The organism is Pseudomonas sp. CP-1 (assembly GCF_021213715.1).
Taxonomy (GTDB): domain Bacteria; phylum Pseudomonadota; class Gammaproteobacteria; order Pseudomonadales; family Pseudomonadaceae; genus Pseudomonas; species Pseudomonas aeruginosa.
Genome location: NZ_JAJQKY010000002.1, coordinates 168,962 through 281,600, shown reverse-complemented (window position 1 = coordinate 281,600; position 112,639 = coordinate 168,962). Strand labels below are relative to the sequence as shown.

General features: G+C 66.2%; 106 protein-coding genes, 1 tRNA gene and 1 pseudogene (2 of these 108 cut by a window edge). 38 read left to right on the top strand and 70 right to left on the bottom strand.

The window, feature by feature from the left end:
- The 5 genes from LT948_RS05175 to bacA all read right to left on the bottom strand — a co-directional run.
- Positions 1–4,674, bottom strand: partial view of a DNA repair ATPase gene (locus LT948_RS05175; protein WP_073656933.1) — the 5' portion only. Its footprint begins 567 nt before the window's first position; the window shows 4,674 of its 5,241 coding nt (coding positions 1–4,674); its start codon is at positions 4,672–4,674; the stop codon falls past the left edge of the window.
- 149 nt (positions 4,675–4,823) lie between these two features.
- The gene (locus LT948_RS05170) at positions 4,824–6,890 is read right to left on the bottom strand and encodes a flotillin family protein (RefSeq protein ID WP_003092604.1); all 2,067 of its coding nucleotides are present in this window, start codon (positions 6,888–6,890) and stop codon (positions 4,824–4,826) included.
- Between the two features lie 35 nt (positions 6,891–6,925).
- A complete protein-coding gene (locus tag LT948_RS05165; protein WP_003092607.1) occupies positions 6,926–7,567 on the bottom strand; it encodes an OB-fold-containig protein in 642 nt (213 codons plus the stop codon).
- Between the two features lie 55 nt (positions 7,568–7,622).
- Positions 7,623–8,318: a PspA/IM30 family protein gene (locus tag LT948_RS05160; protein WP_003092609.1), complete on the bottom strand. Its 696-nt coding sequence runs from the start codon at positions 8,316–8,318 to the stop codon at positions 7,623–7,625.
- Positions 8,319–8,332: 14 nt separating this feature from the next.
- Positions 8,333–8,953, bottom strand: a complete 621-nt coding sequence (gene bacA / locus LT948_RS05155) for a biofilm formation regulator BacA (RefSeq protein WP_073656934.1) — start codon at positions 8,951–8,953, stop codon at positions 8,333–8,335.
- Positions 8,954–9,257: 304 nt separating this feature from the next.
- Between bacA and LT948_RS05150 the strand changes: the two genes are divergently transcribed.
- Positions 9,258–10,487 carry a CaiB/BaiF CoA transferase family protein gene (locus LT948_RS05150; RefSeq protein ID WP_003129868.1) on the top strand — a complete coding sequence of 410 codons (1,230 nt, stop codon included), beginning with the start codon at positions 9,258–9,260 and terminating at the stop codon, positions 10,485–10,487.
- A 183-nt stretch (positions 10,488–10,670) separates the two neighbouring features.
- Here the strand turns inward: LT948_RS05150 and LT948_RS05145 are convergent, their stop codons facing one another.
- The gene (locus LT948_RS05145) at positions 10,671–10,955 is read right to left on the bottom strand and encodes a DUF3509 domain-containing protein (protein ID WP_003092618.1); all 285 of its coding nucleotides are present in this window, start codon (positions 10,953–10,955) and stop codon (positions 10,671–10,673) included.
- Between the two features lie 306 nt (positions 10,956–11,261).
- Here LT948_RS05145 and LT948_RS05140 point away from each other — a divergent pair, with 306 nt between their 5' ends.
- Positions 11,262–12,272, top strand: coding sequence for a poly(ethylene terephthalate) hydrolase family protein (locus tag LT948_RS05140; RefSeq protein WP_231280962.1), 1,011 nt, complete (start codon positions 11,262–11,264; stop codon positions 12,270–12,272).
- A gap of 53 nt (positions 12,273–12,325) precedes the next feature.
- Here LT948_RS05140 and thrC read toward each other — a convergent pair whose 3' ends face one another.
- The 4 genes from thrC to xerD all read right to left on the bottom strand — a co-directional run bounded on the left by thrC (position 12,326) and on the right by xerD (position 17,057).
- The gene (thrC, locus tag LT948_RS05135; RefSeq protein ID WP_003092622.1) at positions 12,326–13,735 is read right to left on the bottom strand and encodes a threonine synthase; all 1,410 of its coding nucleotides are present in this window, start codon (positions 13,733–13,735) and stop codon (positions 12,326–12,328) included.
- A 52-nt stretch (positions 13,736–13,787) separates the two neighbouring features.
- Complete coding sequence (locus LT948_RS05130) at positions 13,788–15,092, bottom strand: homoserine dehydrogenase (RefSeq protein WP_003109642.1); 1,305 nt, start codon at positions 15,090–15,092, stop codon at positions 13,788–13,790.
- 213 nt (positions 15,093–15,305) lie between these two features.
- Positions 15,306–16,034, bottom strand: coding sequence for a bifunctional protein-disulfide isomerase/oxidoreductase DsbC (gene dsbC, locus LT948_RS05125; protein ID WP_003117459.1), 729 nt, complete (start codon positions 16,032–16,034; stop codon positions 15,306–15,308).
- 126 nt (positions 16,035–16,160) lie between these two features.
- Positions 16,161–17,057: a site-specific tyrosine recombinase XerD gene (gene xerD / locus LT948_RS05120; protein ID WP_003092629.1), complete on the bottom strand. Its 897-nt coding sequence runs from the start codon at positions 17,055–17,057 to the stop codon at positions 16,161–16,163.
- A 214-nt stretch (positions 17,058–17,271) separates the two neighbouring features.
- Here xerD and LT948_RS05115 point away from each other — a divergent pair, with 214 nt between their 5' ends.
- Positions 17,272–19,107, top strand: a complete 1,836-nt coding sequence (locus LT948_RS05115) for a cation:proton antiporter (RefSeq protein ID WP_003109643.1) — start codon at positions 17,272–17,274, stop codon at positions 19,105–19,107.
- A gap of 112 nt (positions 19,108–19,219) precedes the next feature.
- Complete coding sequence (locus tag LT948_RS05110; RefSeq protein ID WP_003092633.1) at positions 19,220–19,906, top strand: hypothetical protein; 687 nt, start codon at positions 19,220–19,222, stop codon at positions 19,904–19,906.
- A 69-nt stretch (positions 19,907–19,975) separates the two neighbouring features.
- Here the strand turns inward: LT948_RS05110 and LT948_RS05105 are convergent, their stop codons facing one another.
- The 6 genes from LT948_RS05105 to ffh form a co-directional block, all read right to left on the bottom strand.
- The gene (locus LT948_RS05105) at positions 19,976–20,401 is read right to left on the bottom strand and encodes an acyl-CoA thioesterase (protein WP_003092635.1); all 426 of its coding nucleotides are present in this window, start codon (positions 20,399–20,401) and stop codon (positions 19,976–19,978) included.
- Between the two features lie 151 nt (positions 20,402–20,552).
- A complete protein-coding gene (rplS, locus tag LT948_RS05100; RefSeq protein WP_003092637.1) occupies positions 20,553–20,903 on the bottom strand; it encodes a 50S ribosomal protein L19 in 351 nt (116 codons plus the stop codon).
- A 41-nt stretch (positions 20,904–20,944) separates the two neighbouring features.
- Positions 20,945–21,703, bottom strand: coding sequence for a tRNA (guanosine(37)-N1)-methyltransferase TrmD (gene trmD / locus LT948_RS05095; protein ID WP_003119312.1), 759 nt, complete (start codon positions 21,701–21,703; stop codon positions 20,945–20,947).
- 6 nt (positions 21,704–21,709) lie between these two features.
- Entirely contained in the window at positions 21,710–22,237 is a 528-nt protein-coding gene (gene rimM, locus LT948_RS05090) for a ribosome maturation factor RimM (protein WP_003092640.1), read from the bottom strand.
- Positions 22,238–22,252: 15 nt separating this feature from the next.
- Positions 22,253–22,504: a 30S ribosomal protein S16 gene (gene rpsP, locus LT948_RS05085; protein WP_003109644.1), complete on the bottom strand. Its 252-nt coding sequence runs from the start codon at positions 22,502–22,504 to the stop codon at positions 22,253–22,255.
- A gap of 209 nt (positions 22,505–22,713) precedes the next feature.
- Positions 22,714–24,087, bottom strand: a complete 1,374-nt coding sequence (ffh, locus tag LT948_RS05080; RefSeq protein WP_003092645.1) for a signal recognition particle protein — start codon at positions 24,085–24,087, stop codon at positions 22,714–22,716.
- A gap of 300 nt (positions 24,088–24,387) precedes the next feature.
- On the opposite strand from ffh, the gene LT948_RS05075 reads away from it, so the two are divergent.
- The 3 genes from LT948_RS05075 to LT948_RS05065 all read left to right on the top strand — a co-directional run bounded on the left by LT948_RS05075 (position 24,388) and on the right by LT948_RS05065 (position 28,110).
- Positions 24,388–25,188 (top strand): cytochrome C assembly family protein, encoded by an 801-nt coding sequence (locus tag LT948_RS05075; RefSeq protein WP_003092649.1) that lies wholly within the window; start codon positions 24,388–24,390, stop codon positions 25,186–25,188.
- Positions 25,189–25,200: 12 nt separating this feature from the next.
- The gene (locus LT948_RS05070; protein WP_003453700.1) at positions 25,201–26,493 is read left to right on the top strand and encodes an HlyC/CorC family transporter; all 1,293 of its coding nucleotides are present in this window, start codon (positions 25,201–25,203) and stop codon (positions 26,491–26,493) included.
- Between the two features lie 303 nt (positions 26,494–26,796).
- Complete coding sequence (locus LT948_RS05065; protein WP_003092654.1) at positions 26,797–28,110, top strand: MFS transporter; 1,314 nt, start codon at positions 26,797–26,799, stop codon at positions 28,108–28,110.
- Between the two features lie 7 nt (positions 28,111–28,117).
- Here the strand turns inward: LT948_RS05065 and LT948_RS05060 are convergent, their stop codons facing one another.
- Genes LT948_RS05060 through LT948_RS05040 form a run of 5 tightly spaced genes read right to left on the bottom strand, consistent with a single transcriptional unit; the run spans position 28,118 to position 31,452 of the window.
- A complete protein-coding gene (locus tag LT948_RS05060; protein ID WP_003113828.1) occupies positions 28,118–28,867 on the bottom strand; it encodes an SGNH/GDSL hydrolase family protein in 750 nt (249 codons plus the stop codon).
- Position 28,868: 1 nt separating this feature from the next.
- Positions 28,869–30,050, bottom strand: a complete 1,182-nt coding sequence (purT, locus tag LT948_RS05055; protein WP_003092658.1) for a formate-dependent phosphoribosylglycinamide formyltransferase — start codon at positions 30,048–30,050, stop codon at positions 28,869–28,871.
- Between the two features lie 37 nt (positions 30,051–30,087).
- A complete protein-coding gene (locus tag LT948_RS05050) occupies positions 30,088–30,282 on the bottom strand; it encodes a DUF1289 domain-containing protein (protein ID WP_003092660.1) in 195 nt (64 codons plus the stop codon).
- Positions 30,279–30,803 carry a gamma carbonic anhydrase family protein gene (locus LT948_RS05045; protein ID WP_003092662.1) on the bottom strand — a complete coding sequence of 175 codons (525 nt, stop codon included), beginning with the start codon at positions 30,801–30,803 and terminating at the stop codon, positions 30,279–30,281. Before LT948_RS05045 ends, LT948_RS05050 begins: the two co-directional genes overlap by 4 nt.
- 37 nt (positions 30,804–30,840) lie before the next feature.
- The gene (locus LT948_RS05040; protein ID WP_003092664.1) at positions 30,841–31,452 is read right to left on the bottom strand and encodes a CoA pyrophosphatase; all 612 of its coding nucleotides are present in this window, start codon (positions 31,450–31,452) and stop codon (positions 30,841–30,843) included.
- A gap of 140 nt (positions 31,453–31,592) precedes the next feature.
- Here LT948_RS05040 and LT948_RS05035 point away from each other — a divergent pair, with 140 nt between their 5' ends.
- From LT948_RS05035 to nagE, 7 genes are all read left to right on the top strand, one after another.
- Complete coding sequence (locus LT948_RS05035) at positions 31,593–32,147, top strand: NUDIX hydrolase (protein ID WP_003092665.1); 555 nt, start codon at positions 31,593–31,595, stop codon at positions 32,145–32,147.
- A gap of 62 nt (positions 32,148–32,209) precedes the next feature.
- On the top strand, positions 32,210–32,710 hold the full coding sequence (locus LT948_RS05030) for a L,D-transpeptidase family protein (RefSeq protein ID WP_003092667.1): 501 nt from the start codon (positions 32,210–32,212) through the stop codon (positions 32,708–32,710).
- Between the two features lie 242 nt (positions 32,711–32,952).
- Positions 32,953–33,696 (top strand): GntR family transcriptional regulator, encoded by a 744-nt coding sequence (locus LT948_RS05025; protein WP_003092669.1) that lies wholly within the window; start codon positions 32,953–32,955, stop codon positions 33,694–33,696.
- Between the two features lie 16 nt (positions 33,697–33,712).
- On the top strand, positions 33,713–34,804 hold the full coding sequence (nagA, locus tag LT948_RS05020) for an N-acetylglucosamine-6-phosphate deacetylase (protein WP_023111432.1): 1,092 nt from the start codon (positions 33,713–33,715) through the stop codon (positions 34,802–34,804).
- Positions 34,801–35,823, top strand: a complete 1,023-nt coding sequence (locus LT948_RS05015; protein WP_003119309.1) for an SIS domain-containing protein — start codon at positions 34,801–34,803, stop codon at positions 35,821–35,823. Before nagA ends, LT948_RS05015 begins: the two co-directional genes overlap by 4 nt.
- Before the next feature lie 16 nt (positions 35,824–35,839).
- A complete protein-coding gene (gene ptsP / locus LT948_RS05010; RefSeq protein WP_003137920.1) occupies positions 35,840–38,368 on the top strand; it encodes a phosphoenolpyruvate--protein phosphotransferase in 2,529 nt (842 codons plus the stop codon).
- 24 nt (positions 38,369–38,392) lie between these two features.
- Positions 38,393–40,105, top strand: a complete 1,713-nt coding sequence (nagE, locus tag LT948_RS05005) for an N-acetylglucosamine-specific PTS transporter subunit IIBC (protein ID WP_003112082.1) — start codon at positions 38,393–38,395, stop codon at positions 40,103–40,105.
- A gap of 201 nt (positions 40,106–40,306) precedes the next feature.
- Here nagE and LT948_RS05000 read toward each other — a convergent pair whose 3' ends face one another.
- The 3 genes from LT948_RS05000 to purL form a co-directional block, all read right to left on the bottom strand.
- Positions 40,307–40,624: a Nif3-like dinuclear metal center hexameric protein gene (locus tag LT948_RS05000; protein ID WP_003092679.1), complete on the bottom strand. Its 318-nt coding sequence runs from the start codon at positions 40,622–40,624 to the stop codon at positions 40,307–40,309.
- Positions 40,625–40,803: 179 nt separating this feature from the next.
- A complete protein-coding gene (locus LT948_RS04995) occupies positions 40,804–41,082 on the bottom strand; it encodes a CDGSH iron-sulfur domain-containing protein (protein ID WP_003158782.1) in 279 nt (92 codons plus the stop codon).
- A gap of 6 nt (positions 41,083–41,088) precedes the next feature.
- Positions 41,089–44,985: a phosphoribosylformylglycinamidine synthase gene (purL, locus tag LT948_RS04990; protein ID WP_028681251.1), complete on the bottom strand. Its 3,897-nt coding sequence runs from the start codon at positions 44,983–44,985 to the stop codon at positions 41,089–41,091.
- 286 nt (positions 44,986–45,271) lie between these two features.
- On the opposite strand from purL, the gene mltF reads away from it, so the two are divergent.
- Positions 45,272–46,744: a membrane-bound lytic murein transglycosylase MltF gene (mltF, locus tag LT948_RS04985; protein ID WP_073656936.1), complete on the top strand. Its 1,473-nt coding sequence runs from the start codon at positions 45,272–45,274 to the stop codon at positions 46,742–46,744.
- Positions 46,745–46,757: 13 nt separating this feature from the next.
- Here mltF and LT948_RS04980 read toward each other — a convergent pair whose 3' ends face one another.
- Together LT948_RS04980 and LT948_RS04975 are read right to left on the bottom strand one after the other, a co-directional pair.
- Positions 46,758–47,342, bottom strand: coding sequence for a DUF2239 family protein (locus tag LT948_RS04980; RefSeq protein WP_003092691.1), 585 nt, complete (start codon positions 47,340–47,342; stop codon positions 46,758–46,760).
- Between the two features lie 125 nt (positions 47,343–47,467).
- The gene (locus tag LT948_RS04975; protein WP_003092694.1) at positions 47,468–48,724 is read right to left on the bottom strand and encodes an aromatic amino acid transport family protein; all 1,257 of its coding nucleotides are present in this window, start codon (positions 48,722–48,724) and stop codon (positions 47,468–47,470) included.
- Positions 48,725–48,786: 62 nt separating this feature from the next.
- Here LT948_RS04975 and LT948_RS04970 point away from each other — a divergent pair, with 62 nt between their 5' ends.
- The gene (locus LT948_RS04970) at positions 48,787–49,026 is read left to right on the top strand and encodes a hypothetical protein (RefSeq protein WP_152959661.1); all 240 of its coding nucleotides are present in this window, start codon (positions 48,787–48,789) and stop codon (positions 49,024–49,026) included.
- Positions 49,027–49,112: 86 nt separating this feature from the next.
- On the opposite strand, the gene tadA is transcribed toward LT948_RS04970, so the two are convergent.
- The 4 genes from tadA to guaB form a co-directional block, all read right to left on the bottom strand.
- Positions 49,113–49,661: a tRNA adenosine(34) deaminase TadA gene (gene tadA / locus LT948_RS04965; protein ID WP_003092697.1), complete on the bottom strand. Its 549-nt coding sequence runs from the start codon at positions 49,659–49,661 to the stop codon at positions 49,113–49,115.
- On the bottom strand, positions 49,652–51,043 hold the full coding sequence (locus tag LT948_RS04960; protein WP_003092698.1) for a multicopper oxidase family protein: 1,392 nt from the start codon (positions 51,041–51,043) through the stop codon (positions 49,652–49,654). Before LT948_RS04960 ends, tadA begins: the two co-directional genes overlap by 10 nt.
- A gap of 162 nt (positions 51,044–51,205) precedes the next feature.
- On the bottom strand, positions 51,206–52,783 hold the full coding sequence (guaA, locus tag LT948_RS04955) for a glutamine-hydrolyzing GMP synthase (RefSeq protein WP_003105901.1): 1,578 nt from the start codon (positions 52,781–52,783) through the stop codon (positions 51,206–51,208).
- Positions 52,784–52,862: 79 nt separating this feature from the next.
- Positions 52,863–54,332 carry an IMP dehydrogenase gene (gene guaB / locus LT948_RS04950; RefSeq protein WP_003092702.1) on the bottom strand — a complete coding sequence of 490 codons (1,470 nt, stop codon included), beginning with the start codon at positions 54,330–54,332 and terminating at the stop codon, positions 52,863–52,865.
- A 263-nt stretch (positions 54,333–54,595) separates the two neighbouring features.
- Between guaB and LT948_RS04945 the strand changes: the two genes are divergently transcribed.
- From LT948_RS04945 to LT948_RS04930, 4 genes are all read left to right on the top strand, one after another.
- On the top strand, positions 54,596–55,573 hold the full coding sequence (locus LT948_RS04945) for a helix-turn-helix transcriptional regulator (protein ID WP_003119304.1): 978 nt from the start codon (positions 54,596–54,598) through the stop codon (positions 55,571–55,573).
- A gap of 134 nt (positions 55,574–55,707) precedes the next feature.
- On the top strand, positions 55,708–56,604 hold the full coding sequence (locus tag LT948_RS04940) for a transporter (RefSeq protein WP_073656940.1): 897 nt from the start codon (positions 55,708–55,710) through the stop codon (positions 56,602–56,604).
- A 12-nt stretch (positions 56,605–56,616) separates the two neighbouring features.
- On the top strand, positions 56,617–57,774 hold the full coding sequence (locus LT948_RS04935; protein ID WP_003092718.1) for an MFS transporter: 1,158 nt from the start codon (positions 56,617–56,619) through the stop codon (positions 57,772–57,774).
- Positions 57,775–57,803: 29 nt separating this feature from the next.
- The gene (locus LT948_RS04930; protein WP_003113816.1) at positions 57,804–58,946 is read left to right on the top strand and encodes a class II histone deacetylase; all 1,143 of its coding nucleotides are present in this window, start codon (positions 57,804–57,806) and stop codon (positions 58,944–58,946) included.
- Here the strand turns inward: LT948_RS04930 and LT948_RS04925 are convergent.
- Positions 58,931–59,713, bottom strand: coding sequence for a sulfite exporter TauE/SafE family protein (locus LT948_RS04925; RefSeq protein WP_073656941.1), 783 nt, complete (start codon positions 59,711–59,713; stop codon positions 58,931–58,933). The two genes, LT948_RS04930 and LT948_RS04925, sit on opposite strands and share 16 nt — an antisense overlap.
- 107 nt (positions 59,714–59,820) lie before the next feature.
- On the opposite strand from LT948_RS04925, the gene LT948_RS04920 reads away from it, so the two are divergent.
- The 7 genes from LT948_RS04920 to LT948_RS04890 all read left to right on the top strand — a co-directional run bounded on the left by LT948_RS04920 (position 59,821) and on the right by LT948_RS04890 (position 66,889).
- Positions 59,821–60,729 (top strand): LysR family transcriptional regulator, encoded by a 909-nt coding sequence (locus LT948_RS04920; protein ID WP_073656942.1) that lies wholly within the window; start codon positions 59,821–59,823, stop codon positions 60,727–60,729.
- Between the two features lie 36 nt (positions 60,730–60,765).
- Positions 60,766–62,145, top strand: coding sequence for an exodeoxyribonuclease VII large subunit (gene xseA, locus LT948_RS04915; RefSeq protein WP_065278369.1), 1,380 nt, complete (start codon positions 60,766–60,768; stop codon positions 62,143–62,145).
- 6 nt (positions 62,146–62,151) lie between these two features.
- Complete coding sequence (locus LT948_RS04910) at positions 62,152–63,087, top strand: LysR family transcriptional regulator (protein WP_209364548.1); 936 nt, start codon at positions 62,152–62,154, stop codon at positions 63,085–63,087.
- Between the two features lie 151 nt (positions 63,088–63,238).
- Positions 63,239–64,279, top strand: coding sequence for a TRAP transporter substrate-binding protein (locus LT948_RS04905; protein ID WP_003092730.1), 1,041 nt, complete (start codon positions 63,239–63,241; stop codon positions 64,277–64,279).
- Positions 64,280–64,351: 72 nt separating this feature from the next.
- Positions 64,352–64,846: a TRAP transporter small permease gene (locus tag LT948_RS04900; RefSeq protein ID WP_003143145.1), complete on the top strand. Its 495-nt coding sequence runs from the start codon at positions 64,352–64,354 to the stop codon at positions 64,844–64,846.
- Positions 64,843–66,123, top strand: coding sequence for a TRAP transporter large permease (locus tag LT948_RS04895; RefSeq protein WP_003092733.1), 1,281 nt, complete (start codon positions 64,843–64,845; stop codon positions 66,121–66,123). The genes LT948_RS04900 and LT948_RS04895 overlap by 4 nt, the downstream gene beginning before the upstream one ends.
- Before the next feature lie 4 nt (positions 66,124–66,127).
- A complete protein-coding gene (locus tag LT948_RS04890; RefSeq protein WP_031635814.1) occupies positions 66,128–66,889 on the top strand; it encodes a M15 family metallopeptidase in 762 nt (253 codons plus the stop codon).
- On the opposite strand, the gene LT948_RS04885 is transcribed toward LT948_RS04890, so the two are convergent.
- Entirely contained in the window at positions 66,886–67,839 is a 954-nt protein-coding gene (locus LT948_RS04885; RefSeq protein ID WP_003137870.1) for a GlxA family transcriptional regulator, read from the bottom strand. The two genes, LT948_RS04890 and LT948_RS04885, sit on opposite strands and share 4 nt — an antisense overlap.
- Before the next feature lie 120 nt (positions 67,840–67,959).
- On the opposite strand from LT948_RS04885, the gene LT948_RS04880 reads away from it, so the two are divergent.
- The gene (locus LT948_RS04880) at positions 67,960–68,589 is read left to right on the top strand and encodes a cysteine hydrolase family protein (RefSeq protein ID WP_003105389.1); all 630 of its coding nucleotides are present in this window, start codon (positions 67,960–67,962) and stop codon (positions 68,587–68,589) included.
- Between the two features lie 34 nt (positions 68,590–68,623).
- Here the strand turns inward: LT948_RS04880 and LT948_RS04875 are convergent, their stop codons facing one another.
- The 3 genes from LT948_RS04875 to LT948_RS04865 form a co-directional block, all read right to left on the bottom strand.
- On the bottom strand, positions 68,624–69,196 hold the full coding sequence (locus LT948_RS04875) for a putative natural product biosynthesis protein (RefSeq protein WP_003122107.1): 573 nt from the start codon (positions 69,194–69,196) through the stop codon (positions 68,624–68,626).
- A gap of 56 nt (positions 69,197–69,252) precedes the next feature.
- Positions 69,253–69,729 carry a copper chaperone PCu(A)C gene (locus LT948_RS04870; protein WP_103119312.1) on the bottom strand — a complete coding sequence of 159 codons (477 nt, stop codon included), beginning with the start codon at positions 69,727–69,729 and terminating at the stop codon, positions 69,253–69,255.
- A gap of 129 nt (positions 69,730–69,858) precedes the next feature.
- Positions 69,859–70,248 carry a DUF2946 family protein gene (locus tag LT948_RS04865; protein WP_033995003.1) on the bottom strand — a complete coding sequence of 130 codons (390 nt, stop codon included), beginning with the start codon at positions 70,246–70,248 and terminating at the stop codon, positions 69,859–69,861.
- Between the two features lie 171 nt (positions 70,249–70,419).
- On the opposite strand from LT948_RS04865, the gene LT948_RS04860 reads away from it, so the two are divergent.
- Both LT948_RS04860 and LT948_RS04855 read left to right on the top strand, forming a co-directional pair.
- Positions 70,420–71,268, top strand: coding sequence for a M23 family metallopeptidase (locus LT948_RS04860; protein WP_003092745.1), 849 nt, complete (start codon positions 70,420–70,422; stop codon positions 71,266–71,268).
- 85 nt (positions 71,269–71,353) lie between these two features.
- Positions 71,354–71,749: a DUF4345 domain-containing protein gene (locus LT948_RS04855; RefSeq protein ID WP_003092748.1), complete on the top strand. Its 396-nt coding sequence runs from the start codon at positions 71,354–71,356 to the stop codon at positions 71,747–71,749.
- Between the two features lie 17 nt (positions 71,750–71,766).
- Here the strand turns inward: LT948_RS04855 and LT948_RS04850 are convergent, their stop codons facing one another.
- The 3 genes from LT948_RS04850 to LT948_RS04840 all read right to left on the bottom strand — a co-directional run bounded on the left by LT948_RS04850 (position 71,767) and on the right by LT948_RS04840 (position 75,988).
- On the bottom strand, positions 71,767–73,182 hold the full coding sequence (locus tag LT948_RS04850) for a PepSY-associated TM helix domain-containing protein (RefSeq protein WP_033995005.1): 1,416 nt from the start codon (positions 73,180–73,182) through the stop codon (positions 71,767–71,769).
- 64 nt (positions 73,183–73,246) lie between these two features.
- Positions 73,247–75,418, bottom strand: coding sequence for a TonB-dependent copper receptor (locus LT948_RS04845; RefSeq protein ID WP_003119294.1), 2,172 nt, complete (start codon positions 75,416–75,418; stop codon positions 73,247–73,249).
- A 108-nt stretch (positions 75,419–75,526) separates the two neighbouring features.
- Positions 75,527–75,988: a DUF2946 domain-containing protein gene (locus tag LT948_RS04840; RefSeq protein WP_003092760.1), complete on the bottom strand. Its 462-nt coding sequence runs from the start codon at positions 75,986–75,988 to the stop codon at positions 75,527–75,529.
- Between the two features lie 479 nt (positions 75,989–76,467).
- Between LT948_RS04840 and leuA the strand changes: the two genes are divergently transcribed.
- Complete coding sequence (leuA, locus tag LT948_RS04835; RefSeq protein WP_003092766.1) at positions 76,468–78,138, top strand: 2-isopropylmalate synthase; 1,671 nt, start codon at positions 76,468–76,470, stop codon at positions 78,136–78,138.
- A 70-nt stretch (positions 78,139–78,208) separates the two neighbouring features.
- Here leuA and LT948_RS04830 read toward each other — a convergent pair whose 3' ends face one another.
- A complete protein-coding gene (locus LT948_RS04830; RefSeq protein WP_003092770.1) occupies positions 78,209–78,541 on the bottom strand; it encodes a DUF5629 family protein in 333 nt (110 codons plus the stop codon).
- 53 nt (positions 78,542–78,594) lie between these two features.
- A complete protein-coding gene (locus LT948_RS04825) occupies positions 78,595–79,050 on the bottom strand; it encodes a hypothetical protein (protein ID WP_003107363.1) in 456 nt (151 codons plus the stop codon).
- 180 nt (positions 79,051–79,230) lie between these two features.
- Between LT948_RS04825 and LT948_RS04820 the strand changes: the two genes are divergently transcribed.
- Positions 79,231–80,181, top strand: a complete 951-nt coding sequence (locus tag LT948_RS04820; protein ID WP_003107361.1) for an aldo/keto reductase — start codon at positions 79,231–79,233, stop codon at positions 80,179–80,181.
- 87 nt (positions 80,182–80,268) lie between these two features.
- On the opposite strand, the gene LT948_RS04815 is transcribed toward LT948_RS04820, so the two are convergent.
- The 22 genes from LT948_RS04815 to trmJ form a co-directional block, all read right to left on the bottom strand.
- On the bottom strand, positions 80,269–80,856 hold the full coding sequence (locus tag LT948_RS04815; RefSeq protein WP_003109785.1) for a YidB family protein: 588 nt from the start codon (positions 80,854–80,856) through the stop codon (positions 80,269–80,271).
- Between the two features lie 133 nt (positions 80,857–80,989).
- Positions 80,990–81,784, bottom strand: coding sequence for an amidohydrolase (locus LT948_RS04810; RefSeq protein WP_003092781.1), 795 nt, complete (start codon positions 81,782–81,784; stop codon positions 80,990–80,992).
- Positions 81,772–82,920: a pyridoxal phosphate-dependent aminotransferase gene (locus LT948_RS04805; RefSeq protein ID WP_004351480.1), complete on the bottom strand. Its 1,149-nt coding sequence runs from the start codon at positions 82,918–82,920 to the stop codon at positions 81,772–81,774. Before LT948_RS04805 ends, LT948_RS04810 begins: the two co-directional genes overlap by 13 nt.
- 308 nt (positions 82,921–83,228) lie before the next feature.
- Positions 83,229–84,710 (bottom strand): ribosome biogenesis GTPase Der, encoded by a 1,482-nt coding sequence (gene der / locus LT948_RS04800; RefSeq protein WP_003092786.1) that lies wholly within the window; start codon positions 84,708–84,710, stop codon positions 83,229–83,231.
- Positions 84,711–84,787: 77 nt separating this feature from the next.
- Entirely contained in the window at positions 84,788–85,930 is a 1,143-nt protein-coding gene (gene bamB / locus LT948_RS04795; RefSeq protein WP_003092789.1) for an outer membrane protein assembly factor BamB, read from the bottom strand.
- A gap of 1 nt (position 85,931) precedes the next feature.
- Positions 85,932–86,576, bottom strand: a complete 645-nt coding sequence (locus LT948_RS04790; protein ID WP_003137855.1) for a YfgM family protein — start codon at positions 86,574–86,576, stop codon at positions 85,932–85,934.
- A 26-nt stretch (positions 86,577–86,602) separates the two neighbouring features.
- Positions 86,603–87,892, bottom strand: a complete 1,290-nt coding sequence (gene hisS / locus LT948_RS04785) for a histidine--tRNA ligase (protein WP_003092797.1) — start codon at positions 87,890–87,892, stop codon at positions 86,603–86,605.
- A gap of 18 nt (positions 87,893–87,910) precedes the next feature.
- On the bottom strand, positions 87,911–89,026 hold the full coding sequence (ispG, locus tag LT948_RS04780; protein WP_003092800.1) for a flavodoxin-dependent (E)-4-hydroxy-3-methylbut-2-enyl-diphosphate synthase: 1,116 nt from the start codon (positions 89,024–89,026) through the stop codon (positions 87,911–87,913).
- On the bottom strand, positions 89,023–90,066 hold the full coding sequence (locus LT948_RS04775; protein WP_015502427.1) for a RodZ domain-containing protein: 1,044 nt from the start codon (positions 90,064–90,066) through the stop codon (positions 89,023–89,025). Before LT948_RS04775 ends, ispG begins: the two co-directional genes overlap by 4 nt.
- Entirely contained in the window at positions 90,063–90,821 is a 759-nt protein-coding gene (gene pilF / locus LT948_RS04770) for a type 4a pilus biogenesis protein PilF (RefSeq protein WP_003092804.1), read from the bottom strand. The genes LT948_RS04775 and pilF overlap by 4 nt, the downstream gene beginning before the upstream one ends.
- 17 nt (positions 90,822–90,838) lie before the next feature.
- A complete protein-coding gene (gene rlmN / locus LT948_RS04765) occupies positions 90,839–91,978 on the bottom strand; it encodes a 23S rRNA (adenine(2503)-C(2))-methyltransferase RlmN (protein WP_003092809.1) in 1,140 nt (379 codons plus the stop codon).
- Between the two features lie 24 nt (positions 91,979–92,002).
- Positions 92,003–92,434, bottom strand: a complete 432-nt coding sequence (gene ndk, locus LT948_RS04760; protein WP_003092811.1) for a nucleoside-diphosphate kinase — start codon at positions 92,432–92,434, stop codon at positions 92,003–92,005.
- Between the two features lie 243 nt (positions 92,435–92,677).
- A complete protein-coding gene (iscX, locus tag LT948_RS04755; protein WP_003092814.1) occupies positions 92,678–92,878 on the bottom strand; it encodes a Fe-S cluster assembly protein IscX in 201 nt (66 codons plus the stop codon).
- Between the two features lie 25 nt (positions 92,879–92,903).
- Positions 92,904–93,242 carry an ISC system 2Fe-2S type ferredoxin gene (gene fdx, locus LT948_RS04750; RefSeq protein WP_003092818.1) on the bottom strand — a complete coding sequence of 113 codons (339 nt, stop codon included), beginning with the start codon at positions 93,240–93,242 and terminating at the stop codon, positions 92,904–92,906.
- Between the two features lie 6 nt (positions 93,243–93,248).
- Entirely contained in the window at positions 93,249–95,108 is a 1,860-nt protein-coding gene (gene hscA / locus LT948_RS04745; RefSeq protein ID WP_003092822.1) for a Fe-S protein assembly chaperone HscA, read from the bottom strand.
- 42 nt (positions 95,109–95,150) lie between these two features.
- Entirely contained in the window at positions 95,151–95,672 is a 522-nt protein-coding gene (gene hscB, locus LT948_RS04740) for a co-chaperone HscB (protein WP_003092824.1), read from the bottom strand.
- A gap of 7 nt (positions 95,673–95,679) precedes the next feature.
- On the bottom strand, positions 95,680–96,003 hold the full coding sequence (gene iscA / locus LT948_RS04735) for an iron-sulfur cluster assembly protein IscA (RefSeq protein ID WP_003100617.1): 324 nt from the start codon (positions 96,001–96,003) through the stop codon (positions 95,680–95,682).
- 27 nt (positions 96,004–96,030) lie between these two features.
- Positions 96,031–96,417, bottom strand: coding sequence for a Fe-S cluster assembly scaffold IscU (iscU, locus tag LT948_RS04730; protein ID WP_003092829.1), 387 nt, complete (start codon positions 96,415–96,417; stop codon positions 96,031–96,033).
- 35 nt (positions 96,418–96,452) lie between these two features.
- Complete coding sequence (locus tag LT948_RS04725; protein ID WP_003092832.1) at positions 96,453–97,667, bottom strand: IscS subfamily cysteine desulfurase; 1,215 nt, start codon at positions 97,665–97,667, stop codon at positions 96,453–96,455.
- A gap of 29 nt (positions 97,668–97,696) precedes the next feature.
- Positions 97,697–98,188: a Fe-S cluster assembly transcriptional regulator IscR gene (gene iscR, locus LT948_RS04720; RefSeq protein ID WP_003092836.1), complete on the bottom strand. Its 492-nt coding sequence runs from the start codon at positions 98,186–98,188 to the stop codon at positions 97,697–97,699.
- A gap of 144 nt (positions 98,189–98,332) precedes the next feature.
- Positions 98,333–99,109 carry a serine O-acetyltransferase gene (gene cysE / locus LT948_RS04715; protein WP_058134011.1) on the bottom strand — a complete coding sequence of 259 codons (777 nt, stop codon included), beginning with the start codon at positions 99,107–99,109 and terminating at the stop codon, positions 98,333–98,335.
- Positions 99,109–99,882 (bottom strand): tRNA (cytosine(32)/uridine(32)-2'-O)-methyltransferase TrmJ, encoded by a 774-nt coding sequence (trmJ, locus tag LT948_RS04710; RefSeq protein ID WP_003092842.1) that lies wholly within the window; start codon positions 99,880–99,882, stop codon positions 99,109–99,111. Before trmJ ends, cysE begins: the two co-directional genes overlap by 1 nt.
- 151 nt (positions 99,883–100,033) lie before the next feature.
- Here trmJ and suhB point away from each other — a divergent pair, with 151 nt between their 5' ends.
- Positions 100,034–100,849: a type III secretion system regulator SuhB gene (gene suhB, locus LT948_RS04705; RefSeq protein ID WP_003092845.1), complete on the top strand. Its 816-nt coding sequence runs from the start codon at positions 100,034–100,036 to the stop codon at positions 100,847–100,849.
- 104 nt (positions 100,850–100,953) lie between these two features.
- Here suhB and LT948_RS04700 read toward each other — a convergent pair whose 3' ends face one another.
- The 6 genes from LT948_RS04700 to queA all read right to left on the bottom strand — a co-directional run bounded on the left by LT948_RS04700 (position 100,954) and on the right by queA (position 107,095).
- A complete protein-coding gene (locus LT948_RS04700) occupies positions 100,954–101,502 on the bottom strand; it encodes a glycine zipper 2TM domain-containing protein (RefSeq protein ID WP_003092848.1) in 549 nt (182 codons plus the stop codon).
- A gap of 183 nt (positions 101,503–101,685) precedes the next feature.
- Positions 101,686–102,606 (bottom strand): protein translocase subunit SecF, encoded by a 921-nt coding sequence (gene secF, locus LT948_RS04695; RefSeq protein WP_003092852.1) that lies wholly within the window; start codon positions 102,604–102,606, stop codon positions 101,686–101,688.
- A gap of 10 nt (positions 102,607–102,616) precedes the next feature.
- The gene (secD, locus tag LT948_RS04690; RefSeq protein ID WP_003110921.1) at positions 102,617–104,479 is read right to left on the bottom strand and encodes a protein translocase subunit SecD; all 1,863 of its coding nucleotides are present in this window, start codon (positions 104,477–104,479) and stop codon (positions 102,617–102,619) included.
- A 59-nt stretch (positions 104,480–104,538) separates the two neighbouring features.
- Entirely contained in the window at positions 104,539–104,877 is a 339-nt protein-coding gene (yajC, locus tag LT948_RS04685) for a preprotein translocase subunit YajC (RefSeq protein WP_003092856.1), read from the bottom strand.
- Positions 104,878–104,920: 43 nt separating this feature from the next.
- Positions 104,921–106,039, bottom strand: a complete 1,119-nt coding sequence (tgt, locus tag LT948_RS04680) for a tRNA guanosine(34) transglycosylase Tgt (RefSeq protein ID WP_003100607.1) — start codon at positions 106,037–106,039, stop codon at positions 104,921–104,923.
- Positions 106,040–106,051: 12 nt separating this feature from the next.
- The gene (gene queA, locus LT948_RS04675; RefSeq protein ID WP_003137849.1) at positions 106,052–107,095 is read right to left on the bottom strand and encodes a tRNA preQ1(34) S-adenosylmethionine ribosyltransferase-isomerase QueA; all 1,044 of its coding nucleotides are present in this window, start codon (positions 107,093–107,095) and stop codon (positions 106,052–106,054) included.
- Between the two features lie 102 nt (positions 107,096–107,197).
- On the opposite strand from queA, the gene LT948_RS04670 reads away from it, so the two are divergent.
- Together LT948_RS04670 and LT948_RS33255 are read left to right on the top strand one after the other, a co-directional pair.
- Positions 107,198–107,284, top strand: a tRNA-Leu gene (locus LT948_RS04670).
- A gap of 164 nt (positions 107,285–107,448) precedes the next feature.
- A complete protein-coding gene (locus LT948_RS33255; RefSeq protein WP_016562224.1) occupies positions 107,449–107,634 on the top strand; it encodes an Arm DNA-binding domain-containing protein in 186 nt (61 codons plus the stop codon).
- Positions 107,635–107,637: 3 nt separating this feature from the next.
- On the opposite strand, the pseudogene LT948_RS04665 reads toward LT948_RS33255, so the two are convergent.
- A pseudogene (locus LT948_RS04665) lies at positions 107,638–108,799 on the bottom strand (IS3 family transposase).
- Positions 108,800–108,996: 197 nt separating this feature from the next.
- On the opposite strand from LT948_RS04665, the gene LT948_RS04660 reads away from it, so the two are divergent.
- Positions 108,997–109,356, top strand: a complete 360-nt coding sequence (locus LT948_RS04660; protein WP_016562225.1) for a nucleotide pyrophosphohydrolase — start codon at positions 108,997–108,999, stop codon at positions 109,354–109,356.
- Positions 109,353–110,336, top strand: coding sequence for a hypothetical protein (locus tag LT948_RS04655; protein WP_023091068.1), 984 nt, complete (start codon positions 109,353–109,355; stop codon positions 110,334–110,336). Before LT948_RS04660 ends, LT948_RS04655 begins: the two co-directional genes overlap by 4 nt.
- A gap of 537 nt (positions 110,337–110,873) precedes the next feature.
- Here LT948_RS04655 and LT948_RS04645 read toward each other — a convergent pair.
- Positions 110,874–112,454: an EAL domain-containing protein gene (locus LT948_RS04645; protein ID WP_033995009.1), complete on the bottom strand. Its 1,581-nt coding sequence runs from the start codon at positions 112,452–112,454 to the stop codon at positions 110,874–110,876.
- A 129-nt stretch (positions 112,455–112,583) separates the two neighbouring features.
- On the opposite strand from LT948_RS04645, the gene LT948_RS04640 reads away from it, so the two are divergent.
- Positions 112,584–112,639, top strand: partial view of an RDD family protein gene (locus tag LT948_RS04640; protein ID WP_003092862.1) — the 5' portion only. The gene runs 442 nt beyond the window's last position; only the first 56 of its 498 coding nucleotides appear in the window; its start codon is at positions 112,584–112,586; its stop codon lies off the right edge, out of view.

The following is a 112,639-nucleotide window of genomic DNA, read 5'->3' as shown; positions in this document are numbered from 1 at the left end:
CACCGCGGAGATCTTCTCCGCCATCTTGTTCATGTTGCGGTAGCTGCCCTGCAGCTTGAACGGCGGCTCGCTGCGGTACTGGTCGGCCTGGGCGGCGCTGGCGATGTACTGCTGGTTGACCTTGAGCACCACGTCGCGCACCTGCATGAGGCGTTGCAGGGTGCTGCTGATCTCGTTGATCTCGGCACCGCTGTAGCCGTGGGCCAGCTCGTTGCTGGAGAACGGCTTGCCCTCGGCCTTGGCGACGAAGCGATAGACGTCGGCCATGTCGCGGGTGGCCAGCGGCGCGAGAACCGGGTTGGAGGTCAGGGCGTTCTCGATGTAGCTGAGGGAGAACGCCTCCTGCATGCCGCTGAGGGTGTCGCCGAGGTTGTAGATGTCGGCGCGGTTGGCGAGCATGTCGGGAATGCGGAAGACCTCGCCGGACTCGGTGTAGGGGTTGCCCGCCATCACCACGCAGAACTTCCGCCCACGCATGTCGTAGGTCTTGGTCCGGCCCTTCCACACCCCTTCCACCCGGCGCGTGCCGTCGCAGAGGGAGATGAACTTCTGCAGGAACTCCGGATGGGTGTGCTGGATGTCATCGACATAGAGCATCACGTTGTTGCCCATCTCCAGCGCCAGGTTGAGCTTCTCCAGTTCCTGCCGCGAAGTCGCGTCCGGCGCCTGCCCGGGGTCGAGCGAGCGCACCTCGTGGCCGAGGGCAGGACCGTTGATCTTCATGAAGATCAGCCCCAGGCGGTGCGCCACGTACTCCATCAGGGTGGTCTTGCCGTAGCCTGGCGGGGAGATCAGCATCAGCAGGCCCATCAGGTCGGTGCGCTTGTTCTCGCCCACCGTCCCCATCTGCTTGGCCAGGTTGTCGCCGATGACACCCAGGTAGACGTCATTGATCAGCTTGTTGCGAACGAACGAGGACAGCGGTCGTGGCTTGAACTCGGCCAGGCGCAATGCCTCGCGTTCACGCTCGACGATCTCCTGGCGCAGCGCCTGGTAGCGCCGCAAGCCTGGCAGGAACTGCTGGCGATGGCGACGCAGGCGGCCGAAGAAGTCGTCCACCGCCAGCGCCAGGCCGCGTTCGACGATGCGCGGATGCTCGCCCATCAGGCCGTCGACCTGGAAGCGCAGGTCGACCTCGGTGATCCGTTGTGGCATCTCCTCGTCCAGCAACGAGAGCGCCACCGCCTCGTCCAGGTAGGCCGCCAGCGGTTGGAACTCGGCGTCGCCACATAGTCCGCGCAGCCAGTTGCCGGCCAGTTCCCACTGGGCGGCGGGCCGCTCGCCGAGACGCTCCAGGGTCTGCCGGTAGTCGTCCCATAGACGCGCGCCTTGCAGGCGCAGCTTGAGTCCTTCCTGCAATTGCCGGGCATATTTGCTGAAGGTGAATTCGGGACGCTCGGCGGACAATTCCCAGACCAGGTACTCGGCCGCCTCGTCGATATGCTGCGGGTCCAGCGCGATGGGCTGTTCGGCGAGCAGCGCACGCATCGCCGCGGCCACTTCGCCGCGAAGGGCGAGCAGGCCGTCGTCACGACCGAACATCTGCTGGATGCCGCGGCTGCTGCGTGCCCGCTCGGGCCAGCCGGCGACCTCCCGCTCCTCGCGCCGGCGGCTCCAGAACAGGCTGGCGAAAGCCCGCGCCGAGGGCGCGTAGCGTAGCAGTCCGGCGCTCTCGCGCAACGGCAGCAGGCGAACCAGGATCGCCGCCGCATCGTGGTCGTGAATACCTTTCTCGTAGCCCTCCTTGTAGCGCGGCGCGGCGAAATCGCGGATCGCCCGCGCCAGCTCGTCCGGCTGCGCCAGCAGCGCCTGCAAGCGCTCCAGGCTGAAGCCATCGCGGCCCGCGTCGGCGGCGGCGAGCACTTCGCCGGCGAGATATTCGGCGCGGTACAGCGTCTCCGATTCGGACTCCAGGTTCACCTGCCAGAACCCGCGCAACTCATCGAGCCGCGGGTCCTGCAGCGGTTCGAGGAAATCGGTGCCGGTCAGGTGCAGGTACAGCGCGTCGCCGCGCGGCATCAGGGTCAGGTCGAGTTCCTGGGTGTTGACGCTGAAGCGGTGGCGCGGGCCCAGGCGGATGACGTCGCCGCCCTCCTCGAACAGCTCGCTCTTGTCGCGCAATGCGCGGACCGCCTGGTCGCGCGCGGCCTTCAGGCGCGCCTCGACGTCGTCGGCCTTGACGCTGTCCTTCAATTCGCGAAGACGTTCGGCCAGTTCGCGCAACTTGAGGATCAGCGGGTCGGCGGCGAAGAACGCGTTCAGTTCCTCCGCCTGGGTGAAGCGCGCGGTGCGTCGTTGCAGGCTGTCGAGGATTCGCCGGGCGGCGTCGAGCAATCCCTGGGCCTTGCGCTGGCGCTCGTCGAGCAGGGTCTGCTTGTGCGCCTCGAAGGTTTCCAGCAGCTCCTCACGCTTGGCCAGGATGTCGCCGAGGAACTGCTCATGGTCGCCGAACTGGCTTTCCAGTTCCTCCAGTTGCACCAGCAGGCGCGACAGTTGCTCGTCGCAGCGCTCGGGGTCCTGGGCCTGGGCCAGGGCGTTGGTGATGCCCTGGCCGAAGAGTTTGAACTGGGCACCGAACTGGGCCACGGTCTCGCTCGAACCGAGTCCCTTGCGCCGCTGCTCGGCGCGCGCCTTGGCCTGGTTCAGGCGGGCGTAGATCTCCGAGATCGACTCGATGATGCGGGTCCGCTGGGTCGCGTCGTCGATGCGCAGCGAAGCCATCAGCGAGGACAGCATGTCGAGGTCGCCAGCCATCGCCTCCAGGGCCGCCAGCGGCTCGCCGAGCTGGGCCACGGTCTCGGCTTTCTGCGCCTCGCCATCGAGGCTCTGCAGGCGCTCCAGCAAGGGCTGCAGGGCCTGTTCGCTGGCGAGGAAGGTCGCAGTGGCGGCGGCCACCCGCTCGTGGGCCGCGAGCAGTTCGGCCTCCATGGCGTCGAGTCGCGCCACGTCGATGTAGCGGTACTCGCGGATGGTCAGCAGCAAGCCACGCTGGGCGGTGATGCCGTTGAGCCCGTCGACGAACTGCTGCACCCGGTCCCAGCCGTCGGGCAGCAAGCCGGAGAGCAGCGCCTTGTGCCGCTCCTCCGCGTCGACCATCGCCTGGGCCGACTGGCGGCGGATACTCTCGACCTTCTCGTATTCGTCGAGCACCAGCTCGGCGGTCGCCGCCACTTCGCGCAACAGCGGCGCCAAGCCGTCCAGTTGGTCGCTGCCGAGCCAGTGGTAGACGTCGAACAGGCGCTGGGTGTTCTGGCACAGCAGCGAGTAGCGCTGGATCGAAACCGCCGGAGTCTCGATCTCCCGGCACAGGTCGTAGAGGTCGGAGACGCCGCGCACCAGCTCGGCATTGCCGATCCGCCCGAGGAAACCGCTACGCGCCGGTTGGCGGGCCGCGTACTCCTCGGTGCAGAACGGCGTCTGCCAGACCTGCATTGGATGGATGCGGGTCGGTTCCTCGCCTTCGGCGGCGAAGATCACCATGCGTCCGTCCTCCAGGCGCGCGTAGCCGTGGCCGAACAGCGGATTCTGCAACTGGCGGTTGATCAGGTTGTAGGTGAGCAGCACGTTCCGCCCCTGCTCGGGATGGTAGAAAACGTACTGCACGTCCTCGCCGTTGGGCGAGCGTACCGAGCGCTTGAAGCGCATGCCTTCCATGGATTGTTCGAAGGTGCGGTACTCGCCGTTCTGCAGGTAGTAGCCGCCGGGGAAGATGATCCCGTGGTCCTCCGGCAACTGGATGCAGGCCAGGCCGATGGCGTCGATGCGCTCGACCTTGCCGGTCAGGCTGTTGAACACCAGGTAGCGCCACTGCTCTTCGCGATAGGGCAGGACCTTGAGCAGCAGCAGGCTGCCGAGGCGGGCGAATTCAACCTGCGCGTCGTCCAGCGACTGGGTCTTGTCCATCACCTCTTCGCGATAGATGCCCAGGCCGACCTCGGTGTTGTTCTCGACCTTGATGGTCAGGTCGCCACCGATGGTCTCGACGAACAGGGTGTCGAGGATGTTCAGGTGCGGGAAACGGCCCTCCACCACCATCTCGCGGGTAGCCCGCTGCCATTCGAAGTCGAACGGTGCCGGCAAGGCGATGTCGCGCTCGCCGCGGTTGTCGATGTAGCGGACTTCGCTGCCGTCGCTGGAGATCGACCAGCGGAACACGCGGATGTCGGTGATCCGCTCGCCGATCTGGAAGCTGGCCAGCAGCTTGCCGTCGCGGATCGCCAATTGCAGCAGGCGGGTGTTCTTGTAGTAGGTGTAAAGCTCGTTGAAGTCGTTGACGAAGCCCGGCGCGGCGAGAAAGCTGTCCCCCAGTGGCACAGGCTCCGCCTCGTAGCCTTCGCTGCCCTCCACCAGGCGGTAGAGGGAGAACACGTCGGCCACGCCGGTTTCCTTGCGCAGGCCGATGAACACGTTATAGCCGAACAGCAGGCAATCGCCGACCTGGACGATATCGCGGGCGATGCAGTTGTTCTCGGTACGGATGCGGACCCGGCCGATCACATCCATCTGGCTGTCGCCGAACTCCTCCAGGCGACTGGCGTTGAGCCTTTCGGCGGTCTGCCGCAGGCGCTGGCCCTGCTCCAGCAGACGCTTGTGCAGCACCTCGTAGGCGCCGCCCTCGGCAACGGCCTTGTCCAATACGTCCTGCGCGGGAGTTGCGGCTTGAGTGTCCGACATCCTGGTCTTCCTGGGTCTACGGCGGTCATCGATGGAAACCGGCCCGAGCGGCCTGCCCCGGGCGCAGCCAACAGGCCACGCCAGGTGCTGCGCCGCTCAGGGCGCGGGCGGAACGCCTCCGCAGTTGGCGGAGGAGGCTGCGGGTCGACTCAGACTTCCGCCGCCGGCTCGTTCTCGTGGCCGCTCTTGCGTTCCGGCACTACCGCAGCGGCTGCGCCACGGCCGTTGAGCAGGCGGGCGAGGACGTCCTGCACCACCGGGCTCTTGCCGACCACACCTTCGATGGCCTTGCCCACCGACAGCGACTTGGCGAAGGAGTTGAAGAAGTCGCCCTCGCCGCCGACGATCTCGATGTTCGCCTTGCCCAGCGCGGTGGCGAGCACCTCGGCCTGGTCCTTGGCGATGTCCTTGTTCGCGGCGATGGCCGCCATGGCCTCCTCGAAGCTCTTCTCCAGCTGCATGCGGAACTCTTCGTGCTGGCGAGCGCTGTCGCTGAGGGCATCCAGGGCGCCGAACTTCTTGCCAAGCCCCTCGGCCTCGGCATTCAGGCGCTGCAGCAGTACTTCCGCTTCCGCGCTGCCCTGGTCCTTGGTGGCCTTGGCCTTGGCCGCGCCGAGCTGCTCCTCGCCGCGCGCCTGGGCGCCGAGCTTCTCGGCCAGCACCTTGGCTTCGGCCAGGCCGTCCTTCTCCTTGGCTGCGGCCTGCGCCTCGAGCACCCGGGCGTCGGCCAGGCCGCGCTCCTCGTCGCCCCTGGCTTCGGCGATCAGTTGTTCGGCACGTACCCGCGCCGCTGCCAAGCCATCCTTTTCCTTCGCCGCAGCGGTGACTTCCAGCACCCGCGCATCGGCCAGGCCCGGCGCTGCGCGCTCGGCCTCGATGCCCTCGGCCAGACGCTTCTTCGCCTCGGCCTGCTTCGACGCCGCTTCCAGCTCGGCCTGCGCCATGGTGTTGATTTCCACCGCCTTGTGCTTGGAACGGGCCTCGTCGGCTTCCGCCTGCTTGACCTGGCGTACCAGCTCCTGCTCGGCTTCCGCCTGGGCCTGCAGCAGGATCACCTGCTTGACCCGCTCGGCCTCGGAAACCTCGCGCACCTCCTTGATCCGCTCCTCCTCTTGGGCCACGGTCTTTTCCACCGCGACGCGCTCGCGAATCACATTGGCGATGTTCTTGCGCTGCTCTTCCAGCGCCTTTTCCTTCTCGATCTTCTGCAGCTCCACCTCACGCTCGCGGGCGACGATCTCCAGGTCCTTGGCGCGGGTGACCTTCTCCACCTCGATGACCACCGCGCGCTGGCGGTTCTGCTGCGCCACCTCGACCTCGCGCTGGTGGTTCTCGGTGCGCACGTCGATTTCCTGCTGCGCCTGGATCCGCGCCTGCTCGGCCTTCAGCCGCTCCTCTTCCTTGACCCGCGCGGTTTCCGCTTCCTCGCGGGCACGGATGGTCTCGATCTCGCGCTTCTGCCGGGCCTCGGCGTCAGCCTGCTGGCGCTCCAGGGCCAGGGCCGCCTCGCGGGTCTCGACGTTCTTCTTCTTGATCGCCAGCTCTTCGTTGCGCTCCAGTTCGTTGGTGATGACGTTCTGGGTGGCGGTCAGCTCGGTGATCTTGCGGATGCCCTCGGCATCGAGGATGTTGCTCGGGTCCAGCGAGTTCTTCGCGGTCTGCTCCAGGTAGTCGATGGCGACGTCTTCCAGTACGTAGCCGTTCAGGTCGTTGCCGATCACCTCGATGATGCGGTCACGGAAGTCCTGGCGATTCTCGAACAGCTGGACGAAGTCGAACTGCTTGCCGACGGTCTTCAGCGCCTCGGAGAACTTGGCGTTGAACAGCTCGTTCACCGCCGAACGGTCGGAAGCACGGTCGACGCCGATGGCCTTGGCCACCTTGAGCACGTCGTCCTGGGTCTCGTTGACCCGCAGGTAGAAGGCAACGGTGATGTCCGCGCGCATGTTGTCGCGGCAGATCAGGCCGTCCTTGCCGCGCCGGTCGACCTCCAGGGTGATCAGCGAGATACGCATGAACTCCTTCAGGTGGATCACCGGATAGACCAGCGCACCGGTGAAATGCACCTTGGGCGTCGACGACATGTCGTTGACGATCAGCGCGGTGCCTTGCGGGACCTTGATGTAGAAGGCCTTGAACAGGGCCAGCAGGCCCACGACCAGCAGAACGACCAGGCCCACTCCCAGCAGGAGGGGCATCAGCGACGTCATATCCATAGCAGCAGTTCTCCTTGATTCTCACCGAGCCCGGGTCAGATACCGCGGAACTCTTCCTCGGTAACGACCCGATAGGCGTGCTCCGCCTCCAGGTACTCCAGCAGCACGACGCGATCGCCGCGCTTGAAGCCTTTGTTTTCTTCCGCACGAACTTTCAGGATCAGCCCGGCGCCGCCGTCTTCCAGCAACGCCTCGCCATGTTGCAGGGTGACCCGCCCGCTGCGCACCACCGCGACCTGGCCCAGCACCGACTTGCTGCTGGTGCTTTCCAGCTTGCGGAACAGCGGCCGCAACGGCCGGCACAGCGTGGCCGCCAGCGGCGCCGCCAGGAACAGCGCGCCCACCGCCACCACGGCGCCCAACGGGTAGCGCAGCCAGCCGAGCGACAATGCGCTGAGCAGCCACAACTGGACGAAGTAACAGAGGAACCAGGCGAAGAAGGACAGCAGGGTCAGCACCAGGGTGACCGGTACGCCGTTGAGTTTCAGCTTCGCCAGCAGCGCGGCGAGGCCTTCGGCCTGGCCGGCGCCATCGACGACCGACTCGGCGTCGAGATCGAGCACATCGATCTCGACCATGCCCAGGGCGACGATGCCCCAGTAGATGATCGCGAGGATCAGAAGAAAGCTGAACAGCACGGTCGGAAACGACAGCGCCGTCTGCAGGAAACCTTCCATTGTCGCTCTATCCCTGAAAAACGGGCCCGGACGCCTTCGCCGGGCCGCGGGCCTATCAGGCCTTGCCCTTTTCCTTCAGGCGCGCCAGCACGCCATCCACGCTGTTGCCCGAGGCCTTGATCCCGGCCGCGCGCAGCTTGGCGTCCAGCGCATCGTCCGGCGCCGCCGCGCTGGCCAGTTCGGCCGCGGCATCCATGGTCGCCGCGCGTTCGGCCTGGCGCTGCTTGATCCGCTCCAGGGAGTCCACCGCGGTCTGCAGCTTGCTCTTCGAGTTGCCATAGCGCTGGGCAACGGCCATCTGCGCCTTCTGCACGCTCTCGGTGGCCTTGACCGTATCCACCTGTTGCTTGAGCTGGCGGATGTTGCCTTCGGCCTGGCTCACCGACTTGCGCAACTGGGCTACGCTGGCGGCGAATTCCGCGACCTGGGCACGCTCGCCCTCGAGCTGGTTCTCCAGGGTCGCGATCTTCTCCGCGACTTCCCGGGCCAGCTCCTCGTTGCCGGCCTCCAGTGCCTTGATCGCGTATTGCTCGTACTCGGCGACCTGGGCCGCGCCCTTCTCGACGCGCTCCTGGGCCAGGCGGTGGCGGGCCATGATCGAGGCCAGCGCTTCCCGCGACTTGCGCAGTTCGACGTCGGCGTCGCGGATCTCCTGGTCGAGGATGCGCAGCGCCTGGCTGTCGACGATCGCCTCGCCAACCTCGTTGGCTCCGCCGCGCAGGGCGCTCAGCAGCTTGCTCCATACCGTCATGATGGTGTCCTCCCTCAGGCCCGGGCTTTCAGGTAGCCGGCGTAGACTTCCGTGGCGCGGATCACGTTGCCGGCCAGGGTTTCGATTTCGTGCAGCACGCTGGCCAGCGACGAAGTCGTGCTCAACGCGCCGAACATGCTGTAGCAGCGCTCCTCGCCCGGCAGGTTGAGCAGGCCGATGCTCGACAGCGGGAACAGTTGCCGGCTGAGCAGGACCTCTTCGTTGAAGGCGGTCGCGTCGGTAACGTCGCTTTCCGGCCAGAGCAGCGCCTCGACGATGATCTGCTCGCCCTGGGGCGCGACGAACACCGGCAGGTCGCCGTATTCGCGCATGATCACGTAGAGACTCGCTTCCACCCCCTCGATCAGCTCGATCTGGGCCTCGCCGCTGCTGAACAGCTCGGTGCCGCTCAGGGCCTCGGCCAGCGAGCGAGCGTTCCATACCCGGGCTTCCGTCATGTCTTCCTCCTTCTCCAAATGAGCCGCTCCGGCAGCCGGGCGACGCAGCATCCGCTCGATGCCGGCGAGCGCCGCGGCGTTCTCCGGCAAGATCCAGACTTCCTTCTTCACCAGGCCCTGCTCGCGCAGGCGCTGGCGAAAGACACGCTGATAATGGGCTGATGATTTCCGTTGCATGGACTCACACTACGAGATCACATGTAAGATTTCAACAGCTCACATGTAATAAAATCCAACGCACGCGCATATCTACGCCGGGCCGGCCGGAGCATGGAAAAGAAACACGGGGAGGAAAGAGAGAAAGAAATGGCACGAGGGGCCTCCCTGGCTCGGTGTCTGGCGCGCTACATCCTGTATCGACTCCCGCATTAAACCCTCTATGCAAAAGGAATTGAAGGACCGCCGGGCATATCGGGAAAAAACGGGAAACGTCTCACCCTACCGCGGCACCCGCCCGCACCGCCGGCAAATGCTCTAGGCTATGCGCACACTGCAGCCTGACGGACACCGCATGGAACATTCGCCCAAACCGCTGGCCGGCCTGAAGGTGGTCGAGCTCGGCACCCTGATCGCCGGCCCTTTCGCCTCGCGGATCTGCGCCGAGTTCGGCGCCGAAGTGATCAAGATCGAGTCGCCCGACGGCGGCGACCCACTGCGCAAGTGGCGCAAGCTCTACGAAGGCACCTCGCTGTGGTGGTTCGTTCAGGCACGCAACAAGAAATCCCTGACCCTCAATCTCAAGCACGCCGAGGGCCAGGCGATCCTGAAACGCCTGCTCGGCGATGCCGACATCCTGATCGAGAACTTCCGCCCCGGCGTACTGGAAAAGCTCGGCCTGGGCTGGGATGTCCTCCACGCGCTGAACCCGCGCCTGGTGATGGTGCGCCTGTCGGGCTTCGGCCAGACCGGCCCCTACAAGGACCAGCCGGGCTTCGGCGCGGTCGGCGAGTCGATGGGCGGACTGCGCTACATTACCGGCTTCGAGGACCGCCCGCCGGTTCGCACCGGGATTTCCATCGGCGACTCGATCGCCGCCCTGTGGGGCGTGATCGGCGCGCTGATGGCGCTGCGACACCGCGAGGTCAACGGCGGAGAGGGTCAGATGGTCGACGTCGCCCTCTACGAGGCGATCTTCGCCATGATGGAAAGCATGGTTCCGGAATTCGACGTGTTCGGTTTCATCCGCGAGCGCACCGGCAACATCATGCCAGGCATCACCCCCTCCTCCATCCACACCAGCGCCGATGGCCGCCACGTACAGATCGGCGCCAACGGCGACGCGATCTTCCGCCGCTTCATGCAGGCCATCGGCCGCGACGACCTGGCCAGCGACCCGCGACTGGCCAGCAACGACGGGCGCGATGCGCGCCGCGACGAACTCTATGGGGTTATCGACCGCTGGGTCGCCTCGCAGCCCCTGGAGGAAGTGCTGGCGGTGCTGGCGCGAGCCGAAGTCCCGGCCAGCCGCATCTACTCCGCCGAAGACATGTTCCGCGATCCGCAATTCCTTGCCCGCGAGATGTTCCTCTCGGCACGCTTGCCGGACGGTAAGCCATTCCGCATGCCTGGCATCGTGCCCAAGCTGTCCGCCACGCCAGGCTCGGCGGATTGGGTAGGCCCGGAACTGGGCGAGCATACCGATGCCCTGCTCGCCGAGCTGGGCTACGACAGCGAGGGCATCGCCGCCCTGCGCCGGGAAGGCGCCATCTGAACGGTACGCGGAGCCCTTCATCGGTGCTCCGCGGACAGGGCGGCCCCTCTCCCCTATCCAGCCAGGGAGAGGGGGTTATCCGCACGCTTCCACGAGCATGGCGCCATCCGGCAAGAGCCGCTGCACCGGCGCGCGCCTTCGCCTGACCGCCCGATGCGCAACGCGCCCTCGAACGAGACGGCGCTAGCGCGACGAATACAGCAGCACGTGATCCCGCTCGCGGAAGGTCGCCAGCACGTCTTCCTCCATCCGCCCGACCAGCACCTGCAATTCCCGGCGAATGGTCTGCACGGCATCCTCGAGATAGCTTTCGTCGTTCAACTGCACCTTGGCGATGACCCGCTGCAACAGGGTTTCCCCCTGCGGATCGACCAGCGTGACCACCCGTCCGCCATCGGGCCGGGGCTGGCTGAGGGTGAAGGGATGGGGAGCGAAGGCATCGGCCAGTCGTTGCTTCAGGCTGTCCAAATCAGGTCTCCTGTTTCGACGATAAGACTCGTCAAAGACCGAAAAAACGCGAATAGGGTTCGTCGATGCAAGCATTTACCGGACTAACGGCAGCATCTGGCGAAAGGCCACGAGCCGGCGCAAATAGCCATTCGAGCTGAGCCAGGCCAACGCAACGATCAGCCCGCTATAAGGAAAGCACCGGGAAAAACTCCAACCATCCCACCCTCGCGCAACGCCTTCACCTGCTTGAAATTGCAGTATCCGGCGCGTCCGTCAGGCAGTAACAACGAGACTTCCCCCTGCGTGTCGAACAGCGAGGATCTCATGACTGCCTTCGCATCCCCCCGCGGCGCCTGGCGCGCCTTCATCCTCGCGCTGGCATTCGCCGCCGGCACGGCACAGGGCTCGCTGCTGTTCGGCGCCGTCGGCCTGGCCAACGACCAGTACGCGCGTCCGGTCGCCGACACCGAGATCGCCAGCACCGCCGTGCTCGCCGATTGTCGTGGCTTCGTCGGGACCATCGCCAGGATCGTCCTGCTGGACGGCTCGATCCGCTGCAACGAGGCTTTCCCCTATGGCTTCGCCAGCCCGATCAGTACCAGCGTCTACTATCCGGCGGACATCACCGCGGCCGACGCCAAGCTTCCGGTCATCACCTTCGTCGGCGGCATACTTTCCAACGCCGGCAACTATCACGAACTGATGAAGCTATGGGCCAGCCACGGCTTCATCGTGGTGATCTCTTCCGACTTCATCAACTCCTTCCCGCTGATGCACGCCCTCGGCATCCTCGAGGTCGCGAAACTGGACAGGGACCCGGCCTCGGCCCTGCATGGCCGGGCCGACTTTTCCCGGACGCTGGTCGCCGGGCACTCCGCCGGCGGCCAGGCCACGCTGCAGAGCGCCAGCCTCTCTGCACAAGCCCTGCAACTCATCGAGCCACGGTTGAAGCTGGTCGGCGCCCTGCCGATCGAGCCAGGCCCCCTGGCCATCGGTTCCACGGTAAAGACCCCGACCCTGCTGCTGACCGGACTGGCCGATGTGGTCGTGCCGCCGCTCAGTTGGCCGATCCTCTGGCAGGGCCCGTTGATCCGCGACGTGCCCGCCTGGGGCGCCACGGCCACCACGGCGACCCACTTCAGCCCGCTGCGACAGATCGAGTACAACGAGTTCGCCGGCATCAGCGTCGCCTGGGCGCTGTACCAGGGAAAGAACGATGCCCAGGCCCGCGACTATTTCGTCGGGCGCTACTACAAGCTGGCCAGCGACATCCAGTTCAACGACCCGCTGAGACTGCTCCGCCCCTCGCGCAACAAACTCGCCGCCGCCCTTTGAGAAGACATGAAAAAGCCCGCCATCAAGGCGGGCTTCTTCCTTTCACGACAGGCTCAGAGCGGCTTGCCGCGATTGCCGTGCTGGCTGACGAAGGCCTGCACCTTGGCCAGCTCGTTCGGCAATACGGTGCAGCGCTCCTCGCGCTCGAACAGGTCGGCGAGGTGCGCAGGCAGCGCCGGCGCCTGGCCGATGCCGGCCTTCTCCACCGCTTCGGGGAACTTGACCGGGTGCGCAGTGCCCAGGGTCACCATCGGCACGCTCAGGCTGCGCCGGCATTCGCGGGCGGCACGCACGCCAATGGCGGTGTGCGGGTCGAGCAACTCGCCACAGGAGCGGTATACCTCGGCGATGGTCTCGCAGGTCTGCTCGTCGCTGACCGCCAGGGAGTCGAACAGCTTGCGCGCCTCGGTCCAGCGCTGGTCTTCCACCGACAGCTTGCCGCTGGCCTTGAAGGCATCCAGCAGTTCGGCGACGGCCTTGCCGTTGCGGCCGTGCAGGTCGAACAGCAGGCGTTCGAAGTTGGACGAGACCATGATATCCATCGACGGCGACAGCGAGGGATGCAGGGTGTCCTTGTCGTAGCGGTTGCCGCTCATGAAGCGGTGCAGGATGTCGTTGCGGTTGGTCGCGACGATCAGCTGGCTGACCGGCAGGCCCATGTTGCGCGCCAGGTAGCCGGCGAAGATGTCGCCGAAGTTGCCGGTCGGCACCGAGAACGCCACCGAGCGATGCGGCGCGCCGAGCTGCAGCGCGGCATGGAAGTAGTAGACGATCTGGGCCATGATCCGCGCCCAGTTGATCGAGTTCACCGCTACCAGGCGGGTACCCTTGAGGAAGCCCTGGTCGGCGAAGCTGGCCTTGACCATCTCCTGGCAGTCGTCGAAGTTGCCTTCGATGGCGATGTTGTGGATGTTGTCGCCGAGGATGGTGGTCATCTGCCGGCGCTGCACCTCGGACACGCGGTTGTGCGGGTGCATGATGAAGATGTCGACGTTGTCGCAACGGCGGCAGCCTTCGATGGCCGCGGAGCCGGTATCGCCGGAGGTGGCCCCCATGATCACCACGCGCTCGCCGCGCTTGGCCAGCACATGGTCGAGCAGGCGGCCGAGCAGTTGCAGGGCGAAGTCCTTGAAGGCCAGGGTCGGGCCGTGGAACAGCTCCAGCACCCATTCGTTGCCATTCAACTGGCGCAGCGGCGCCACTGCGTCATGGGCGAAGACGCCGTAGGTTTCCTCGAGGATCTTCTTGAAGTCGGCATCGGCGATGCTGCCGGCGACGAACGGGCGCATCACCCGGAAGGCCAGCTCGTGGTAGGGCAGGCCGACCCAGGAGGCGATCTCCTCGAGGGTGAAGCGTGGCAGGTTTTCCGGGACATAGAGGCCGCCGTCGCTGGCCAGGCCGGCGAGGAGGACATCTTCGAAGTTCAGGGCGGGCGCTTGGCCGCGGGTGCTGATGTAACGCATGTTCAAAACCTTCGCTGTTGACGCGGGCCCGCGAGCGGCGCCCGGCGTTCGATCAATTCAGTTGTTCGACACGGATACGGACCACCGGCCCGGACACGCCTTCCAGCGCTTCCAGGGCGGCGATGGCATCGTTGATGCGTTGTTCGATGACCCGGTGGGTAACCAGGATCATCGGCACCAGGCCGTCCTGTTCCTCGGCCTCCTTCTGCATGATCGATTCGATGTTGATGCCGCGCTCGGACAGGATGGTGGCCACCTGGGCCAGTACGCCCGGGTGGTCCTTGGCCTGGATGCGCAGGTAGTAGGCGCTTTCGCAGGCTTCGATCGGCAGGATCGGGTGGTCGGACAGCGCGTCCGGCTGGAACGCCAGGTGCGGTACGCGGTTCTCCGGATCGGAGGTCATGGCACGGACCACGTCGACGAGGTCGGCCACCACCGAGGAAGCGGTCGGCTCCATGCCGGCACCGGCGCCGTAGTAGAGGGTCGAGCCGACGGCGTCGCCGTTGACCATCACCGCGTTCATCACGCCGTTGACGTTGGCGATCAGGCGATCCGAGGGAATCAGGGTCGGGTGCACGCGCAGCTCGAAGCCGCTCTCGGTGCGACGCGCCACGCCCAGGTGCTTGATGCGATAGCCGAGGGCGTCGGCGTAGTTGACGTCGGCGCTGGTCAGCTTCGAGATGCCTTCGGTGTAGGCCTTGTCGAACTGCAGCGGAATGCCGAAGGCGATCGAGGCGAGGATGGTCAGCTTGTGGGCGGCGTCGATGCCTTCCACGTCGAAGGTCGGGTCGGCCTCGGCATAGCCCAGGGCCTGAGCCTCGGCGAGCACGTCGGGGAAGGTACGGCCCTTCTCGCGCATTTCGCTGAGGATGAAGTTGCCGGTACCGTTGATGATCCCGGCCAGCCAGTTGATGCGGTTGGCCGACAGCCCCTCGCGGATCGCCTTGATCACCGGGATGCCGCCGGCGACAGCGGCCTCGAAGGCGACGATCACGCCCTTCTCGCGGGCCTTGGCGAAGATCTCGTTGCCGTGCACGGCGATCAGCGCCTTGTTCGCGGTGACCACGTGCTTGCCGTTCTCGATGGCCTTGAGCACCAGCTCATGGGCCAGGGTGTAGCCGCCGATCAGCTCGACGACCACGTCGATCTCGGGATTGCACGCTACGTCGAAGATATCGGCGGTGATGGGGGTCGCACCGGTATCGCACTTCGGGTTCGGCCGGCGGGCGGCGATCTGCGCAACCTCGATACCGCGCCCGGCACGGCGGGCAATCTCCTCGGCGTTGCGTTCGAGTACATTGAAGGTACCGCCACCGACGGTCCCCAACCCACAGATGCCTACTTTGACCGGTTTCACGCTGGAACTCCCCATCTCACCTACGACGGCCGGACGCGCCGGCCTGCTATGGTTCCCCGAGCGAATCGAGGTTGACGCGACCACTGTACGGGCCACGACGCATCCTGGCGATGGATTCCGCCAGCGGGCGGCGGAAATCGCCAATGATGAAAACAAAAGAGCCGCACATTACGAAGCGGCTCTTTATTAGTCAATTGTTCGGCAGGCCCGGCGCTACTTGGCCTCCAGCGCCAGCTTGGCCAACTGCTTGGCCGGCTGGTAGCCGGGGAGCAACTGGCCGTTGGCGAGGACGATCGCCGGCGTTCCCTGCACCCCGACCATCTGGCCCATCTGGAACTGCTTGTCGACCGGGTTCTTGCACTCGGAAGACTTGACCTCCTTGCCGTTCATCATGGCGTCCATCGCCTTGGTCGGCTCCTTCGCACACCAGACCGCCTGCAGTTGCTTGTCGCCCGCCGACTGCGGCCCCTGGCGCGGGAACGCCATGTAGCGCACCTCGATCCCCTGCTCGGTCAGGTCCGGCACCTCGGCATGCAGCTTCTGGCAGTACGGGCAGGTGGTATCGGTGAACACCGTGATGTGCGCCTTGGCCTGGCCCTTGGCCGGATACACCACCATCTCGCTGGCGGGCACGCCGTTGATCGCCTTGGCGATCGCCTGGCTCTCGGCCTTCTCGGTCAGGTTGACCGGCTTGCCGTCCTTCACCTGGTAGAGGTAGCCCTGCATGACGAACTGGCCGTCGGCGCTGGCGTAGAGCACCCGGCCGCCCTTCAGCTGCACCTGGTAGAGCCCCTGCAGCGGGCTGCTGGCGATGGAGTCGATGGGCAGGTCCGGTTGCAGGGCCTGCAGGGTCTTGCGGATGTTCTGATCGGCATTGTCTGCCAGGGCCAGGGTACTCATCAGGCCGAGGGCGGCAGCAGCCAGAAAACGGGTCACGCGCATGTGTCACTCCTGTCGTGCGGTCGGCGAAGCCTACCATAGACCGCTATCCCGACGGGCCCGACGCTTGTCGCAGAACGCTACGAAAGCGCCTCTTTTCGGATAGGTACGGATTTTTCGGACAAAGCGTCAGCCTCGCGGGTGGTGGCGTGCGTGCAGATCCTGGAGGCGGGCCCGGGCGATATGGGTATAGATCTGGGTGGTCGACAGGTCGCTGTGGCCGAGCAGCATCTGCACCACCCGCAGGTCGGCGCCATGGTTGAGCAGGTGGGTGGCGAAGGCGTGACGCAGGGTGTGCGGCGAAATCGACGTGCCGATCGCCGCCACCTGCGCGTGATGCTTGATGCGATGCCAGAAGGTCTGGCGGGTCATCTGTTCGCCGCGCAGGCTGGGGAACAGCACGTCGCTGGGCCGCCCGCCGAGCAGGTCGCCGCGGGCCTCGCGCAGGTAGCGTTCGAGCCAGCCGATGGCTTCCTCGCCGAGCGGCACCAGGCGCTCCTTGCTGCCCTTGCCGAAGACCTTGACCACGCCCTGGCGCAGGTTGACCTGCTCCAGGGTCAGGCCGACCAGTTCGCTGACCCGCAGGCCGCAGGCATACAGCACTTCGAGCATGGTGCGATCGCGCAGGCCCAGCGGGTCGTCGACTTCCGGCGCCGCCAGCAATGCCTCGACGTCCGCTTCGGAGAGGGATTTCGGCAACGGCTTGCCCAGTTGCGGCAGGTCCACCTGCAAGGTGGGATCCTCGGCGATCAGGCCGTCGCGCAGGCAATAGCGGTAGAAGCCACGCAGGCCGGAGAGGAAGCGCGCGGTCGAGCGAGCCTTGTAGCCCTGTTCCAGGCGCCAGGCCAGGTGATCGAGGATGGCGTCGCGGCCGATGCCCTCCAGGCGCAACCCGCGGCCATCGAGCCAGGCGTTGAACTGCTGGAGGTCGTTGCGATAAGCCTCGCGGGTGTTGTCGGCAAGGCCTTTTTCCAGCCACAGGGCATCGAGGAAACGGTCGATCAGGGGATGTTCGAGGGTACTCATGGATGAAGGCTGCGAACCAAATGAAAGCGCGGCTAGTCTTTCATAGCCTGGGCGCTATCGCGAGCGTTGGCCGTCATCGCCACGTAATGGTTAGTCAGGCCGGTCGACAGGAGGTCGGCCGGCTTCCCGTGCCCGCGGGAAAAAGCGGAGCCATGTGGCTCGATGGTTCGCCCCGGCTCAGGACGAGCGGAGCGACGCTGACAAGGAATCCTCGATGGACCAGAACGCTATCCTGCTCGCCCTCGGTGGCATCGGTGCCGCCGCCCTGCTCAGTCAATGGCTGGCCTGGCGCCTGCGCCTGCCAGCCATTCTTTTCCTGCTGCTGTCCGGGATCGTCGCCGGCCCCCTGCTCGGCTGGCTCGATCCGGACGAGATGTTCGGCCCCCTGCTGTTCCCACTGGTATCCCTGGCAGTGGCGCTGATCCTCTTCGAGGGCAGCCTGACCCTGCATTTCAGCGAATGGAAGGAAATCGGCACCGTGGTGCACCGAATGGTGACCATCGGCGCGCTCTCGACCTGGGGCGTGATCGCCCTGGCCGCCCACTACCTGCTCGACTTCAGCTGGGAAATGGCCCTGCTGTTCGGCACCCTGACCCTGGTCACCGGGCCCACGGTGATCGTCCCGATGCTGCGGGTGGTCCGGCCCAAGGCCGCGGTGGCGAACATCCTGCGCTGGGAAGGCATCGTCATCGATCCCATCGGCGCCCTGCTGGCGGTAGTGGTGTACAGCTTCATCATCTCCAGCGGCGAAGGCGACGGCTGGCTGCACAGCCTGCAGACCTTCGGCGGGGTGATCCTCTGCGGCAGCCTGTTCGGCATCCTCGGCGGCTGGGCGCTGGGCATCGTCCTACGCCGCCACTGGCTGCCGGACTACCTGCACAACCTGGCGACGCTGGCCGCGGTGCTGGGCGTTTTCATCGCCTCGAACCGGGTGATGCACGAATCCGGACTGCTCGCCGTCACCCTGATGGGCATGGGCCTGGCCAACATGAAGGGCGTCGACGTACGGCAGATCCTGCACTTCAAGGAAAACCTCAGCGTCCTGCTGATTTCCGGCCTGTTCATCCTCCTGGCCGCGCGCCTGGACATCAATGCCCTGCTCGGCCTGGGCCCGGCGGCGCTGCTGGTGTTGCTGCTGATCCAGTTCGTCGCCCGGCCGCTGAACGTGGCGCTGTCGACCTGGGGTTCGCCGCTGAGCTGGCGCGAGCGCGCCCTGCTCAGCTGGATCGCCCCGCGCGGGATCGTCGCCGCGGCGGTCTCGGCGATCTTCGCCATCCGCCTGGGCGCCGAAGGCCATGCCCAGGCGGCGCTGCTGGTGCCACTGACCTTCCTGGTGATCATCGGCACGGTGGTCCTGCAAAGCGCCACCGCCCGCCCCCTGGCGCGCCTGCTGAAGGTCGCCGAGCCCTCGCCCAGCGGCTACCTGATCGTCGGCGCCAATCCGGTCGGGCGCGCCATCGGCAAGGCCCTGAAGAGCCTCGGCAGCCGCGTGCTGCTGACTGATTCGAGCTGGGAAAACATCCGCGCCGCCCGCATGGACAACCTGCCCACCTATTTCGGCAATCCCACCTCGCAGCACGCCGAAGCCCACCTCGACCTGGTCGGCATCGGGCATTTGCTGGGGGTTTCTCCGGCCGGCGAGCTGAACACCCTGGCGGCCATGCGCTTCCGCCACGAGTTCGGCCATCGCCAGCTGTTCGGCCTGCCGACCAGCCAGGAAGCCAAGCGTACCGACAAGCACCGCTCCAGCGACGAACACCGTGGCCGCCCGCTTGGCCAGCGACCGCTGACCTACGCGCAGTTCGCCAGCCTGCTGTCGCGCGGCGCCGAAATCCGCACCACCCTGCTCACCGACACCTTCGGCTGGAACGACTACCAGGCGCTGCACGGCGAGTCCGCGATCCTGCTGTTCGCCCGCGATCCGAACGGCAGGATGCACGTCGCCACGCCACAGTCCACGCTGGCGCCGGGCACCGGCTGGACGCTGCTGTCGCTGATCGAGGCGGAACCGTCAGTCAGCAAGTCGCAGGCCACGGAGATCGCCGACTAGACTTCAACGAACCGACGAAAGACCGTCGTCACCCTATCCAAGGTTGGGTGACAAACGAAGCCCACGAAGAGGATGATTGCATCTAGCCATCATCCTCTTTTTTCATCAGGTCATGACCATGTCCAATCAACAACATTCCCGCCTGGGCCAGATCCTGATCAACAAGGGGCTGATTAGCGCCGCCCAACTGGACGCCGCGATCCAGGCGCAGTTGAGCAACCACAAGCGCCTGGGCGAAACCCTGATCGAGCAGGGCCTGCTGAGCGAACGGCAACTGAAGAAGGCGCTGAAGAAGCAGACCAACCTGCGCCTGGCCGCGACCCTGGTCGCCGCCCTGCTCAGTCCGTTCCAGATGGCCAGCGCCGACATCCAGCGCATGCAGCCGCCAGCGGCCATGAGCCGCCAGGAATTGCCGAAGAACCTGCGTCCGCTGACCGACGTCGAGATGAGCAACGTCAACGCCCAGGGCCTCAACGAAAGCCTCGAGGGCCTGTTCCTGAAGGCCGAGGGCGGCGACGGCCTGGCCGCGGTGAAGCAACTGGCGAAGCTGGTGATGCCGGTGCTCGACAGCCTGGAGGCGGAAACCTCGATGAGCGACGTTCGCTACGAAACCGGCAAGACGCAAAGCACGCTCAACCCCGACGGCTCGGTCAACCTGCGCCTGCCGAGCAGTATCGGCGAGGTGCGCTTCGACAATATCCGCATTGCCGGCGCGCCGCGCGAGCAGACGTTCGGCAGTGTCAGCCTGCAACAGATCGACCTGTCCCAGGCTTCCCTGAAGATCAGCCTGCGGCCCTGATCCCAACCCAGGGCCGGATCGTCCGGGGATATGGAAAAGGCACCCCTGGGTGCCTTCTTTCCGCCTGGCTCAAGCCGCCTGGCTGGCCGGGAACCCCGGCAGGACCGGAACCGGCCGCTTTTCGTCGTCGATGGCGACGAAGCTGAACAGGCCGTGTATGGCCTTCTCGCGACCGTCGGCGTACATGCTTTCCAGGTACACCTCGACCTCCACCTTGAGGCTGGTGTTGCCGACCTTGACCACCCGGCCGACCAGTTCGACGATCGAGCCCGCCGGGATCGGGTGGTTGAAGTCGATGCGATCGGTGGAGACGGTCACCAGCGGCAGGCGGCAGAAACGGGTCGCGGTGATGAACGAGACCTCGTCCATCCAGGCCAGCGCAGTCCCGCCGAACAGGGTGTTGTGGTGATTGGTGGTGGGCGGGAATACCGCCTTGGTCACACGGGTTTCGGAAAGCTCGGTGCGACGCAGGATTTCTTGCTCTCTGGGGGTCATGCCACGAATACCGGATGGAGTGGCTGCCTGGGTGCCGCGGATGTTGTACTGGTTATGCGCTGCCGTGGGCAGTAGGAAGCGCCGCCGGAAAGGCGAACGCCAGACATGAAAAAAGCAGCCCTCGGGCTGCTTTTCTCGGAGAAGAACCGGATTAGACCAGTTTTTCCTTGATGCGCGCGGCCTTGCCGGACAGGGCGCGGAGGTAGTACAGCTTGGCCTTGCGCACGTCGCCGCGACGCTTGACGCTCAGGCTGTCGACGATCGGGCTGTAGGTCTGGAAGGTACGTTCCACGCCCACGCCGTTGGAGATCTTGCGCACGGTGAAGGCGCTGTTCAGGCCACGGTTGCGCTTGGCGATGACGACGCCTTCGAAGGCCTGCAGACGCTGACGGTCGCCTTCCTTCACCTTGACCTGGACGATCACGGTGTCGCCGGGGGCGAACGCCGGGATCTCTTTGTTCATCTGTTCAGCTTCGATCTGCTGAATGATCTTGTTGGTCATGCTGTGCTCCTAAGACCGGCAATCGGCCAGCCATCGATACGTTAACTATCGTCCCGCTGACGGATGTATTCCGCCAGCAGCTTCTGCTCTTCTCCAGAAAGCGAGCGGCTATCCAGAAGATCGGCGCGTCGTTCCCAGGTCCGCCCAAGGGCCTGCTGCAAACGCCAACGCCGGATGTGTTCATGGTTGCCACTGAGCAACACTTCAGGAACACGTTTGTCCGCGTACACCTCGGGTCGGGTGTAGTGCGGGCAGTCGAGCAGGCCATCCGTGAAGGAGTCCTCCTCGGCGGAATCTGCATGACCCAATGCACCGGGCAGCAACCGCGTCACTGCATCGACCAGCACCATGGCCGGCAACTCACCGCCGGACAGGACATAATCGCCGATCGACCATTCTTCATCGACGTGCTCTTCGATGAAGCGCTCGTCGATGCCTTCGTAGCGCCCGGCGATGAGGATCAACGCTTCCTCTTCGGCCAGTTCGCGTACGCCCGCCTGCGTCAGCTGGCGGCCTTGCGGCGAAAGGTAGATCACCTTCGCCTTCCTGCCCCCGGCGGCTTGCCTGGCATCCGCCAGCGCGCCCTCCAGAGGCTTGATCTTCATCACCATGCCAGGGCCACCGCCGAAGGGCCGGTCGTCCACCGTCTGGTGGCGGTCCTCGGTGTAGTCCCGTGGATTCCAGCAGGTCAGCGTGAGCAACCCCTGCTTTACCGCACGGCTGGTGATGCCATAGTCACTGATCGCGCGGAACATCTCCGGAAAGATGCTGACGACGCCCACCCACAAACGCTTGTCCATGGATGATCAGAAGTCCGCGTCCCAGTCCACCCGCATCTCACCAGCGGCCAGGTCGATCGACAGCACGCACTGCCCGGTGTAGGGCAACAGGCGCTCGCGGTCGTCCAGGCTGCCCGCGCAGGGCTTGACCACCATGACATCGTTGGCACCGGTTTCCAGCAGATGGTCGATCACGCCGAGCAACTGCCCGCCCTGGTCGATCACCTTCAGGCCTTCCAGCTGGTGCCAGTAGTACTCACCTTCCTCGAGAGAGGGCAACTCGCTACGCGGGATGCAGATCTCGTAACCGGTGAAGGTGCGGGCCTCTTCGCGATCGTCGAGCCCCTTGAGCTTGGCGGCCAGGACCTTGCCATGCAGGCGCCCCCTGACCAGCTCGGCCTGCCGAATCTCGCCGTCGCGCCGGAGCGTCCAGCGGCGATAGTCCAGCAGGTTGTCCAACGGGTCGGTAAAGGAATACACCTTCACCTCACCGCGGATGCCGTACACCGAAACGATCTTGCCGATCACGACCAGGTCGTCGGCGGGTGTCGGCATTTCACTCATGACGGCTTAGGCGTTTGCCTTGGCAGCGTCCTTGAGCAGCTGAGCAACGCGCTCAGACGGCTGTGCACCCTGGGCGAGCCAGTAGGTAGCACGCTCCTGGTCGACGGACAGACGCACTTCGCCACCAGTCGCAACCGGGTTGAAGAAACCGATGCGCTCGACGAAGCGACCATCGCGCGCATTGCGGCTGTTGGTCACGGTCAGGTGGTAGAAGGGGCGCTTTTTGGAGCCGCCACGAGCAAGACGGATGGTTACCATGTGAACTTCGTTCCTGTAGTCGGTGCTTGCAAAATGAATGCACGCTGGGCCCACGGCCCGAAAGGCCGCATATTCTAAGGATTATCGGGGAATTTGCAAATCTCTTTTTCGGCCACCCATCGGCCGGCGCGGAGAGCGCGAGAAGCGCGCGGTCCGCCCGCCGGCCGACGGCGCGGAACCGCCGGCGTGGCCAGCGGCCGCGCGTCCGATCAAAGCTTGGGCATGCCCCCCGGGAACATGCTGCCCATGCCTCGCATCATCTTGGCCATGCCGCCCTTGGCGGTGACCTTCTTCATCATCTTCTGCATCTGCTTGTGCTGCTTGATCAGCCGGCCAACGTCCTGCACCTGGGTACCGGAGCCAAGGGCGATGCGGCGCTTGCGCGAGCCGCTGATCATTTCCGGATCGCGCCGTTCGCCGGGCGTCATCGAGTTGATGATCGCCTCCATCTGCTTGAACTGTTTCTCCGCAGCGCCCTGGGCATTGCCCATCTGCGCCAGGTTGACCCCGCCGAGCATCGGCAGCTTGTCCATGAGCCCGCCGAGGCCGCCCATGTTCTTCATCTGTTGCAACTGGTCGCGGAAGTCTTCCAGGTCGAAGCCCTTGCCCTTCTTGATCTTCTTCGCCAGCTTCTCGGCCTTGTCGCGGTCGAGGTTCTGCTCGGCCTGTTCGATCAGGCTGAGCACGTCGCCCATGCCGAGGATGCGCGAGGCCACGCGGTCGGGATGGAACGGATCGAGCGCTTCGCTCTTCTCGCCCATGCCGAGGAACTTGATCGGCTTGCCGGTGATCGCCCGCACCGACAGCGCGGCACCGCCACGCGCGTCGCCGTCGACCTTGGTCAGGACCACGCCGGTCAGCGGCAAGGCGTCATTGAAGGCCTTGGCGGTGTTGGCGGCGTCCTGGCCGGTCATGGCATCGACCACGAACAGGGTTTCCGCCGGCTTGATCGCCGCGTGCACCTGCTTGATCTCGTCCATCATGTCGGCATCGATGTGCAGGCGGCCTGCGGTATCGACGATCACCACGTCGATGAACTTCAGCCTCGCCTCGCGGATCGCCGCCTCGGCGATGGCCACCGGCTTCTGGCTGACGTCGGAAGGGAAGAAGGTTACGCCGACCTCGCCCGCCAGGGTTTCCAGTTGCTTGATCGCGGCGGGACGGTAGACGTCGGCGGAAACCACCATCACCGACTTCTTCTTGCGTTCCTTAAGGAAGCGCGCCAGCTTGCCCGCGGTGGTGGTCTTGCCCGCGCCCTGCAGGCCGGCCATCAGGATCACCGCCGGCGGCGCGACGCTCAGCGCCAGGTCCTCGTTGGCCGCCCCCATCAACTCCTCGAGTTCGGCGCGGACGATCTTCACGAACGCCTGTCCCGGGGTCAGGCTCTTCGAGACCTCGGTGCCGACGGCGCGCTCCTTGACCTTGTTGACGAAGTCCTTGACCACCGGCAGGGCCACGTCGGCCTCGAGCAGGGCCATGCGCACTTCGCGCAGAGTGTCCTTGATGTTGTCCTCGGTCAGCTTGGCCTTGCCGGTGACATGGCGAAGCGTCTGCGAGAGGCGGTCTGTAAGGTTTTCGAACATGCGCGATCCTTCCACGGGGGTTGCGGCAAGCGGCGGATTATAACCAAGAGCGCGTCGCGGGACACGCGATGAAAGACGGAGTGTGTGTCCGGCGACGACCGGAGGCCAGCCTCAAGTCCTTGATTTGCCGATGCGTTCCGTCTTTGCCGAAGCGACTGCCGGGCCAGGAGGTCGCGGCGCCCGCGGCAGGCGGCCCGCCAACCCGGCCACAGGTACGAGAGAACTGTTCGCAACGGCTTTCTCGCGACGCTCGATCTATGCCAAACTCCCTTCCTTTCGGGCCCGCGATTACAAGGACTTATGCATCCCCTGCTGCCCAGCCTCATCGCTGCTGTTCTCTATCTCGGCACCGCCGCCTACCAGGGTGCCTGTGTGTCCAAGCGCACCGCGCCGGGCAAACCCCTGCTGCTCCTGTTCGGACTCCTGGCACTGGTCGCCCACGCCTTCAGCCTCTACCAGCAATTGCTGACCCCGGCCGGCCTGGTGCTGGACTTCTTCAACGCCGCCAGCCTGATCGCCGCCGCGGTAATCCTCCTGACCCTGCTGGCGACCTTGCGGATACCGGTGGAGAACCTGCTCCTCCTTCTATTCCCGCTGGGCGCCCTCACCACCCTGCTGGCGGTACTCATCCCCCACGGCACCGTCGAGCCGATCAACGAACAACCAGGCATCCTGGCCCACATCCTGCTCTCGATCCTGGCCTACGGCCTGCTCACCATCGCGGTGTTCCAGGCGCTCTTGCTGCTGCTCCAGGATTACCGCCTCAAGCACAAGCATCCGTCCGGGCTGATCCGCAACTTCCCGCCCCTGCAAACCATGGAAAGCCTGCTGTTCGGCTTCCTCTGGGGCGGCTGGTCGCTGCTTTCGCTGTCGCTGCTGTCCGGATGGCTGTTCGTCGACAACCTGTTCGCCCAGCACCTGGCGCACAAGACCATCCTGTCCTGCTTCGCCTGGGTGGTCTTCGCCGTGCTCCTCTGGGGTCGCCACCAGCTCGGCTGGCGGGGCCACAAGGCGATCCGCTGGACCCTGGCCGGTTTCTGCCTGTTGATGTTGGCGTACTTCGGCAGCAAGCTGGTGCGGGAATTCATCCTGCACATCTGATGGGCCTCCTTCATGGATGAACTGCACCCCGGGTACCTGGTCGGCCTGCTGGTTCTCCTGGTCGCCTGCTCGGCGTTCTTCTCCTGCGTCGAGACCGCCCTGCTCAACCTCGACCGTTACCGCCTGCGCCTACAGGCCAAGCAAGGCCTGCGCGGGGCCCGGCGCAGCAGTTGGCTGCTGCTGCACGACGACCGCCTGCGCGGCACCCTGTTGTTCGGCCGCACCCTGGTCAACGTCAGCGCCGCCGCCCTGGCCAGTTGGGCCGCGCTGCACCACTGGGGCGTCATCGGCCTGGCCGTCGCCATCCCTGGCATGACCCTGCTCCTGCTGCTGTTCGGCGCCCTGCTGCCGCGCCGCTACGGCGCCCTTCGCTCAGAACGCGTCGCCCTGCCGCTCAGCCTGCCGCTTCTGATCCTGCAGCGCCTGTGCTGGCCCCTGCTGTGGCTGCTGACCCTGCTGAGCAACGCGCTGCTGCGCCTGCTCGGCGTCGCCGCGGCGGAACAGGACGACAGCGGACGCAGCCGCGACGAAGAGGCCCTGCATCCGGCCGACAATCCCCAGGCCAGCGAGGTCAACCGGCATGACATGCTGCTCGGCCTGCTGGACCTGGAGAAGGTCACGGTCAACGACCTGATGATCCCGCGCAACGAAATCGAAGGCATCGACCTCGACGACGAACTCGAGGTCATCGTCGAGCAACTGCGCACCACCAGCCACACCCGCCTGCCGGTCTACCGCGACGACGTCAACCAGATCGAAGGGGTCGTGCACATGCGCCAGATCGCGCGCCTGCTGACCCAGGGCCGCCTGACCAAGGAGAATCTCCGCCAGGCCTGCATGGAGCCGTATTTCGTGCCGGAAAGCACGCCGCTGTCGACCCAGCTGGTGAACTTCCAGAAGGAGAAGCGCCGTATCGGCGTGGTGGTCGACGAATATGGCGAGGTGATCGGCATCGTCACGCTGGAGGACATCCTCGAAGAGATCGTCGGCGACTTCAACGACCTCGACAGCCTCGACAACCCGGATATCCAGGCCCAGGAAGACGGCAGCTTCGTCATCGACGGCAGCGCCAACCTGCGCGAGCTGAACAAGTCGCTTGGCTGGCAATTGCCCTGCGACGGCCCGAAGACCCTCAACGGCCTGGTCACCGAAGCCCTGGAGCAGATCCCCGATTGCGCGGTGTGCCTGCGCATCGGCCCCTACTGCCTGGAAATCCAGCAGTCGGCGGAAAACCGTGTGAAAAGCGTGCGCGCCTGGCATCCCCGCGCGCTGACCCCGCTGGTCGAAAGCGACGCCAGCGTCTGATCCGAGATTGCCGAACCCGCCCCGCGGCGCTCTATAATCGACCCCAGCTTATCCAGCCCTGCCGCCGGTTCCGCCGCTACCCGCAGCCCGAGCCCCGGCCAGTCACCCGCCAGTCCCGCCTGCCCGCCCGGCCCCGATGCCGACGGTACCAGCCGGCGCACGGCGCGCAGCCCCATCCTCCCTGCGCGACCGATCTCGTCCGCCCCACCCGGGCGCCGCGCCGCCGCATCGGCGCACTGGCCATAACCATCCGGCCGCACGGAAGCACTCCGTCGTGCCCCGACTGCCAGGGACCTTCCCACCATGACCGCCGCCACCCTCGCCGCCGACGCCGCTCCGGAACCGGCCAACTCGACCACCCGGGTCGCAGTCGCCAGCTTCATCGGCACCGCCATCGAGTTCTACGATTTCTACGTCTATGCCACTGCCGCCGCCCTGGTGATCGGTCCGGTATTCTTCCCGCAGACATCCGGCACCGCGCAGATGCTCAGCGCCTTCCTCACCTTCGGCATCGCCTTCCTCGCTCGCCCGCTGGGCTCGGCGCTGTTCGGCCACTTCGGCGACCGCATCGGGCGCAAGTCGACCCTGGTCGCCTCGCTGCTGCTGATGGGGGTATCCACCACCCTGATCGGCGTCCTCCCCGGCTACGACAGCATCGGCTACTGGGCGCCGTTGCTGCTCTGCGTGCTGCGCTTCGGCCAGGGCCTCGGCCTCGGCGGCGAGTGGGGCGGCGCCGCGCTGCTGGCCACGGAGAACGCGCCGGCCGGCAAGCGCGCCTGGTTCGGCATGTTTCCCCAGCTCGGCCCGTCGATCGGCTTCCTCGCCGCCAACGGCCTGTTCCTGGCCCTGGCGATGCTGCTCAGCGAGGAGCAGTTTCGTGACTGGGGCTGGCGGATCCCGTTCCTGCTCAGCGCGGCGCTGGTCGTGGTCGGCCTCTACGTACGCCTGAAGCTGGCGGAAACCCCGGTGTTCGCCAAGGCCATGGCCAAGCACGAGAGGGTCCGCCTGCCGATCGCCGAGCTGTTCGCCCAGCACTGGCGGCCGACCCTGCTCGGCGCCCTGGCGATGGTGGTGTGTTATGCGCTGTTCTATATCTCCACGGTGTTCTCGCTGAGCTACGGGGTGGCCAGCCTCGGCTTCAGCCGCGAGGAGTTCCTTGGTCTGCTGTGCCTCGCGGTGCTCTTCATGGCCGCCGCCACGCCGCTGTCGGCCTGGCTCAGCGACCGCTTCGGACGCAAGCCGGTACTGCTGCTCGGCAGCCTGGCGGCGATCGCCTCCGGCTTCGCCATGGAGCCGCTGCTCAGCCAGGGCTCGACGTTCAGCGTCGCCCTGTTCCTCTGCATCGAGCTGTTCCTGATGGGGGTCACCTTCGCCCCGATGGGCGCGCTGCTGCCGGAAATATTCCCCACCCACGTGCGCTACACCGGCGCGTCGGCGGCCTACAACCTGGGCGGCATTCTCGGCGCCTCGGTGGCGCCCTATATCGCCCAGAAGCTGGTCGGCATCGGCGGCCTGGGCTGGGTCGGCGGCTACGTCTCCGCAGCGGCGCTGCTCAGCCTGCTGGCGGTGCTGTGCCTGAAGGAAACCCGCGACAACGACCTCGGCGCAGTGTCCTGAGTCTCGCTCAGGCTACCGCGACGCCGCCCTTCTCCCTCGCCGCCAACCAGTCGGCGAGGGCCCCGGCCCAGACCTGGTAGCCCAGCTGCGACGGATGAAAGCCGTCGATGGCCAGGTAGCCCGGAAGCAGGTCCAGCGAGATCGGGCAGTAGCCGGCGCCGGTCGCGCCAGCGAGATCGCGCAGCGCCTCGTCGAGCAGCCGCCCGCGCCACCCCAGCAGGGCCCGCAGCAACCCGGGCAAGGCGGAAAAATGCCGCAGCGGCGGCACCGCGGTGCAGGTCACCTGCGCGCCGGCCGCCTGGAAGCCTTCGATCAGGGCCGCGCAGTCGGCACGCCAGCGTTCGAGGGAGCGCAGGCTGGTGGTGTCATTGACGCCGAAGACCAGGATCACCTGGTCGAAGAAACGTCCCGCCACCTGCGGTAGCAGGCGTTCGCGCGCCTCGCCGCTGGTGATGCCGTTCTCGCCCAGCGCCTGCCAGGCCACCGGGCGCCGCAGACGCTCGCCCAGCGCCGCGGCCAGGCGGCCGGCCAGGGCGTAGTCCAGGCAACTGGCGCCGACCCCGGCCACTGTCGACTCACCGAACAACAGCAAGCGCAGCGGCTCTTCGGCACCGGACCCACCGACCAGCCCTTCGCGAGGTCCCGCCGCGGGCGCCAGGCGCAAGGCTCGGCGGCGGGTGCGGATAGCCAGCGGCACCGCCAGCGGCAGCAACGGCAGAGCCGCCGCCCACCAGGCCAGCGTTGCCAGCCGGCGCATCTCAGAGTTCGACGCGAACCGCCTGGGCGGCCCGGGTCGCCTTGGCGCGGGCGGCGTCGATCGACTCGTCGCGCGCCAGGGCCACGCCCATCCGCCGCTGGCCATCCACTTCCGGCTTGCCGAACAGGCGTAGCGCCGTATCCGCCTCGCTCAGCGCGGCGCCGAGGTTGGCGAAAGCGACCTGCCGGGACTTGCCTTCCACCAGGATCACCGCCGAGGCCGACGGGCCGAGCTGGCGGATCACCGGGATCGGCAGGCCGAGGATCGCCCGCGCGTGCAGCGCGAACTCGGAAAGATCCTGGGAAATCAGGGTCACCAGGCCGGTATCGTGCGGACGCGGCGACACCTCGCTGAACCACACCTGGTCGCCCTTGACGAACAGTTCGACGCCGAACAGCCCGCGTCCGCCGAGGGCCTCGGTCACTGCCCGGGCGACCCGCTCGGACTCGGCCAGGGCCTGCGCGCTCATCGCCTGCGGCTGCCAGGACTCGTGGTAGTCGCCCTTGACCTGGCGGTGACCGATCGGCGCGCAGAAAGTGGTGCCGTCGACGTGGCGCACGGTGAGCAGGGTGATTTCGTAGTCGAAATCGATGAAGCCCTCGACGATCACCCGGCCCTTGCCGGCGCGCCCGCCTTCCTGGGCATAGTCCCAGGCCGCCTGCAGGTCGTCGGGGCCTTTCAGGACGCTCTGGCCCTTGCCAGACGAACTCATGATCGGCTTCACCACGCAGGGGTAGCCGACGCGCTCGACGCCACGGCGGTAGTCCTCGAAGGTATCGGCGAAGTGATAGGGCGAGGTCGGCAGGCCGAGTTCCTCGGCAGCCAGCCGGCGGATACCCTCGCGGTTCATGGTCAGTTGCGCGGCGCGGGCGGTGGGCACCACGGTGTAGCCTTCGGCCTCCAGCTCGACCAGGGTCGCGGTGGCGATGGCCTCGATCTCGGGCACGATGTAGTGCGGCTTCTCCTGCTCGATCACCGCGCGCAGGGCGGCGCCGTCGAGCATGCTGATCACGTGGCTGCGATGCGCCACCTGCATGGCCGGCGCGTTGCCATAGCGATCGACGGCGATCACTTCGCAACCCAGGCGTTGCAGCTCGATGGCGACTTCCTTGCCCAGCTCGCCGGAGCCACAGAGAAGGACGCGGGTCGCGCTCGGCGACAGGGGGGTACCGATACGGGTCATGGAAGAACCTCGGAAATGAAAGAAAACGGAATCCGCTTCAGGCGGAACCGCTGACCAGCCCTTGCGCCTTGGCGCGCTCGAAACAGCGACCGAGCACCTCGCGGCGCTCGTCGTTGCTCATCAGGCCCCAGCGGGTGATCTCGGCCGCCGTGCGCTGGCAGCCGATGCAGATGTCCTGCTCGTCCAGCGCGCAGACATGCACGCAGGGCGAAGCCACCGGTCGCTCGTTCACGCCGGGTCCTCGACGAGGTCGCGGGCGTAACGGCGGGCATTGTGCACATAGTGGGCGGCGCTGGCCTCGAGCATCTTCTTCTGCGGCTCGCTCAGCTCGCGCACTACCTTGCCCGGCGAGCCCATCACCAGCGAGCCGTCGGGAATCTCCTTGCCCTCGGGAATCAGCGCGTTGGCGCCGATGATGCAGTACTTGCCGATCTTCGCCCCATTGAGGATCACCGCGTTGATCCCCACCAGGCTGTAGTCGCCCACGCTGCAACCATGCAGCATGGCGTTGTGGCCGACGGTGACGCCCTTGCCGAGGGTCAGCGGATAGCCCATGTCGGTGTGCATCACCGAGCCGTCCTGGACGTTGCTGTGCTCGCCGATATGGATCAGCTCGTTGTCGCCGCGCAGCACCGCGCCAAACCAGACGCTGGCGCCGGCATCCAGGCGAACCTTGCCGATCACCGCTGCGCTGGGCGCGATCCAGCTGTCGGGATGGGTTTCGACGCGGGCATCGCCCAGGCGGTATTTCATCGCGATCTCCTCATGGCCGGGGTCTGCGCCCCGTCGGTCAACTCAGTTTGATGAACGAAGCCGGCGGCGTGTGCAGGTCGATGGGGTCGTCGTACAGCAGGTTGACCAGCTCCACCACCATGATGGCCGTCAGGCCCCAGATCTTGAACTCGCCGAAGCGATAGCTGGGCACGTACCAGCTGCGGCCGAAGTAGTCGATACGGTGGGTGACCTCGCGCGGGTCGTCGCGAAAGAAACTCAGCGGCACGTTGAACACCGCGGCGATCTCGCCGTCGTTGGGCTGGTACTCGACGAAGTCGGGAATGAAGGCGACATAGGGAGTGACCTCGATACCATGCCGCGAGACCAGGGTGCTCAGCGGCCCGACCACTTCCACCAGGCCCGGCGGCAAGGCGATCTCCTCCTCCGCCTCGCGCAGGGCGGTGCGCACCAGGTCGGCGTCTTCCGGGTCGCGCCGCCCGCCGGGGAAGGCGACCTCGCCGCCATGGGTGGACAAACCGGCGGCGCGCAGGGTCAGCACCAGCTCCGGATCGTCGCTGCGGGTGATGGGCACCAGCACGGCCGCTTGGGGGAAGCGCTGGTCGGTATCCAGTTGGCGGGGGCGGTGCGCCTCGATGCGTTGGCGCAGCTCGTCGAGCGTGCAGTTCATACTGCCGGGGTTTCCGAGGTCTTGTCGTTTCCCCGAGATCATGGCACGAAAGCCCCGGCCAGCCCACCCCTCCCGCACGGGGCCTTGTCGCCTCCCGGCCAGCCGAGCAAGATAGGCCTTTCCCCGAAGAAGAACCTGGCATGAAATTCTGCAGCCTGTGCGGCGCCACGGTGGTCCAGCGCATCCCGGACGGCGACAACCGCCTGCGCTACGTCTGCGACGCCTGCCACACCGTGCACTACCAGAACCCGCGTATCGTCGCCGGCAGCCTGCCGGTGTGGGACGGCCAGGTCCTGCTCTGCCGTCGCGCCATTGCGCCGCGCCTGGGCTACTGGACGCTGCCGGCCGGCTTCATGGAGAACGGCGAGACCCTCGCCCAGGCGGCGGCCCGCGAGACAGAGGAAGAAGCCAACGCGCGGATCGGCGACCTGCAGCTCTATACCCTTTTCGACCTGCCGCACATCAGCCAGGTCTACCTGTTCTTCCGCGCCGAGCTGCTCGACCTGGATTTCTCCGCCGGCGATGAAAGCCTGGAGGTGCGGCTTTTCGACGAAGCGGAGATTCCCTGGTCGGAGCTGGCTTTTCCGACCATCGGCCGTACCTTAGAATGCTACTTCAGCGACCGCCGCGAAGGCTGCTTCCCGGTGCGCAACGAAGCCATTGCACCTATGCTGGCTTCCTATAAGAAAGACTGAACGCCAAACACTCGAACACCGCCGCCGTTGCGGCTCAAGGGAACATCGGGGATTTCACTTCCATGCGCTGGTTGCTTGCTTTGCTGTGCTTGACCTTCGCCAGTCTGACCCAGGCCAATGCCGCGCCGAGCCTGGAAGGCAAGGTGGACAAGGTCCTGGTGCTCAAGTCCGAGCGAAAACTGCTGCTCCTCAACAAAGGCAACGTCCTGAAAAGCTACCGTGTCTCGCTGGGCAAGCGCCCGACCGGCCCGAAGCTGGCCGAAGGCGACAACCGCACCCCGGAAGGCTTCTACTGGATCGACTGGCGCAAGACCAGCAACAACTACAACCTCTCCATGCACATTTCCTACCCCAACGCCCGCGACGTGGCCAAGGCCCGGGAAAAGGGCCTGCCGGCCGGTGGCATGATCATGATCCACGGCACCCCGCTGGATGACGAATACCCGGAGTGGTACTTCTCCACCCTGGACTGGACCAATGGCTGTATCGCCATGAACAACACCGACATGCGCGAAGTCTGGAGCGTGGTGAAAGACGGCACGCTGATCGAGATCCGCCCCTGACAGAACCAGGCTGCTACCACTCGTCAGCCGTCAGCCACACCAGGAACGCCGCCGCGAGATTTTCCGGCGGCGTTTTCTTTTATCCGTCAAACCCTTGCATCCCTTACTCAGGCCAAGTCAATCGACGGGACGGCTGGCTGACGCGTGCGCGACGCACAACTGGCATTGACGTGGTATTCAAGTGGTATTAGTTTTCCCAGCATTACCGGGCGACAACAACACAATCCGCATCGGAACCTCTCATGAAGACAGCCCACGACCTGCTCCTGGCCCTGCGTCCCGACGAGGCGCAACCCACCCCCCTCTATCTGCAGCTGGCGCGCAATCTCGAGAGCGCGATCCATGCCGGCCAGTGGAAAGCGGAGGAAGCGCTGCCCTCCGAACGCAACCTCAGCGAAACCCTGAACATTTCCCGCGTCACCGCGCGCAAGGCCCTCGAAGTACTCTTCGAGCAGGGGCTGATCCGCCGCAACCAGGGCTCCGGCACCTTCATTACGCCGCGTCTCGAACAACCGCTGTCGCGTCTCTCCAGCTTCAGCGAGATGCTCCGCCTGAAAGGCTTCACCCCCGGCTCCACCTGGTTGGAGCGCGGCATCGCCCTGCCCACCCACGACGAACTGATCCGCCTCGGCCTCTCGCCGACCGAAAAGGTCGCGCGCATGAAGCGCCTGCGCAAGGCCGACGGCACGGTGATGGCGATCGAGAACAGCACCCTGCCGGCACGCCTGCTGCCGGATCCGACAGCGGTCGGCGATTCCCTCTACGAATACCTGGACGGCATCGGTCGCCCGGTGGTCCGCGCCCTCCAGCACGTGCGCGCGATCAACGCCTCCGCGTCCGATGCCGCGTTGGTCGGCATCGCGCCGGGCACCGCGATGCTGCTGATGACCCGGATCGGCTACCTCGAGGACAACACCCCGATCGAGCTGACCGACACCTACTGCCGCAACGACTACTACGACTTCGTCGCCGAACTGCGACGCTGACCGACACGGAGCCGCCATGCTCGAAGGCAACATTCTCACCCCGCAAGGCTGGGTCCTCGGCCGCCTGCACATCCAGGACGGACGTATCCAGCGGATCGAAGGCGAGCCCTGCGATCCGGCCGACAACGCCGATCCGTACCTGCTGCCAGGCTTCATCGACCTGCATGTGCACGGCGGCGGCGGCCGCGACATCATGGAAGGCGGCGACGCCTTCGCCACCATCGCCCGCACCCACCGGCGCTTCGGCACGACCTCGCTGCTGGCCACCACCATGACCGCACCGCGCGAGGAGATCGCCGACATCCTCAGCCAGCTCGGCGATTACTGCCGCCGCTCGCTGGAGGGCGGCTCACGGATACTCGGCGTGCACCTGGAAGGCCCCTACATCAACTCCGGCAAGCTCGGCGCGCAGCCCAACTTCGCCCATGCCGCGGTGCTCGAGGAAGTCGAGGACTACCTGCGCCGCGCGCCGATCCGGGTGATCACCATCGCCCCCGAGATCGCCGGACACCGGCCGCTGATCCGCGCCCTCGCCGAGCGCGGCGTACGCCTGCAGATCGGCCATACCCTGGGCAGCTACGAGGATGGCGTGGCCGCACTGGAAGCCGGCGCCAGCAGCTTCACCCACCTCTACAACGCGATGACCGGCCTGCACCACCGCGAACCGGGTATCGTCGGCGCGGCCCTGGCCCACGCACGCTACGCCGAGCTGATCCCCGACCTGCTGCATGTCCATCCCGGCGCCATCAGGGTGGCCCTGCGTTCGATCCCGTGCCTGTACTGCGTGACCGACTCCACCGCCGCCGCCGGCATGCCCGACGGCCAGTACAAGCTCGGCAGCCACACGGTGACCAAGTGCCTGGGCGGCGTGCGCCTGCCCGACGGCACTCTGGCCGGCAGCACCCTGACCATGGACCAGGCGCTGCGCAACCTGGTGAAGATCGGCCTGCCCCTGGCCGAAGCCTCGCAACGCCTTTCGCAATTCCCCGCCGATTACCTCGGCCTCACCGAGCGCGGCCGCCTGGCGCCCGCAGCCTGGGCCGATGTGGTGCGCCTGGATCGCTCCCTGGAACTCGACGCCGTGATGGTGGAAGGAGAACTCGAATGACTTCGCTGATGCTCGAGGAAGCACTCTCCGCCGCCGCGGTGGCGAGCCGTCAACTGGCCGTGCTCGACGCTTGCCTGCCGGCGCTTGGCCAGCGCCTGCGGGAGGTCGATCCGAACCTGGCGCTGACCGTCGCGCGCGGCAGCTCCGACCATGCCGCCAGCTACTTCGCCTACCTGGCCATGCAGCACGCCGGCTTGCCGGTGGCCTCGCTGCCCATGTCGGTGGTGACCCTGAACCGCTCGCCGCTGCGGGTCGCCGGGCAGGCCGTCTTCGCTTTCTCGCAGTCAGGACAGAGCCCCGATCTCGTGGACAGCCTGCGCATCCTGCGCGAACGCGGCGCCCTGGGCATCGCCCTGGTGAATGCCGAAGATTCGCCGCTGGAAGCCGCCAGCGAATTCGTCGTGCCGCTCTGCGCCGGCACCGAGCGCAGCGTCGCAGCGACCAAGAGCTTCATCGCCACGCTCAGCGCCAGCGCCCGCCTGCTCGCCCACTGGCAGCGCGACAATGCCCTGCTGGCCGCCGGCCAGGGCCTGGCGGCCGGGCTGGAGCAGGCCGCCAGGCTCGACTGGTCGCCGGCCATCGAAGCCCTGCGCGACTGCCAGCGGCTGATGGTGATCGGTCGCGGCGCCGGCTACGCCATCGCCCAGGAGGCCGCGCTGAAATTCAAGGAAACCTCGGCGATCCAGGCCGAGGCCTTCAGCAGCGCCGAGGTCCGCCATGGACCGATGGCGCTGGTCGAGGAGCGCTATCCGCTGCTGGTGTTCGCTCCCCGCGGCCCGGAGCAGGAAGGCCTGCTGGCGCTCGCCGAGGATATGCGCCAGCGCGGTGCGCAGGTATTGCTCGCCGCCCCGGACGACATCGCCGAACGCGACCTGCCGCTGCAGCGCGCCGCGCATCCGGCGCTCGATCCGATCCTGGCGATCCAGAGTTTCTACGTCATGGCCGCCGGCCTGGCCGAAGCCCGCGGCATGGACCCGGACCAGCCACGGCACCTGAGCAAAGTCACCCGAACCCACTGAGCCTGAGCGCGCGCCCATGAACAACAAGAATCTCGCCCTCAAAGCGCCCCTGAGCGGCCCCGTGATGCCGCTCAACCGAGTACCCGACCCGGTGTTTTCCAGCGGCACCCTGGGCGAAGGCATCGCCATCGACCCACTCAACGACTGCCTGCACGCGCCCTGCGCCGGGCTGGTCAGCCACCTGGCGCGAACCCGCCACGCGCTCAGCCTGCGCGCCGACAACGGTGCCGAGTTGCTGCTGCACGTCGGCCTCGACACCGTACAGCTGCAAGGCGAGGGCTTCGAAGCGCTGGTCGAGGAAGGTGCGCGGGTGATCGAGGGCCAGCCGCTGCTGCGCTTCGACCTGGACCGCGTCGCCCGCGGCAGCCGCAGTCTGATCACGGTGATGATCCTGACCAACGGCGACGGCTTCCAGGTACGCCCGCTGACCACCAACCCGGTGGAGGTCGGCGCGCCGCTCCTGCAACTGAGTCCGGAGAAGGCCGAGCAACGTCCGGCCAATCCCGCGCCTGGCGAAGGCTCCGCGCAGCGCCAGGTTCGCGGGCGGGCGCGGGTCGCCCATCATGGCGGTCTGCACGCACGCCCGGCAGCGCTGCTACGCAAGACCGCGCAGGGCTTTTCCAGCCAGGCCGAACTGCACTTCGCCGGGCAAGTGGCCAGCGTCGACAGCCTGGTCGGTATCATGGGCCTGGGGGTCGCCGAACAGGACGAGGTAGAGGTGATCTGTCGCGGCGAAGACAGCGAGGCGGCCCTCGGCGCCCTGCTCGCGGCCCTCGCCAGCGCCACCGCGGGGGCTCCGAAGGAGGCTCCGCGCGCCATCGCCCCGGGCGAGGCGGCGCGACCTGCGGCTGTCGCCGGTACCCTGGCCGGCGTCTGCGCTTCGCCCGGCCTGGCCAGCGGTCCCCTGGCGCGGCTCGGCGCCATCAGCCTGCCGGCGGATGACGGCCGGCATCGTCCCGAGGAACAGCACCTCGCCCTGGACCAGGCCCTGCAACGGGTGCGCGACGACGTACAGGGGAGCCTGCAGCAGGCCAGGCTCGGCGGCGACGAGAACGAAGCGGCGATCTTTTCCGCGCATCTCGCGCTGCTGGAAGACCCGGGTCTGCTGGACGCCGCCGACATGCTGATCGACCAGGGCGTCGGCGCCGCCCACGCCTGGCACCGGGCGATCCAGGCCCAGTGCGAGATTCTCCAGGCGCTGGGCAACCTGCTGCTGGCCGAGCGCGCCAACGACCTGCGCGACCTGGAAAAACGCGTGCTGCGGGTACTGCTCGGCGACACCGCGCCATTGCGGGTGCCTGCTGGCGCCATCGTCGCCGCCCGGGAGATCACCCCCTCCGACCTCGCGCCGCTGGTGGATGCCGGCGCGGCTGGCCTGTGCATGGCCGAAGGCGGCGCCACCTCCCACGTGGCCATCCTCGCCCGCAGCAAGGGCCTGCCGTGCCTGGTGGCGCTCGGCGCCGGGCTGCTGGAGCTGGAGGAAGGCCGGCAGGTGGTGCTGGACGCCGGCCAGGGCCGGCTGGAACTCAGCCCCGACGCTCGACGCCTGGAGCAGGTCGCCTTGCAAGTGGCGCAGCGCGAGGAACAACGCCGCCGCCAGCAGGCCGATGCGCAGCGCGAGGCGCTCACCCGCGACGGCCGGCGCATCGAGATCGGCGCCAACGTCGCCTCGCCGCGCGAGGCCGCCGAAGCCTTCGCCAACGGCGCCGACGGGGTCGGCCTGCTACGCACCGAGTTTCTCTTTCTCGAGCGCCGCGCCGCGCCCGACGAAGAGGAGCAGCGCAACGCCTACCAGGAGGTCCTGGACGCCATGGGCCAGCGCAAGGTGATCATCCGCACCATCGATGTCGGCGGCGACAAGCACCTCGACTACCTGCCGCTACCGGTGGAAGAAAACCCAGCGCTGGGCCTGCGCGGCATCCGCCTCGGCCAGGCGCGCCCGGAACTGCTCGACCAGCAGTTGCGCGCGCTGCTCAGGGTCGAACCGCTGGAACGCTGCCGGATACTGCTGCCGATGGTCAGCGAGGTCGACGAACTGCGCGCCATCCGTGGCCGCCTCGGCGAGCTGGCCACGCAGTTGGGGATCGAGCGCCTGCCCGAACTCGGGGTGATGATCGAGGTGCCTTCCGCCGCCCTGCTCGCCGATCAACTGGCCGAACACGCCGACTTCCTCTCCATCGGCACCAACGACCTGTCGCAGTACGCCCTGGCCATGGACCGTTGCCACGCCGGCCTGGCCGACCGCATCGACGCCCTGCACCCGGCCCTGCTGCGGCTGATCGCCCAGACCTGCGCCGGAGCAGCCCGTCACGGCCGCTGGGTCGGCGTCTGCGGTGCACTGGCCTCGGACCCGCTGGCGACACCGGTACTGGTCGGCCTCGGGGTCGAGGAATTGTCCGTCGGTCCGAACCTGGTCGGCGAGATCAAGACCCGGGTGCGCCAGCTCGACGCCGCCGAATGCCGCCGCCACGCCCAGGCGCTGCTGGACCTGGGCAGCGCCCGGGCGGTGCGCGACGCCTGCCTGCAACACTGGCCGCTGGCCTGACAAGAACAATCGGAGACCACCGCCATGCCCCCGTTCCTGATCGAAAGCCTGCAACGCCTGGGCCGCGCCCTGATGCTGCCGATCGCGATCCTGCCGATCGCCGGCCTGCTGCTGCGCCTGGGCGACGTCGACCTGCTCGACATTCCGCTGGTCCACGACGCCGGCAAGGCGATCTTCGCCAACCTGGCGCTGATCTTCGCCATCGGCATCGCCGTCGGTTTCGCTCGCGACAACAACGGCACCGCCGGCCTGGCCGGCGCCATCGGCTACCTGGTGATGATCTCGGTGCTCAAGGTGATCGATCCGGGCATCGACATGGGCGTGCTCTCCGGCATCATCAGCGGCCTGGTGGCTGGCGCCCTGTATAACCGCTTCAAGGACGTGAAGCTGCCGGAATACCTGGCGTTCTTCGGCGGCCGCCGCTTCGTGCCGATCGCCACCGGGATCAGCGCGGTCTGCCTGGGCCTGCTGTTCGGGGTGATCTGGCCACCGCTGCAACAGGGCATCAACGGCCTCGGCCAGCTCATGCTGGAAAGCGGCAGCTTCGGCGCCTTCGCCTTCGGCGTGCTGAACCGCCTGCTGATCGTCACCGGGTTGCACCACATCCTCAACAACCTGGTGTGGTTCGTCTTCGGCAGCTTCACCGACCCGGAAACCGGGCGCGTCGTCACCGGCGACCTGGCGCGCTATTTCGCCGGCGACCCGAAGGGCGGCCAGTTCATGGCCGGGATGTTCCCGGTGATGATGTTCGGCCTGCCCGCCGCCTGCCTGGCGATGTACCGCAACGCCCGTCCGGAGCGGCGCAAGCTGATCGGCGGACTGCTCCTGTCGATGGCCTTGACCGCCTTCCTCACCGGCGTCACCGAGCCGGTGGAGTTCGCCTTCATGTTCCTCGCGCCGCTGCTCTACCTGCTGCATGCGCTGCTCACCGGCCTGTCCATGGCCCTCACCGACCTGCTCGACATCCGCCTCGGCTTCACCTTCTCCGGTGGCGCCATCGACCTCGCCCTGGGCTGGGGCCGTTCCACCCACGGCTGGATGCTCTGGCCGCTGGGCCTGCTCTATGCCGGCATCTATTACCTGGTGTTCGACTTCTGCATCCGCCGCTTCAACCTGAAGACCCCGGGCCGCGAAGACGACGCGAGCAGCGAATCGGGCGACAACACCGAAGCCGAGCGCGCCCCGGCATTCATCCGCGCCCTGGGTGGCGCAGCCAACCTCGAAGTGGTGGACGCCTGCACCACGCGCCTGCGTCTGCGCCTGGTCGACCGCGACAAGGCCTCGGACGCCCAACTCAAGGCCCTCGGTGCGATGGCCGTGGTACGTCCGGGCAAGGCCGGCAGCCTGCAGGTGGTGGTCGGCCCACAGGCCGACAGCATCGCCGACGAGATCCGCCGCGCCCTGCCCTTCGATACGCAACCGGGCGAAGCCGTGCCGCCGCTGGGCAGTCCGAACACAGCCGAAGAGGTGGTGTCGATGCAGGCCACCGTCGACGCCGCCGAAGCCCAGGCCTGGCTCGGCGCCCTCGGCGGCGCCGGCAACCTGCGCGAGGTACGGGACGTCGCACTGACCCGCCTGCGGGTCAGCGTGGCGGACGAACGCAAGCTGGCCACCGAGCAACTGCGTCGTCTCGGCGGACAGGGCGTCAGTTCCCTCGCCGGCGGCATCTGCCATATCCTGGTGGGCCCCCGCGCCGCGGCCTTGAGCCAGGCCCTGCAACCGCTGCTGCGGCGCTGACGGCAGAAGGGCTGGACCTCGGCCAATCGGCGGATAACCGCCAAGCGGTTATCCGCCCTACGGCACAGCTCCCACGCTCGGGTTCGATAATCGCGAGACGGTTGTTCGCGCCACGCCACAGCCCCGGGTCGGGCTCTCCCCGTGAGGCGGATAACGAAAAGGGCGGCCACTGGCCGTCCTTCTTGCTTGTCCGAGGAAAACTCAGAAGACCATGTCGGTCAGGCGCCAGACCTCGTAGGCCGGGGTCTCATAGGGATGCGCCGCCTTCAGCGCCTTGACGCTGGCGTGGATGAGCTCGTCGGCCACCACCAGCTCCACTTTCCACTCCGCCACGTGCTCGACCTGGCCGACCTGGCCCAGGTAGGGTTGGCTACCGTCCAGGGGCCGGAACTGGCCCTGGCCAAGGGACTGCCAGCAGCAACTGTCGTACGCCCCGATGCGCCCGCCACCCGCGGCAAACACCGCTTGCTTGACGACATCCAGATGGCTCTCAGGCACATAGAAACACAGCTTGTACATCGTTTTCTCCGCACGAATCGAATGCTGCACGAGGCGGTCGGTGGTTGTGCGACTGCCGACGCCAAATAATGGCACTTTGCCTTGACATGATGAATATTTGACGCTGTCTTTACGACAGATAAGCGCAACATTTGTTCGCCCGTCACAACACCTTCGTGCGGGCGTTCACAGATTTACGTTCAGCCGCGGAAACGCCGCCACCTGGCCTTCAGCCCGGAGGCGGAAGGCGCATGGCTACCGTCGCAATACGGCAGGTCGGCAGAGCGCCCACAGCGGCACAACAGCAACAGACGCTCGCGGGTCGCGTGGAGCGTCAGACCGTTGCGGCAGTCGGCGGGACAGTCGGGAAGCGAAGCCGAAGCCCCGCAGGTACAGAGCCGCAAGGTGTCGCCGGGAGAGACCCGGCGAACCTCGGGAAGAAGGTCGGGCGACGAGCTGGAGTCCGCATCGCCCGCCATGCCGGATCAGTCCACCCAGACCCGGGCGTTGCGGAACATGCGCAGCCAGCCGCCGTCTTCCTGCCAGTCGTCCGGGCGCCAGGAATTCTGCACGGCGCGGAACACCCGCTCGGGGTGCGGCATCATGATGGTGACCCGGCCGTCGCGGCTGCTCAGCCCGGTGATGCCGCGCGGCGACCCGTTGGGGTTGGCCGGGTAGGCTTCGGTGACCTTGCCGTGGTTGTCGACGAAACGCAGCGACACGCAGCCGGAAAGGTCGGCCTCGAGCAACGCTTCCTCCGACTCGAACTCCGCATGGCCTTCGCCATGGGCGATGGCGATCGGCAGGCGCGAACCGGCCATGCCCTGCAGGAAGATCGACGACGACTCCTGCACCTGGACCATCGCCACCCGCGCCTCGAACTGCTCGGAACGGTTGCGCACGAAGTGCGGCCAGAACTCGGTGCCGGGAATCAGCTCGTGCAGGTTGGACATCATCTGGCAGCCGTTGCAGACGCCGAGGGCGAAGCTGTCCTTGCGCGCGAAGAAGGCCTGGAAGCCGTCGCGGGCGCGGGCGTTGAAGAGGATCGACTTGGCCCAGCCCTCGCCGGCGCCGAGCACGTCGCCGTAGGAGAAGCCACCGCAGGCCACCAGGCCCTTGAAGGCGTCCAGGTCGACCCGCCCGGCGAGGATGTCGCTCATGTGCACGTCGATCGCGGCGAAGCCGGCGCGGTCGAACGCCGCGGCCATCTCCACCTGGCCGTTGACGCCCTGCTCGCGGAGGATCGCCACTTTCGGCCGCACGCCCTTCTTGATGTAGGGCGCGGCGATGTCGTCGTTGACGTCGTAGCTGAGCTTGATCGACAGCCCGGGGTTGTCTTCGTCCAGCAGCGCGTCGAACTCCTGCTCGGCGCAGTCGGCGTTGTCGCGCAGACGCTGGATCTGGTAGCTGGTCTCGCTCCAGATGCGTTGCAGGATGCGGCGCTGGGCGCTGTAGACGGTCTCGCCGTTGTAGTTCAGGTTGATCTCGTAGCCATTGACCGGCTGGCCGATCACCGCCACGCAGTCGTCGAGACCGGCGGCGCTGAACTGCGCGAGGACTTCCGGAGTGGCGCCCTCGCGAACTTGGATCACCGCGCCCAGTTCCTCGCTGAACAACACGGCCGCCAACTCTTCGCGGCTATCGGCCAGGGCATCGAGGTTCAGCTCGACGCCGCAGTGACCGGCGAAGGCCATCTCCAGCACGCTGGTGATCAGGCCGCCGTCGGAACGGTCGTGGTAGGCGAGGATATGGCCGTCGGCATTGAGCCCCTGGATCACCGCGAAGAAGGCTTTCAGGTCCTCGGCGTCGTCGACGTCCGGCACGGCGCGGCCGAGCTTGCCGTGGACCTGGGCCAGGATCGAGCCGCCGAGACGGTTCTTGCCGCGGCCGAGATCGATCAGGATCAGGTCGGTCTCGCCCTTGTCCAGGCGCAGTTGCGGGGTCAGGCTCTGGCGCACGTCGGCGACCGGAGCGAAGCCGGTGACGATCAGCGAGACCGGAGAAGTGACGCTCTTGTCCTCGCCATTGTCCTGCCAGCGGGTCTTCATGGACATCGAGTCCTTGCCCACCGGGATGGTGATGCCCAGTTCCGGACACAGTTCCATGCCCACGGCCTTGACCGTGTCATACAGGCGCGCGTCCTCGCCGGGGTGGCCGGCGGCGGCCATCCAGTTGGCGGAAAGCTTGATGTCGGACAGCTTGCCGATACGCGCGGCAGCCAGGTTGGTGACCGTCTCGCCGATGGCCATGCGTCCGGAAGCCGGGGCGTCCAGCAGCGCCAGCGGGGTGCGCTCGCCCATCGCCATGGCCTCGCCGGTGTAGACGTCGAAGCTGGTGGCGGTGACGGCGCAGTCGGCCACCGGCACCTGCCAGGGCCCGACCATCTGGTCGCGGGCCACCAGCCCGGTGATGGTGCGGTCGCCGATGGTGATCAGGAAGCTCTTGCTGGCCACGGCGGGATGGCGCAGGACGCGCTCGACGCTTTCCTGCAGCTCCAGCCCGGCGGCGTCGAAATCGTCACCCAGCTCGGCCTCGCGGGTGACCGCGCGGTGCATGCGCGGCGCCTTGCCGAGCAGGACTTCCAGCGGCATGTCCACCGGCTTGTTGTCGAAATGGCTGTCGGCGACGGTCAGCTGGCGCTGCTCGATGGCCTCGCCGACCACCGCGAACGGGCAGCGCTCGCGCTCGCAGATGGCCTTGAAGGTCTCGAAGTCGGCGGCGTCCACCGACAGCACGTAGCGCTCCTGCGACTCGTTGCACCAGATTTCCAGCGGGCTCATGCCCGGCTCGTCGTTGGGCACCGCGCGCAGCTCGAAGCGACCGCCGCGGCCGCCGTCGTTGATCAGTTCCGGCAGGGCGTTGGACAGGCCGCCGGCACCGACGTCATGGATGAAGCTGATCGGGTTGCGCTCGCCGAGCTGCCAGCAGCGGTCGATCACTTCCTGGCAACGCCGCTCCATTTCCGGGTTGTCGCGCTGCACCGAGGCGAAGTCGAGGTCGGCGGAGCTGGTGCCGGTGGCCATCGAAGAGGCGGCGCCGCCGCCCAGGCCGATCAGCATGGCCGGGCCGCCAAGGACGATGAGCTTGGCGCCGACGCTGATCTCGCCCTTCTGCACGTGTTCGTCGCGAATGTTGCCCATGCCGCCGGCGAGCATGATCGGCTTGTGGTAGCCGCGCACTTCCTCGCCGTGAGGGGTAGCGATCTTCTGCTCGAAGGTACGGAAGTAGCCGGTCAGCGCCGGACGGCCGAACTCGTTGTTGAACGCGGCGCCGCCCAGCGGGCCCTCGACCATGATGTCCAGAGCGGTGACGATGCGCTCGGGCTTGCCGTAGGGCACTTCCCAGGGCTGCTCGAAACCGGGGATCTGCAGGTTGGACACGGTGAAGCCGGTCAGGCCGGCCTTCGGCTTGGCGCCGCGGCCGGTGGCGCCCTCGTCGCGGATCTCGCCGCCGGAACCGGTGGAGGCACCGGGGAACGGCGCGATGGCGGTCGGGTGGTTGTGGGTCTCCACCTTCATCAGGATCTGCACCGGCTCGCGGCTGGCGGCGTATTCGCGGGTCTGCGGATCGGGGAAGAAACGCCCGGCGACATGGCCGACGATGACCGCGGCGTTGTCCTTGTATGCGGACAGCACGCCTTCGCGGTTCATCTCGTAGGTGTTCTTGATCATGCCGAACAGGCTCTTGTCCTGGGCCTGCCCGTCGATGTCCCAACTGGCATTGAAGATCTTGTGCCGGCAATGCTCGGAGTTGGCCTGGGCGAACATCATCAGCTCGACGTCGTGCGGGTTGCGCCCCAGTTCGCCGAAGCTCTTCAGCAGGTAGTCGATCTCGTCCTCGGCCAGGGCCAGGCCCAGCTCGACGTTGGCCTTCTCCAGCGCGGCGCGACCGCCGCCAAGCACGTCGACGGCGGTGAGCGGGCGGGGCTGCGCATGGCTGAACAGCTCGGCGGCGCCTTCCAGGCGGTCCAGCACCAGTTGGGTCATGCGGTCATGCAGGCGGGCGGCGACCTGCTGGGCGTCGCTCTCGGACAGTTCGCCCTGCACATAGTAGGCAATGCCGCGCTCCAGCCGGTCGATCTTCGCCAGGCCGCAGTTGCGGGCGATGTCGGAGGCCTTGCTCGACCACGGCGAGATGGTGCCGAAGCGCGGCACCACCAGGAACAGCCGGCCGCTGGGCTCCTGCACCGGCACGCTCGGGCCGTATTTCAGCAGCCGCGCCAGCACCTGCTCCTCGTCGGCGGTGAGCGCGCCGGTGACGTCGGCGAAATGCGCGAACTCAGCGTACAGCCCGGTAACGGCAGGTACGTGCTGGGTCAGTTGCTCGAGCAGTTTGCCGTGGCGGAAAGCGGAAAGGGCGGGAGCGCCGCGCAGGATCAGCATTGTCGGAACAGCCTCTGGAGACGGGAAGGTGTGGGGGCCGGCCGGGCCGGCCCGCAGAGGCCGTGCATTCTACCGTAAAGCACCGTCCGGCGGCACCCGCGCCGATGGCTATCGCATAGCCCTCCATCGGATCCGCGGCGGCCCGCTTCGAAGCACTTCGAGAACGGCGCCGCAGCGCTCTGCGACGGGGCAAGCGAAACGGCGGACGAACGGTATCCCGGCGCTAGCAGAGAAGGTCCCGGCTGTCGAGATATGGCGCCGTCTCGCCTTTGCGTATACTGCGCCGATGTTTGCCCTGACCGCGTACCGCTTACGTTGCGCCGCCTGGCTGTTGGCGACCGGCATCTTTCTGCTGCTTGCGGGCTGTAGCGAGGCGAAAGCCCCTACCGCCCTGGAGCGCGTGCAGAAGGAGGGCGTACTGCGCGTGATCACCCGCAACAGCCCGGCCACCTACTTCCAGGACCGCAACGGCGAAACCGGCTTCGAATACGAACTGGCCAAGCGCTTCGCCGAGCGTCTCGGCGTCGAGCTGAAGATCGAGACCGCCGACAACATCGACGACCTCTATGCCCAGCTTTCCCGCGAGGGCGGCCCGGCGCTCGCCGCGGCCGGCCTGACCCCGGGACGCGAAGACGACGCCAGCGTGCGCTACTCGCACACCTACCTCGACGTCACCCCGCAGATAATCTACCGCAACGGCCAGCAGCGCCCGACCCGCCCGGAAGACCTGGTCGGCAAGCGCATCATGGTGCTCAAGGGCAGCAGCCACGCGGAGCAGCTCGCCGAGCTGAAGAAGCAGTATCCCGAACTGAAGTACGAAGAATCCGATGCTGTCGAAGTGGTCGACCTGTTGCGCATGGTCGACGTCGGCGACATCGACCTGACCCTGGTCGACTCCAACGAACTGGCGATGAACCAGGTGTACTTCCCCAACGTCCGCGTCGCCTTCGATTTCGGCGAAGCCCGCGGGCTGGCCTGGGCCTTGCCGGGGGGCGACGACGACAGCCTGATGAACGAGGTCAACGCGTTCCTCGACCAGGCCAAGAAGGAAGGCCTGCTGCAACGCCTGAAGGACCGTTACTACGGGCATGTCGACGTACTCGGCTACGTCGGCGCCTACACCTTCGCCCAGCACCTGCAGCAACGCCTGCCGCGCTACGAAAGCCACTTCAAGCAGAGCGGCAAGCAGCTGGATACCGACTGGCGCCTGCTCGCCGCCATCGGCTACCAGGAATCGCTGTGGCAGCCCGGCGCCACCTCCAAGACCGGCGTGCGCGGCCTGATGATGCTGACCAACCGGACCGCCCAGGCGATGGGGGTGTCCAACCGGCTCGACCCGAAGCAGAGCATCCAGGGCGGCAGCAAGTATTTCGTGCAGATCCGCAGCGAACTGCCCGAGAGCATCAAGGAACCGGACCGCAGCTGGTTCGCCCTGGCCGCCTACAACATCGGCGGCGCGCACCTGGAAGACGCGCGCAAGATGGCCGAGAAGGAAGGCCTCAACCCGAACAAGTGGCTGGACGTGAAGAAGATGCTGCCGCGCCTGGCGCAGAAGCAGTGGTACGCCAAGACCCGCTACGGCTATGCGCGCGGCGGCGAGACCGTGCACTTCGTACAGAACGTGCGGCGCTACTACGACATCCTCACCTGGGTGACCCAGCCGCAGATGGAAGGCAGCCAGATCGCCGAGAGCGGGTTGCACCTGCCCGGCGTGAACAAGACGCGCCCGGAAGAAGACAGCGGCGACGAGAAACTCTAGCCGCCCCCTCCCCTCAGGATTCTCCGTCGCTTGCCAGCCAGGCGGCGTGCTCGCGCACATCGGTCGGCCAGCCGGCGATCCGCTCGGCGAAGCCCTCGCGATCCCCGGCGAACAGCGCCCGCGTCGCCTCCTCGAAGCCCGGCAGGTCGCCGGCCATCGCATTCATGAAATGGTAGGCGCGCTCCTGCGCCTGCCGCGCACGCCCGGACTGGCTGCGGCGCGCCTCCTCGACCAGCTTGCGCAGCGCCACCGAGGCGCCCCCGGGCTGCGCGGCGAGCCATTCCCAGTGGCGCGGCAGCAAGGTCACCTCGCGCGCCACCACGCCCAGCTTCGGCCGCCCGCGCCCGCGCGGCGCGGCCTCCTCCGCCGGTTGCCGCTCGCCTGCGCCGACCAGGCGCGCCAGCAGGTCCTCGCTGGAACCGCGGATATCGAGATCGACGGAGCGCCCAGTGGCATTGTCGAACACCAGCAGCGGCCCGGCAGCACCGCCGGCGACCGCTTGCTTCAAGGCCAGCGCAACCTCCGGCAGCGCCGCCGTCAGCAGCCGGCGCGTGCCGTCGAAGCAGGTGAAGGACTGGATGTATGGATCATTGGCCATGACAGGCTCCCATGGATGGAACGCCCGAATAATACCCGGATATAAATAGAGCGACAATATTATCCGGATAAAATAAATCCCATGAAAAAGGCCGCCTAATGGCGGCCTCTTCCGGCAGCGATGACCTACCAGCCGGCCGGCAGCAGGTTCATGGCGCTGCAAATGGCGTAGGCGGCGCTGGCCAGGTAGATCGTCACGATCACCGCCTGGATCGCCGGATGGGCGATCCAGCCGCATTTCCAGGCCGGCTCGAAGTCGCCGTTCCTGCGCGCCGAGCGCAGCATCAGGATCGGCATGATCGAGAGAATCACCCCGCTGAAGGCCCCGGCGAAGTACAGCGCGTTGACGAAGCCGACCAGCCCGCTGTAGGCCAGGACGAACGGCGGCAGTGCGACGATCGCCAGCACCAGCAGGCGGGTCTTCGGCCGGTTCTCCGGACCGAGCTTGTGGAACTTGTCGAAGATGTTGGTCAGGAAGCTACCGCCCAGGCCCCAGTAGGACGTCAGCATGGCGCACAGGGCGAAGGTGTTGGCGGTGAAGAAGGCCCATTCGCCGAGCGCCTTGCCCCAGGCCAGGGTGGCGACTTCGGACTGGTTCTCCAGGCCGGTCAGGGCGATCACCGAGAGCGGCACGATGCTGAGCAGGACGAAGGTGGTCAGCATCCCGGTGATCACCGCCTTCGGCAGGCGCTCCGGGGCGTGGCTGAAACCACGGGCCATCTCCGGGACGATGTACTGGGCGGAGAAGCAGAACACCGCGATGTTGAATACCGGGACCATGTAGATCCAGTCGCCTTCGAGCAGGCGAGCGAACTCGGTATTGTCGTTGAGCAGGGTGGCCGCCACCAGGATCAGGATCATGCTGACCATGCCGATGCTGATGAACTTCTCGCCCTTGCCGATGGCGCTCAGTCCCAGGTACAGCACGCCGGCGGCCGGAATGAAGAACAGCACGCTGCCCAGGGCCGGGCTGATGCCGAAGAAGGCGCTGAGGATCTTGCCGCTGCCGCTCATATAGGCGATCAGTGCGCCGATGCTGTTGACCGCCACGGACAGGAAAATCGCCCAGGCGCCGAAGGAGCCGACATAGCGCTGGGCAAGGCCGCTCAACTGGTTGTGGGTGCGCGTGCGCAGGGCGGTTTCCGAGACGTAGAGCATGGAAATGGTGGTGAACAGGCCGGCCACCGCCAGCCAGAGCAGCAATGGCATGAAGCCGGCCTTGCGGCTGGCGTAGGCCATGGACAGCACGCCTGCGCCGATGTTGGTTCCGACGATCATCGCCACCGCCTCGAGGAACGTCAGGCGCTTGACCTCCAGTCCCGAGGAATCGACGGCTTCCGCCCCGGCGTGATCCTGATACTGCTGGACCCGGGTATCACTCATGACAACAACTCCCTGCATTTCGAATTGGCATTGTGCGGGAGGCGGCCAGGACCGCCGTACCGATGGCCTTCTTCGAGGACAATGCAGGGCCGGGAATCGCGGACGCCTCCGGACCGGCCGCGCTTTTCGGCTGCGCGGTCCGGCGGGGGTATCCGCAGGCGGGCTCGCTCTCACCTGAAGCCATTGCCTGCGGGCCGCTTGCTCAAGCGGCCGTGCAAAATATCACACAATTCGACGAAGGAAGCGCGCGGCGACTACGACTTTACGCCTATGCCGATCGTCCGAAATATCCGGATAAATAATTGATGCAGATGGCTTTTGAAGGAGAAGAAGGCGCCAGGGCGTGCTTTAACGTTTCAGCCGGAGCGTTCGAAAAGAGAAACATTCGTCAGTCTTCGCGAGGCTTCTTCGCCGCTTCGCGCCGCGCGCGGAAGAACGCCGAGAGCGCCTGGCTGCATTCTTCCGCCAGCACGCCGCCCTCGACCATGACCCTATGGTTGAGATGCTCCTGCTCGAAGAATCGCCCACGGCTTTCCACTGCGCCCGACTTGGGCTCGACCGTGCCGTACACCAGGCGCTGGATGCGTGCGTGCACCAGCAGTCCGGAACACATGCTGCAGGGTTCCAGGGTCACATACAGGGTGCTGCCTGGCAGTCGGTAGTTGCCCGCCTCCGCCGCTGCCATGCGGATCGCCAGCATTTCGGCGTGGGCACTGGGATCGTGGCTGCTGATCGGCCGGTTGAAGCCCCGCCCGATGATCTCGCCCTCGCGCACCAGGACCGCGCCCACCGGCACTTCGCCGAGGGCCGCGGCCTTTTCCGCCTCTGCCAGGGCCTCGCGCATGAAATGCGGGTCCCGGCTGCGATCGATGATCGGACGCACACCTTTTACCGTCGGGTAGCCCTTGCCGTTGCTGATCAGCTTAGTCACCCGCACCAGGCCTCGCCGACCGCGATGGTCCCCATCAGGCCGGTCTCCATATGGTCGATGACATGGCAGTGGAACATCCACAGGCCCGGATTGTCCGCCACCAGCGCGACGCGGGCGGTCTCGTTCTTGCCCAGCAGGTAGGTGTCGGTGAAGTACGGGATGATCTCCCGGCGATCCGAATCCAGCACCTTGAAGGCCATCCCATGCAGGTGGATCGGGTGCTGGTACTGCGCCATGTTGCGCAGCTCGAAGATGTAGCTCTGGCCTTCCTTGAGCTTGGCCAGCGGCGGCGCGTTGTGCTTGTGCTCCTCGCCGCCTTCCCAGGCCTTGCCGTTGATCTGCCAGAACGACGGATAGGGATTCTTGCCGCTGGTATCGGACATCGCCCCGACCCACTCGAAACGGAAACCGATCTTCTCGGCATTGGCCAGGTCCGGTTCGCTCACCGGATTCGCCGGCAACGGCTTCGGCCAGTCGCCGGCAGGTGCCTCGGCGCTGGCCACGCTGCGGATCGTCGCCAGGCGTACCGGCCCGTCGCGCAGGGACAGCTCGGTGCCCGCTTCCGGCACCTTCAGCGCCAGCTCCAGGCGCATCCCGGGGCCGATCCAGTACTGCCCCTCGAATCCGCGCGGTTCCACCGGATGGCCATCGATGGCATAGATCCTCGCCTCGCCGTTGGGCAGGTTGAGACGGTAGGTGACGGTGTTGTCGACGTTCAGCAGGCGCACCCGGACGATCTGCCCGGCCGGCAGGTCGATGGTCGGCACATGCTTGCCGTTGATCGTCGAATAGCGCCCGCGGGTGCCTTCTCGCGCGGCCTGGCGCGGCACGCTGAAGGGGGTGAAGGCGCCCTGCTCGTCCACGTGCCAGGTCTTCAGGCAGAGAACCTTCTCGTGGCGGAACCCGGTGGGTTCGCGCTCCTCGATGATCAGCGGGCCGACCAGTCCGCGGCCGAGCTGCTCGCTGCTCATCAGGTGCGGGTGGTACCAGTAGCTGCCGGCGTCCTGGGTCTTGAACTGGTAGATGAAGCTCTCGCCCGGCTGCACCGGCGGCTGGGAAATGTACGGCACGCCGTCCATCTCGATCGGCAGGCGGATGCCGTGCCAGTGGATGGTGGTCGGTTCGTCCAGCCTGTTGGTGAAGCGCACCCGCAGCCACTCGCCCTGCTTCGCCCGCAACTCCACGCCGGGGCACTGGCCGCCATAGGCCAGCGCCGGACTGCTGAAGCCCGGGACGATCTCCAGGTCCAGCGGCGCGGCGATCAGTTCGTAGTCGTACTCCTGCGCCACCTGCGGACGCGCCAGCCAGAAGCGCGCGCCGCCGGCACCGAGGCCGACCACCGCTAGCCCGGCGAGGCCGCCGAGCACTTGTCTACGGGTAAATGTCATGGAGCCTTCACCTTCGCGGGTACTGCGGCTGGGAAATGATAGATTTTCTCATTTCCCAGCCGCGAAGGCGAGCCATCGCTCCGTGCAACTGCCTCTTTGCTGATCCGGAGCAAACGAAAAGGGCAGCCGAAGCTGCCCTTTCCTCTCATCGGCGCGAGCCGATCATTCCCACTCGATAGTCGCCGGCGGCTTGCTCGACACGTCGTAGGTGACCCGGGAGATACCGGCGATCTCGTTGATGATGCGGTTCGAGACCTTCTCCAGCAGTTCATAGGGCAGGTGAGCCCAGCGTGCGGTCATGAAGTCGATGGTCTCCACCGCGCGCAGGGCGACGACCCAGGCGTAGCGACGGCCGTCGCCGACCACGCCGACCGATTTCACCGGCTGGAACACCACGAACGCCTGGCTGGTCTTGTGGTACCAGTCGAAGGCGCGCAGTTCCTCGATGAAGATGTGGTCGGCCTGGCGCAGCAGGTCGGCGTACTCCTTCTTCACCTCGCCGAGGATGCGCACGCCCAGGCCCGGGCCGGGGAACGGGTGGCGGTAGACCATGTCGTAGGGCAGGCCCAGCTCCAGGCCGATCTTGCGCACTTCGTCCTTGAACAGTTCGCGCAGCGGCTCGACCAGTTCGAACTGCATGTCCTCCGGCAGGCCGCCGACGTTGTGGTGCGACTTGATCACGTGGGCCTTGCCGGTCTTGGCGCCGGCCGACTCGATCACGTCGGGGTAGATGGTGCCCTGGGCGAGGAACTTCACGTCCTGCAGCTTGGTGGCTTCTTCGTCGAAGACTTCGATGAAGGTGCGGCCGATGATCTTGCGCTTCTCTTCCGGATCGGCGACGCCGGCCAGGCGGCCGAGGAACTTGTCCTCGGCGTTGGCGCGGATCACCTTCACGCCCATGTTCTCGGCGAACATGGCCATCACCTGGTCGCCTTCGTGCAGGCGCAGCAGGCCGTTGTCGACGAACACGCAGGTCAGTTGGTCGCCGATGGCCTTGTGCAGCAGCGCGGCGACCACCGAGGAGTCCACGCCGCCGGAGAGGCCGAGCAGGACCTTGGAGGAACCGACCTGGGCGCGCACGGTGGCGATGGCGTCGTCGACGATGTTCGAGGGGGTCCACAGCGCGGCGCAACCACAGATGTCGAGGACGAAGCGCGAGAGAATGCGCAGGCCCTGCTTGGTGTGGGTGACTTCCGGGTGGAATTGCACGCCGTAGTAGGCGCGGGCATCGTCGGCCATGGCGGCGATCGGGCAGCTCGGGGTGCTGGCCAGGATGTGGAAGCCGGCCGGCATCTCGGTGACCTTGTCGCCGTGGCTCATCCACACGTCGAGGCCGAGCACGCCGTCGTCGTCCACGTGGTCCTCGATGCCGTCCAGCAGGCGCGCCTTGCCGACCACGTCGACGCGGGCGTAGCCGAACTCGCGCAGGTCGGAGCCCTGCACCTTGCCGCCCATCTGCTCGGCCATGGTCTGCATGCCGTAGCAGATGCCGAACAGCGGCACCTTCAGGTCGAACACCGCCTGCGGCGCGCGCGGGCTGTCGGCTTCGTGTACCGACTCGGGACCGCCGGCGAGGATGATGCCGCGCGGCGCGAAGGCGATGATCGCCTCGTTGCTCATGTCGAAGGGATGGATTTCGCAATACACGCCGATCTCGCGCACGCGGCGGGCGATCAGCTGGGTGTACTGGGAGCCGAAATCGAGGATCAGGATACGGTGGGCGTGAATGTCTTGGGACATGGCCATCTCTCGCTACGGAATTCGAAAACGACACGGGGCTGAATCGAACAGCCCCGTGCAGCACTCATTTCAATCAGCCTCAACCAACCCGGTAGTTGGGGGCTTCCTTGGTGATCTGGACGTCGTGGACATGGGACTCGGCCATGCCCGCGCCGGTGATCCGGACGAACTGCGGCTGCGTGCGCATCTGCTGGATGTCGGCGCTGCCGGTGTAGCCCATGGCGGCGCGCAGGCCGCCCATCAGTTGGTGGACGATGGCGGACAAGGCACCCTTGTACGGCACGCGACCCTCGATGCCTTCCGGCACCAGCTTCTCGGCGCCGGCGGAGGCGTCCTGGAAGTAGCGGTCGGACGAGCCCTGGGAGCCGGACATGGCGCCCAGCGAACCCATGCCGCGGTAGGACTTGTAGGAACGGCCCTGGAACAGCTCGATCTCGCCCGGCGCTTCCTCGGTACCGGCGAACATCGAGCCCATCATCACGCAGTAGGCGCCGGCGACCATGGCCTTGGCCAGGTCGCCGGAGAAGCGGATGCCGCCGTCGGCGATCAGCGGTACGCCGGTGCCCTCGAGGGCGGCGGCGACGTTGGCGATGGCGGAGATCTGCGGCACGCCGACACCGGCGACGATGCGGGTGGTGCAGATCGAGCCCGGGCCGATGCCGACCTTGACCGCGTCGGCGCCAGCCTCGGCGAGGGCCTTGGCGGCCTCGGCGGTGGCGATGTTGCCGCCGATCACCTGGACGTCCGGGAAGGTCTGCTTGACCCAGCGCACGCGCTCGATCACGCCCTTGGAGTGGCCGTGAGCGGTGTCCACCACCACCACGTCGACCCCGGCGGCGACCAGCGCGGCGACGCGCTCGCCGGTATCGGCGCCGGTGCCGACGGCGGCACCGACGCGCAGGCGGCCCTGCTCGTCCTTGGACGCCAGCGGGTAGGTCTTGGCCTTCTCGATGTCACGGAAGGTCACCAGGCCACGCAGGTAGAAGTTCTCGTCGACTACCAGCATCTTCTCGATGCGGTTCTCGTAGAGCTTGGCCTTCATCTCTTCCAGCGGGGTGCCTTCGCGGGCGGTGACCAGCTTGTCCTTCGGGGTCATGATCGCGGCGACGGTATCGCCGGCGTTCGGCTTCACCCGCAGGTCGCGACCGGTGACGATACCGACCAGCTCGCCCTGCTCCACCACCGGGAAACCGGAGAAGCCGTACTCGCGGGCCATCTGCAGCAGTTCGATGATCTTGGTCGAGGGGGTCACGGTGACCGGGTCGCGGACGATGGCCGTTTCGTGCTTCTTGACCTTGCGGACTTCCGCGGCCTGCTGCTCGATGCCCATGTTCTTGTGGATGATGCCGATGCCGCCTTCCTGGGCCATGGCGATGGCCAGGCGGGCTTCGGTCACGGTATCCATCGCGGCGGATACCAGCGGGATGTTCAGTTCGATGCCGCGGGTCAGGCGAGTTTTCAAACTCACGTCCTTGGGCAGGACTTCGGAATAACCGGGGATCAGAAGGACGTCGTCGAAAGTCAGGGCTTCTTGACTGATTCGCAGCATGGCGGGCGCTCCCAGACGGGAAAAATGGAAGCGCGACATTATACCCAGCCACGCGCTTCCGCTCAACGCAGTTGATCGCCGAAAACGGCGAATGGGCAAATATCTTGCAAGGCGCCCGCCAGGCCCCGTTCCGCCTGTCCTATCCCGCATTTGCAGGATGGCAGCGCGGCGGCGGATGGCCGGATACTGCGTACGTCACCCAGCGACCGCCCAGGCGGCGGGACGCCGATTCCAAGAACTATAAAAGTGGGACGGGGGAGAGAATGAAAGGGAGCACTGACCCGCATTCGTCATCCGCAGCCTTGCTCGCGGCGTTCGGCGCCGCCGTGCTGGACATCAACCGGCTGGCGCGCGACAAGACCCTGGAGCGTTTCCATCGCACCGCGCTGGAACGTCTGCAGCAACTGGTGCCGTTCCAGCGTGCCTGGTGGGGCCGCGCGGCGCTGATCGACGGCGTGCCGGTGGAGCACAGCGCACACCTGTTCAACCTCGAAGAGCACTATGTCGAGGACTGGAAATCGATCAGCCACGACGACATCACCGTCGGCCTGGTACACGCCCGCCCGGGCACCGCCGTGGCCGTCGACATGCAGGCCACCGCCGGGCTTCGCTGGCTTGGCGCGCGTCACGACATCGGTGAGCTGCTCTGCGTGATCCACGTCGATCCGATCACCCGCCTCAGCGACCATGTCGCCCTCTATCGCACGCCTGGCGGCCCGCCCTTCGCGGACCAGGAGAAGCTGCTCCTCGGGCAACTCTCGGCGCACCTGGCCGCGGCGGTCTCGGCCAACCAGATCCGTACCCTGGTGGCCCTGCGCGAATCTCTCGAACGCCAGGCACTGGCCATGGCGGTATGCGACCGCTACGGCGTCCTGCATTGCGCCGAACGCGGCTTCGTCGACCTGCTGCTCGGCGCCTGGCCGGGCTGGACCGGCCCGCAGCTGCCGGAGGAAACCAGCCCGCAGGGCTATCGCGATGCGCGCCTGGTGATCGATTCGCGGCAGGTCGGCGACCTCTACCTGCTCACCGCGCGGCAACCGAGCGCGATCGAACAGTTGAGCAATCGCGAAGGCGACGTCGCCCTGCTGTTCAGCGAAGGCAAGACCTACAAGCAGATCGCCCGCGACCTCGGCCTGGCGCCGAACACCGTGCGCCATCACATACGCACCATCTATTCCAAGCTCGGCGTCAACGACAAGGCGAGCATCGCCCACCTGCTGCACCAGTTCCCGCCTGGCTGACAGCCCTCCACCCCTGCCATCACCGCTTCGACCGCCCCGCCATGGGCGGCATGGGCGCCCTTTCGCCTGCGAAAAGGCGCAACCACCACCGGCGCGACGAACGCCGGGCACACAACGACCGGGGAGACCGACACATGACCCACCGCACCGCCTCGATGGCCGCACCGACCGCCAGCGCCCTCGCGCTGCTCGGCACCCAGCTCCTGCTGGGCGCCGAGGCCGGCGCCGCCGACCTCAACGCCCGCGACTTCTTCGGCGCCCCGGCGGGCACCACGCTCGGCGTACTCTACCTGCCGGCGACCCGCGCCCATGAGTTCCACGGACCGGCCGATCGCAACGGCAAGGCCGAACTCAAGACCAACGCGGTGGCCTACCGCCAGGTGTTCTTCAGCGACATCTGCGGCACTCTCTGCACGCCGCAGTTCATCATTCCCTTCGTCGACATCGATGCGCGCCTGCCCAGCAGCGTCGGGCATACCGGCGAGACCGGTTTCGGCGATCCCCAGGTCGGCGGCACCCTGTTTTTCGTCAACGACCCGGAACGGCACCGCTACAGCGGCCTGCTGACCCTGATCACCCTGCCGCTGGGCGAGTACCACGCGAAGAACCCCGATGTCTCGCCCGGCGCCAACCGCTGGGGCGCCACCTTCGTCTACAACTACACCCAGGGCATCGGCCGCGACTGGGTGCTGGAAGCCAACCTGGAAGCGCAGTTCTACGCGAAGAACGACGACTACTTCGGCAGCGACCTGGAACAGAAACCGCTCTATCGCCTGCAGGCCTTCGCCTCCTACGACTTCAGCCAGAGCACCTACGGCGCCCTCAAGCTGGTGCACGCCGATGGCGGCGAACTGAAGCTGCAGGGCCATACCCTCGACGACACCCACCAGCGCTACACCCAACTCGGCTTCGAGCTAGGCCACTGGCTGGACCGGCGCAACAGCCTGATGTTCGGTCTCTCGCGCAACGTCGCCACCGACAATGCTTTCCATGGCAGCCAGGCCCTGTTGCGCCTGGTCCATGTGTTCTGAGGAGGCGCAGCCATGAGCGCTTCCGACAAGACTCTCGCCAGCGCCTCTCCGGCGTCCGGCAACCTCGCGCTGCTCGCGGCCATCGTGGTGTTCGCCGCGATCACCCCGACCATCCTGATGACCGCCCCCGCCGTCGCCGCGCAACTGGCGGCCCAGTGGCAACTGAGCCCGGCGCGGGTCGGCGACCTGTTTTCGGTGGAGCTAGGCGCCATGAGCCTGGCGACGCTGCCGGCCTTCCATTGGCTGAAACGCGTCGATTGGCGCCACGCGGCGCTGCTCGCCGGCCTGCTGTTCATCGCCGCCAACCTGGCCTCGGCGCTGGCCGGCAGCTACCCGCTGCTGCTCGCCCTGCGTTTCTGCAGCGCCCTCGCCGGCGGCTCGCTGATGATCCTCTGCCTGTCCAGCGCCGCCAGCACCGCCACCCCGAGCCGGGTCTACGGGCTCTGGGTGATGGGCCAACTGGTGGTCGGCGCCGTCGGCCTGGCACTGCTGCCGGCGCTGTTCGAACGCTTCGGCCTGGCCGCCTGCTACCTGTTGCTGGCCGGCCTGATGGGCCTCGCCCTACCGTTGTCGCGGGCCTTCCCCAGTGGCAGCCCGCCAGCGGAAGCCCGCGCCAGTACCGGCGCGGTTCACTCGCGACTGCGGGTCGGGCTGGGTATCCTCGCCGTGCTCACCTTCTATATCAGCCTCAGCGGCGTCTGGACCTTCATCGGCGCCATCGCCGAAGGCGCGGGGATCGGTGCCGGCGCCAGCGGCGAGGTACTCGCCGTCGCCACCCTGATGGGCATCGCCGGGGCGGCCTGCGCCTCCTTCATCGGCAACCGCCTGCCGCGCGACCTGATGCTGCTCGGCGGCTACCTGGCGATGGCCGCGGCGATCCTCCTGCTGATCGGCCAGCCACCGCTGGCGCGCTTCGCCCTGGCCGCGCTGCTGTTCAAGTTCACCTGGACCTTCGCCCTGCCGTTCATCCTCGCCTGCCTCGCCGACCTGGACCGCTCCGGCCGCCTGATGAACGCCTCCAACCTGGTCATCGGCGGCGGGCTGGCCATCGGCCCGGCGCTGGCCGGACGACTCATCGAAGGCAGCGGCGGTTTCCTCCCGCTACTGCCGATCGCCGCCGGCCTGGCCGGCCTCTCGCTGCTGCTGGCCCTGGCCTGCCGGCCACGCTGAAACCCTTTCCCGAACCACGGATACCCGCCATGACCCGACGTACCGCTTTCTTCTTCGACGAACTCTGCCTCTGGCACGCCGCCGGCCCGCACGCGCTGACCCTGCCGGTCGGCGGCTGGGTGCAACCGCCTGCCGCCGCCGGACACGCCGAATCACCGGAAACCAAGCGCCGGCTGAAAAGCCTGCTCGACGTGTCCGGCCTGACCGCCCGCCTGCAACTGCGCAGCGCACCGCCGGCGAGCGACGAGGACCTGCTGCGCGTGCATCCGGCGCACTATCTGGAACGCTTCAAGGCGTTGAGCGACGCCGGCGGCGGCAGCCTCGGCCAGGACGCGCCGATCGGCCCGGGCAGCTACGAGATCGCCCGGCTCTCCGCCGGCCTGGCCATCGCCGCGCTGGACGCGGTGCTCGCCGGCGAGGCGGACAACGCCTACTCGCTGTCGCGGCCGCCAGGTCACCACTGCCTGCCGGACCAGGCGATGGGATTCTGTTTCTTCGCCAACATCGCCGTGGCCATCGAGGCGGCCAAGGCGCGCCACGGCGTCGAGCGGGTCGCGGTGCTGGACTGGGACGTGCACCACGGTAACGGCACCCAGGCGATCTACTACCGGCGCGACGACGTGTTGAGCATTTCCCTGCATCAGGACGGTTGCTTCCCGCCTGGCTACAGCGGCGCGGAAGACATCGGCGAGGATCGAGGTCGTGGCTTCAACCTCAACGTGCCGCTGCTTCCCGGCGGCGGTCACGACGCCTACATGCAGGCCATGCAACGCATCGTGTTGCCAGCGCTGGAGCGCTTCCGCCCGCAATTGATCGTGGTCGCCAGTGGCTTCGACGCCAACGCGGTGGACCCGCTGGCACGCATGCAACTGCACAGCGACAGCTTCCGGGCGATGACCGCGATGGTCCGCGACGCGGCCGAGCGGCATGCCGGCGGACGCCTGGTGGTGGTCCACGAAGGCGGCTACTCGGAAGCCTACGTGCCGTTCTGCGGCTTGGCTGTGATCGAAGAACTCAGCGGCGTGCGCAGCGCGGTGCGCGACCCGCTGCGCGACTTCATCGAGTTGCAGCAGCCCAACGCGGCGTTCCGCGACTTCCAGCGCCAGCGCCTCGAAGAGCTGGCCGCACAGTTCGGCCTGTGCCCGGCGCAGCCGCTTCAAGCGGCCAGGTAGCGCCCGACCAGCGCCAGGCCGCTGCACAGCACCAGCCAGGTGACCAGGCGGACGAAGGCTTCACGCGACAGACGCAGGGTCACCCGACGGCCGATCCACAGGCCCAGCGCCATGCCCGGCAGCAGGCAGGCGGCGAGCAGCCAGGGCTCGCGCGCGGCATACAGCCCGGCGAGCAGGAACAGCCCCAGGCGGACGAAGGTGCTACAGCCGATCAACGCGCTCTGGGTGGCGCGCATCTGCTCTTTGCTCGCCAGGCGTCCGTTCAGGTACAGCGAATAGAGGAAGCCGCCGCTGCCGAACAACGCGCCGAACAGCCCGCCGAAGACACCGAACGGCAACGCCCAGGTCGCCCGCCAGCGCGGCTGGCCGCGTGGCTGGAGGAACAGCGCGTAGAGCGCATAGAGACTGACGAACACGCCGAGGGCCAGCATCAGCCGCTCCGCGCGTAGCGCCAGAAGTCCGTACGCCCCGAGCGCACAGCCCAGCAACATGCAGGGCAGCAGACGCTTGAGCTCAGTGACGGCGATCTGCCGCCGCGCCGGCAGCCAGTTGCCGAACGACGCGCTGAAATCCAGCAGGACCAGCAGCGGAATGATCTGCGACAGCGGCAGCACCCCGGCCAGCAGCGGGCCGGCGACCAGCGCGGTGCCGAAGCCGGCGATGCCGAACACCACATAGGCGAGGACGATGGCCAGTTCGACCAGCAGCCATTGCCATAGGCTGAACGGCAGGGCGGCGAACAGGACTGACGGATCGAGCGAGGACATGGCGACTCCCGGAACGACGACCTGCGCACTCTAGCGAGCGCAACGGCGCGCCAGCCAATACAATCCGAGCCCTGTAGCCATCTCGAAAAGGCATGGGGAATCTTCCGATGATCTCTTTGCGGCAACTCCATTACTTCGTCGAAATCGTCGAGTCCGGCGGCTTCAGCCGTGCCGCCGAACGCCTGTTCGTCGCCCAGTCGGCGCTCAGCCGGCAGGTGCGCGAACTGGAGGACAGCATCGGCACCCCACTGCTCCGCCGCGGTCCGCGCCGGGTCGAGCTGACGCCGGCCGGTCGCGCCTTCCTGCCACGCGCGCAGCGCCTGCTCGGCGACCTGGAGGCCGCCCGGCGCCTGGCTCGCGAGGTCGGTGAAGGCGGCCATGGCCTGCTGCGCCTGGGGCACTCCAGCTCGGTGCCGCTGGTGGGCGGCCTGCAAGCGGCGCTGCGCGGCTACCTCGCGGCGCAGAGCGGCGTCCGCCTGGAACTGACCCAGCAATCCTCCGAGCAGCAACTCGCCGATCTCGCCGAAGGACGCCTGGACCTTGGCCTGCTGCGCCTGCCGGTGCTGCGCCAGCATCCCCGGCTGCACCTGCGCGCCCTGTACCGCGAGCCGTTGCTCCTGGCTCTCGCCGCCGACCATCCGCTGGCCCGCCGTGAAGCCCCCGTGGCCCTGGCCGCCCTGGCCGGAGAAACCTTCGTCTCCATTCCCCACCTGCAACGCGGCGGCCTCAGCTATCGCGCCGCCGAACTCTGCCTCGGCGCCGGTTTCTACCCACGCCCGGCGCGCGCGCTGTCGCGCAAGACCAGCCAGTTGCAACTGATCGAGGCCGGCTTCGGCGCCGCCCTGGTGCCCGCCTCGATGCGCGCCATCGCACCGCCCGCCGTGCGCTTCATGTCTCTGGCCGAGGCCGAGGCATACAGCGAGGTGGCGCTGGCCTGGCGACGCGACGATAGCCCCCTGGTGGAAGGCTTCGTCGAATATTTCCTGGAGAATCTGCCGAACGAAGCCAAGGATTGATCGCACATCCCGGTGCGCCGCCTTATCATGCCGCCCATGCGTAACGATCCCTTCCAACGGCTCGGCCTCGATCGCGAGGTGCTGACCGTCAGCCAACTGAACCAGCGCGCCCGCCTGCTGCTGGAAGACGTGTTCCCGCAGGTCTGGGTCGAGGGCGAGCTGTCCAACCTCGCCCGGCCGGCCTCCGGCCATGTCTACTTCACCCTCAAGGACAGCAACGCGCAGATCCGCTGCGCGCTGTTCCGGCAGAACGCCCTGCGCGTACGCCAGGCCTTGCGCGACGGGCTGGCGGTAAAGGTGCGCGGGAAGATCTCGCTGTTCGAGGGACGCGGCGACTACCAGTTGATCGCCGATACCGTCGAGCCGGCCGGCGACGGCGCCCTGCGCCTGGCCTTCGAGGCATTGAAGGAAAAACTCGCTGGCGAAGGCCTGTTCGCCAGCGAACGCAAGCGTCCGCTGCCCGCCCATCCGCGCCGCATCGGTATCGTCAGTTCGCCCAGCGGGGCGGTGATCCGCGACATCATCAGCGTGTTTCGCCGCCGCGCACCGCAGGTCGAGCTGACCCTGGTGCCCACCGCAGTGCAGGGCCGCGAGGCCGTCGCGCAGATCGTCCGCGCGCTGCAACTGGCCGACCGGCAAGGCTTCGACGCGCTGATCCTGGCCCGGGGCGGCGGTTCCCTGGAAGACCTCTGGTGCTTCAACGAAGAAGCGGTGGCGCGCGCCGTGGCGGCCTGCACCACGCCGATCGTCAGCGCGGTCGGCCACGAGACCGACGTATCGATCAGCGACTTCGTCGCCGACGTGCGCGCGCCGACGCCTTCGGCCGCCGCCGAACTGCTGGCGCCCAACGCCGGCGACCTGCAGCAGCGTCTCGACGGCCTGCGCCGGCGCCTGGTGCTGCGCATGCGCGACCAGTTGCTGCGCGAACGTCTGCGCCTGGAAGGCGTCGCCCGCCGCCTGCGCCATCCCGGCGAACGCCTGCGCCAGCAGGCGCAGCGCCTGGACGACCTGGACATGCGCCTGCGCCGTGCCTTCGAGCGCCAGCTGGCGGTCCGCCACGAACGCCTGGTCCGCCTGGAGACGCGTCTCGCCGCACAGCATCCGGGCCGCACCCTGGCGCTGCTCCGGCAGAAGCTCGACAGCCTCGCCGCGCGCCTGCCGCGCGCCGCCCGCGAGGTACTGAAGGATCGTCGTCAGCGCCTCGAAGGACTGGCGCAGACGCTCAACGTGGTCAGCCCGCTGGCGACCCTGGGCCGCGGCTACAGCATCCTCCTCGACGAGCGTGGCCGGGCGATCCGCGATGCCGGCCAGACCCAGCCGGGACAGCGCCTGAAGGCGCGCCTGGCGGAAGGCGAACTGGAGGTGCGGGTCGAGGACAACCACCGGACGCCGGTGACCCTGTCGCTGCTGGACTGAGCCGCGATGATCCGCCTCAGCCAGCGCGCCCTGGCCTACCTCAACGAGGTGATCCACCACGGTTCTCTTCGCCGCGCCGCCCAGCACCTGAACATCGACCCCTCGGCCATCAGCCGGCAGCTCACCAGCCTGGAGGAACATCTCGGCGTGCGCCTCCTGCAACGCACCCCGCAAGGCGTGGCGCCTACCGAGGCCGGCGAGCTGCTGGTGGCGCACTACCGCCAGCAACGGGCCAACGAAGAGGGCGTGCTGTCGCGTCTGTCGGCCCTGCAGGGGCTGCGCCAGGGCAAGGTGCGCCTGGCGGTCGGAGAGGGCTTCATCGCCGACCTGATCTCCCAGCCATTGCAGAGTTTCATCCTGCGCTACCCCGGCATCGAGCTGGAGGTCCGCATGGCCGGGGCCAACGAAGGCGTGGCACTGGTCAAGGAAGACGCCGTCGACCTGGCCCTGGTCTACGCCCCGGTCGAGGACGGCGAACTGGACGTGCACGTCGACACCCGCCAGCCCCTCGACCTGATCATCCCCGCCAACCATGCCCTCGCCGGACACCGCGGCGCGGTGCCGATGCGCGCGCTGCGCAACGAGTCGCTGGCGTTGATCCACAACAGCACCGGCATGGGCCAACTGGCGGTGATCGCCGCCCAACTGGAGCGCATCGAGCTAAGGCCGAAGCTGCGCACCAACTCGGTGGCGGTGCTGACCAATTTCGTCAAGTCCGGCATCGGCGTGGCCTTCATGCCGGAGTTGACGGTCAGCCACGAGATCGAGGCCGGGCATATCCGTTGCCTGCCGCTGGCCCACCCGGCGCTGCGCGACGCCCGCGCGCGGATCGTCAGCCACAAGGGCCGCGAGCTGACCGTGGCGGCGATCGCCTGCCTGGAACACCTGCGCCGTGGCATGCGCTTCTTCAGTGGCGACGCGCCCGGGCTCTCGCAGCGCTGAGGCGTTGTCTTTTTCGCATCACGTCCGGACTTGAATAGTCAACGAGACAACGGCTAGCGTTGCTTCGCTTTCGTGCGAGCACCCGGCCCCGCGCCCCGACAAGAAGTGCCGCCGATCCCTCGACCGTTCGGACTGCCATAAGGAAAACAACATGCACACGAATCCGCGCCGCGGCCTCGCCCGCCGCTTCGCCGCCGGACTGCTGGCCGCCGCCCTGGGCCTGGGCGGCAGCCTCGCCCAGGCCGCCACCACCCTCAACCTGAGCTATAACGGCGCCGCCGACAGCGAGAAGAACCTGGTGCACCTGTTCGCCAGCAACCTCAAGCGCCTGGCCGAGGAAAAGAGCGGCGGCGAGCTGCAGTTCAAGCTCTACCCCAACAGCATGCTCGGCGAAGAGGAGCAGCGCATGGAACAGGTGATGACCGGCCCCGGCCTGAACATCGCCTCGTTCGCCGGGATCGCCCCGCTGTTCCCGGAGATCTACGTCAGCGCCACGCCCTTCATGTTCAAGGACGCCGCCGCGGCCCATGCCTTCTTCGATAGCGGCAGCTACTGGAAGGCCGCCCGCGAGGCCTTCCGCGAGCGCACCGGCACCGAGCTGCTGGCGGTGGTCGAGGAAGGCGGCTTCCTCAACTTCACCAACGGCAAGAAGCCGATCCACGGCCCGGCGGACTTCCAGGGCCTGCGCTTCCGCGCCATGGATCCCAGCCAGGTGGCGCTCTACGAAGCCTTCGGCGCCTCCGGCACGCCGATCCCCTGGACCGAGTTGTACATGGGCCTGCGCACCGGCGTCGCCGACGGCCAGATGAACCCGACCTCCTACATCATCCTCGGCAGCCTCTACCAGGTGCAGAAGTACCTGACCCTGGCCAACATCCAATACTCCGACCAGTTCCTGGTGGCCAACGGCGATCTGCTCGCCAGCCTCCCGGCGAAGGCGCGCCAGGCCCTGCTCGACGCCGCAGCCGAAGCCACCCGGCTGAACCGCGAGGCGGTCGCCGCCCAGCAGGAGCACGACCTGGCGTTCCTCAAGGAAAAGGGCATGCAGATCATCCAGCCGTCCGCCGATGACCTCGCCGCCTTCCGCGAGAAAGGCCAGCCGTCCTACCTGGCCTGGCTGAAGACCCAGGACATCGAGCCGCGCTGGACCGAGATGGCCTTCCGCGACGCCGGTCTCGCCACCGCCCCCTGACCTTCGCGCGTTGCCCCCCGACGGCCGCTGCCGTCGGTCGGGCGCGCCTGTCCGACTTCCGGAGTACCTCCCATGCCGTCATTGCTCAAGGGCATGCGCGCCGCGTTGCTGAACCTCGCCACGCTGCTGTTGCTGCTCGACCTGGTCCTTCTCATCTACGGCGTGTTCGCCCGCTACCTGCTCGGCAGCTCGCCGATCTGGATGGACGAACTGGCCCGCTACCTCATCATCGGCGCAGTAATGCTGGCGCTCGGCGCGGTATGGATGGAAGGCGGGCACATGCGCGTCAACCTGCTGGAACAACGCCTGCCGCCGCGCCTGGCGCAGGTCCTCAGGCTCTACCAGTGGCTGCTGGCGCTGGCCTTCTTCGCCTTCGCCGCCTGGGTCAGCACCCGCTACGCGCTGAACGCCGGGCGCTTCCGCAGCCTCGGCCTAGGCGTCAGCCGCACCTGGCCGTTGCTCAGCCTGCCGCTCGGCTTCGGCCTGCTGACCCTCATGCTGTTGCTCCAGGGCCCCTGGCCGCGGCAGCCGGCCAGCACCACCGTCGAGGGAGGGTCGCAGGCATGATGGCCATCGCCATGATCGCAGCCTTCGTGGTCAACCTCCTGCTCGGCCTGCCGCTGTTCCTCTGCCTGCTGCTCACCGCGCTGGTGGGGTTCCTCTTCGTCGACCCGGCGCTGTTCGCCAACACCCTGCCGCAGCGCTTCTTCGGCGGCATGGACATCTTCTCGCTGATGGCGATCCCGCTGTTCGTGCTGGCCGGCAACCTGATGAACCATTCCGGCATGACCCCGCGCCTGATGCGCCTGGCCAACGCCCTGGTCGGCCACTTCCGCGGCGGCCTCGGCCACGTCAACGTGGTCGCCGGGGTGTTCTTCGCCGGGGTCAACGGGTCCGCCGCGGCCGACGCTTCGGCACTCAGCACCCTGCTGGTGCCGGCCATGGAAAAGGAAGGCTACTCGCGGCGCTTCGCCGCCGGGCTGACCGCGGGCAGCTCGCTGATCGGTCCGATCATCCCGCCGAGCATCTTCATGATCCTCTACTCCTCGCTGACCAACACCTCGGTGGGCGAGCTGTTCCTCGCCGGGGTGATTCCCGGCCTGCTGCTGGCCGCCGCCTTCATGCTGCTGAACGCGGTGTACGCCTACCGCAACGGGCTGCAGGCGCGCCATGCGGCACCGGCCTGGGGCGAGATCCTGGCGGCGCTGTCCGGCGCCCTGACCGCGCTGATCGCGCCGGTGATCATCGTCGCCGGAATCGTCCTGGGCCTGGTCACGCCCACCGAGTCGGGCGCCCTGATCGCCCTCTACGTGGCGCTGGTCGGCCTGCTCCAGCGCCAACTGAGCCTGGTCGGGCTGTGGAACTCGCTACGCGAGACGGTACGCCTGACCGCCAGCATCTACGTGATCATCGCCGCCGCTTCGGTGGTCAACTGGTTGCTCAACTACGCCCAGGTCGCCAGCGAGTTCGCCCAGTTGCTGGAGCCGTTCGGCCACTCGCCGACCCTGATGCTGTTCATCATCAGCGCGGTGATCTTCGTCTGCGGCATGCTCATGGAAGAAGTCTCGGTACTGATGCTGCTGACGCCGATAGTCGCTCCGGTGGCGCTGGCCGCCGGCGTGGATCCGGTGCACCTGGGGCTGATCTTCACCCTGAACATCACCATCGCCCTGATCACCCCGCCAATGGGCGCCTGCCTGTTCATCGTGGCGACCATCAGCCGCCTCGATATCCTGGAAATGTTCAAGGGTATCTGGCCGTTCATCCTGCTGGCCCTGGGGGTACTCTCGCTGCTGATCCTGTTCCCCTCCCTGACCCTGTGGCTGCCACGCCTGCTCAATTGACACCATGACCGACTTCACCCAAGCCATCCCCGTTCTCCCGGAGCCCGACTGGCACGCCGTGGCCGGCATCCCCATCGTCGATGCCGGCACGCCGCTGGAGGCGCTCGGGCTGAGCCGTGACTTCAGCGTCTGGCCGGCCTACCACAAGCTCGGCATTCCTCACGCGATCCCGGAGTGCCACGCTCGCGGCGAGGTCTTCGAGCGTCTCCTGCGGGTCGCCGCCGCCCTCCCCGGCGGCGTGCGCCTGGTGGTGCTGGACGCCTGGCGGCCGTTCGCCGTGCAGCAGTATCTCTACGACAGCCTGTCCAGCGCCCTGGCCGCGCACTACCCACGGGCCGGCGAAGCCGAGCTGGAACGGCTCACCCGCCAGTTCGTCTCGCCGCCGAGCAGCAGCCGCGAGGCGCCCAGCCCGCATCTCACCGGCGGCGCGGTGGACGTCACCCTGTGCGACGCCCAGGGCCGCTGGCTGGACATGGGCAGCGCCTTCGACGAAGCCGTGCCGGCCTCCTACACCGCCTACTTCGAACGCCTGGCGGAGCCCGACGCGCGCCAGCGACGCGTCCGCGATCATCGTCGCCTGCTCTATCACGCGATGCTCGACGCCGGTTTCAGCAACCTGCCCAGCGAATGGTGGCACTACGATTTCGGCGACCAGCTCTGGGCCTGGCACACCGGCGCGACGCAGGCGCTGTTCGGCCCGGTGCAGTTGCAGGCGATGGACGCGCTCTGGCGCCAGCAGTTGCAGAAGCGCTCTCCAGCGGACTAGGAGGCGAAGGCGCGCCGGTAGCCCAGCGGCGGCAGGCCGAACGCGGCGGAGAACTGCTGGCGCAACGACACCGCCGAACCGAAGCCGGCCAGCCCGGCGATCGCCTGCACCGAATGCTCGGTGGTTTCCAGCAGGCGCTGGGCCAGGGCCAGGCGTTCGGCCTGCAGCCACTGGCTGACGGTGGTGCCGGTGAGCTGGCGGAAATGCCGGGTGAAGGTCCGCCGGCTCATCAGCACCCGCTGTGCCAGGCTGTCCAGGCTGTGCGCCTGGTCGAGGTTCTGCCGCAGCCACACCAGCAGCTCGCCGAGACGGCCGTCCTGGGCGCTGTCCGGCAGCGGCTGCTCGATGAACTGGGCCTGGCCGCCCTGCCGATGCGGCGCCACCACCAGGCGCCGGGCCAGGTGATTGGTAGTCTGCGCGCCGAGCCGCTGGCGCACCAGGTGCAGGCAGCAGTCGATGCCGGCGACGGTGCCTGCCGAGGTCAGCAGGCCGTCGTCCTCGATGTACAGCACGTCGGGCTCCACCCGCACCGCAGGGAAGCGCCCAGCGAAATCCTCCGCCCACATCCAGTGGGTGGTGGCGCGGCGACCGTCGAGCAACCCAGCCTCGGCCAGCACGAAGGCCCCCAGGCACAAGCCCACCAGTTGCGCACCGCGTGCACGGGCCGCGATCAACGCATCCAGCAGCGCTTGTGGCGGACGCTCGTGTGGATCGCGCCAGCTCGGCACGATCACGGTCTGCGCCTCGGCCAGCGCTTCCAGCCCGGCCTCGGCCTCGATGGTGAACCCCACCGTGGTTCGCAGCCGGCCCGGCTCGGCGGCGCAGACACGCAGGTCGAAGGCCTGCGCGCAGGGGTCGTAGCACTCCTGGCCGAACACCAGGCAGGGCACCGACAGGTGGAACGGACTGATGCGGTCGAAGGCCACCACGGCCACGGACTGGCGGGACATGCGCACCTCGGTGGGTATGAGCGGGTTGGCCCGATTCTAGCGAAAGTTGTCTCTCAGGCCACTCACTCGCTACGCCGCGCCGGGACCAGAATCCGCCTCACCCACTCAGGAGGAAACGCCATGTCCGCACGTCAACCCAAACGCGCCTTGCTGGTCATCGACGTACAGAACGAATACGTCAGCGGCAACCTGCGTATCGAATTTCCCGCCATCCAATCGTCGCTGGAACGTATCGGCGCCGCCATGGATGCCGCCCACGCGGCGGGCATCCCGATCGTCGTGGTGCAGCACCTGGCGCCGGCGGACTCGCCGTTGTTCGCGCGCGGCAGCCGGCAGGCCGAGCTGCACGAGGTGGTCGCCTCGCGGCCCTACCAGCACAAGGTGGAAAAGCAACTGGCCAGTTCCTTCGTCGGCACCGGGCTGGCCGACTGGCTGCGCGAACGCGACATCGACACCCTCGCCGTGGTCGGCTACATGACCCAGCACTGCGACGACTCGACCATCCGCCAGGCGATCCACGAAGGCTGGCAGGTGGAATACCTGCACGACGCCAGCGGCTCGGTGCCCTACCGCAACCGCGCCGGCCAGGCCAGCGCGGAAGAGATCCACCGGATCTTCGGCATCGTCCTGCAGTCCTCCTTCGCCGCCGTGCTCAGCACCGAAGAATGGCTGGAAAGCCTCGCCGGCCGGCACGTTCCGGAACGCGACAACATCTACGACTCCAACCAGCGGGCCCTGGCCAACCGCTGAAACGGCGCCGCCCCGTACGCGGGGCGGCGAGCGCTCAACCGACCAGCGAGCCGCGCGCCGGCAACGGCTTCCAGCCCGGAAACTCGCGCAGCCGCGGGTCAGGCACCGCGCAATAGGCGAATGTCCAGTTCGGCGCCGGCAGGTCCAGGCGCTCCAGCGGCACGCGCGTGCCGGCGCCGGCCTGCGGCGCCTTCCAGTCCTGGGTGATGTGCGCACCGCCCTGGCTGGCCAGGAGGATGCCGCGGTTGGCGCTGGTGTCGTCCACCGTCCAACGCGCGGCGGAGGCGTCCATCAGCACCTCCAGATGCTCGTCGGTCACCTTGGCGCCGAACGGCGACTGCAACAGCCAGCAGTACAGGCGCAGGTGCATCGCCCAGTTCCAGGCGGCCTTCTGCTCGGCCGCCCATTGCAGGAAACCGCGGAGGATGGTCAGGCCATCCGGCGGATCGATCTTCAGCAGTTCCGGGCAAAGGTCGTAGAGATGGTGCCAGGCGCTGCTCAGGCGCTTGTTGAGCTGGTCCGGACGCAGGGTGGAGTTCTTCGGCGGCAGGCTGGGAGCCACCACCAGGCCGGTCTGCGCCGGCAAGGGATATCTGTTGCTGTTCATGCTCTGAACCTCGCACGCAAAGGCGGGGCGCCGGGCGCCCCTGCTCGACACGGCGCTCAGTGGCCGTGCTGCTCGTGCCCGCCCTGTTCGGCCGGCGCCTTGGACTCGACGACGATTTCCACCGGCACGTCGCCGGCCTTGCGGAAATGCAGCGTCAGCGGGAAGCGCTCGCCGGCCACCAGTGGCTGCTTCAGGCCCATCAGCATCAGGTGGTAGCCGCCGGGAGCGAAGCGCAGGTCCTTGCCTGGTGCGACGTCGACGCTGTCGACTTTCTGCATGCTCATCATGCCGTTCTTGTGCACATGCTCGTGCACCTCGGCGGAAGCCGCGCGCGGCGTGTCGGCGCCAAGCAGGGTGTCGTTTTCCTTGCCGTGGTTCTGCACCACGAAGTAGGCCGCGCCGTTCGGCGAGGTCGACGGCAGGGCCAGCGCCCAGGGATGCTCGATGTGCAGTTGGCCGGCGCTGTACTCGTGGGCCTGGGCGAAAGCGGAAACGGCCAGCAGGGCCGCGGCAGCGAAGAAGGATGTGCGCATGGTGACTCTCCAGTAGCGTATGACCGGTCTTTTTCCGTCGGACCGGCGATTCCATGGGGGAAGCTAGGGTATTGCGCCGCGACCTGCCCCGACCCGAAGGTCCAGGTTGTCGAAGGCGCGGGGGAGGAGTCAGGCGACAGGAGAGGCGCGCGGATTGGCGAGGCGCCAATAACGCAGGGGAGGCAGGTCGGTGGCGGAGAAAGCGTTACGGGCCGGGCTGGCCAGCGGCGCCAGCGGCAATGCCAGCCAGGAGGCGACCAGTCCGGGCGTGCCGGCGGCGCCGGCGCAGCAGCAGAGGTGCGGGGCCAGGCTTTCGTGGTCGTCGGGAAGATCGATGTCCTTGAGCGCGGCGCTCAGCTTCAGGCGCAGCAGCGAATCGGACGAGGTGCTGCAGAAGCCGCCGAGCAGCAACGAGGCGCGCTCCTGCGTCGTCAGCGCCTGCGAAAGCGGCACCACGAACAGGTTCATCAGCACGGCCAGGCTGGCCAGCCAGGCCACGGGGCGCCGTGACAGGGGCATCGTCGGTTCTCCGGAGAATGGGCCCTTTATGCCTGAGCGCGGGGCAAAAGTAAAAACGCCGGGCGCGACAGAGTGCCGCAGGTGAAAACGTTTGCAACCCTTGCGGGCTTTCCCCCGCCGCGCTCTTCCGCCAGCATAGACGGCTTTGACGCCCGACGAGTCGAGAAGCCGATGCCCCGCACCCTAGCCTTCGTTTCCACGCTGTTGCTCGCCGCTTTCTGCGCCCTGCCCGCCCAGGCCGACAGCTTCATCATGCGCCTGCTGAACAAGCCGGTGCCCGGCGGGGTGGCGGTGGTCGACCTCGGCGAGGAAGGCCCGCCGCCGCGGGCCTTCTACCAGGGCAAGCCGGTGCTGGTGGTGCGCGAGGAAGGCCGCCGCTGGATCGCCGTGGTCGGCATCCCGCTGAGCACCAAGCCCGGCCCGCAGAAGCTGGAAGTGCGAGCGGCGACCGGCAACCACGAGGAACGCTTCAGCGTCGGCAGCAAGCACTACCGCGAGCAGCGCATCACCCTGAAGAACAAGCGCCAGGTCAATCCGCTGCCGGAAGACCTCAAGCGCATCGAGCGCGAACTCGCCGAGCAGACCGCCGCCTACCGCCGCTTCAGTCCCGGCCTGCCCAGCAACCTGATGCTCGACAAGCCGGTCGACGGTCCGCTCTCCAGCCCCTTCGGCCTGCGCCGCTTCTTCAACGGCGAAGAGCGCAACCCGCATTCCGGTCTAGACTTCGCGGTACCGGCCGGTACGCCGATCAAGGCGCCGGCGGCCGGCAAGGTGATCCTCATCGGCGACTACTTCTTCAATGGCAAGACGGTGTTCGTCGACCATGGCCAGGGCTTCATCAGCATGTTCTGCCACCTGTCGAAGATCGACGTGAAGCTCGGCCAGCAGGTGCCGCGCGGCGGCGTACTCGGCAAGGTCGGCGCCACCGGCAGGGCCACCGGACCGCACATGCACTGGAACGTCAGCCTGAACGACGCGCGAGTCGACCCGGCGATCTTCATCGGTGCCTTCCAGCCCTGAGAAGTGAGCAACGCGGCGCCGGCTGAGGTCAGAAGGAACAGGGGGCGCGTCGATGCGCCCCTTTCATGACCAAGGGAGACACCGCATGACTCACCCGCTTCGCCTGCTCTGGCTGTGCTCGGCACTGTTCGTGGTCCTCGGCCTGGGCTTCGTCTTCTTCCCCGGCCCGCTCGCCTCCCTGCTCACCAGCGGCGAACCGCTCACCCCCGCCGCCCTCACCGACCTGCGCGCCAGCTACGGCGGCACCAGCTTCGGCATCGGCCTGCTGCTCGGCTATGCCGCCCTGCGCCCCCGCTACTTGGTGCTCGGCCTGCTCGCCGCCCTGGCGGTGATCGCCAGCGGCGGCGCGGCGCGTCTCTACGGTGTGCTGATCGACGCCTCGCCGGCGCTAACCACCTTCCTCTGGCTCGGCGCCGAGGCGCTGCTCTGCGTGCTGTTGCTGGCGGCACTCTGGAAGACCCGCCAGCTCGACCTCGACTGAGCGCCGGGCAGCAGGTCTCAGGCCAGGACCCGGCGAACCGCCGGCAGCCGCGACAGCACCAGCCAGTCCAGCACCCAGACCAGCAGGAGCGAGGCCCCCACCAACGGGAAGGCCACGCTCAGCGCCAGCATGATGGCGATGCCGGTCTTCCAGCGCGGCAGCTCGTGGCGCAGCGGCGGCACGCCAAGGCGTCCGGCCGGCTTGCGCTTCCACCAGATCCACAGGCCGCTCGCCGAGCTGAGCAGGATCGCCAGGCAGACCGCGAGCATCAGCAACTGATTGCCCAGGCCGAAGAGCTTGCCTTCGTGCAGCACGACGCCCATCTGCACGCTCCTCGCCACCGCGTTGTAGTCCTGCCAACGCACGTCGGCGAGAACCTTGCCGCTGTACTGGTCGATGTGCAGGGTGGCGTCGTGGCGCGGATCGTCGGGGAACACGGAAATCGTGTAGACCCCCTCCATCCCGCTCGGCAGGGCGATCCCGTAGCCCGCCGCCACGCCGCGCTCGCGAGCGATATCCACCACCCTTTGCAGAGGGATGCCCGCCGGCATCGGCATGTCCATCGGCATCGCGTGCCCGGCCTGGGCGGAATGCCCGCGATGCTCGGCATGGGCGTCGGCCGCCGGCGGCTGCGAGCGCGGCAGCGGAGTGTTCTCCAGCGGCCAGGGCACCTGCTGGCGCGACGCGCTGTTGAGGCTACCGGCCTGCATGTCGGAGGTCGGCACATCGTTCCACATCGCCGCCGGGAAGCGGTTCCAGACATCGGCGAACTGCTTGCCCCAGTAGCCGGTCCAGGTCATCCCGCTGAGCAGCATGAACAGCAACAGCAGGCTGCCCCAGAACCCGGCGACCACATGTAAATCGCGCCACAGCGGTCGTCCGCGCAGGTGCAGGCGCGGCCAGAACAGCGCGCTCGCCGCCCGCCCGCGCGGCCACCACAGGTAGAGACCGGAGACCACCAGGACGATGCCCCAGCCGGCGGCCAGCTCGATCAGCCGGTCGCCGACGGTCCCGACCATCAGCTCGCCATGCAGTGCCCGGGCCACCGCCTGGAGATTCAGCTGCGCATCCTGGCGGCCGAGTTCGCGTCCGCTGTAGGGATCGACGAAGAGGTTCCATTGCCTGCCCTCTTCGCCAATCACGAATTGCGCGCTGCGCCCCGCCTCGCTCGGCGGCAGGTACTGGCTGACGGCGGCCTGCGGGTGCGCCTGGCGCACCCCGGCGAGCAACTGGTCGGCGCTGCGCATCTGCGCACCGGCCTCGACCCGCAGCAGTTGCGGATAGAGCAGCGCATCCAGTTGCGGCTTGAACAGGTAGACGATTCCGGTCAGCGCCAGCAGGATCATGAAGGGCGCGACGAACAGCCCGGCGTAGAAATGCCAGCGCCAGGCCAGCGCATAGAAGTCACGGCCGTTCTTTTCGTTCGATTGCATGGATCACCTCATCGGAGCGCACGTAGGCAAGGCGGGCCCCGCTGGACGGGGCCTCGTTGAAGGTTCAGAAGCTGAAGTCGACCTTGGTCCAGAAGGTCCGGCCCGGCTCGGGAACCGTTTCGTTGGCGGAGAAACCGAAGCCGGCGTCGCCGGCCTTGTTCAGGTGCTCGGTGTAATCCTTGTCGAACAGGTTATCGACACCGGCGCTCAGCTTGACGTTGCGAGTCACCCGGTAGGCGCCGTTGAGCGAGAAGACGCCGAAGCCGGCGCTCTTGTCGAAGTCCTTGCCGACCACGTTGCCCTGGTCCCTGGCGATGCGATTCTGCGGCGCGACCACCCGCCACAGGCTGCCGGCACTCCAGTCGCCTTCCTCGTAGGTCAGGCCGAAGCGCGCTTCCAGCGGCGGGATCTGCGGCAGCGCGCGGTCGTCCGAGCTGTTCTTGCCCCAGGCATAGGCCAGGCTGGCGTCGGTCTTCCAGTTGCCGGTGAGCTGGTAGGAAGCGCCCAGCTCGCCGCCCATGATCCGCGCGTCGACGTTGGTCGCCTGGGTCGAGGAGCCCATCATGCCCTCGCGATAGCTGAACAGAATGAAGTCCTGGACCACCCCGACGTAGCCGGAGGCCCAGGCCTGCAGCTTGTCGCCGTTGTACTGGAGGCCGAAGTCGAGCTGGGTGGTCTTTTCCGGCTTGATCTTGTCGAAGGCGTTGACCGACCCGTTCGGCCCGCGCTTGGGCGAGAACAGCTCCCAGTAGTCGGGGAAGCGCTCGGCATGGCCAAGGCCGGCGTAGAGGGTGGTCGGCGAGTCGGCAAGGTCATGCTCGTAGCGCACGAAGCCGCTGGGCAAGGTATCGGCGCGGGTGTCGTTGGCCGTCGGGTTGGCCATGGCGTGGCCCATGTGCCCGGACTTCAGGGTCTGCCGGTAGTCCTTGACCGAGGCGCGGTCCAGGCGCAACCCGCCGATCAGCCGGTCGCGCTCGGCGGCGAACCAGGTCAGTTCGCCGAAGGCCCCGTAGTTGTGGAACACCGCGTCCTTGCTCCAGGGGAACTGGTCGGCGTCGGTGTAGTAGTCGGTCATCATGTCGTACTTGGAGCCGCGCGCGCGGTGCTCGTTGCGCATGGCGTCGACCCCGGTGACCAGCTTGAAGTCGTCCCAGCGCCAGGTGGCCGCCAGGCGACCGCCGAGGGTGCGTCGGTCCACCTGGGACGCCATCGGCATGGGCATCATGCTGGACGGGTCGGGAGTGCGCAGGCGGAAGTTGTCCATGATGTGGTCGGCGTAGTTGTAGTAGACCTGTGCCTCGACCTTCTCCAGCACATCGCTGACGTTCGATTTGACGAAGCGCAGGCCCAGGCTCTCGCGCTTGAACTGCGAGCCGTCCATGCCGCGCCCGGCGTAGCGTGCCTCGCCGTCGCCCTTGCCGGCGGTGAGTTCGATCAGGGTGTCCTCGTCGGGGGTCCAGCCGACCGCGACGTCGCCGTTCCACTTCTTCCAGCGCGACGGCACGGTATTCCCGGCGCCGTCCTCGTAATCATCGGACTGCGCGTGGTTGCCGGTGAAGCGCAGGTAGCCGAGCCGGTTGCCGGCGGCGGCGTCCAGCACCTTGTCGAAGCGGCCATTGGAGCCGGCCAGCAGGCTGGCGTTGACCCGCGAGCCGAGTTCGCCGAAGCGCTCCGGCTCACGCTCGAAGAGGATCGTCCCGGCCGACGCGCCCGGCCCCCAGAGCACCGTCTGCGGGCCCTTGATCACGGTGAGCTTGTCGTAGGTTTCCGGCGAGATGTAGGAGGTCGGCGCGTCCATCCGGTTCGGACAGGCACCGAGCATCATGCCGCCGTTGGTGAGGATGTTCAGGCGCGAACCGAACATCCCGCGCAGCACCGGGTCGCCGTTGCTGCCGCCGTTGCGGATCACCGCGAAGCCGGGAATGGTCTTCAGGTAGTCGGCCCCATCGCTGGCCGGTACCGGTTGGCGCGGCTCCTTGGGATTGGTGACGATGGTCAGCGGCGAACTCTGGGCGACTCCGGTGACCACGCTCGGCGCCAGCTCCACGGCGTGATCCTGGTGCTGGGAGTGCTCCTCGGCCAGGAGCGCCGACGGAGACAGGGCCAGGCCGCACAGTGCGGCGAAGGCTCCCGCCCAGCGGCGGCGTTGTGCGAGACGGGCAGGGTCGAAGCTGAAAGCGGCGGTCGGGCAGGCGTTGCCGGCCGCTCGTTGTTGAGTAGACATACGTTTTTCCATGATCTATGTGACTTCCGCCCCGCCCCCACGGCGAGCAGGCTCGCGTCACCGGCGCGGCGAAGACGCGCCGGTGCCCCCAGGAAGCGGCGGCTATCGGATTGAAAGAGGTCAGGCGATCAGGAACGGCGGCGCACGGGTACGGGCGCCGGGAAACACCGGCGAGGCGACGAACGCCTCGTTCAGGAAAGCGACGGCGGGCGCCGTCGCGAAGGGAACGGAGAACAGCGCCAGGCAGGCGTCTTCGGTGAGCGGCGGGCTGTGGAACAACAGGCTGCAATAACCGCACTTCTCCCAGAGCACGTCGCTGGCCAGGCGATTGCCTTCCTCGCCGCCCATCCCCGGCATGCCGGCATGGACGACGGAGCGCTGGGCATCGGAACAGCCGGCATGGGCCATGTCGCCATGGTCCATGTTCTCGTGGGACATGCCTTCGTGGCCCATCCCCACGCCCATCGGCATCGGGTGGTCCATCGGCATCGACTGGGAGATCAGCGGCCCGACGAAGATCATCAGCATGGCGAACAGAGCCAGCCATGCACCGATGCCTTGTCGTTTCAGAGTGGTCGCCACCTGCGACTCCCGCCGTCTTGAATGAAGACCACCGCGTAGCGGGCCGGATGGCCGCTCGCGCCGGGTCATGCCGAAAAGAAGAATGCGCCTGTCGTTATACGCCCCAGGCACGGGGAACGAAATGATCGCACAAGGGCGGCTGGCTCTTCTGCGGCATGGGGCCGCAGAATTTTCCGTTGCGGAGAGCGTGCCGGCGGCGCAATCGAGGACAAGCTTTCACCGCAGAGAAAGAATAAAAACCCACAAAAGCCGAACAAATGGGAAATTCTACTAATTTTCCTTTAATGCTTGCCATTCAAATGCAGTCTCACTAGTGTGGTACGCATGAAAACACCACACACCCTCATCCTGCTCCGCCAACACGCCTGCCTGTGCCTGGTCAGCCCGCGACTGCGTGGCTGAGCGACGCTTCTCTTCATCTCGTCACTGCGTTCGCCTGGCCCCGCCGGCCCAGGAACCGACTCCAAAGGATTAGCCCCATGAGCATGTTGAAAGACCCTTCGCAGAAATACCGCCCATTCCCGGCCATCAATCTGCCCGACCGCACCTGGCCGTCGAAGACCATCACCGAGGTGCCGATCTGGTGCAGTTCCGACCTGCGCGACGGCAACCAGTCGCTGATCGAACCGATGGACGCGGCGAAGAAGATGCGGTTCTTCAAGACCCTGGTGCAGGTCGGCCTGAAGCAGATCGAAGTGGCCTTCCCGTCGGCTTCCGATACCGACTTCAACTTCGTCCGCGAGTTGATCGAAGGCAACCACATCCCGGACGACGTCACCATCCAGGTGCTGACCCAGGCCCGCGAAGACCTGATCACCCGCACCTTCGAATCCCTGCGCGGGGCGAAGAAGGCCATCGTCCACGTCTACAACGCCACCGCCCCGTCGTTCCGCCGCATCGTCTTCAATCAGGACAAGCAGGGCGTCGTGGACATCGCCACCAACGCCGCGAAACTGATCAAGAAGCTGGCCGCCGAGCAACCGGATACCCAGTGGTCGTTCCAGTACTCGCCGGAAATCTTCAGCTCTACCGAGCTGGAGTTCTCGGTGGAGGTCTGCAACGCGGTGATCGACGTCTGGCAACCGACCCCGGACAACAAGATCATCCTCAACCTGCCGGCCACCGTGGAGTGCGCCACGCCGAACGTCTACGCCGACCAGATCGAATGGTTCGGCCGCCACGTCGACAAGCGTGACAGCGTGATCATCAGCCTGCACACCCACAACGATCGCGGCACCGGCGTGGCCGCCACCGAGCTGGGCCTGATGGCCGGCGCCGACCGCGTCGAAGGTTGCCTGTTCGGCAACGGCGAGCGCACCGGCAACGTCGACCTGGTGACCCTGGCCTTGAACATGTACACCCAGGGCCTGCATCCGCAACTGGACTTCTCCGACATCGACGCGGTGCGCAAGGTGGTCGAAGAGTGCAACCAGTTGCCGGTCCACCCGCGCCATCCATATGTCGGCGACCTGGTCCATACCGCTTTCTCCGGCTCGCACCAGGATGCCATTCGCAAGGGCTTCGCCCAGCAGAAGGAAGACGCGATCTGGGAAGTGCCGTACCTGCCGATCGATCCGGCCGACATCGGCCGCGACTACGAAGCGGTGATCCGGGTCAACAGCCAGTCCGGCAAGGGCGGCATCACCTTCCTGCTCGAACAGGAGTACGGCATCAGCCTGCCGCGGCGCATGCAGATCGAGTTCAGCCAGGTAGTGCAAGGCGAGACCGACCGTCTCGGCCTGGAAATGACCGCACAACAGATCTACTCGCTGCTGGAAAACGAATACCTCAAGGCGACCTCGCCCTACGTCCTCGCCAGCCATCGCCTGCAGGAAGAGAACGGCACCAGCGCCGTCGACCTGGAAGTCTCCTTCGACGGCGAGAAGCAACACTGGCGCGGGATCGGCAAGGGACCGCTGGAAGCCTTGGTGGCCGCCCTGCCGGTCAAGGCGGAAATCATGGACTACCATGAGCACGCCATCGGCGCCGGCGCCAATGCCAAGGCCGCGGCCTATATCGAGATCCGCCTGGAGGGCCAGCGCCCGCTGCACGGCATCGGCATCGACGAGAACATCACCACCGCCAGCTTCCGCGCCCTGTTCAGCGCGCTGAACCGCGCGGTGACCCAGGCCGAGGCCAAGGCGGCCTGACCGGCACGGAAGGGAAAAAAGGGAGCCAGGCGGCTCCCTTTTTTCATGGGCATCTTTCAGCTGAGTCGCTTCACTCATCCTCGCCGCTGGCGCTGACCGCTCCCAGGCAACGGAGCTGGTACGCCCCCTCCCCTGTGGTCAGGCGCCAGGACTCGCCATCGGCCTGGGGCTCGGCTTCCATCACCGCGTTGTAGGAAAAACGCCACTCGCGACGGGTGCGTCCATCCAGGCTTTCCACCGCCAGCACCCAGTCTTCGCTGGCGAACGGCTGGTCGGCTTCCGCCGCCAGGTCCGCCTGGTCCAGCAGGTTCTCGTTGAGTTCGAAGCGCCAGGCGTGCAGACCGTCGATCTCGAGCATGTCGGCGGTTTCCAGTTCATCGAGCAGGTAGCGTTGTGTAGTCATGGCCAGTCATCGCGGATAAAGAACTCATGATAAGGCAAAGCGCGGGCTGCCCCTCACACCACCAGCATCACCACCGGGATCGCTACCGACAGGACCACCAACATGAACAGCAGGCCGATCCCCGCCGCCCGCCAGTTGGAAATGAACGCTCCGCCCGCTGCCTTGTGGCTGTCCAGGGCCGGACCGAAGGCTGATTTGGCGTAGTAGACCATGCCGAATATCTGCGCCACCGTGAAGCCGATCGAGGGGATGTTCTCCGGCAGTATCGCGCCCAGGACCGGCAGCAGGACAAACAGGCAGAGGCCGACCAGCCAGGTTTTCCCGACTTCCTGCGCCCGTCCCAGGCGACGGAGATTCACCGCCGCGAGGAAGGCACCGGCCAGGGGCGTGCCGATGAAGGTACCCAGACCGATCGCGGAAAGCCTGTACAGCGGCTCGCCATGGGTGGCGTCAGGCTCGTCCAGGCGGGCCTCCGGTGGGCGGAACGGATTCTCGGTGTCGCTGTTCATGCGTGTGCTCCCTGCGGATATTTACTGAAGCTTTACCAGGGCCGGCATTGGAAAATCCCGGCAACCGGCAGAGTCTATAGGACGCCGCGCGCCGGCTGAACATTCCGCGCCCGCCGGGAGTCACAGCAAGACGTGCGAACGAAAGCGCCCACACAGGACCGCACTCAGGAGGGATGACGCATGACCACACGCAAACTCGGCAACTCCGGCCTGGAGATACCGGCACTGGTATTTGGCGGCAACGTCTTCGGCTGGACTGCCGACGAAAGCACCTCCTTCAGGCTGCTGGACGCCCTGCTCGACGCCGGCCTGAACTGCATCGACACCGCCGACGTCTATTCGCGCTGGGTTCCCGGGCACCAGGGCGGCGAGTCGGAAACCCTCATCGGCAAGTGGCTGAAACGCACCGGCAAACGCGACCGCATGGTGATCGCCAGCAAGGTCGGGATGGACATGGGCAATGGCCACAAAGGCCTATCCGCCGCCTATATCGAGCAGGCCCTGGAGCGCTCGCTACGACGCCTGCAGACCGACTACCTGGACCTCTACCAGTCGCACACCGACGATCCCCACACCGACCTGGAGGAAACCCTTTCCACCTATGGCGAACTGATCAAGAAAGGCAAGGTACGGGTCATCGGCGCCTCCAACTACGACGCCCGGCGCCTCCTCGAAGCGCGCCAGGTCAGCGCCCGGCTTAACCTGCCGAGCTACCAGAGCCTGCAACCCGAATACAACCTGTACGATCGCGCCGACTACGAGACCAACCTGGAGCCGACGGTGGAAGAACTCGGTATCGGGGTGATCAGCTACTACTCGCTGGCCAGCGGCTTCCTCAGCGGCAAGTACCGCAACCAGGCCGACACCGCCGGGCGAGCCCGGGGAGAGAAGGTGAAGGGTTATCTCAACGAGCGCGGCGTGGCCATCCTCGCGGCGCTCGACGAAGTGGCCGAGCAGTACAACGCCAACCCGACCCAGGTCGCCCTGGCCTGGCTCATCGCTCGCCCGACGGTGACCGCGCCGATCGCCAGCGCCACCAGCCTGGAACAGCTCGACGACCTGATCGCCGCCACCCACCTGAAGCTCGACGAACAGGCGATCCACCGCCTGGACAGCGCCAGCGCCTATTGACCGACCTGCCGTCGAGGGCGGCCTCGCCCCGTTGAGTGGAGCGGATAACCGTATCGCGGCTATCCGCTCCGCATCGACGGGAAAACCTTAGCTGAAGCGCGCCAGCAGCGAACCGATGTCCAGGTCGCCCTGCGGCGCCTGGCCGTCCGGCGTCAGCTTGTTGACCAGTTCCGGCAGCAGGCTGCTCAGGTGTTCGGCCGCCTCGCCCTGGCTGACTCCGGCGGAGTCCGCCAGTTGCTGCAATTGACCGTCACCGAAGACCCGGGAAATGTCCGCCGCCGACACCGACTGGTTCGGCCCAGCGCCGATCCAGGAATTCAGGGCATCGCCCAGGCCTGCGTTCTGGAGCATCTGGAACAATCCGCCGAGTCCGCCCAGGGAGCCGGCCTCCACGCCCGGCGCCGCCTGCCCGGCACCGCCCGCGGCGCCACCGAGCAGATCGCCGAGGACGCCACCCAGCCCGCCGCTCGCAGCCCCGCCGCCGGCGCCACCAAGGATGCTGCCCAGCGAACCGAGCAGACCACCGCCATCGCCACCGCCCTGTGCCGCACCGCCCTGGCGCGACATCAGCATGGTCACCAGCCCGATCAACAGGGCCACTTTCGGATCGCGAGCACCTCCCTGTCCTTCAGAGCCACCCAGCGCCGAACCGAGAATCGAATCGAGCAGTCCCATTGGTCTTCCTCCTGATCTGATGCCCACGGCGCGGCGCCGCGGGATACGGGTAACTCCATTCCCGGCACTGCGCCATCATGCGCAGTGCCGGGTCATGGCCTCGGACATCGACCGGAAGCGGACGTTCCGGCACTCAAGGATGGATTTCGAAGCGATCCGCGTCCATGTAGGCCGGGAAACGCTGGCGATAGGCCGCCAGTGCCGCCGCGTCCAGCCGGACGCGGAACACGCCGTCGGCGTCCGCCGCGTTGAACAGGCTGTCGCCCTGGAAGTCCAGGACCTGGCTATCCCCAGCGTAGCGCAAGGCGTTGCCGTCTTCGCCGATACGGTTCACCGCCACCACGTAGCAAAGGTTCTCGATCGCCCGCGCCGGCAGCAGGCGGTTCCAGTGCTGTCGACGAGGCGCGGGCCAATTGGCGGTGTAGAGCAACAGGTCGGTGTCGTGCGGGTCGCGGCTCCACACCGGGAAACGCAGGTCGTAGCAGATCAACGGGCGCACCCGCCAGCCCTTGAGTTCGAACAGTTCCTGGCGTTCGCCGGGACTGTAGTGCTCGTGTTCGCCGGCCATGCGGAACAGATGGCGCTTGTCGTAGTGCAGCATCTCGCCGTCCGGACGCGCCCAGAGCAGGCGGTTGCGATGGCTGCCGTCGGCGAGCTGGACGATCAGGCTGCCGGTGACCACCGCGCCAAGGCGCCGGGCCTGCTCCAGCAGCCAGGCATGGGTCGGCCCCAGCTCGGGCTCGGCCTGCTCGGCCGAAGCCATGCTGAAACCCGTGGTGAACATCTCCGGGAGGACCACCAGGTCGGCACCGGCGGCGCTCTCCAGCAGGGCGGCGAAATGCTCGCGGTTGGCCTGGGCGTCGTGCCAGGCCAGGGAGGATTGGACCAGGGCGATGTCCAGGTCCGGCAGAACCGTCAGATCGCGCATAGCTTTTCCGCTGCCTGACGCAGCGTCTCCTCGCGTTTGGCGTAACAGAACCGGACCAGCCGCATGGCGTCCGGCGCCTTTTCATAAAACACCGAAACCGGGATCGCCGCCACTCCGTGTTCGCGGGTCAGCCACTCGGCCATGGCCACGTCGTCCAGGTCCGGACGGACGGCCGAATAGTCCACGCACTGGAAGTAGGTGCCCGGCGCACGGGTGAAACGGAAGCGAGAGTCCAACAGCAGGTCGCAGAACAGGTCGCGCTTGGCCTGGTAGAAACCGGGCAATTGCCGCAAATGTTCGGGATGGCCGGCCATGTAGTCCGCCAATGCCCATTGCAGCGGCGTGACGCCACAGAAGTTGACGTACTGGTGAACCTTGCGCAGCTCCGCGCTGAGCGCAGGCGGCGCGACCACGTAGCCGGTCTTCCAGCCGGTGACGTGGTAGGTCTTGCCGAACGAGCTGACCACGAAGGAGCGCGGATACAACTCGTCGTGGGACAGCACGCTGGTATGGGCGACACCGTCGAACACCAGGTGCTCGTAGACCTCGTCGCTGATCAGGTAGATATCCCGGTCGCGGATCAACGCGGCCAGGCGGTCCAGTTCCTCGCGGCTGATCAGCGCGCCGCTGGGGTTGTGCGGGGTATTGATGATGACCAGCCGGGTACGCGGCCCGATGGCCTCGGCCATGCGCTGCCAGTCGATGGAGAAGTCCGGTAGCGCCAGCGGCACGTGCACGCAACGCCCGCCGGCGAGTTGCACGGAGGGTTCGTAGCTGTCGTAGGACGGGTCGAGTACCACCACTTCGTCGCCCGGATGGACCAGCGCCTGGATCGCGCTGAAGATCGCCTCGGTCGCCCCCGGCGTGATGGTCACCTCGCTGTCGGCACTCACCCGGCGTCCATAGAACTGCTCGATCTTCTTCGCCACCTGCTCGCGCAGGGCCGGCAAGCCGGTCATCGGCGCGTACTGGTTGTGCCCGGCGGCGATATGCCTGCCTACCGCCTCGCGCAGCTCCGGCGGGCCGTCGAAATCGGGAAAGCCCTGGGAGAGGTTGATCGCGCCACACTCGGCGGCCAGTTGCGACATGCGGGTGAAGATGGTGGTGCCGACATTCGGCAGCTTGCTCTGAATCATCGGGACTTCCTGCAGAGACTCGCCGGACGACAGCCCGGCCAGACGGGTGGCAGGGCAGGATAGCCGATCCGGGAGCGACGCTGCAGGGGCACGCCTTAGAAAAAACCGTGCCCGCTTCAGGTCAGAGGGGAATATGCGCCAGGCGATGGCGCAGGACGAACAACCGCCTCGCGATCATTCGTCGCCACGACAGGGAATCGGCGGTCAACGCCGACGGCCAGTTCGTCCCGCGGGCTACACAGCCGCGGCCAATGAAAAAGGCCCGACAGGGATACCTGCCGGGCCTTTCGACGAAGGAAACGCCACACTCAGCGGCGCTTGTCCTTCTTCTTCTTCTCGGCTTTCTTGTGGTGCGACATCAGCCGGCGCTTCTTGTTGACCTGGCGCGCGGTCAGCGAGTTCTTCTTGCCCTCGTAGGGGTTCTCGCCGCCCTTGTACTCGATGCGGATCGGCGTACCGACCAACTTCAATACCCGCCGGTAGGTCTTCTCCAGGTAGCGGGTATAGGCCTTCGGCACCGCGTCCACCTGGTTGCCGTGGATCACGATCAGCGGCGGGTTGGCGCCGCCCAGGTGGGCGTAGCGCAGCTTGATCCGGCGACCGTTGACCATCGGCGGCTGGTGCACCTGCACGGCGTCCTCGAGGATGCTGGTCAGGCGGCTGGTCGGCCAGCGGGTCACCGCCGAACGGAAGGACTCCTGGACCGACTTGTAGAGATGCCCGACGCCGGTGCCATGCAGGGCCGAAATGAAATGGATGTCGGCGAAGTCGACGAACAGCAGGCGCCGCTCCAGTTCGGTCTTCACGTAGTCACGCTCGGCCGCCTCCATGCCATCCCACTTGTTCAGGGCGATGACCAGGGCACGGCCGGTCTCGAGGACGAAGCCGAGCAGGTTGAGGTCGTGCTCGACCACCCCTTCGCGGGCGTCCATGACGAAGATCACCACGTTGGCGTCCTGGATCGCCTGGAGGGTCTTCACCACCGAGAACTTTTCCACCGCCTCGAAGATCTTGCCGCGACGCCGCACGCCAGCGGTGTCGATCAGGGTGTACTTCTCCTCGTTGCGCTCGAACGGGATGTAGATGCTGTCGCGGGTGGTGCCGGCCTGGTCGTAGACGATCACCCGCTCTTCGCCGAGCATGCGGTTGACCAGGGTCGACTTGCCCACGTTGGGCCGGCCGATGATGGCGATCTTGATCCCGTCCTTCTCGCTGGGACCGGGAATCCGGGTCGGTTCCTCGCCTTCGGCGACCTCTTCGCTCGCCGGCTCGCCCTCGCCTTCTTCCTCCGCGTTGTCCTTGGGGAAGATCCCCAGGGCTTCCTGCAGCATATGGTTGATGCCGCGACCGTGGGCGGCGGCGATCGGCAGCGCATCGCCCAGGCCCAGCGGGCTGAACTCGGCACGAGCGAGATCGGGATCGATGGTGTCGACCTTGTTGGCGATCAGGAAGCTGCGCTTGTTCCGCTTGCGCAGGTGCTCGGCGATCATCTGGTCGGCGGCGGTCATGCCGGCGCGCGAATCGACCAGGAACAGGACGGCATCCGCCTCCTCGATGGCCTGCAACGATTGCTCGGCCATTTTCGCATCGATGCCTTCCTCATCGCCGGAGATGCCTCCGGTATCGATGACGATATAGGTGCGGCCCTGCCAGCGCGCCTCGCCGTACTGGCGATCGCGGGTCAGGCCTGCGTACTCCGCCACGATGGCGTCGCGCGACTTGGTCAGGCGGTTGAACAGAGTGGACTTGCCGACGTTCGGGCGACCCACCAGGGCAATAACGGGAACCATGCGGCTCTCCACGAGAATTCAGAAAACACAAAGGCCGCTGACGTCGGACGGCAGCGGCCGGACACTTGAAACCCAGTCTAGCGGATGGTGTAGGCGACGAGCTTGCCACCGTTGCCGAACACGTACATCCAGCTCCCGACCACCAGCGGACGAACCCGCACGCCATCGCTGTCGACCCGCTCGCGACCGACGAAGCGACCGTCCACCTGGCTCAGCAGGTGCACGTAGCCTTCCAGGTCGCCGACCACCACGTTGCTGGAGAACACCGCCGGAGCCGACAGTTGGCGACGCGCCAGGGCGTCGTTGTTCCACAGCGAAGAGGCGCCGCGCGAATCCAGGCCTTCCACCGAACCGCTGGCCTGGCTGACGTAGATATTGCCGAAGCCTTCGGCGACGCCGACGTAGCTCGACGCTTCGCGCTGCCAGAGCAGGCGGCCGCTGTTCACGTCCAGCGCCGCGGCACGGCCCTGGTAGCTGACCACGTAGAGGGTGTCGCCGGACAGCAGGAGGCCGCCGTCGATGTCCACCACGCGATCCAGTTCGGAACGCCCCTGGGGAATCGCTACCCGCTGCTCCCAGATCGGCAGGCCGCGCTGTACGTCGACCGCCACCACCTTGCCGCTGGCCAGGCCAGCCAGGGCCATGTTGCCGGCGATCAGCGGCGCGCCGGTGCCGCGCAGGGTCAGCACCGGCACGGTGCTTTCGTAGATCCAGCGCTGGTCGCCGCTGGCCGCATCGAGGCCGATCAGCTTGTCGTCCTGGGTCTGCACCACCACCACGTCGCCGTTGGTGGCCGGCGCCGACAGCACTTCGCTGTTGACTCGCTTGGTCCACTTCTTCTTGCCGGTGGCTTCGTCGAGGGCGATCACGTCACCGCGCAGGGTACCCACCAGCACCAGGCCGTAGCCAACGCCGACACCGCCGGAAACCGGACGCTCGAGGTCCTTCTTCCAGAGCACGTCGCCGGTTTCGCGCTGGATCGCCATCACCCGCCCTTCGGCGGACGCGGCGTAGATGGTGGAACCATCGACGGCCGGTTCGAGCAGGTTGTACAGGTCGCCCTGGCCATCACCGACCGAGCGGCTCCACTGCTTGCTCAACACGACTTCCTCTTTGAAGTCGGTCAGCTCGGCGGGCGGGAGTTCCTTCTTGCTGTTGCTGCTGCAACCCACGACCGCCAGGGCCAGGGCGAGCAGCGCCGCGTGTTTCCATTGCACCATCTCAGGCCTCTCCCTTGGACAGGTCGTCGAGCTTGATCTGCAGGGCATCGCCGGCACCGTCTTCGGGCAGCGACTGCTTGGCTTTCTCGTAGGCCGCGCGGGCCTCGTCGGTGCGCTTGAGCTGCACCAGCAGGTCGCCCTTGAGCTCCTCGCGGGTAGAGACGTAGGCCTTGTCGGCGTCGCCATCGAGCAGCTTCAGGCCTTCCTCGACCTTGCCCTGGGCCGCCAGGACCCGGGCCAGGCGCTGCCGCGCCAGTTCGCCGAGGGTGGCGTCGGCCGGCTTGTCCATGACCGCCTTCAGCTCGGCAACGGCGTCATCCAGCTTGCCGCTGTCGACCGCGACCTTGGCCACGAACAGGCTGCCGTACTGGGCATAATGGGTGCCGCCGAACTCGCTCTTCAGCTTGCCGGCCAGCTCCGCCACCTTCGCCGGATCCGGCTGGCCGGCCGGATTCAGCGCGGTTTCGATCAGTTGCTGGTAGACGATCGAGGCGCCCTGCGCCTGGTTGGTCTGGTACTTCTGCCAGGCCTGCCAGCCGAATACCACTGCCAGCGCGAGGATGCCGCCGGTGACCAGGGGCTTGCCGTTGCGCTGCCACCAGTCCTTGATCTGCGCCAGGTCTTCGTCTTCGGTACGCGATGTCACCCCAATCACTCCTATTCTTTATGTTCTCAAGCCTGTGCCAGACAGGCTGCCAGGTGCTCGGGCAGAGCATCCCAGGCAATGCTTTGTTGCTCGCCCTCGTCACGCAGGGGCTTGAAACCTACCACGCGATTGGCCACCTCGTCCTCCCCGAGGATCAGGGCAAAGCGCGCGCCGCTCTTGTCGGCCTTCTTGAACTGGCTCTTGAAGCTACCGGCGCCGGCGTTGACCAGCAGGCGTATGCCGGGAATGGCGCTGCGCAACTGTTCGGCCAGGGTCAGGGCGGCCAGCTCGGCCGGTTCGCCGAAGGCGCAGACGTAGAGGTCGGCCGGACGGTTCAGTTCGGCGGGGATCACCCCCAAGGTTTCCAGCAGCAGCACCAGGCGTTCCACGCCCATGGCGAAACCGACGCCCGGGGTCGGCTTGCCGCCGAACTGGCTGACCAGCCCGTCGTAGCGGCCACCGCCGCAAACGGTGCCCTGGGCGCCAAGCTTGTCGGTGACCCACTCGAAAGCCGTGCGGCAGTAATAGTCCAGGCCGCGCACCAGCTTCTGGTTGATTTCGTAGCGCAGTCCGACAGCATCCAGGCGGGCCTTGAGACCCTCGAAGTGGGCGATCGATTCTTCATCGAGATAGTCGTGCAGGGTCGGCGCGCCGACCAGCAACGCCTGGGTGCTCTCCACCTTGCTGTCGAGGATTCGCAGCGGATTGGTGGTCATGCGCCGCTGGCTGTCTTCGTCGAGTTGCTCGAAGCGCTCCTGCAGATAGGCCACCAGGGCCTCGCGATAGCGTGCGCGGGCCTCGCTGGAACCGAGGGTGTTGAGCTGCAGGGTCACCGCGTCGGCCATGCCGAGCTTCTGCCACAGGCGCCAGGTGAGGATGATCAACTCGGCGTCGATGTCCGGACCGGGCAGGTTGAAGACTTCCACGCCGATCTGGTGGAACTGCCGGTAGCGACCTTTCTGCGGTTTCTCGTAACGGAACATCGGCCCGGTGTACCAGAGCTTCTGCACCTGGCCACCGCCGCTCAGGCCGTGCTCCAGCACGGCGCGCACGCAACCGGCGGTACCTTCCGGACGCATGGTCAGGGATTCGCCGTTGCGGTCGAGGAAGGTGTACATCTCCTTGTCGACCACGTCGGTGCCTTCGCCGATGCCGCGGGCGAAGAGTTCGGTGAACTCGAGGATGGGCAGGCGGATCTCGCTGTAGCCGTAGCCGTCCAGCAGGCCGGCGAAGGTGCGTTCCAGATAGCGCCAGGCCGGAGTCTGCTCCGGCAGGATGTCGTTCATGCCACGAATGGCTTGCAGGGACTTGCTCACGTAGGGTCCTTAAACGGGTCAGCCGCGGGCGATCAGGCTCGCATCGGCTTCGGCCTTCTCGGCCGCCTTCTGGCGGATCAGCCGTTCCAGCTCGTCCACCAGGTTGTCGTTGGTCAGTTTCTGCGACGGCTTGCCGTCGATATACACCAGGTTCGGAGTGCCGCCGGTGAGGCCGACATGGGCCTCCTTGGCTTCGCCCGGACCGTTGACGACGCAACCGATCACGGCCACGTCCATCGGTACCAGCAGGTCCTCCAGGCGCCCTTCCAGCTCGTTCATGGTCTTCACCACGTCGAAGTTCTGCCGCGAACAGCTCGGGCAGGCGATGAAGTTGATGCCACGGGAGCGCAGGTGCAGGGACTTGAGGATGTCGAAACCGACCTTGATCTCCTCGACCGGATCGGCAGCCAGGGAAATCCGGATGGTGTCGCCGATTCCCTCGGCCAGGAGCATGCCCAGCCCCACCGCCGACTTCACCGTGCCGGAGCGCAGGCCGCCGGCCTCGGTGATGCCCAGGTGCAGGGGCTGCTCGATCTGCCTGGCCAGCAGGCGATAGGCGGCGACGGCCATGAAGACGTCGGAGGCCTTGACGCTGACCTTGAAGTTCTGGAAGTCCAGCTTGTCGAGATGATCGACGTGGCGCATGGCCGATTCGAGCAGGGCTTCCGGGGTCGGTTCGCCGTATTTCTTCTGCAGGTCCTTTTCCAGCGAACCGGCATTGACGCCGATACGGATCGGGATGTTGCGCTCGCGCGCGGCGTCGACCACGGCCTTGACCCGGTCCTCGCGACCGATGTTGCCCGGATTGATGCGCAGGCAGTCCACTCCCAGCTCGGCGACGCGCAGGGCGATGCGATAGTCGAAGTGGATGTCGGCGACCAGCGGCACGTTGACCTGCTGCTTGATCTTGCCGAACGCCTCGGCGGCGTCCATGTCGGGGACGGAAACCCGCACGATGTCCGCGCCGGCATCTTCCAGGCGGCGGATCTGCGCGACGGTGGCAGCGACGTCGCAGGTCTCGGTGTTGGTCATGCTCTGCACGGCGATCGGCGCATCGCCGCCCACCGGGACGTTGCCGACCCAGATTTTCCGAGACTTGCGGCGAATGATCGGAGAAGCGCTATGAATGCTCATTGTCCTACCTTCAGACGGGCCGTTTCGCCGCGGACGAAGGGGGTCACGTCCACCGGCTGGCCGTTGTAGCTGACCTGGGCGCCGCGAGCGAAACCGAGGCGCAGCTCCAGCGGGGCCTTGCCGGCCAGTTCCAGGCTGTCGCCCTTGCGCTTCAGCGCGCTGACCAGGACCTTGCCGTTGGCGTCGGTGACCTGGGTCCAGCAATCGGCGACGAACTGTACCTTGACCACCCCCTGGCCCTCGCCTGCCACCACGGGCGCGGCGGCAGGTTCGCTCGGCGCTGGCGGGGCGGCCGGACTGGCCGTCGCCGGAACGGCTGGAGCAGTACCGGGAGCGGGAGCCGTGCCGGCAGGCGCGGCGGTAACGGGCTGCTGGGGCGCGGCGGGGGTGCCCTGGGCCGGAGCGGCGGGAACCTGCGCGCCCTCGCTCGCCACCGGCGGCGAACCCTCGGCCTGGGCGGCGACTTCCGGAGAAACCTCGGCGGGCGCTTGCTCGCCTTCCTTCTGCGCTTCGATCACCGCCTGGTCTTCAGGCTCGTCCAGGGTATGGATCTCGGTGGTGCCGTCGGCGCTTTCCACTTCGACATGCTCGAGGCTCAGACCGGCGGTTTCCGGCGTGCGCGCGGAATGCTCCTGCCACCAGAAGTAGCCGAAGCCGATCAGCAGGGCGAGCAGTAACAGACTGACGATACGCAGCACGTTGCGCGACAGGCGCACCGGCTCGGCGACCCGTCCCAGGCTCTGTACGGTGCTGCCGCTGGCATTGGTGCCGGTGAAATGGTCGAAGCTGTTGACCAGCTCGGCCTGGTCGAGGCCCATGAGCTTGGCGTAGGCGCGGATGTAGCCGCGCGAGAAGGTGTGCCCCGGCAGCTTGTCGAACGCGCCGTTTTCCAGCTGACGCAGCGAATTCTCGGTCAGGTTCAGTTGCCCGGCCACCTGCGACAACGACAAGCCCTTCTGCTCGCGCGCCTGGCGCAGGGTTTCCCCGGGGTTCTGACGGGAAGCGGTGGCTACGACTTCGGGCTGCGGCGCTTTCATCATTTTTCCGCCTGGAATTCCTGATATTCGGGAGAGCCTGGGTACAGGCGTTTCAACTGCAGGCCATAGCTGGCGGCCGTGTCGCGGTCCTCGAAGACCTTCGCGAGACGAATGCCCAGCAACAGGCTGCGGGCGTTCTGCCCGCCGCCCTGGGCAAAGAGATCATAGTACTGGCGAGCCGGCACGTACTCGCGCTCCTTGTAGAGCAGGTCGGCCATCTCCAGCGCGACGCTGGGCTGGTTACGGTTCAGACGCAGGGATTTCTCGAAGTACTCCTTGGCCTGGGCCGGTTTCTTCATTTGCAGCGAAACCAGGCCGAGGTTCTCGAAGACCCGCGAGCGCTCGGGATAGAGGGTGTCCTGGCTGGCCTCCAGGAGACGCTGGTAGGCCTCCTCGTAGCGCTTCTGCTCGTAGAGGAAACCGCCGTAGTTGTTCAGTACCCGGGCATTGCGGCTATCGCTGGCGAGCGCCTTGCGGTACTCCTCGTCGGCCAGCTTGGGCTCCATCTCGGTCTGGAACACCACCGCCAGCGCGGCATGCGCGTCGGCGCTGGAAGGGTCGATCTCGAGGGCCTTGCGCAGCGGCACCTTGGCCTGCTCGGTGTTCCCCCGCTGGAGATAGCCGAGGCCGAGCTGGATATAGGCATCGCGCGCCTCGTCACGGCCCTTGTCGGTTTTCAGGGGATTCTGATCTCCGCTCGTCACGCAGCCTGTCAGCCCAACTGCCAACAGGAACACCAGCGCGGCGCGTACAGTCATCGGAACCCTCCTCTCACTCAATTTCGATTCGCCGCCGACTCGGACTCGGCCAGTTGGCGCACGGCAATATAACGTTCGCTCCGGCGGGTACGATCCATGACCTGGCCGACCAGCTGGCCACAGGCTGCGTCGATGTCGTCGCCGCGGGTGGTACGCACGGTCACGTTGAAGCCGCCCTTGTGCAACATGTCCTGGAAACGCCGGATGGCATTGTTGCTCGGGCGCTCGTAGCCGGAGTGCGGGAATGGATTAAACGGAATCAGGTTGATCTTGCAAGGCGTGTCTTTCAGCAATGCGATCATCTGCTCAGCATGCTCGGGCTGATCGTTGACATCCTTGAGCAGGGTGTACTCGACGGTCAGCACGCGCTTCTCGCCGAGCCGGGAAATATACCGGCGGCAGGCATCCAGCAGCATGCCCAGCGGATACTTCTTGTTGATCGGCACCAGCTTGTTGCGCAACTCGTCGTTCGGTGCGTGCAGCGACAGGGCCAGGGACACGTCGATCACCTCGCCGAGCTTGTCGATCATCGGCACCACGCCGGAGGTGGACAGGGTCACCTTGCGCTTGGAAATACCGTAGCCGAGGTCGTCCATCATGATGTTCATGGCGGCGACCACGTTGTCGAAGTTCAGCAGCGGCTCGCCCATGCCCATCATCACGACATTGGTGATGGCGCGGTCGATCTTGGCCGGAACGGTACCGAACGACTTGTTGGCGATCCACACCTGGCCGATCACCTCGGCGGCGGTGAGGTCGCTGTTGAAACCCTGCTTGCCGGTGGAGCAGAAACTGCAATCCAGGGCGCAGCCCGCCTGGGAGGACACGCACAGGGTGCCGCGTCCGCCCTGGGGGATGTACACGGTCTCGACGCAACTGCCGGACGCCACCCGGACCACCCACTTGCGGGTGCCGTCGGCGGAGATGTCCTGGCTGACGATCTCGGGACCGCGTATCTCGGCTGAGGCCTTGAGCTTTTCGCGCAAGGCCTTGCCGACGTTGGTCATGGCGTCGAAATCATCGACGCCAAAGTGGTGAATCCACTTCATGACCTGGCCGGCCCGGAAACGCTTCTCGCCGATGGACTCGAAGAACTGTTCCAGCTGCGGCTGGGTCAGGCCCAGCAGATTCACCTTGCCGGCGGTGGTCGTTGTCATGGTTTCACCCTCACCCACGCTCGATCAGCGAATGCGCTCGCAGACTTCGGTAGCCGCGAAGAAATAGGCGATCTCGCGAGCGGCGGAAGCTTCGGAATCGGAACCGTGGACGGCGTTCTCGTCGATGGAGACGGCGAAGTCGGCGCGGATGGTACCGGCGTCGGCTTTCTTCGGATCGGTGGCGCCCATCAGCTCGCGGTTCTTGGCGATGGCGTCCTCGCCTTCCAGGACCTGGACTACAACCGGACCGGAAGTCATGAAGGAAACCAGGTCCTTGAAGAACGGACGCTCTTTGTGCTCGGCATAGAAGCCACCGGCTTCACGCTCGGACAGCTGAACCATTTTAGCGGCGACGACGCGCAGGCCGGCTTTCTCGAAGCGGGTCAGGATTTCGCCGATCACGTTCTTGGAAACGGCGTCCGGCTTGATGATGGACAGGGTGCGTTGCAGTGCCATTGGTAAAACTCCGAAACAAGGTTGTCTAGCATGGGCGGCCCCGCCAGCGGGGCGGGACGCCGTGATTCGTTCAGGACGCTGACGAAAACGGCCCGAAAGGGCCGGAATCAGCGTGGCTGCGCCTGGCATCGGGCCCGGCGCGCCTAGCCTGGAATGCGCCCGCGGACGATTTCAGGCCTTACCTAAAATAAAACCCGCGAATTATACGCGGGTTCCCGGCAAATGCGTAGGGCGGGCCTATGGCTAGTCCCGTTCCTCGATCCAGGCGGCCTGGATGGCCTCCAGGACTTTCTCCCCGCTACGCTGAGGATCGTCGGAGAACTCTGGAAGTTCCACCACCCAGCGCCGCAGATCGACGAAGTTGACGTATCGCGGATCGACCTCCGGCTTGCTTTCGTCGAGCTGGATGGCGATTTCCAGCACATCGGTCCATTTCAGGCTCATTGCACGCTCCTCTCTACCGCCGGGCTCAGTGGCCTTCCGACACCTGGTTGATGGTGTACTTGGGAATCTCGACCACCAGGTCTTCGTCGGCCACCACTGCCTGGCAGGATAGCCGCGAATCGGGCTCCAGGCCCCAGGCCTTGTCCAGCATGTCGTCTTCGAGTTCGTCGGACGGCTCCATGGAGTCGAGGCCTTCGCGGACGATTACGTGGCAGGTCGTGCAGGCGCAGGATTTCTCACAGGCATGCTCGATCTCGATGCCATTGCGCAACGCGGCATCCAGGATGGTTTCGCCGGGCTTCGCCTCGAATACCGCCCCCTCGGGGCAGTGGTCGGCATGGGGCAGAATCACGATCTGCGGCATCTTCGCTTATTCCTCGATTTCGTTGAGCCGGCGGCCGGAGAGCGCGGCCTTGACGGTCGCGTCCATCCGCCGTGCGGCGAAAGCGTCGGTCACCTGGGACAGGCGCTTGATCTGGTTCTCGATGGCCGCGGTGTCGCTACCACCGGCCAGTTCACGCAAGGTGTCCATCTGCGCCGCGATGGCCAGGCGCTCCTCTTCGTCCAGGAGCCGCTCGCCGTCGACGTCCAGCGCCGATTGCACGGCCTCCAGCAGCCGCTGCGCCTCGACCTGCTGTTCGCGCAGGGCGCGGGCAGCCTTGTCGTCGCCGGCGTAGTCGAAGGAGTCCTTGAGCATCCGCGCGATCTCGCCGTCGGTCAGCCCATAGGACGGCTTGACCTGGATGCTGGCCTCGACGCCGGAACTCAGTTCGCGTGCGGACACGCCGAGCAAGCCGTCGGCGTCGACCTGGAAGGTCACCCGGATTTTCGCCGCGCCCGCCACCATCGGCGGAATGCCGCGCAGCTCGAAGCGCGCCAGCGAACGACAATCCTTCACCAGCTCGCGCTCGCCCTGCAGCACGTGGATCATCATGGCCGTCTGGCCGTCCTTGTAGGTGGTGAACTCCTGGGCGCGCGCCACCGGGATGGTGGTATTGCGCGGAATCACTTTCTCCATCAGCCCGCCCATGGTTTCCAGGCCGAGCGACAGCGGAATGACGTCCAGCAGCAGCAATTCCTCGCCGCGCTTGTTGCCGGCCAGGGCATCGGCCTGGATGGCCGCGCCGATGGCGACCACTTGGTCCGGATCGATATCGGTCAGCGGCTCGCAGCCGAACAACTCGCCAACCGCCGTGCGCACACGGGGCACGCGGGTCGAGCCACCGACCATCACCACCGAGCGGATTTCTTCCAGATCGACACCGGAGTCGCGCACCGCTCGGCGGCAGGACTTCAGGCTGCGAGCGACGAACGGCTCGATCAACTCGTCGAGCGTCGCCCGGCTCAGCTCGCCGCTCCAGTCGCCGTAGGCGACCCGGACCGACGCCTCGTCGGTAAGACGCTCCTTGGCCGCACAGGCGATTTGCAGCAACTGCCGCTGGCTGCCCGGGTCCAGATCGGCAGAAAGGCCAGCCTGCTCGATCACCCAGCCAGCGATGGCATGGTCGAAGTCGTCGCCGCCCAGGGCCGTATCGCCGCCGGTGGCCAGGACTTCGAAGACACCGCGGGTCAGGCGCAGGATGGAAATGTCGAAGGTTCCACCACCCAGGTCATAGATGGCCACCAAGCCTTCCGCGCCCTTGTCCAGGCCGTAGGCCACGGCGGCGGCGGTCGGCTCGTTGAGCAGGCGCAGGACGTTCAGTCCTGCCAGGCGCGCGGCATCCTTGGTAGCCTGGCGCTGGGCGTCGTCGAAATAAGCCGGCACAGTGATCACCGCACCCACCAGCTCGCCACCGAGGGTGGTTTCGGCGCGCTGGCGCAGCTCACGCAGGATGTCCGCCGAGACTTCCACAGGACTCTTCAGCCCCTGTACGGTCTCGATGAAGGGCATGTGCGACTCGCCCTGGCGGAAGCGGTAGGGCAATTGCTCGCCCAGTTGCTTGACGTCCTCCAGGCCGCGCCCCATCAGACGCTTGACCGAAATGATGGTATTGAAGGGATCCTTCGCGGCGGCCGCGCGGGCGCTCTCACCCACTTCCGCCCGCTCGGCGTGATAACGCACCGCGGAAGGCAGGATCAGGCGCCCCTGCGCATCCGGCAAGGGCTCGGCGACGCCGCTACGCACCGCGGCGACCAGCGAATTGGTGGTACCCAGGTCGATCCCAACCGCCAGGCGACGCTCATGGGGCTTGGGACTCTGACCGGGCTCGGCGATCTGCAGTAGGGCCATGCTCTGTCTTAACTATGGGGTGCGACCCGGGGGCCGCAGGGATTAATCGTCGAGTCGCTCTTCCAGCTGGCGCACTTCCTGCGCGAGCTTGTCGAGGAACTGCATGCGACGGACCAGGCGTTCGGCCTCTTCGCGGCGCTGCGCATCGTCCCAGCACGCGGCGAACTCGCGCTCCAGCTCGGCCTGGGCGGCCTTGAGCCGACGCTTGAAGGTCGCCACGCCGGCCAGGTCGGCGCTGTCCTGCAACTCCTCCAGTTCCTCGCGCAGCTGCATCTGCTGCAGGAGAAACTCCGGATCCTGCACCGTAGCCTCCAAGGGCAACTCGTGACCACTCAGGGTCAACAGGTACAGGGCCCGGCGCGGAGCGCTCTTCAGGGTCTGGTAGGCCTCGTTCAGTTGCGCTGCGCGCTCCAGGGCGAGACGCTGCTCGCGCTCGGGAGCGTCGGCGAAACGGTCGGGATGGACGCTGCGCACCAACTCGCGATAGCGCTGGCCGAGCTCGTCGAGATCGACCAGGAAAGCCGGTTGCAGGTCGAACTGGGCGAAATGACAGGGTTTACCCACGCCGGCCTCAGACGTTGAAGCTTTCGCCGCAGCCGCATTCGCCACGAACGTTGGGATTGTTGAACTTGAAGCCTTCGTTGAGCCCTTCGCGAGTGAAGTCCAGCTCGGTGCCATCGAGATAGACCAGGCTTTTCGGGTCGATGATGACCTTCACGCCATGGCTCTCGAAGACCAGGTCCTCGGCCGCCAGTTCATCGACGAATTCGAGGACATAGGCAAGCCCGGAACAGCCAGTGGTGCGCACGCCAAGACGGATACCCTCGCCCTTGCCGCGCCCCTCGAGGGAGCGCTGCACGTGTTTGGCGGCGGCTTCGGTCATGCTGATGGCCATTGCAACTCCTTACTCGTCACGAGCGGCTTAGAGCAAACCCTTCTTCTGCTTGTAGTCGCGAACGGCGGCCTTGATGGCGTCTTCGGCGAGAACGGAGCAGTGGATCTTCACCGGCGGCAGGGCCAGCTCTTCGGCGATGGTGGTGTTCTTGATGGTTTCCGCCTCGTCCAGGGTCTTGCCCTTCATCCACTCGGTGGCGAGGGAGCTGGAGGCGATCGCGGAACCGCAACCGTAGGTCTTGAACTTGGCGTCTTCGATCACGCCCTGCTCGTTGACCTTGATCTGCAGGCGCATCACGTCGCCGCAGGCCGGCGCGCCGACCATGCCGGTGCCGACGTTGGGATCGGCAGCGTCGAGCTTGCCGACGTTGCGCGGGTTTTCGTAGTGGTCGATGACCTTTTCGCTATATGCCATGGCTAATCCTCACGTTTTTCCGGGGCACGAGGCGCTCAGTGCGCCTGCCATTCGACCTGGGACAGGTCGACGCCCTCTTTGTACATATCCCACAGCGGCGACAGTTCGCGCAGCTTGGAAACGGCCTCGACCACCTTCTTCGCGGCATAGTCGATCTCTTCCTCGGTGGTGAAGCGACCGAAGGTGAAGCGGATGGAGCTATGCGCCAGTTCGTCGTTGCGGCCCAGGGCGCGCAATACGTAGGACGGTTCCAGGGACGCCGAGGTACAGGCCGAACCGGAGGAGACCGCGAGGTCCTTGAGCGCCATGATCAGCGACTCGCCCTCGACGTAGTTGAAGCTGACGTTGAGGTTGTGCGGGACGCGGGAGGTCATGCTGCCGTTGATGTAGAGCTCTTCCAGGCCATCGATCTGCGCGAAGAAGCGGTCGCGGAGCGCCAGCACGCGGGCGTTCTCCTGGGCCATTTCTTCCTTGGCGATGCGGAACGCCTCGCCCATGCCGACGATCTGGTGGGTGGCCAGGGTGCCGGAGCGCATGCCGCGCTCGTGGCCGCCGCCGTGCATCTGGCCCTCGATGCGGACGCGCGGCTTGCGCCGGACATAAAGCGCGCCAATGCCTTTCGGGCCGTAGGTCTTGTGCGCGGAGAAGGACATCAGGTCGACCTTGAGCTTGTCCAGGTCGATCTCGACCTTGCCGGTCGACTGTGCGGCGTCGACGTGGAACAGCACGCCGCGGGAGCGGGTCAGCTCGCCGATGGCGGCGATGTCGTTGACGGTGCCGATCTCGTTGTTCACGTGCATGACCGAGACCAGGATGGTGTCGTCACGCAGCGCCGCCTCGACCAGTGCCGGAGTGATCAGGCCATCTTCGCCCGGCTCCAGGTAGGTCACTTCGAAACCTTCGCGCTCCAGCTGGCGGCAGGTGTCGAGGACCGCCTTGTGCTCGATCTTCGAGGTGATGATGTGCTTGCCCTTGCCCGAGTAGAAGTGCGCGACGCCCTTGATCGCCAGGTTGTCGGACTCGGTGGCGCCGGAGGTCCAGACGATCTCGCGGGGATCGGCGTTGACCAGTTCGGCCACCTGGCGACGGGCGTTCTCCACGGCCTCCTCGGCTTTCCAGCCGAACACGTGGGAACGCGAAGCCGGGTTGCCGAAGTTGCCGTCCATCAGCAGGCATTCGCTCATTTTCTGGGCGACGCGGGGATCGACGGGAGTGGTCGCGGAGTAATCGAGGTAGATCGGCAATTTCATCAGGTAACTCCTACAGGCTGGCGCCCTGCTCAGTCGATGGCGGACGCTTCAATCTTGTCGAGACGAGGCGTCTTGCCTGAGCAACGGCGTTCGTCCTGGCGCAGCGCGACCTCCTGGACCTCCTGGCGGCTGACCAGATCGGCCAGGCTGATGCCGCTGAGGAACTCATGGATCTGCAAACTGAGGTCGCACCACAGGTGGTGGGTCAGACAGGTATCGCCGGAGTGGCAATCGCCCTGCCCCTGGCAGCGGGTCGCGTCGACGGATTCGTTGACCGCGTCGATCACCTGCGCCACATGGATGCCCGACATATGGCGGGACAGCTGGTAGCCGCCGCCCGGGCCGCGCACGCTGGTCACCAGGTTGCCACGGCGCAACTTGGCGAACAGCTGTTCGAGATAGGACAGGGAAATGCCTTGGCGTTCGGAGATATCGGCCAGCGAGACCGGACCTTGCTGAGCATGCAGCGCCAGGTCGAGCATGGCGGTTACGGCGTAGCGGCCTTTGGTGGTCAGACGCATGGGCTTTTCCCATCGGGATCATTCGGGGTTGACGCGGATTATGCTCTTATCCGAGTAATTAGGTCAACTATAAGACCGATCAAATTACTCAGGATTAGGCAAATTCAGGGCGTTACATGGTAGCAGAAAGCCGCCGGCCGCGCATTACGCGGCCGGATTGCCATCCTCGCCCTTGACCCCGGCGAAATCCTCCTCGCGCAATACCGGCAGATCCTTCGCGCAGTAGTCGCTCCCCAGGGCGGTGAGCGCCTGGCACATGCCCTCGAGCCGGCCGTCGACGGCCTGCAGGTGATCGAGCAACTGACCAATGGCACGCGCCACCGGGTCCGGCATGTCCTGGCTGACTCCGTAGGCATCGAAGCCGAGTTTCTCCGCCATCGCCTGGCGCTTGGCCTGCTGCTCGGTATCCTCGCGCATGATGATCCGCCCGGGAATGCCGACCACGGTGGCACCCGGCGGGACTTCCTTGGTCACCACGGCATTGGAGCCGACCTTGGCGCCCTCGCCGACGGTGAACGGGCCGAGCACCTTGGCACCGGCACCGACCACCACGTTGTTGCCGAGGGTGGGGTGGCGCTTGCCCTTGTTCCAGGTGGTACCGCCCAGGGTGACGCCCTGGTAGAGGGTGACGTCGTCGCCGATCTCGGCGGTTTCGCCGATGACGATGCCCATGCCGTGGTCGATGAAGAAGCGCCGGCCGATCCTGGCCCCCGGGTGGATCTCGATGCCGGTCATCCAGCGGCCGAAATTGGACACCAGGCGCGCCAGCCACTTCCAGCCGGACGTCCACAAGCCGTGGGCCAGCCGATGCAGCCAGACGGCGTGCAGGCCCGGATAACAGGTGAGGACCTCGAGTGCGTTGCGAGCCGCCGGATCACGGTGGAATACGCTTTGGATATCTTCACGCACACGTTCGAACATCAGTCGTCACTCCGCTTGTAGGACAGGCCTCGGGCCACCTTCTGGGTTTCGGTCAGGATCCCGCGCAGGATATTCATTTCCAGCTTGCTGATCGCGCTGCGCCCATACAGGCGCCGCAACCGCGACATCAGGTGGCGCGGCTTCTCCGGATCGAGGAAGCCGATATCGATCAGCGTCCTCTCCAGATGCGCGTAATAGAGTTCCAGCTCGTCGGCCGTCACCAGCTCGGTGTTGAGCATCGAGGTGGACTCGAACTTTTCCATCTTGGTCGGCTTGCCCTGGGCCGCCAGCCACGCCATGCGCACCTCGTAGGTGAGCACCTGGACCGCGGCCGCCAGGTTCAGCGAGCCGAACTCGGGATCGGAGGGGATATGCACATGGAACTGGCAGCGCTGCAATTCTTCGTTGGTCAAACCCGCATATTCGCGCCCGAATACCAGGGCCACCTCGCCATTCGCCTCCAGGTGCTCCAGGCAGGTCGTCGCGCACTCGCGCGGATCCAGCAGCGGCCAGGGAATCCGCCGGTCGCGGGCGCTGGTGCCGAGCACCACGCTGCAGCCGCTCAGGGCCTCTTCCAGGGTGTCCACCACCCTTGCGGCGTCGAGGATGTCGGTGGCGCCGGAAGCCCGCGCCACCGCGTCGCCGTGGGGAAAGCTTTCCGGCTGCACCAGCACCAGTTGCGACAGGCCCATGTTCTTCATGGCACGGGCCGCCCCGCCGATGTTGCCGGGATGACTGGTGTTGACCAACACCACACGAATACGGTCGAGCAACGCCGATGCTCTCCAACGCCAAGTTACTGAAGGGTGTGAAATCCTACAGCAGAGGTCAGCTTTATACCATGCGGCCGACAGGTCGCCCTTCAAACGCCATCGGTTTCTGCTAGAATGGCCGGCTTTCTTTAACGACCCAGGTGACCTCTCCATGCAGCCTATGCTGAATATCGCCCTGCGCGCCGCTCGCAGCGCCGGTGAACTGATTTTCCGCTCCATCGAACGCCTGGATGTCATCTCGGTCAACGAGAAGGATGCCAAGGACTACGTGACCGAAGTTGATCGCGCCGCCGAGCAGACCATCGTCGCCGCGCTGCGCAAGGCCTATCCGACTCACGCGATCATGGGCGAGGAAGGCGGCTTCATCGAAGGCAGCGGCGAGGGCGCCGATTACCTCTGGGTGATCGATCCGCTGGACGGCACCACCAACTTCATCCATGGCGTACCGCACTTCGCCGTGAGCATCGCCTGCAAGTACAAGGGCCGCCTGGAGCACGCCGTGGTCCTCGACCCGGTACGCCAGGAAGAATTCACCGCCAGCCGCGGTCGCGGCGCCGCCCTCAACGGTCGCCGCCTGCGCGTCAGCGGCCGCAAGAGCCTGGAAGGCGCCCTGCTCGGCACCGGGTTCCCGTTCCGCGACAACCAGATCGACAATCTCGACAACTACCTGAACATGTTCCGCAGCCTGGTCGGCCAGACCGCCGGCATCCGCCGCGCCGGCGCCGCCAGTCTAGACCTGGCCTACGTCGCCGCCGGACGCTACGACGCCTTCTGGGAATTCGGCCTGTCCGAATGGGACATGGCGGCAGGCGCCCTGCTGGTACAGGAAGCCGGCGGCCTGGTGAGCGACTTCACCGGCAGCCACGAATTCCTCGAGAAGGGTCACATCGTCGCCGGCAACACCAAATGCTTCAAGGCACTGCTGACCACCATCCAGCCGCACCTGCCGCCGTCGCTGAAGCGCTGATCCGCCGCTGACGAAGAACCCGGCCTGGCGCCGGGTTTTTCATCTCCATGAAAATGCACAAGGGCGCCCGCGGGCGCCCTTGTGCATCATTGCGACAGTCAGGCTCAGCGCAGCGTTTCGCCCTGGCTGAGGATCAGCCGGCCATTCTTGTCGACCGGGATCTGGCTGCCCGGATCGCGCTCCATGCGGATCTGCCCGGCCTTGCCGTCGAGCATGTACTTCACGTCATAGCCGACGACCTTCTCGCTGCTGTCGTGCACGGTGCTGCAGCGGGTTTCGGTTGTGGTGTAGGTGTCACGCTCCTGCATGCCTTCCTGCACCTTGTTGCCGGCGTAGCCGCCGCCGACGGCGCCGGCCACGGTGGCGATCTTCTTGCCGGTACCGCCGCCGATCTGGTTGCCCAGCAAGCCGCCGACCACCGCACCGATGGCGGTACCGGCGATCTGGTGCTGGTCCTTGACCGGACGCTGGCGGGTCACGGCCACGTCCTTGCAGACCTGGCGCGGCGTCTTGATGGTTTCCTTGACCGGCTGGACAGCGACGACCTCGGCGTAGTCGGGACCGCGATCCACCAGGCTATAGGTGGCTACCGCGCCACCTGCGGTCACGCCTACGGCACCCAGAACGGCCCCGACGAGCATCGACTTGTTCACATGTACCTCCTGGCTTTCATCCAATGCGGGCTATGTTCGCCCTTTGCCTTGCCTAGGACTGGGCAAAAACCACCAAGTTCCAGGCTCCCGACAAACGTTTCGTTGGCGCAGATACGAAAACTCCCGCCAAAAGCGGGAGTCCTCGAGTGACCGGCAGGCGCCGGAGTGCCGAACCAGAGCGCCTCAGGGGCGATCGTCGACGGTGTCCTTGGCCTGCGGCGGGATCAGGTCCTCGCTGGTCAGGTTCAGCCAGATCAAGACCACGTTGGCGATGTAGATCGACGAGTAGGTACCCGCCATTACACCGACGAACAGGGCGATGGAGAAACCGAACAGGTTGTCGCCGCCGAAGAACAGCAGCGCGGCGATGGCCAGCAGCGTGGAGACCGAGGTGGCGATGGTGCGCAACAGGGTCTGGCTGGTGGAGATGTTCAGGTTCTCGATCAGACTGGCCTTGCGCAGCACGCGGAAGTTCTCGCGCACCCGGTCGAAGATCACGATGGTGTCGTTCAGCGAGTAACCGACCACCGCCAGCACAGCGGCGAGGACGGTCAGGTCGAAGGTCACCTGGAAGAACGACAGCACGCCCATCACGATGATCGCATCGTGCACCAGCGAGAGGATCGCCCCGAGGGCGAACTTCCACTGGAAGCGGAAGCCGACGTACAGCAGGATGCCACCCAGCGCCAGGAGCATGCCGAGGCCGCCCTGGTCGCGCAGTTCTTCACCCACCTGCGGGCCGACGTACTCGACCCGCTTCAGGTTCGCCGGGTTGCCGGTATCGGCCTGCTGCAAGGCGGTAGCGACCTTCTTGCCCAGTTCCGGGTCCTCGCTGGGCATCCGCACCAGCACGTCGCGGGCGTCGCCGAAGCTCTGCACCACGGCGTCCTCGTAGCCGGCGCCGACCAGTTGACCACGCACCTTGCCGAGATCGGCCGGTTGTTCGTAGGTCAGCTCGATCAGCGTACCGCCGGTGAAGTCGAGGCCGAAGTTGATGCCCTTGGTGAACCAGCTGCCCAGGGCGATGACGGTCAGGATCAGGGTGACGGCAAACGCGATGTTGCGGATGCCCATGAAGTTGATGGTACCGATCTTGATATTCATCTCAGCCCCCTTAGATCCACAGCTTCTTGAAGTCACGCCCGCCGAAGATCAGGTTGACCATTGCGCGGGTGACCATGATGGCCGTGAACATCGAGGTGATGATGCCGAGCGACATGGTCACGGCAAATCCTTTCACCGGGCCGGTGCCCATGGCGTAGAGGATGCCGCCGACCAGCAGCGAGGTCAGGTTGGCGTCGAGGATCGCGGTGAAGGCACGGTTGAAGCCTTCGTGGATCGCCCTCTGGACCGACATGCCATTGGCCAGCTCCTCGCGTATCCGCGAGAAGATCAGCACGTTGGCGTCCACCGCCATGCCCATGGTCAGCACGATACCGGCGATGCCCGGCAGGGTCAGGGTCGCGCCGAGGATCGACATCAGCGCTACCAGCATGACCATGTTGAAGGCCAGCGCAACGGTGGCGATCACGCCGAAGAAACGGTAGATGACGATGATGAACAGCGATACGAAGAGCATGCCCCAGAGCGACGCATCGACACCCTTGGCGATGTTGTCCGCCCCCAGGCTCGGGCCGATGGTGCGTTCTTCGGCGAAGTACATCGGTGCAGCCAGGCCGCCGGCACGCAGCAGCAGGGCCAGTTCGGAGGACTCGCCCGGGCCATCGAGGCCGGTGATGCGGAACTGGTTGCCCAGCGGCGACTGGATGGTCGCCAGACTGATGATCTGCTTCTCTTCCTTGAACGCCGGAACCGCGACCTCCTTCTCGACGCCATCGACCATCTGCTTGGTGTAGCGGGTCACCGGCTTCTGCTCGATGAACACCACCGCCATGCTGCGGCCGACGTTGTTGCGGGTGGCGCGGTTCATCAGCTCGCCGCCGTGGCCATCCAGGCGGATGTTCACCTGCGGGCGGCCGTTCTCGTCGAAACTGGCGCTGGCGTCGGTGACCTGGTCGCCGGTGATGATCACCCCGCGCTCCAGCGGCACCGGCGGACGGCGCGGCTCGCGGAACTCGAAGGTCTCGGTGGCGGACTTCAGGGCGTCCGGCTCGGCGGCCAGGCGGAATTCGAGGTTGGCGGTCTTGCCGAGGATTCGCTTGGCTTCCGCGGTGTCCTGCACGCCCGGCAGCTCGACCACGATGCGATTGGCGCCCTGGCGCTGCACCAGCGGCTCGGATACGCCCAGCTCGTTGACCCGGTTGCGGACGGTGGTGAGGTTCTGCTTGATGGAGTACTCGCGGATTTCCGCCAGTTTGGCCTGGGTCAGGGCGACACGCAGGACCTGCAGGCCGTTGCGCTCTTCGGGCACGACCTCGAAATCGCGGAAGTCCTTGGCGATCAGGCTGCGCGCCTTGTCCAGGGATTCGCTGTCGGTGAAGCCGAGCTGGATCGCGCGATCCTGGATCGGCAGGCTGCGGTAGCGCACGCGCTCCTTGCGCAGCAGGCTCTTCACTTCGCTTTCATAGACCTTCAGGCGGGCATCGACCGCCTTGTCCATGTCCACTTCCAGCAGGAAGTGCACGCCGCCGGACAGGTCCAGGCCGAGCTTCATTGGGCTGCCGCCCAGCTTGCGCAGCCACTCGGGAGTGGTCTGGGCCAGGTTCAGCGCCACCACGTAGTCGTCGCCCAGGGTCCGGCGCACCACTTCCTTGGCGGGAAGCTGGTCGTCCTGCTTGACCAGGCGGATCAGGCCGCCCTTCTTCGACAGGCTGTTGGCCTTCACCGCGATACCGGCGTCGGTCAGCGCCTTGGCAGCGCGGTCGACGTCGGCCTGGGTGACCTGCAGCGCCGTGCTGGCGCCGCTGATCTGCACCGCCGGGTCGTCCGGGTAGAGGTTGGGTGCGGAATAGATGAACCCGACGGCGAGGACCGCCAGGATCAGCAGATATTTCCACAGAGGATACTTGTTGAGCATGACACCGCCCGTTATGACGCGGGGCGCCTTGCGCGCCCCGTCATGTGTTTAGGTGAAAATCAGATCGCTTTCAGGGTGCCTTTCGGCAGGGTCGCGGCAATCGCGGCCTTCTGGAACTTCAGCTCGACGTTGTCGGAAACCTCGACGACGACGAAATCGTCGGCGACCTTGGTCACCTTGCCGGCGATACCGCCGGAAGTGACGACTTCGTCACCTTTTTGCAGGTTGCCCAGCAGGTTCTTGTGTTCCTTGGCGCGCTTGGCCTGGGGACGCCAGATCATCAGGTAGAAGATGACCAGGAAACCAACCAGGAAGACCCACTCGAAACCGGTGCCGGCCGGGCCAGCGGCTGCCGGAGCGGCTGCGTCGGCGTAGGCAGCGGGAATTAGAAAGCTCATGTAGCACTCCTGTCACAAAGCAATAGAGTTGGATAAAGGAAAGTCAGGCATCCAGCGGCGGCGTGGGAAGGCCGCGCTTGGCATAGAAGGCATCGACAAAGGCGGCCAATGTACCCTGTTGGATTGCCTCGCGCAAACCAGCCATAACCCGCTGATAATGCCGCAAGTTGTGGATGGTATTGAGCATGCTACCGAGCATTTCCCCGCACTTGTCCAAGTGGTGCAGATAGGCGCGGGAAAAATGTTTGCAGGTGTAACAGTCGCAGGTCGGGTCGAGCGTGGAGTCGTCGTGCTTGTGTACCGAGTTGCGGATCTTGATCACCCCGCTGTCGACGAACAGGTGGCCGTTGCGCGCATTGCGCGTCGGCATCACACAGTCGAACATGTCCACGCCGCGGCGCACGCCTTCCACCAGGTCTTCCGGCTTGCCCACGCCCATCAGGTAGCGCGGCTTGTCGGCCGGCATCTGCGGCGGCAGGAAATCGAGCACGCGGATCATCTCTTCCTTCGGCTCGCCCACCGACAAACCACCGATGGCCAGGCCGTCGAAGCCGATCTCCTGCAAGCCATCCAGCGAGCGCAGGCGCAGGTCCTCGTGCATACCGCCCTGGACGATGCCGAACAGCGCCGACGGGCTATCGCCATGGGCGATCTTCGAGCGCTTGGCCCAGCGCAGCGACAGCTCCATGGAGCGCTTGGCGACGTCATGGTCGGCCGGGTACGGCGTGCACTCGTCGAAGATCATCACGATGTCCGAGCCCAGGGCGCGTTGCACCGCCATGGACTCCTCCGGCCCCATGAAGACCTTGGCGCCGTCCACCGGCGAGGCGAAGGTCACGCCCTCCTCCTTGATCTTGCGCATGGCTCCCAGGCTGAACACCTGGAAACCGCCGGAATCGGTGAGGATCGGGCCTTTCCACTGCATGAAGTCGTGCAGGTCGCCGTGGCGCTGGATCACCTCGGTGCCCGGGCGCAACCAGAGATGGAAGGTGTTGCCGAGGATGATCTGCGCGCCGATGTCCTCGATGTCGCGCGGCAACATGCCCTTCACCGTGCCGTAGGTGCCCACCGGCATGAAGGCCGGGGTCTCGACCACGCCGCGGGGGAAGGTCAGGCGGCCGCGACGGGCCTTGCCGTCGGTCGCCAGCAGCTCGAAGTTCATGAAGCTCATGGATCAGTCCTCGGGTCCGCGGGGCGCGGGATTGCGGGTGATGAACATGGCATCACCGTAACTGAAGAAGCGATAGCCCTGCGCCACCGCCGCGGCGTAGGCGGCCATGGTCTCCGGGTAGCCGGCGAAGGCCGAGACCAGCATCAGCAGGGTGGATTCGGGCAGGTGGAAGTTGGTGACCAGAGCATCGACCACATGGAACGGCCGGCCCGGGTAGATGAAGATGTCGGTGTCGCCGCTGAAGGGCTTCAGCTCACCGTCGCGTGCCGCGCTTTCCAGCGAGCGCACGCTGGTGGTGCCGACGGCGACTACCCGGCCGCCGCGGGCCCGGCAGGCGGAAACCGCGTCCACCACGTCCTGGCCGACCTCCAGCCATTCGCGGTGCATCACATGGTCCTCGATACGCTCGACACGCACCGGCTGGAAGGTACCGGCACCGACATGCAGGGTAACGAAGGCGGTATCCACCCCCTTCGCGCGGATCGCCTCGAGCAGCGCCTCATCGAAGTGCAGGCCGGCGGTCGGGGCCGCCACCGCACCGGCGCGCTGGGCGTAGACGGTCTGGTAGCGCTCGCGGTCGGCCGCATCGTCCGGTCGGTCGATATAGGGAGGCAACGGCATGTGCCCGACCCGCTCCAGCAAAGGCAGCACAGGCTCGGCGAAAGCGAGTTCGAACAGAGCGTCGTGGCGTTGCAGCATCTCCGCGCTGCCACCGCCTTCGACGAGGATCCGCGTACCGGGCTTGGGCGCCTTGCTGGCGCGTATGTGGGCAAGCACCCGGTGCTGGTCGAGCACGCGCTCGACCAGGACTTCCAGCTTGCCACCGGACTCCTTCTGGCCGAACAGGCGCGCCGGGATCACCCGGGTATTGTTGAACACCATCAGGTCGCCCGGACGCAGGTAGTCCAGGAGATCGGCGAATTGTCTGTGGGCGAGGGTTCCCGTCGGGCCATCCAGCGCCAACAGGCGGCTTGCGCGGCGTTCAGGCAGGGGATGACGGGCGATCAGGGCCTCGGGCAAGTCGAAATGAAAATCGGCGACACGCATGGGGAGACTCTCGAAAGGCCGCGTAGCTTACCGGAAATGTGTTTTCCCCGCCACGAACCCGATTGACCAACGGTAGGCGCCTCCCTATACTGCGCCGCCATTGCCTCGGTGGCGGAATCGGTAGACGCGGCGGATTCAAAATCCGTTTCTGGCGACAGAGTGAGAGTTCGAGTCTCTCCCGAGGCACCACCACATTGTTTCTAGGACTTCCCAAGAAATCCCGAAACCCACGAAGAACCGGCCCTCTGGCCGGTTTTTTGTTGCCTGCGATTCCCAACCAAACCCTTGTAAGCCCATCGATTTGGGGGCATATATGGGGGGATCTGAGTTCGGTCAAGGACGATTCCCCCAGAATGAGCGCAACCCTCGACGACTCGGGCTTCTCAGCCCTGCAGCCCAAAGACCGTCCCTACAAGGTAAGTGCCGGCGCCAGCCTCTTCCTGAAGGTGAATCCCCACGGTTCGAAACTGTGGCGACTCAAATACCTAGTGAGAGGGACTGAGAAAGGGTTGGCGCTCGGCACCTATCCAACGATGTAGTGGTCAACCCATCCCGGACAGTGGGTTGAGTTTTTCTTCGGCCACCGCAGGCGGTAGCCCGTCGTTGAATTGATGCGGCCTGATCCAGTTGTAGCGGTGCATCAGGTAATGACTGATGTCCCGTTGGGCCTCCCGCGCCATCAGGTAATCCGTTGACGGGACCCGATCCGACTTCAGACTGCGGAACAGGCGCTCCATCGGCGAGTTATCCCAGCAATGCCCCGGCGGCTCATGCTCTGCTGCATCCGATAGCGCCAGAGCCGTTGCCGAAACAGGCGGCTGGCGTACTGGCTGCCTTGGTCTGAATGGAACAGCACCTGCTGTGGCTTGCCGCGCTGTTCGTAGGCCATGTCCAGGGCCTTGATCACCAGCTCGGCATCCGGCTTGGCCGAGAACACCCAGCCGATCACCCGCCGGGTATGCAGATCCAGCACCGCGGCCAGGTAGTGCCAACGGCCTTACGCCCAGACGTAGGTGATGTCGCCACACCACACCTGATTGGGATGCTCGGTCGCGAATTCGCGGTTCAGCCGATTCGGGATATCCGGCCGCTCAACCGTGGCCTGTTTGTAGGCGTGCGAGCCCGGTTGCTTGCTGACCAAGCCCAGCTCACGCATCGACCGACGTACCCGGAAACGACCGATGGTCACGCCCTCTTCGCGCAGCATGCCCAGGATGCTGCGGCTGCCGGCCGAGCCCCGACTCTGGCTGAACAACTGGTTGACCTGGCTGCGTAGCGCCACGCGGCGCGCATCGACCCGACGACGTCGAAGACGGTGGACGTAGTAGCAAGACCGCGCCACATCGAAAGCTGAACAGACCACCTCCACCGACTCCTGCTTACTCAACTGCTCTATCAGCGCGTACGATCGAGTTCGTCCGACATCAAGAGAGCGGTAGCCTTTTTTAGAATCGCTTTCTCCCGCTCCAGCCGGTTGATCCGAGCCTCCAGCTCCTGGATCTTCTGCTGTTCGGGGGTGAGCGCCTTGCTCTTCGGGGTCACGCCATCGCGCTCCTGCTGGAGCTGTTTCACCCAACAGCGCAAGGCCGAATCCACCACCCCCAGCGAACGGCAGGCGTCGATATGGCTGTAGCCATGGTCCAACACCAGTGCCGCGGCCTCTCGTTTGAACTCGGCGGAAAACGTACGTCGTTGCTTGCTCATCAGACACCTCTTTCACGGCGAGGATTCTCGCCTAAATCGGTGTCCGGGATCAGTAGACCACCACAACCGCCCCTCATCGATACAGCAGTCAGCCCGAAGCTATTTCACCCAGATATCCTCTATTGACCGCCCTAGACACGAAAGACCCTACAAGCTAACGTCCAAATTCCTACAGCAATACTCGTGAATCTCTCCTCATGGACGTCTTGAAGCATCTGCAGACGGAGCTAGCCAAGTTCGCCTCCGAACGTGACTGGAACCAATTCCACACCCCCAAGAATCTCGCTATGGCGCTATCTGGCGAAGCGGGCGAGTTACTTGAACGCTTCCAATGGCTGACCCCAGAGCAAAGCGAGCGGGTAGCTTTGTCGAGTGAAGCCTTGGAAGGCATCGAAGAAGAGATGGCCGATGTATTGCTTTACCTAATTCGGCTAGCTGATCGCCTCAATATAAACTTGGCAACTGCCGCCCAAACTAAGCTTAAAAGGAACGCGGAGAAGTACCCCATCGACCAAGCCAAGGGAAACGCAGTCAAGTACTCGAGGAGAAGCAAATGACTGCCCGAGTAGTCTACCAACCCTGCTCGGACGATACTGCACGCAAGAATCTACAGACCACCATTCTCAACCCAGTGCAGCTCAGTGAAGTCGAAGACTTGCTAGAGCCAGAGTTGCGAGCTGAGCTGCATTCCGCATACCCCGACGGCAAGCTTTTCATCTGGGGACTTGCATCACCTAGAACAAGAAATGCCTGGCTTACCATGGAGCCAGGTGACACCGTCATCTTCAACACTAAAGCAGTCGTCACAGTCAGTGCCTGCTTTACTCATCGTACGCATAATCGCGATCTTGCCTTGAAGCTATGGGGTTGGGCAGATGCCTCATCTGGCATCACATGGGAAAACATCTACTTCGTAACTGATGTACGCCACCACGCAATTCGCTTCAAATCCATACAAGCGCATATCGGCAGCCAACATGACCGCTCCTTCTATCGATACAACGAGGAGCAGAGCGCAGCGATCCTTGAAGGTTTTGCAGAGCTTGACCACGACTACGGCGACAACGACGTCACCTTGGAGGATGCCCGTTATGACATCCAAAACCAACCTACTGACGGAGTCGCGAACCGTGCCACTCGATTAGAACATAAGTACATCGTACGGCACTTATTCCAAAACAAGCTCACCAGTACCTGTTGCATTTGCCTTAAGGAATACCCTCGGCATTTGCTGGTAGCGGCACATATCAAGAGGCGGTCTGCTTGTAGCTCAGACGAGAAGCTCGACATCGAAAATATTGCAGCCCCCATGTGCCGGCTTGGTTGTGATCCATTGTTCGAGCATGGCTACATTTCTGTGAGAAACGGAGAAGTCGTCATGCATCCTTCTCGCGAAATGACCGAGGCTACAGCTAGCTATGTCAATAGCGTGCTGGGCAAGCAAGTGTCGGTATGGAACAAAAAGAACAGAAAGTACTTTGACTGGCATCTCAATGCTCATGGGTTTGAACCTGCAGAGCTGGCAAACATAAATTGACGGCGTGACACTGCTGATCAAAGGAGCCCAGTCAGGCGCTCATGGCAACTATGATTGCTCTAACGCCTTCAAAAAGGCCTCGCAGGAGAAAAGTCGGAGTGCAATTTCTTTTGGGGCATTATTGGGGGCATCAAAAAGAGCGCAAGGAAACACAGTTCTAAAGAATCAGCATCTTCGGCCATAAGTTCGGTTCCCTCCCGAGCACCATCCTGACTTCCCAAGCGTTTCCAGGGGGAGCACAGGACAGCAGAGAAACCGGCCTTCGCGCCGGTTTTTTGTTGTCTGCGATCTGATCCGGCCTGCAAATAAAAAAAGGCAGCGCTGGAGTCGAGACGCTGCCTTTACCCGAACTGCTGTCTTCCCAGCTCGGCGAAAAAAATCTACCACAGCCGAAGCAAAAAAATAGCCCCGCGGATGCGAGGCATTTTGTCGTGCCAGAGGCGATGCAGGGCTTGCACCTGCTCGACCTGCGGGCCTTTTGTCTCATCCGTAACGAAGAAGCTGAGAGGCTGCCCCTCGCCGAGGGACTGGTAGCCGCTAGCCTCGATCTGCCGGAAGTGCGACGACGGAAGCGTCCTGCCCCTCCTGCACAGTCAGGCTGGAAAGCAGACTCTCCAGCGGCATCGGCCGGCCGATCAGGTAGCCCTGCAGGTAATCCACCCCGCGGGCGGCCAGGTAGTCACGCTGCTCGGGGGTCTCCACGCCTTCGGCGACGATATCCAGGTCGAGCTTGGCGGACAGCTCGACGATGCTGTCGAGAATATGCCCGGAAAGAGTATCGATGCCGATGCGGGCGACGAAGCTCTGGTCGATCTTCAGGCAGTCCACCTGGAACTTGCGCAGGTAGGCCAGGCTGGAATGTCCAGTGCCGAAATCGTCGATGGCGATCTTCACTCCCAGGGCATGCAATTCGTCGAACAGGCGGTCGGTGACTTCGCTCGACTCGATCAGCTCGCGCTCGGTCAGTTCCAGGACCAGGGTGATGTGCCCGGGCGGAAACGCCGCCAACAGATCGCGACAGTCGTCCACCAAGGCCAGTTCGTGGCAATGGGTGGCACTGATGTTGAAACCGATGTGGAAGCCTGGCTCCAGCTTCCCGGCATGCCCGCCCAGGTCTTCCGCGACCTGGCGCATCAGCGCGCGCGTCATCGGTACGATCAGTCCCGAGCGCTCGGCGAAAGGTATGAACAGGTCGGGCCGGATCAGTCCCTCGCGCGGATGACGCCAGCGCATGAGCACCTCGACGCCTATCCAGCGTCCGCCCTGGCCGGGACTCAGCGGCTGGTAGTAGGGAATGAACTCGTTGGCCTCCAGGGCCCGGCGCAGTTCGCTGCTGGGCGAGGCGACCCGCCTGGATAGCCAGTAGCACAGAGTGCCGGCCAGCAGTCCGAAGAACAGTAGCAGGCCGAACATCGCCGGGTTCTGCGAGCGGATCGATCGCCATTCCTCGCCCTCGGGGAAACCCGACAGCACCCGCAACGGATAACGCTGCGAAGCGAGCGATACGGCGGCGACCTCATAGGTGGGCGGCGCGTCGCGGTGGGTGCGGCCCTCGGCATCCAGCCAATTGGGACCGACCACCAGCACCTGTCGGCTACGTCGGTCGACGAGGTCCAGCACGTAGCTCAAGTAGCGCCCGTCGATCGCCGCCAATACCCCGCGCTTGCCGTCGGAGTCCCGCAGGACCAGCAGCGCGGCGTCCGGCGTGACCTGGTTGCCGGGCATCAGCAAGAGGCGTCCGTCGACATAGTTCTCGATCCGCACCGGCTCGTCGAAGCCGCCGAACAACGACGTGCAATAGATCGTATTGTCGCGCGTCAAATTGACCGAGCGTACGAACGGCATGATCGCCACTTGCTCGCGCAGCGCCAGTTCGGCCTCGGGACAGGGGCGCCCCGCCACCGGCATGACCTTGCGCGCCGCCAGCGCAGCGTTGTCGAGCATCCGTTCGAACTGCCGCACCGCATTCCCGGCTGCCTGCTCGGACGTCTCCTGGAGGCTTCGCTCGGCCTGCCAGTAGAGGATGAGCAGCCCCAGGACGATCGGCATCACCCCGACCAGCACGGACAACGACAGCCGGAGCGCCTTTCTCCTGGCTCGCTTCACCGGAATCGGCATAGAAAAGACTCGTAATGATTGGGGTCTGCGCAAAGACTAGAACAGCCGGGGAAAAGCGTTGCCCGGGTGGGCGGCGCAAGCTGCGGATGGACGTATAATCCCCGGCTTTGCCCCGCACGGAACACGCCGATGCCGAAACACATGCTTTCTCCCCAGGGCGACTATGCCCCTGCCGGTCTGGTCCG

Coding starts and splice junctions, on each gene's coding strand:
- LT948_RS04660 (WP_016562225.1), top strand. CDS start 108,997: ATGGACGTCTTGAAGCATCTGCAGACGGAGCTAGCCAAGTTCGCCTCC.
- LT948_RS05030 (WP_003092667.1), top strand. CDS start 32,210: ATGCGCTGGTTGCTTGCTTTGCTGTGCTTGACCTTCGCCAGTCTGACC.
- LT948_RS04860 (WP_003092745.1), top strand. CDS start 70,420: ATGCCCCGCACCCTAGCCTTCGTTTCCACGCTGTTGCTCGCCGCTTTC.
- purT (WP_003092658.1), bottom strand. CDS start 30,050: ATGACCCGTATCGGTACCCCCCTGTCGCCGAGCGCGACCCGCGTCCTT.
- LT948_RS05165 (WP_003092607.1), bottom strand. CDS start 7,567: ATGGAAGGTTTCCTGCAGACGGCGCTGTCGTTTCCGACCGTGCTGTTC.
- LT948_RS04895 (WP_003092733.1), top strand. CDS start 64,843: ATGATGGCCATCGCCATGATCGCAGCCTTCGTGGTCAACCTCCTGCTC.
- rlmN (WP_003092809.1), bottom strand. CDS start 91,978: ATGACAACGACCACCGCCGGCAAGGTGAATCTGCTGGGCCTGACCCAG.
- secD (WP_003110921.1), bottom strand. CDS start 104,479: ATGCTCAACAAGTATCCTCTGTGGAAATATCTGCTGATCCTGGCGGTC.
- fdx (WP_003092818.1), bottom strand. CDS start 93,242: ATGCCGCAGATCGTGATTCTGCCCCATGCCGACCACTGCCCCGAGGGG.
- mltF (WP_073656936.1), top strand. CDS start 45,272: ATGTTTGCCCTGACCGCGTACCGCTTACGTTGCGCCGCCTGGCTGTTG.
- LT948_RS05140 (WP_231280962.1), top strand. CDS start 11,262: ATGACTGCCTTCGCATCCCCCCGCGGCGCCTGGCGCGCCTTCATCCTC.
- pilF (WP_003092804.1), bottom strand. CDS start 90,821: ATGACTGTACGCGCCGCGCTGGTGTTCCTGTTGGCAGTTGGGCTGACA.
- LT948_RS04775 (WP_015502427.1), bottom strand. CDS start 90,066: ATGATGAAAGCGCCGCAGCCCGAAGTCGTAGCCACCGCTTCCCGTCAG.
- LT948_RS05110 (WP_003092633.1), top strand. CDS start 19,220: ATGACCATGTCCAATCAACAACATTCCCGCCTGGGCCAGATCCTGATC.
- LT948_RS04920 (WP_073656942.1), top strand. CDS start 59,821: ATGATCTCTTTGCGGCAACTCCATTACTTCGTCGAAATCGTCGAGTCC.
- bacA (WP_073656934.1), bottom strand. CDS start 8,953: ATGCAACGGAAATCATCAGCCCATTATCAGCGTGTCTTTCGCCAGCGC.
- LT948_RS04815 (WP_003109785.1), bottom strand. CDS start 80,856: ATGGGACTGCTCGATTCGATTCTCGGTTCGGCGCTGGGTGGCTCTGAA.
- xseA (WP_065278369.1), top strand. CDS start 60,766: ATGCGTAACGATCCCTTCCAACGGCTCGGCCTCGATCGCGAGGTGCTG.
- LT948_RS04850 (WP_033995005.1), bottom strand. CDS start 73,182: ATGCAATCGAACGAAAAGAACGGCCGTGACTTCTATGCGCTGGCCTGG.
- LT948_RS05105 (WP_003092635.1), bottom strand. CDS start 20,401: ATGACCCCCAGAGAGCAAGAAATCCTGCGTCGCACCGAGCTTTCCGAA.
- iscR (WP_003092836.1), bottom strand. CDS start 98,188: ATGCGTCTGACCACCAAAGGCCGCTACGCCGTAACCGCCATGCTCGAC.
- LT948_RS05040 (WP_003092664.1), bottom strand. CDS start 31,452: ATGAACTGCACGCTCGACGAGCTGCGCCAACGCATCGAGGCGCACCGC.
- LT948_RS04725 (WP_003092832.1), bottom strand. CDS start 97,667: ATGAAATTGCCGATCTACCTCGATTACTCCGCGACCACTCCCGTCGAT.
- LT948_RS04865 (WP_033995003.1), bottom strand. CDS start 70,248: ATGCCCCTGTCACGGCGCCCCGTGGCCTGGCTGGCCAGCCTGGCCGTG.
- LT948_RS04890 (WP_031635814.1), top strand. CDS start 66,128: ATGACCGACTTCACCCAAGCCATCCCCGTTCTCCCGGAGCCCGACTGG.
- leuA (WP_003092766.1), top strand. CDS start 76,468: ATGAGCATGTTGAAAGACCCTTCGCAGAAATACCGCCCATTCCCGGCC.
- LT948_RS04905 (WP_003092730.1), top strand. CDS start 63,239: ATGCACACGAATCCGCGCCGCGGCCTCGCCCGCCGCTTCGCCGCCGGA.
- nagA (WP_023111432.1), top strand. CDS start 33,713: ATGCTCGAAGGCAACATTCTCACCCCGCAAGGCTGGGTCCTCGGCCGC.
- LT948_RS05115 (WP_003109643.1), top strand. CDS start 17,272: ATGGACCAGAACGCTATCCTGCTCGCCCTCGGTGGCATCGGTGCCGCC.
- LT948_RS05070 (WP_003453700.1), top strand. CDS start 25,201: ATGGATGAACTGCACCCCGGGTACCTGGTCGGCCTGCTGGTTCTCCTG.
- LT948_RS04825 (WP_003107363.1), bottom strand. CDS start 79,050: ATGAACAGCGACACCGAGAATCCGTTCCGCCCACCGGAGGCCCGCCTG.
- rimM (WP_003092640.1), bottom strand. CDS start 22,237: ATGCCGACACCCGCCGACGACCTGGTCGTGATCGGCAAGATCGTTTCG.
- LT948_RS04830 (WP_003092770.1), bottom strand. CDS start 78,541: ATGACTACACAACGCTACCTGCTCGATGAACTGGAAACCGCCGACATG.
- LT948_RS33255 (WP_016562224.1), top strand. CDS start 107,449: ATGAGCGCAACCCTCGACGACTCGGGCTTCTCAGCCCTGCAGCCCAAA.
- queA (WP_003137849.1), bottom strand. CDS start 107,095: ATGCGTGTCGCCGATTTTCATTTCGACTTGCCCGAGGCCCTGATCGCC.
- LT948_RS04995 (WP_003158782.1), bottom strand. CDS start 41,082: ATGGCGGGCGATGCGGACTCCAGCTCGTCGCCCGACCTTCTTCCCGAG.
- LT948_RS04845 (WP_003119294.1), bottom strand. CDS start 75,418: ATGGAAAAACGTATGTCTACTCAACAACGAGCGGCCGGCAACGCCTGC.
- LT948_RS04870 (WP_103119312.1), bottom strand. CDS start 69,729: ATGCGCACATCCTTCTTCGCTGCCGCGGCCCTGCTGGCCGTTTCCGCT.
- LT948_RS05160 (WP_003092609.1), bottom strand. CDS start 8,318: ATGACGGTATGGAGCAAGCTGCTGAGCGCCCTGCGCGGCGGAGCCAAC.
- LT948_RS05060 (WP_003113828.1), bottom strand. CDS start 28,867: ATGCGCCGGCTGGCAACGCTGGCCTGGTGGGCGGCGGCTCTGCCGTTG.
- LT948_RS04940 (WP_073656940.1), top strand. CDS start 55,708: ATGACCCACCGCACCGCCTCGATGGCCGCACCGACCGCCAGCGCCCTC.
- dsbC (WP_003117459.1), bottom strand. CDS start 16,034: ATGCGCGTGACCCGTTTTCTGGCTGCTGCCGCCCTCGGCCTGATGAGT.
- LT948_RS04805 (WP_004351480.1), bottom strand. CDS start 82,920: ATGATTCAGAGCAAGCTGCCGAATGTCGGCACCACCATCTTCACCCGC.
- LT948_RS04855 (WP_003092748.1), top strand. CDS start 71,354: ATGACTCACCCGCTTCGCCTGCTCTGGCTGTGCTCGGCACTGTTCGTG.
- ndk (WP_003092811.1), bottom strand. CDS start 92,434: ATGGCACTGCAACGCACCCTGTCCATCATCAAGCCGGACGCCGTTTCC.
- LT948_RS04980 (WP_003092691.1), bottom strand. CDS start 47,342: ATGGCCAATGATCCATACATCCAGTCCTTCACCTGCTTCGACGGCACG.
- LT948_RS04970 (WP_152959661.1), top strand. CDS start 48,787: ATGGCCTTCTTCGAGGACAATGCAGGGCCGGGAATCGCGGACGCCTCC.
- LT948_RS05170 (WP_003092604.1), bottom strand. CDS start 6,890: ATGGATATGACGTCGCTGATGCCCCTCCTGCTGGGAGTGGGCCTGGTC.
- LT948_RS04810 (WP_003092781.1), bottom strand. CDS start 81,784: ATGCGCGATCTGACGGTTCTGCCGGACCTGGACATCGCCCTGGTCCAA.
- xerD (WP_003092629.1), bottom strand. CDS start 17,057: ATGAGTACCCTCGAACATCCCCTGATCGACCGTTTCCTCGATGCCCTG.
- iscA (WP_003100617.1), bottom strand. CDS start 96,003: ATGGCCATCAGCATGACCGAAGCCGCCGCCAAACACGTGCAGCGCTCC.
- rplS (WP_003092637.1), bottom strand. CDS start 20,903: ATGACCAACAAGATCATTCAGCAGATCGAAGCTGAACAGATGAACAAA.
- guaA (WP_003105901.1), bottom strand. CDS start 52,783: ATGTCCCAAGACATTCACGCCCACCGTATCCTGATCCTCGATTTCGGC.
- LT948_RS05075 (WP_003092649.1), top strand. CDS start 24,388: ATGCATCCCCTGCTGCCCAGCCTCATCGCTGCTGTTCTCTATCTCGGC.
- LT948_RS05025 (WP_003092669.1), top strand. CDS start 32,953: ATGAAGACAGCCCACGACCTGCTCCTGGCCCTGCGTCCCGACGAGGCG.
- LT948_RS04935 (WP_003092718.1), top strand. CDS start 56,617: ATGAGCGCTTCCGACAAGACTCTCGCCAGCGCCTCTCCGGCGTCCGGC.
- ptsP (WP_003137920.1), top strand. CDS start 35,840: ATGAACAACAAGAATCTCGCCCTCAAAGCGCCCCTGAGCGGCCCCGTG.
- LT948_RS04930 (WP_003113816.1), top strand. CDS start 57,804: ATGACCCGACGTACCGCTTTCTTCTTCGACGAACTCTGCCTCTGGCAC.
- LT948_RS05045 (WP_003092662.1), bottom strand. CDS start 30,803: ATGAAATACCGCCTGGGCGATGCCCGCGTCGAAACCCATCCCGACAGC.
- purL (WP_028681251.1), bottom strand. CDS start 44,985: ATGCTGATCCTGCGCGGCGCTCCCGCCCTTTCCGCTTTCCGCCACGGC.
- LT948_RS05035 (WP_003092665.1), top strand. CDS start 31,593: ATGAAATTCTGCAGCCTGTGCGGCGCCACGGTGGTCCAGCGCATCCCG.
- bamB (WP_003092789.1), bottom strand. CDS start 85,930: ATGGTGCAATGGAAACACGCGGCGCTGCTCGCCCTGGCCCTGGCGGTC.
- LT948_RS04645 (WP_033995009.1), bottom strand. CDS start 112,454: ATGCCGATTCCGGTGAAGCGAGCCAGGAGAAAGGCGCTCCGGCTGTCG.
- ffh (WP_003092645.1), bottom strand. CDS start 24,087: ATGTTCGAAAACCTTACAGACCGCCTCTCGCAGACGCTTCGCCATGTC.
- LT948_RS05065 (WP_003092654.1), top strand. CDS start 26,797: ATGACCGCCGCCACCCTCGCCGCCGACGCCGCTCCGGAACCGGCCAAC.
- LT948_RS04900 (WP_003143145.1), top strand. CDS start 64,352: ATGCCGTCATTGCTCAAGGGCATGCGCGCCGCGTTGCTGAACCTCGCC.
- secF (WP_003092852.1), bottom strand. CDS start 102,606: ATGAATATCAAGATCGGTACCATCAACTTCATGGGCATCCGCAACATC.
- LT948_RS04975 (WP_003092694.1), bottom strand. CDS start 48,724: ATGAGTGATACCCGGGTCCAGCAGTATCAGGATCACGCCGGGGCGGAA.
- der (WP_003092786.1), bottom strand. CDS start 84,710: ATGGTTCCCGTTATTGCCCTGGTGGGTCGCCCGAACGTCGGCAAGTCC.
- nagE (WP_003112082.1), top strand. CDS start 38,393: ATGCCCCCGTTCCTGATCGAAAGCCTGCAACGCCTGGGCCGCGCCCTG.
- LT948_RS04945 (WP_003119304.1), top strand. CDS start 54,596: ATGAAAGGGAGCACTGACCCGCATTCGTCATCCGCAGCCTTGCTCGCG.
- LT948_RS04885 (WP_003137870.1), bottom strand. CDS start 67,839: ATGTCCCGCCAGTCCGTGGCCGTGGTGGCCTTCGACCGCATCAGTCCG.
- guaB (WP_003092702.1), bottom strand. CDS start 54,332: ATGCTGCGAATCAGTCAAGAAGCCCTGACTTTCGACGACGTCCTTCTG.
- LT948_RS04925 (WP_073656941.1), bottom strand. CDS start 59,713: ATGTCCTCGCTCGATCCGTCAGTCCTGTTCGCCGCCCTGCCGTTCAGC.
- suhB (WP_003092845.1), top strand. CDS start 100,034: ATGCAGCCTATGCTGAATATCGCCCTGCGCGCCGCTCGCAGCGCCGGT.
- cysE (WP_058134011.1), bottom strand. CDS start 99,109: ATGTTCGAACGTGTGCGTGAAGATATCCAAAGCGTATTCCACCGTGAT.
- iscX (WP_003092814.1), bottom strand. CDS start 92,878: ATGAGCCTGAAATGGACCGATGTGCTGGAAATCGCCATCCAGCTCGAC.
- yajC (WP_003092856.1), bottom strand. CDS start 104,877: ATGAGCTTTCTAATTCCCGCTGCCTACGCCGACGCAGCCGCTCCGGCA.
- iscU (WP_003092829.1), bottom strand. CDS start 96,417: ATGGCATATAGCGAAAAGGTCATCGACCACTACGAAAACCCGCGCAAC.
- tgt (WP_003100607.1), bottom strand. CDS start 106,039: ATGAACTTCGAGCTGCTGGCGACCGACGGCAAGGCCCGTCGCGGCCGC.
- rpsP (WP_003109644.1), bottom strand. CDS start 22,504: ATGGTAACCATCCGTCTTGCTCGTGGCGGCTCCAAAAAGCGCCCCTTC.
- LT948_RS05015 (WP_003119309.1), top strand. CDS start 34,801: ATGACTTCGCTGATGCTCGAGGAAGCACTCTCCGCCGCCGCGGTGGCG.
- hscA (WP_003092822.1), bottom strand. CDS start 95,108: ATGGCCCTACTGCAGATCGCCGAGCCCGGTCAGAGTCCCAAGCCCCAT.
- LT948_RS04910 (WP_209364548.1), top strand. CDS start 62,152: ATGATCCGCCTCAGCCAGCGCGCCCTGGCCTACCTCAACGAGGTGATC.
- LT948_RS05150 (WP_003129868.1), top strand. CDS start 9,258: ATGCGCACACTGCAGCCTGACGGACACCGCATGGAACATTCGCCCAAA.
- LT948_RS04880 (WP_003105389.1), top strand. CDS start 67,960: ATGTCCGCACGTCAACCCAAACGCGCCTTGCTGGTCATCGACGTACAG.
- LT948_RS05000 (WP_003092679.1), bottom strand. CDS start 40,624: ATGTACAAGCTGTGTTTCTATGTGCCTGAGAGCCATCTGGATGTCGTC.
- thrC (WP_003092622.1), bottom strand. CDS start 13,735: ATGCGTTACATCAGCACCCGCGGCCAAGCGCCCGCCCTGAACTTCGAA.
- LT948_RS04820 (WP_003107361.1), top strand. CDS start 79,231: ATGACCACACGCAAACTCGGCAACTCCGGCCTGGAGATACCGGCACTG.
- LT948_RS04655 (WP_023091068.1), top strand. CDS start 109,353: ATGACTGCCCGAGTAGTCTACCAACCCTGCTCGGACGATACTGCACGC.
- ispG (WP_003092800.1), bottom strand. CDS start 89,026: ATGAGCATTCATAGCGCTTCTCCGATCATTCGCCGCAAGTCTCGGAAA.
- LT948_RS04875 (WP_003122107.1), bottom strand. CDS start 69,196: ATGAACAGCAACAGATATCCCTTGCCGGCGCAGACCGGCCTGGTGGTG.
- trmD (WP_003119312.1), bottom strand. CDS start 21,703: ATGGACAAGCGTTTGTGGGTGGGCGTCGTCAGCATCTTTCCGGAGATG.
- LT948_RS04960 (WP_003092698.1), bottom strand. CDS start 51,043: ATGACATTTACCCGTAGACAAGTGCTCGGCGGCCTCGCCGGGCTAGCG.